Source organism: Achromobacter sp. K91, assembly GCF_003576205.1.
GTDB classification, from domain to species: domain Bacteria; phylum Pseudomonadota; class Gammaproteobacteria; order Burkholderiales; family Burkholderiaceae_B; genus Achromobacter; species Achromobacter aegrifaciens.
Map to the genome: position 1 here is coordinate 1 of NZ_QWFB01000035.1, position 89780 is coordinate 89780.

Here is an 89780-nt window from a genome sequence, read left to right on the forward strand (position 1 = left end):
CTCGAAGGATCACACCGCCGGCGACGACTCCGTCACCGACAAGTTCACCGTCACCGTCACCGATGCGGCCAACCAGGTCAAGTCCGACGACCTGGTCGTGCTCATCACCGACACCGCTCCTGAGGCCAAGAACGACACGGCGGGCATCACGGAAGGCACGACCGCCCCCATCTCCGGCAACTTGTTGGGCAACGACACGCTCGGCGCCGATGCAGTCACGACGGTCATCACTACCGGCGATGCCAAGTACGGCACGCTGGTAGACAATGGCGACGGCACCTGGTCCTATCAGCTCAACAACAGCCTGCAAGCTGTCCAGGGGCTGCAGGCGGGCGAATTGCTGACCGAGACCATCCGCTACACCATCACCGATGCCGACGGCGACAAGAGCGAGGCCGTGCTGACGATTACGATCACCGGCACGAACGATCTGCCCTCGATCAGCAGCGCCAGCATCAACCTGTCTGAAGAAGGCCTGCCGCACGGCATACCTGACAGCAATGGCACCACGGATACGACGAACGCTGTCACCTACTCCGGCAACCTGACCATCTCCGATTTGGATGTGAAGGACACCCATACCGTCACCTTGGTCAAGCCGGCGGACAACGCCCTGACCTCACAAGGAAAACCTGTCGTCTGGACCCTGTCGGACAATGGCCACACCCTGGTCGGCAAGGACTTCCACGGAAACTCCGTCATCACTGTCACGATGACCGACGCGGGCGGCTACACCGTAACCCTGTCGGGCCAAGTGGATCACCCGACGAACTCGGTCGAGGACGTGCTCCAGCTGGGTATCGGCGTGCAGGTCAGCGATGGCCACGCCACCAGCAACGGCACCATCACGATCAATATCGAGGATGACAGTCCGGAATTCGGCGCCGTCTCCAATGCTGTGATGGAGAATGCCGCCACCAGCGCCACCGGCACCCTGGAATTCCATACGGGCGCCGACGCCGTGGGCGCCACGCTGGTCGTGTCGTCTGTCGGTCAGCTGCCGCAGAACTGGACGACCAGCGCGCTCAACAAGTCTTCGGTCGACATCTTCTCGCCCAACGGGACCAAGATCTTCACGGTGACCCTGAATCCGGAGGGCGGCTATACCGTCACCCAGCACGAAGCCCGGCCCGGGACGACCGCGTCGATCGACTTGGCCTCCTCGATCAGCAACAACCCCCAATCCACCTATGACCTCGGCTATGCCACGCTGAGCGCCGGCGGCGGAAAGACGTTCAATGCCAACACGTTCGGCAGCGGAAATTCGTTCGGGATCGGCAACACCTCCTTCGACTCGGGCGAAAGCTTCCGCATGGACTTCAACGAAGCCCTCTCGGATTTCAAGCTGAATGTCGCGGAAGTCAAGGGAAGCGGCACGCTCAATATCACGGTATGGAGCGACGGCGTCTCCAAGATGATCTCCGTACCCGTGAACAGTACGACTGGCGCCATTCACATCACGAAGGAGATGTTGAGCCAGGGCACCCCCTCGTTCACTCAATTCGATAGCATCGAGGTCACCGCGGGCAGCGGCGTCAGGATGTCCTTCCTCACGACCGGCTCCTATACGGAAAGCGTTCCCGCCGGCCCGATGGACTTCACGGTTGGCGTTACCGGAACGGATGGCGACGGCGACAAGGTGAACACGCATTTCAACGTGACCTCCACCGCGGAATCCGCCGTTACGAACGCGACGAACAAGGTGGCGGAAGCCACCGGCGACACCGTTACGGGAACGATGCAGATTTCCGCGGCGTTGGGCATCGTGAGCGTCGACGTAAATGGCGTGGACGTCACCAAGGCGACGAATGCCAACCCCGTCAGCCTGACCACGGGCAAGGGCACGCTCAAGATCACCGGCTACGATCCAGCTACCGGCAAGCTCACTTACACCTATACCGAGAAGGGGAAATCCCAGAATCACTCGAACGGCAAGGACAGCGTGCATGACGACTTCATCGTGACCGCCAAGAATGCTGGCGGCCACGGCAGCAGCGGCAGCCTGATCATCCAGATCACCGACACGGCGCCCGAGGCAAAGCCGGACACGGCCAGTGTGACGGAAGACAAGGTCTTGGAAGCCACCGGCAACGTCATCACCGGCACCGGTGCGGACGCCGTGGGCGCCGACGTGACCACGGTGGTCGGCGTGGCCAAGGGTTCGGCCAACGCGAACAAGGCGATCGAAGGCAACGTCAACGCCGAGGTCAATGGCGTGTACGGCAAGATCACCATCCACGCCGATGGCACCTATACCTATACCCTGAACAACACCGATCCGCGCGTCAATGCACTGGGGCAAGGCGACAAGCTCTCGGACGTGTTCTCGTACACCATCCGCGATTCCGACGGCGACTTCAGCACCACGACCATCACCATCACGATCAATGGCACCAATGACGTGCCGGTGATGACCAACGACTTCCGGTCGGTCACGGAAGATGTGAACGTCACGGGCGGAAATCTCACCGTCAAGGGCGCGGTCACGATCACGGATCCCGATGCCGGCCAGTCGACCTTCGACACCGCCACCCTCAAGCTCACCAACAGCACGCATGCCGGCGGAGCGCTGGGCGTCATCGTAATGAAACCCGATGGCACCTATACCTACAACGTCAACAACGCCGCGATCCAGTTCCTCAAGGCGGGCGAAAGCATCGTCGAGACCTACACGGTCGCCTCCGCCGACGGCTCGGCCACCAGCACCATCACCATCACCATCAATGGCGTCAACGACGCGCCCACGACCGTGGACGGTTCCGCGAACCTGGAAGTTGGCGATAACCAGTACGTCTTCTCGCTGAACGATTTCCGCTTCGACGATGGAGCGGAAGGCAACAGCCTGCAAAGCGTCATCATCACCCAACCGCCCACCAGCGGCACGATGACCTATAACGGCAAGCCGGTCACGGCCGGCATGGAGATTCCGAAGTCGGCCATCGAACAAGGCCTGCTGAAGTTCACGCCGGGCGCCGACAAGCAGGACAGCTCCTTCAATTTCCAAGTGAAGGACAATGGCGGCACGGCGAATGGCGGCAACGACACCTCGACCGAGCACAAGTTCGTCATCTCCGCCGATCACCTGGTGACCCATGGCAATGACGACAGCGGCAGCGGCGGCAAACCGCCGCTGAACGGCGGGTCGGGTGATGACGTCATCCTGGCGGACCAGGGCGGCTACGTCACGAACGTCACCCCCGGCACGAACTACAACATTGCGCTGGTGGTGGACCGTTCAGGCAGCATGTCCGCGCAGTCCGGTTCCGGTGTCAACCGCATGCAACTGGTTAAGGACGCGCTGGTCAAGCTCGCCGCCGACCTGGAGCACCACGACGGCGTCGTCAACGTATCGCTGATCGGCTTCGCAACCCATGCTCAAGATCCGATCACGTTCAACAACCTCACGCAGGCCAACCTGAACCAGTTGATCAAGGCGATCAACGATCTGACTATCGCGACGGGTAACACTGCGGGGACCAACTACGAAGCCGCCTTCAACGCGACCGTGAAGTGGTTCGCCGATCAGGGCAAAGTGAATCCCAGCGGTACGAAGTTCGAGAATCTGACGTTCTTCCTGACCGACGGAAACCCGACGCAGTACTACTACAACGACAAGAAGGGAGTGGACGGACCGGGTAACGATACCGACTACAACACCATGAAGGAATCCGTCGACGCCTTCAAAGCCCTCAACGGCGCCAGCAAGGTCCACGGGATCGGCATCGGAACCGGCATCGACAGCAACATCCTGCGCTTTTTCGATAACACGGACAGCTCCGGCGATGGCCAGATCAGGCTGCCCACCGGGTGGGACTGGTTCGGCAATCCCTCGGGATACCAAACCGTTTACGGCAAGACTGGCGCAATTGACATCGTCAACACCGCCAACGACCTGGAGGCCGCTCTCAAGGGAGGCAGCAGCACGAGCAATCCGGCCGAAGTCGGCCACGACACCGTCTACGGTGGCGACGGCAACGACATCATCTTCGGTGACGCGATCAACACCGACCACCTCGCGTGGGCCGGCAATCCCGCGGGATCCCACAATGGCGGCGGTCTCGACTCGCTGAAGGACTACCTCAAGGCCGTGGACGGCGTCGCCCCGACGAACGAACGGATATACGAGTTCATCAAGCAGAATCCGGGTCAGTTCGATGCGGCTGGCGACACGCGTGGCGGCAATGACGAATTGCATGGCGGCAAGGGCGACGACATCATCTACGGCCAGGGCGGCAACGATGTCCTGTGGGGTGATGACGGCAACGACAAGCTCTATGGCGGAACCGGCAACGACGAGCTCCACGGCGGCGCCGGCAACGACATCCTGGTCGGCGGCAAGGGCAACGACACCATGTGGGGTGACGGCGGCAGCGACACGTTCAAGTGGCAGCTTGGCGACCAGGGCACCACGGCGCAGCCTGCGATCGACACGATCAAGGACTTCTCGAAGGCTTCGGTCGTCGACGGCGGGGATGTGCTGGACCTGAAGGACCTGCTCGTGGGCGAGAAGGACGGCAACCTGTCGCAGTACTTGAACTTCAAGCAGGATCCGGCCAACTCCAACAATACGCTCGTCGAGATCAACACCCAGGGCAAGCTTGGCTCCCAGGGCGCGGATCAGAAGATCGTGCTGGAGAACGTCGATCTCACCCATGACGCGAACGGTCAGGCCATGAGCAATCAGGCCATCATCAACGACCTGCTGCAGAAGGGTAAGCTGAACGTCGATCACAGCTAAGCAGCAAGCCCCGGGAAGGCCGGCAACGGCCTTCCCGGCGGTGCATTCTTCATCAAGCATCAGCATTGCTGCTTGACGCTATCAATGTTGCCAGTATCGAACGCCGGCAACGCCATCTAGTATCTGGTCATCTTGGATAACGCCCTGAAAAGGGACCCGAAATGGCCAATACTTCTCCCACAATCGTCAACGAAATGTCCGGCCGCGCGTGGCTGCGCCATAGCGACGGGTCCCTGACCGAACTGCGCCAAGGCAGCAAGGTCCCCACCGACAGCGACATCGTCACTGCCTCGGGCGCCACGGTTTCCCTTCAGCTTGAAAACGGCATGCTGGTCATCATCGGCGAGAGCCGCGAGGTCGCGCTGACCGCCGAAATGACCAGCACTCTGGACGACTCGTCCGAAGCCGCGCTAGCTCCGCCCTCGGGCACCGATTCCGACCGCTTGCTGGCCCTCCTGCGCAATGGTCTCGGCCTGTTCGATGAACTTGCCCCCTCGCCGTAGTCGTGGCCGGCTAGGGGCCGCTGGCGGCGGCAGTTTCGTCCGCCTGGCACGCTTTCTTGAAACGGCGATCCTCCGGCGATAGCGACGCGTTGCCGCCCCCCGGTGGATAAGATCAAAGACGTCTCGATCCGGAAACCCGCCTATGGCGGCGACACTCGGACATCCAAGGATTGTTGGTCGGCGAAAACGACAGCACACTGACCAAGTACCTGGACTTCCGTAAGGAAGGCTATAACACGGTCATTGACGTGAATACCCAGGGCAAGCTTGGCACCCAGGGCGCGGATCAGAAGATCGTGCTGGAAAACGTCGATCTCACCCACGACGCCTACGGCCAGTTCATGAACAACCAGGCCATCATCAACGACCTGCTGCAGAAAGGAAAGCTGAACGTTGACCATGGCTAAGCGCCGAGCCTAGAGGACTCGCAATGGCCTTCTCGGCCTGATGCACCTTTCATCACGTCGCTACGTCATTGTTCAGCACTATCAGTATTGGCAGTATCGAGCGCCGGCAACACTACCTAGTATCAGGCCATCTTGGACTACTCCCGGAAAGGGGACCAACATGGCCAATACGTCTGCCGCAATCGTCAACGAAATCTCCGGTCGCGCATGGCTGCGTCATGGCGACGGATCCCTGACCGAACTGCACCTAGGCAGCAAGGTCTCTGCCGGCAGCGACGTCGTCACGGCCTCCGGCGCCACGGTTTCCCTTCAAGTTGAGAACGGCATGCCGATCGTCATCGGCGAGAACCATGAGGTCGCGCTGAGCAGCGAAATTACCGCCCCCCTGGCCGACGCGTCCGAGGCCGCGGTGACCCCGCCCTCCGGCGCCGACTCCGACCGCCTCCTGGCCGCTCTGCGCGACGACCGCGACCCCTTCGATGAGCTCGACCCCACCGCTGCCGTCATGGCCGGCGGCGGCAATGCCGACGGCAGCAGCTTCGTGCGCCTGGCCCGCATTCTGGAAACCACCACTCCGCTGGACCAGGCTTACCTCCCCCTGAACCACGGCGATAGCATCCTGCCCCGCGTGCCTGGCGCCGGCTTGGTCGACAACGGCGACAATGATGAAACGGCAACGTCCGTCGCCGCCAATAACCCTCCCAATGCGCGGGACGATGTCGGCAGCGGCGACCAGAACAGCCAAGTGCGGGGCAACCTGCTCGACAACGACACGGATCCCGATGGCAACTCGCTGGCGATCTCGTCGGTCGGCAACCATCCCATGGTCCCAGGCGGCGTCGCCATCAGCGGCAGCAACGGTGGCACGTTCATCGTCCTGCCGGACGGCAACTATGTCTTCACGCCGGGCAGCGCGTACACCCATCTTGCCAACGGCGAGACAAGCACCACTACCATTTCGTACACCGTTACGGACTCCAGCGGCGCCACCTCCACGGCGACCGTCGTCGTGACGATCACCGGCACCAATGACGGTCCCGCTTCCACCGCCATTGCCGGCACCGCCAGCATCGACGCCCAGGCGGGAGTGAGCTACAACGTGTCCGGCCATTTCTCCGATCCAGACTCCAACGACAAGCTCACCTACACCGCGACCGGCCTGCCGCCCGGATTGAGCATCGATCCGAACACCGGCATCATCACCGGCACCATCGATCACTCGGCCTCGCACGGAGGCAACAACGGCGTCTACAACGTCACCGTTACGGCTACGGATCCCGCCGGCGCAACGACGTCGCAGAAGTTCGACTGGGACGTGACCAATCCTGCTCCGACCGCCGCTGCCGATTTGGGCAGCACCGACGAGGACTCGACCCTCAGCGTCAACGCCCGGAACGGAGTGCTGGCCAATGACAGGGACCAGGACGGCGATACCCTCGCCGTCTCGCAGGTCAACGGCAGCACGGCCCACGTGGGCTCGCCGGTTCCCGGCTCCGTTGGCGGCACCTTCACCTTGAACCCGGATGGCTCCTACACGTTCCACCCCGGCACGGCTTTCCAGTACCTCGCCGCCGGCGAAAAAGCCTACACATCGATCATCTACACCGTTTCCGATGGCGAAGGCGGTACCAGCACGGCGACTCTCACGGTCGAGGTCACCGGCACCAACGACGGCCCCGCTTCCTCCGCCGTTGCCGGCACCGCCAGCATCGACGCCCAGGCGGGAGTGAGCTACAACGTGTCCGGCCATTTCTCCGATCCAGACTCCAGCGACAAGCTCACCTACACCGCGACCGGCCTGCCGCCCGGATTGAGCATCGATCCGAACACCGGCATCATCACCGGCACCATCGATCACTCGGCCTCGCACGGAGGCAACAACGGCATCTACAACGTCACCGTTACGGCTACGGATCCCGCCGGCGCAACGACGTCGCAGAAGTTCGACTGGGACGTGACCAATCCTGCTCCGACCGCCGCCGCCGATTTGGGCAGCACCGACGAGGACTCGACCCTCAGCGTCAACGCCGGGAACGGAGTGCTGGCCAATGACAGGGACCAGGACGGCGACACCCTCGCCGTTTCGCAGGTCAACGGCAGCACGGCCCACGTGGGCTCGCCGGTTCCCGGCTCCGGTGGCGGCACCTTCACCCTGAACCCGGACGGCTCCTACACGTTCCACCCTGGCACGGCTTTCCAGTACCTCGCCGCCGGCGAAAAAACCTACACCTCGATCACCTACACCGTTTCCGATGGCGAAGGCGGTACCACCACGGCGACTCTCACGGTCGAGGTCACCGGCGCCAACGACGGCCCCGTCCTCCAGGCCCAAGTCAACCAGGCACTGGAAGGCCATTCGGCATCTGGCAGCGTGCTCGCTGGCGCGACCGATGCCGAAAGCGATGTACTGACCGTCATCGACTTCACGATCAACGGTGCGAAGTACGCCGCTGGTAGCACTGCCATCATTGCTGGGATAGGCACTCTCGTCATCAATGCCGACGGCGGCTATAGCTTTACGCCGGGCGCAAACTGGAATGGGCGCGTGCCACCCATCACATACACCGTCACGGACGGCGCGACCACCACCGTTTCCAGACTGGACGTCGACGTCCTGCCAGTCAATGACGCCCCGGTCTCTCAGGACGGTTCCGGCAACGTCGCGGAGGGCAAGACCTACGTGTTCGGCGCGAACGACTTCGTCTTCTCCGACCCGGCAGAAGGCCATTCGATGAAATCCGTGATCATCGACTCCCTGCCCACCGGAGGCACGCTGCTGCTCAACGGCAGGCCGGTCACGCAGGGGCAGGAGATCAGTGCGGAGGACCTTGTCCGCGGTAAGCTGGTATTCGAACCCAACGCCGCCGACGCCGGTGAAAACGCTGGCGCGTCCTTCAACTTCCGTGTCAAGGATACCGGCGGCAACGCCAACGGCGGCCAGGACACGTCCGATCCGCACACATTCAAACTGCACACGGACCAGATCCTGGGCGGCCATAACGGCAACGAAACTATCAAGGGCGGCTCAGGCGACGACGTACTGCTGGGCGATCAGGGCGGCGTGCAGAAGACCGTGACGCCGGGCACCAGCTACAACATCGCCGTTGTGCTGGACCTGTCGGAATCGATGGGATACTACTGGGGTAGCGGCTCCGCCCGCGAGACACGCCTCGCAACCGCCAAGAAAGCCCTCAAGGCACTGCTGGAAAATCAGCTCGCCACTCATGATGGCACCATCAACGTGTCTCTGATCACGTTTCAGAAAGGTAGCGCCAAGCAGTTGAAGACAATCTCGGACCTGACGCATGACAATGTCGACGAGATCGTGAACACCCTCCTCGGCTTGCGAGCTGACGGGTACACACCGTATGGCGCAGCCTTCCATGAAGCCAAGAACTGGTTCGACCGCCAACCCACGGTCGACGGCCATGGCAAGCCGTACGAGAACCGGACCTACTTCGTGACGGACGGCAATCCAACCGCCGAAAAGAAATACAACCGTGACGCCGAGTTCAACAAACTTGCCAAAGTCAGCGACGTCCGGGCGATAGGCATCGGCTCGGGAATTTCCCCCCTTGTACTCGACAAGTATGACAACACGGCCGGTTCGCAAGTGGTGCAGAAGCCGTCCGATCTTGAGACGACCCTGGTCGGCAGCAAGACGACCGACGAACCCGTTCCAGTCGGCAACGACAAGCTCCACGGCGGCGACGGCGCCGACATCCTGTTCGCCGATGCCATCAATACCGACCGGTTGCCATGGGGCGTCAACGGCAATCCCGCCAAGCCCACCGACCAGCCCGACGGATCTGGCCTGGATGCGCTCAAGCAGTTCCTGTCTCTGAAGAACGGTGCGCTGCCCACCGACGCCGAGCTGCACAAGTTCATTTCGGATAACCACGGGCTCTTAGACGTGCAGGGCGATATGCGCGGCGGCAATGACGAATTGCATGGCGGCAACGGCAACGACATCCTCTATGGTCAGGGCGGCAATGACATCCTGCATGGCGACGATGGCAACGACATGCTGTACGGTGGCACCGGCAACGATAGCCTGCGCGGCGGTGCGGGCAACGATAGCCTGATAGGCGGCCAGGGGGACGACATCCTGTACGGCGACGGCGGCAACGACACGTTCAAGTGGGCGCTGGGCGATCAGGGCACCACGGCACAACCAGCCGTGGACACGATCAAGGACTTCTCGAAGGCCACGATTGCCGAGGGTGGCGATGTGCTGGACCTGAAGGACCTGCTCGTGGGCGAGAAGGACGACAACCTGTCGCAGTACCTGAACTTCAAGCAGGATCCCGCCAACTCCAACCACACGCTCGTCGAGATCAACACCCAGGGCAAGCTTGGCTCCCAGGGTGCGGATCAGAAGATCGTGCTGGAGAACGTCGATCTTACCCATGACGCCAATGGTCAGGCCATGAGCAACCAGGCCATTATCAACGACCTGCTGCAGAAGGGTAAGCTGAGCGTCGACCATGCCTGAGCGATAGCTCCCGGGAGGCCCCGCAGGGGTCTTTCGCCCCCCCCGCATGACGCATTTTTTCCCAGGGCGCGCCTAAGATGCCCGGAAAAATGTGAAAATCCGTTTCATGCCATCGTCCCGCCGTTTCCGCCGCACGCTGAATCTGTGCCGATTGGCTTTGCTATGCCTGGCTTGCGGCTGGGGCGGAAGTTCCGCCCTGGAAGTGAACGCCGACCGGCTGCAAAGCCTGTCGGCCAGCCGCTATGGCGCAAAAGGCTCCAAGGCGGTTTCGGAATGGCTGCAATTGATGCGCAGCCCCGCCCCTGCCCAGGAAAAAGGCGCACTGACACAGGCCAATGATTTCTGGAACCGCTCCCTGATGTCCGGCGAGGACATCACCATCTGGAAACAGGCCGATTATTGGGCCACGCCATTAGAATCGCTGGGCAGGGGCGCGGGCGATTGCGAAGACTACGTCATCGGCAAGTACTTCACGCTGCTGGCGCTGGGCGTGCCTGCCAACAAACTGCGCTTCATCTACGTCCGCGCGCGCATCGGCGGCGCGGCCAGCAGCACCCAGATCGCCCACATGGTGCTGGGCTATTACGAAACCCCCAACGCCGTGCCGCTGGTGCTGGACAACCTGATCTCGACCATTTTGCCCGCCACGCAGCGCCGCGACCTGACGCCAGTATTCAGTTTCAATGCGGACGGCGTCTATGTGGACGGCAAGCCCGCCGCGCCGGTTGACCGTCTCAGCCGCTGGCGTGATCTACTTCAACGCATGGAACGGGAAGGCGTGCGCCCCTGATGTCCGGAAATAAGACTATGTCCATACTTCGACAGCTATTGCTCAGCGTTACCCTCGCCATCGGCGTCATCCTGCTGGGCACGCTCGCGCTCAGCGTGAATTCCGCCCGGGAGTACCTGTCCGGCCAACTGCAAGTGCAGAGCACGGACGCTGCCGTGTCGCTGGCGCTGTCGCTGTCGCAGCCCGCGAACAACGACCCGGTCGTGCAAGAGCTGCTGGTGTCGGCGCTGTACGACGGCGGGCATTTCTCGCTGGTGCGCTTGAGCGATCCTGAAGGCAAGGTCCTGATCGAACGGAAATCCACGGCCACCGCGGCGTCGGTCCCCGCCTGGTTTCAGGCGCTGGCTCCCTTGACGACGCAATCGGCCAGCCATGCCGTCAGCGACGGCTGGCGCCAGATCGGCGAGGTCACGCTGATCGCCAACGACGCCTATGCCTGGGAAGCCCTGTGGCGCAGCAGCCTCAAAATGATCGCCCTGGTGGTGGGCGCCGGCATCTTGTGGGCCGTGTTCGCCTTCATGCTGGTGGGCTGGATCAAGAACCGCCTGTTGCGTGAGATCAGCGACCACGTGCGCAGCATCGGCCAGGAATCCCCGACGGAACAGGTCGAGGCGCGCGTGCCTGAGCTCTCCGGCGTGGTGCAGGCGTTGAACCAGACCCGCGAACGCATCCATGCCAGCGTCGAAGAACAGAACGCCAAGATCGAATCGCTGGAACTGGAACTGAACCAGGACCCAGTCACGGGCCTGCCCAACCGCAAGTACTTCGTCAACGAGTTCCGCCGCGCGCTGGAGGCCCCTGCCCTCACGACCGGCCGCAGCATCGACGGCGGCCACGTCCTGGTGTTCCGCCAGCGCGACCTGGCGGACCTGAATCGCCATATGCCGCGCGAGTTCATCGACCAATGGCTGCGCACGGCCTGCGAACGCATCCGCGGCACGCTCAAGAGCATGCATGTGGCATCGCCCCTGCTGGCCCGTCTGAACGGCTCGGATTTCGCCTTGCTGCTGCCCGGCTGCGCGGCGCCGCAGGCCATGATGGTGGCCGAACAGGTGCGCGCCGACCTGCACGCGTCCCGCATCCCCGTGGGTGAAGGACATCTGTGCCGCTGGGCGCAGGCCATGACCGACTATGGCCACGGCAGCCAGGCCGGGCCGGTGCTTGCCCGCCTGGACTTCGGCTTGATGCGGGCGGAAAGCGCCGGCAACGACCATGTCGTGATCGCTGGCGCGACCGACATGCAGTCGCCTTCGGAATCGGGCGAACGCGCCTGGAAGGACGCGATCCAATCCGCTTTGGAAGAGCACCGCTTCGAGCTGGCCACGGAAGCCCTGCAAGCCACCGACGGCAGCACCGTCCGCACCGAAGCGATGCTGATGCTGCGAACCGCGGCCGACCAGGTGCCGATACCCGCCACGCTGTTCATCCCGCCGGCCGTGCGTCTGGATCTGGTGGCCGATTGCGACCTGGAGGCTGTGAGCCTGGGACTGGACTGGCTGGCCGCCAACCCTGGCGAATTGGCTGTTCGGGTGGCTCTGCCCTCGTTGCGGGGCCAGAAGTTCTTCCGCCAATTGGCGCTGCTGCTGACCGAACACCGGTCTCTGGCGCGGCGCCTATACCTGGAAATCGATGCGCACGGCCTGGTGGAATGCCACGAGCAGATCGCCACGCTGGCCCGCGTCGCCTCGGAGTTCGGCACGCATATCGGCGTGCGCCGCCTGGCTCAGCAGTTCGGCGCCGTTGCGCAACTGCACACCCTGCCCTTGTCGTACGTGAAACTGGGCGGCGGCTTCGTCGGCGGCATGTCCCAAAGCCCCGGCAGCCAGCAGTTGACGGCATCGGTGCTGGAAACCGCGCGCGGCCTGAAGATAGCGGTCTATGCAGAAGATGTGCCGGATGCCGAAACCCAACGCATCCTGGCCAGGCTGGGCATCGCCGTCATGCGCGGCCCCGGCGTCAAGACAGCCGCGGCATAAGACAGCGGATCGAGGCGGCCGTAATAGTCACGGCCGCCGCTAGAGCCTCAGCGGGAGGCTTTGCCCTTGGACTGTTCGTACAGCGGCAGCACCTGCTGGGCTGCGGCCTGCAGATCGCTGATGCGCGATGCGGCGGACGGGTGAGTCGACAGGATCTCGGGCGGTGCGCTGCCCTGGTCGGCCGCGCCCATTTTCTGCCACAGCGTCACGGCGGCGCGCGGATCGAATCCCGCCCTGGCCGCAAGCTCCACGCCCATGCGGTCGGCTTCGGTTTCATGGGTGCGGCTATTGGGCAGCGTGAACATGACGCTGGTGAACTGTCCGCCCAAGTCGGACGCCGCGGAAGAACCCGTGGCGATCGCCAGCACCGACAGCCCCAGATTGGTCGCCATCTGCTGGGACACACGTTCGCGCGCATGCTCCCGCAAGGCGTGCGAAATCTCATGGCCCAGCACCGCCGCCAGCTCATCGTCCGTGGGCTTGATCTTGCCAAGCAGGCCCGTGTAGACAGCGATCTTGCCGCCCGGCATGCACCAGGCATTGATCTCGTTGCTGGACAGCACATGCACTTCCCATTTCCAGCTGGCGGCGTCAGGCCGGAAGACTCCTGCCTGCGCGATCAGCCGCTGGGAAATGGTGCGGACCCGCGCCACCTGTTGCGGGTCGCGGTCCAGCAGGCCCTTGGCCTGCGCCTGCTTGAGTATGTCGGCGTACTGCTGGGTCGCTTCCTGTTCCAGCGCCTGCGAAGGCACCATGCTGGACATGTACTGGGTCCGGTTGACGCCAATGGCGCCCGACTGCGTGGTATTCATGCCCGTGCAGCCCGCCAGGGCTGCCAGCCCGAGCGCTGCACCCGCGTTGCGCAGCAGAAGACGTTTCCGGTTCATGGCAGACCTCCCAGGCAATTCGAAGAGCAACAGCGTATCAGACTACCGGATCGCCACACTGGCCGCGGTGGCGCAAGGCGTGGTCGATCAAGACCAGCGCCAGCATCGCCTCAGCGATGGGCGTGGCGCGGATGCCGACGCAAGGGTCATGGCGACCCAGCGTCTGCACCATGACCGGGTCATTGGCGCGGTTCACGGAGCGGCGCTCGACGCGGATACTGGAGGTAGGCTTGATGGCCAGCGAAACGGTGACTGGCTGACCAGTGGAAATGCCGCCCAGCACCCCGCCCGCGTTATTGGTCAGGAAACCGTCCGGAGTGATTTCGTCGCCGTGCTCCGAGCCGCGCTGAGCGATGCTGTCAAAGCCCGCGCCGATCGACACGCCCTTCACGGCATTCAGGCCCATCATGACGTGCGCGATGTCGGCGTCCAGCCGGTCATAGATCGGTTCGCCCCAGCCCGCGGGCAGGTTCTCGGCCACGACCTCGATCCGGGCGCCGACGGAGTCGCCGTCGCGGCGCAACTGGTCCATGTAGGCCTCCAGTTCGGGCACGACTGCGGCATTGGGCGCATAGAACGGATTATTGGGAACCTCTTCCCAGGAATCGAAGGGGATTGCAATGGGCCCCAACTGGCTCATGTAGCCGCGCACCTTGACGCCGTATTGCTCCGCCAGCCATTTCTTGGCGATGGCGCCTGCCGCGACGGTCGGCGCCGTCAGGCGCGCCGAAGAACGGCCGCCCCCGCGCGGATCGCGCACGCCGAACTTGCGCCAATAGGCATAGTCGGCATGGCCCGGTCGAAACGTGTCGGCGATGTTGGAGTAGTCCTTGCTGCGCGCGTCCGTGTTGCGGATCAGCAGGCCGATGGGCGTACCCGTGGTCACTCCCTCGTATACGCCCGACAGGATTTCCACCTGGTCGGCTTCCTGGCGCTGCGTAACATGGCGCGACGTGCCGGGACGGCGACGGTCCAGTTCGAGCTGGATGTCGGAGGCATCCAGCGACAGCCCCGGAGGACAGCCGTCCACGACGCAACCGATGGCTGGCCCGTGGGATTCGCCGAAATTGGTGACGGTAAAGAGGGTACCTAGGGTATTGCCGGGCATAGGGAGTCAACAGGTGGGGTTTGCAAGCAACCCCGATTATGACACCGCCGAGGCCAAAGCCTGGATTTCGGAGGCCGGTGCGGGACGTCCCAACAGGAAACCCTGCATGACCCGGCATCCCAGCGACTTCAGGATTTCGCGCTGGCCCTCGGTTTCGACTCCCTCGGCCACCACCGGCAGATGCATCGCCTGGCACAGGCCGAACAGCGCCGAGACCACCTCGCGGCTGCCGGCGTCGGATTCCAGCGCTGAGATGAAGCTGCGGTCGATCTTGACCCAATCGATCGGCAGGCAGCGCAGGTGGTTCAGGCTGGAATAGCCGCAGCCGAAGTCGTCCAGCGCCACACCGATGCCCATCGCCCGCAACGTGTTCAGGATCTTCACGTGCCGTTCGTAGTGCAGGATGAAGAGAGATTCCGTGATTTCCAGCACCAGCTTGCGCGGGGCAAGGTTTGCGGCCGCAAGCGCATTCGACACGAGTTCGACCAGGCCATCCTCGTTCATCTGCTTGACTGACAGGTTCACATGCACGCGCCAGGTCGCCGGCCATAGCGCAGCCTGGGTACATGCCCGCTCCAATATCCAGGCCCCCAGCGGCACAATCAGGCCGCTGCGCTCGGCCAATTCGATGGTCACCGCGGGCGAGACGCTGCCGAGCACGGGGTGATGCCAGCGCAGCAGCGCCTCGCAGCCCTGCACCATGCCGGTGCCGCTGTCACAGACCGGCTGGTAATACAGTTCGAACTGATCCATGTCCGGCGTGGTCAGCGCCAGCCGCAGGTCGTTCTCCAGCCCCTGCTGGTCGCGCTGACGCGCCAGCATGCGGAAATCGAACAGGTTCCAGCCCGGCCCGCCGCGCTCCTTCAGCGGCAGCAAGGCGACCTGCACGCAGCGCTGCAGTTCTTCCACGCTGCGGCCATGCTCGGGATACAGGGCAGCGCCGACGCGGAACATCGCCATCAGGGGACGCCCGCCGAGTTCGTAAGGCACGCTCAGGGCTTCCAGCAGCTTGGCCGACACCTGAGCGGCTCCGGCCTCATCCACGTCGGGTGCGCAGACCGTGAACGCATCCGCCCCCGAACGCGCCACCATGCCGCCCATGGACCGGCAGATCAGGCCCAGGCGATTGGCCACCTGCACCAGCAGAGCCTGGTCTTCGCCGGCGCGCAACATGGCGCTGATCTCGGCGTATTGCTCGAAGCTCACCAGAAAGAAAGCGCCGCGGCGCGAACGGCCCTCGGCATCGTTGAGCCAGGCACGGGCGCGCCGGTGCAATTCCTGCTGATTCAGGACCCCGGTCAGTTCATCGCGCGTCAGGCGTTGACGCAGCAGGCGTTCCCTGCGTACGAAGACCCAGCATATCGCTACAAGTGCGCCCGCAAGCGTCAGGCACAGTGCGAGCAGGTAACTCTCACGCACGAAGCCCCCTATCCATAAGCCCCTGGCGTTGCGGTTCGAAAGGGAACCCAAGGACTGTAACATTTTTTAAAATATGCATTATTTTCGCAAAAAACGCCACACTTCAGAGGCAACGCACCTCTTTTCCCTGTATTCCTACGGTTACTTTGGTTGCTCACGGAGGGTTTGGGATGAGCCACGACAGACTGGCGCCGGCCCTTGCGCCATGCTCGCCTACTACTTACGACAGCTACACCCGAAAAATTAATACACCGTGTCTCGATAGTTGTCATTGAAAATCAGACAGCTTCGAAATAATTGCACAGCTTGGCGTCTTACGGCGTGAATTTAGTAATATTCGGCACGTTCTGTGACATGTAGAATTGCTGTACCACTGATGTATTAGTGACTCGTATCACACCCGTATCCCGGCCCTCCAGCCCTGATCTCGATCCGACGCCATTCCATCCGGACACCTGGCAGTCCTCAGTGCAGGCCACGCAACGGCCAGGAAGGGAACCTCCAAATACATGTCCACATTCCGCCGGCTACTTTTCTTCACCGCCCTCCTGATCGGCCTCGTTCTGCTCGGCGCACAGACGGTGGGAATGCTGGCCGCGCACCGCTATCTGAGCGCGGAGTTGGCGCGGCAAAGCGACGACGGCGCTAATGCGCTGGCCTGGGCCTTGTCGCATGCGGCCGCCGCCCCCGAAGAACGGACTGCGCTGGTGGATGACATGTTTGCAGGAGGGGAATATGCGCTGGTGCGCATCACGGACGACAATGGCGCGCCCGTCGTCGAACGGCAAACGCCGCAAACCGACCCACAAACCAGAGAGCACGATTGGCGTGATGCCTGGCTGAACATGGCCGCACCCGCCGTATCGCGGCCTTACGCTGCGCCAGACGGCAGCTCACAAGGCGTCGTGACCGTGCAAGCAGATTCGCGGACTGCTCGCGATACGCTATGGCAAGGCGGCGTGCGGGTCCTGGGACTGGTGCTGGCCGCGAGCCTGCTGTGGGCCCTGTTCTGCGTGAATCTGGCGCGGCGAATAGAAGCGCGCATCTCGCGCGACGTCCGTGAACGCGAGCGCGCGCTCGCGCCTGGCGACCGCAAGACATCGAATGGCGCCAGCGAACAGGCGGGTGTCGACCAGGCGCTGGTGGACGCGCAACGCCTGGTCGCCGCCACGGTCCAGGAACAGAATGCTCGGATCGAATCGCTACAGAGCGAGATCTACAGGGATCCCGTCACCCGGCTGCACAACCGCAAGTATTTTGTCGACCAATTCAGATTGGCGCTGGCGGACAAGGACCCTGAAGCGGGCGGCCATCTGCTGATGTTTCGTCAACGCGATTTGGCGCAGATCAACCGGCACCTCTCGCGCGCGTTCACGGACCAGTGGCTGCGCTCGTCTTCGGACCGGCTGCGCAAGCTGGTCGCTGAATTCGGCGCTCCGGGGGCCATGCTCGCGCGCATCAGCGGTTCGGATTTTGCGCTGCTGCTGCCCCGCGCCTCGGCGCCTCAGGCCAGCCTGCTGGCCGAGCGGGTGCGGCGCGAACTGCGCTCGCTGCGCGTGCCCATGGACAAGCATGAATCCTGCCGCTGGGCCCTGGCGATGGCCACCTACGCGCCAGGAGACAGCATGAGCGACATCCTGGCACGGCTGGATCACGCGCTGATGTGCGCCGAAAGCGCCGACGACGACCAGATAGCCTCGGCCAGCCGCGCGCCGGACAGCACGCACATCGGCGAATACAGCTGGCATGACGCTCTGGTCACGGCGCTCGAACAACACAGGTTCTCCTTGTCCGTGCAGCCTCTGCACGATCTTTCCGGCGGCCTGCTGCACCAGGAAGCCAGCCTGACCCTGCACGACACCAGCGGCGCCGACCCCGTTCCGGCTTCGATCTTCATGCCTCCCGCCGTCCGCCTCGGCCTGTCCGCCGAATGCGACATACAAGCCATCCGCCTGGGGCTGGACTGGCTGTATGCGCGCTCCGGCGCGCTGGCAGTGCCGATTTCGCTGGCATCGATCGCCCAACCGTCGTTCCAGTCCAGGCTTCAACGCATGCTGGCCGACCGCCCCGCCCTGAGCGCGCGCCTGATCGTGGAAATCGACGCGGCGGCCCTGGCCGCTCAGGGAACCGACTTGCACCCGCTTTGCGACATCGTCGTGGCTGCGGGCGCCCGCGTCGGTGTAAGCCGACTGTCGTACCAGTTCGGCGCCATCGAGCACCTGCACGAATTCCCCTTGTCCTATCTGAAGCTGTGCGGCGGCTTCATCGCCGGCCTGCTCCACAGTCCGGGCAGCCAGCACCTCGCCGCCACGGTGGTGGCCACCGCGGCCGCGCTGAATATCGCGGTCTACGCCGAGGACGTGCCAGACATTGCCACGCAAAACGTCCTGGCGGGCCTGGGCGTCCATGCCATGCGCGGGCCTGTCGTAAACTCCGGCCAGACGCACGACATCGCACCTGATCATCCATGGGTTTCCAGTTGACGGAAGGCATGCTGCTTCGCATCTGTTGGCTTTTTCGCGCCCGCTGGCCTTCCCGCCTGCGGCGCACCGGTAACGCCTCCGCGGTTCGGCAAGCCATGCTGCCTCGCGTGGGGATGCTGCTATGCGCCTTGCTCGGCCCCGACGCGGCGCTGGCCTACGGCGTAGGCGTTTCACACGAAGACCTGCATCTGGGCCTGACAGCCGGTGTCGCCACGGCCTGTGGCGTGGCCTGCGCAGTCGCATGGGCGGCCACCCGCAATGCCATTTTCGGCGCGGGGCTGGCCTTCATGTTGATCGAAGGGGTTTTCCGCTCCATGCCCACGCTGTTGCCGGCGGCGGCGCTGCAAGCCGGCTCCTATGCCGCCCTGCTGGCGCTCACGGCGCCCATCCTTAAAGAAGCATCCGCCGACAAACTGGCGACGGCCTGCCGCTGGGCCAGCCTGGCCTTGACGCTGGTAGCGGTACTGGCGCTGATCGTCGCATACGCCCCGGGCAACGGCGTCGTGTCCGCCGCCATCGCCGGGGCCTGCGCCATCGCCAGTCTGCCGCTGGCCACCTGGTTCATGGTCCGCGCCGCCAGTCCGTCGCCAGCGCGAGCGACCGCGCTGGCCTTGGCCGGCGCCTATGGCATCTCGGCCTGGCTGCTGGGACAGGACGCCTGGCTGCCCCAGGCCGCGGCAGGAACGATCGCCGAATTGGCGCGACTGCTGCTGGTGTCTAGCGCCTTGATCCTGCTGGCGATCCATCAGCACGGCCACCCGCAACTGGGGTCGAAACGCGCAGGCCACGAGCACGCCGACGCGGAACACCTTGCCCAAGGCGAACTGCGGCTGGCAGAACTGGCCGGCGCGCTGGATACGCAGCGCCAGATGAACGCACTGATCTCGCACGAACTGCGCGCACCGCTGGCCACCGTCAGCGCGGCAGCCCAATCCCTGGACATGATACTTGCCGAGAGCGGCGAGGCCGTGGACAACCGCCTGGCGCGCATTCATCGGTCGGTCGCACGGATGACCGAACTCATGGATCAGTTGCTGAACCAGGACAGGCTGGGCGAACAGGCCTGGATGCCGCGCGGCGAACAAACGGACATGGCGGATCTGGTGCTCGATGTCGTCACCGCCATGCAGCCCGATACGGCGCATGCGCTGATGGTGCAAGCCAGCCCCTCCCTGCCGGTCTACTGCGACCGTCCGCTGACCAGCGTGGTGGTACGCAACCTGATCCACAATGCCATCAAGTATTCGCCGGCGAATGAGCCCGTGCGCATAGAAACCGGCGAAACCCGGGTGGGCGCCATTCCCATGGCGTGGGTCGCCGTCACCGACCGCGGCCCGGGCATAGGCGTCGAGGAACAGGCCAAAATCTTCGAACCGCATTTCCGGCGCACAGCGCACCGCGAAACCCAGGGCATGGGTATTGGGCTCTACCTGGCCCGGCGCATCTGCCAGAACCAGGGCGGCACACTGACCATGGAAAGCGAAGTAGGCGTAGGCACGCGCTTCGTCGTCACCCTGCCGGCCAGCGCTCCGGCGGCTTGACCGCCTCTGGCGGGTTCAAGCCGCGAACACGTAGCCCTGGCCGCGCACCGACAGCACGGGGAGCTTCAGGCCCGCGCTTTGCGCCTTGGCGCGCAAACGGCTGACCAGCACGTCGATGCGGCGCAATTCAAAGCCGCCCGGGCTGTCCGGCAGGAACAATTCCGCCAGGACCTGACGGCTGACCGCGCTGCCGGCGGCATCCATCAGGGCAACCAGGAAGGTCCGTTCCTGGGCGCTCAGATGCAGCGAGGCGCCATCCGGCGCAACCAGGATCCAGCCCCCGTCCTGCAGGGACCACGAAGTGTCCGCGGTGGCGCGCGTTTCCGCATCCACCGGCCGAGGCGCCTTCGCAAGACGCATCCGACGAGCCAAACTACGGATGACGGAACTGAGTTCCAGCAGATCCACTGGCTTGGTCATGTAGACATCGGCGCCGCCTTCCAGGCCGCGCACCCGGTCTTCCAGCGCGCTGCGACCTGTCAGCATGACGATACCGACGGGGCTGAGGGCGCGCAGGCGGGTCGCCACGGAGAAACCGTCTTCACCGGGCAGGTGGGCGTCAAGAATGACGATGTCGCAGGGTTGTTCCTGCAACCGGCGATAAAACGCCGCGGCATTATCACAGGCGAATGCCACCCGGAAACCATAGCCACCCAAGCCTAACGCCAACTCCTCCCGGAAGTCGGCGTCATCCTCAAGCAGACCGATACACAGCAAACCATCTGCGCCAGCCATATTTAGAGTGCTTTATTTTGAAGATTATCGACAAATGCCCCGCGGACGCAGAGCCCCCGGGTATTCCGTTGGCGACAATCTTACGTCTTTTACAATGGAAACGAATGATTGCAATGAAAAAAACTGCGATATTCCTTGTCCAAATGGTTATTTTCCCGTAAATCGCGGGAAAACGGCTTTCGTAAATGTCCCGGTTGTTCGGCTGGCGGCCGGTTTCAAGACGAACAGCTGACCTCCAGGCTGCCCGCCCAATCCGGCGGCAAACCCGCATACCGCTCATACCCCGGCTGGGCCTCGTAGGGGTTGCGCAGCAACCTCATCAAGGTCTCGATCTCGCTGGCATCGCCGGTCTTGGCCGCCCGAATCGCCTCTTCCGCCAAGTGATTGCGCAGCACGTATAGCGGATTCACGCGATTCATGCCCGCGGTTACATTCTGCATCGGCCGGCCGTCCTGCGCGTGCCGCGCCACCAAGCGATCCAGCCAGGCTCCTGCCGCCGGCCGGTCGATGAACAGGTCCTCGAACGCGCTACGCTGGCCCGACAAGGCGTCGGCCAGGCGACGCCAGGTCAAGGTGAAGTCCGCCTGATTGGCGTCCATCAGCTTGAGCAGATCGTCCAGCAACGCTTCGTCGGCCGGTCGCCATGCGACCAGGCCCAGCTTGGCGCCCATGCGGTCATGGAAGGCACGCGTGAAGACCGGCTCAAATTCATCCAGGACTGCTCGCAGGCCTTCTACATCCTGCACCAGCGCGTGCAGGCTGCCACCCAGGCGATAAAGGTTCCAGAGGGCGACGGACGGCTGGCGGTTCCAGGAATAGCGCCCTTCCGAGTCCGAGTGATTACAGACATGGCCCAGCCGGAAACCGTCCATGAAACCGTAGGGGCCATAATCCAGCGTCAGCCCCAATATGGACATGTTGTCGGTATTCATCACGCCATGGCAGAAGCCCACCGCCTGCCAGTCCGCCATCAGCAGCGCCGTACGCCGGGTGACGGCGCGCAGCAGGTTGATATAGGGCGTCACGTCATTCGAGGGCTCGCCCGTTCCCGCTTCCCGGCATTCCGGGTAATAACGGTCTATGACGTAATCCGCCAGCGTCTTCAGCATGTCGGGCTGGCGGCGCGACGACCAATGCTCGAAAGAGCCGAAGCGCACGAAACTGGGGGACATACGCGTCACAATTGCGGCTGTCTCCACCGTTTCCCGCATGACCGGGTCGTCGGACACCACCAGCGCCAGCGCCCGCGTCGTGGGCACGCCCAGCCCGTGCATGGCCTCGCTGGCCAGGTACTCGCGCACCGATGAGCGCAGCACCGCGCGGCCGTCGCCCATGCGCGAATACGGCGTCATGCCCGACCCCTTGAGCTGCAGCTCCCAATTGCCCTGCGGCCCCTCGACCTCGCCCAACAGATGGGCGCGGCCATCGCCCAACTGGCCGGCCCAGACGCCGAACTGATGGCCACTGTAGACCGCCGCCAGCGTATCGCCGCCTGGCAGCGGTTGGGCGCCGGAAAACACGCTCAGGAACTCGGGCGTGGACAGGGCCGACGGGTCCAGGCCGATCAGTTCCGCCGCTTCCGCATTGCCGTGCAGCAAGCGCGGATTATTCAAGGCCTGAGGCGCAAGCCGGGTGTAGAAGGCTGCGGGCAATGCCGCAAAGGAATTGACGACGCGCAGGTCGGACAACGTATGGGCGCTCATGCGCGTTGCCTCCTGGCAGCCCGTTTGGCAGGCCGCACGTAGAAAATGGCGCTAAGGAAGAAAATGGCCGACAGCAGGATCTCGCCCCAGGCCATCAACACGGATAGCGGAGCCGGATCCGACATGGCCCGCACCGCGCCCTCCATCAGGTAGAGCAGCGACAGCATCGAGGCCCACTGATAGGTATAAAGATTGCCGCGCAGGATGCCGCGCAGCGGAAACGCCAGCGGCAGGGCCTTGAGCAGCATCCAGGAACCGCCAGGCCGCAGCGGCGCCACCACGGTTTCCCAGGTGACGCAAAGCACGATCAGGGCGAACAGCGATACCGAGGCCAGCAGGCGCAAGCGGGGGTTGAGTTCAGGGTTCATGCTGCTATTATCGCCTGATGAATCGCCCCGCCGAGCCTGCCGCCGCGACGCCGGCGGCCACCGAGCACTCGACCTCGCGCTCTTCATGGATCGCGAGGGCCGGACGTGTTGTGCGCTTCAGCGCTGAACGCGCCAGCGAAGAGAAACTGCTGCAGGTCGCGTCCAGCCTCACCTTCACGACCGTCCTGGCCATCGTGCCGATGCTGGCCGTGGTCCTGTCGCTGTTTACTGCTTTTCCGGTATTCCAGGAATTCCGCGTCGCGCTCGAGGATTTCCTGACCAACAGCCTGATGCCGCCGTCCGTCTCGGACAACATCATGGATTACCTGAATCAGTTCGCGCGCCAGGCTTCACGCTTGACCGCCATCGGCGGCGTATTCCTGCTGATCACCTCGCTGTTGCTGATCATGACGATCGACAAGGCGTTCAACGACATCTGGCACGTGACGCGCCAACGCCCGCTGCGGCAGCGCGCGCTGGTGTACTGGGCCATCATCACGCTGGGCCCCGTCGTGGCCGGCGCCAGCCTTTGGGCGACTTCGTTCGTGGCGCGCGAATCGCTGGGCCTGGTGCGGGACGTGCCCGAAGCCGTCAGCGTTGCGGTGTCGTTCATCCCGCTGGTGTTGACCGCCCTGGGTTTTGCCACGCTGTTCGTCATGGTCCCGAACCGCGAGGTTCTCTGGCGCGATGCCCTGGTCGGGGGCTGCGTGACTGCGATCGTGCTGGAAATCATGAAGTCGGCTTTCGCCTACTACCTGACCCGCTTCCCCACCTACACCGTCATTTACGGCGCATTCGCCACCCTGCCCATCTTCCTGCTCTGGATCTACCTGTCATGGCTGGCCGTGCTGCTGGGAGCCATCCTGGCGTCCAGCGCGCCGCTGATCCGGCTGGGCCGCTGGGAAATCAACCGCTATCCGGGCGCGCCCTTCGTGGACGCCGTGGATGCGCTGCGCACGCTGCGCCAGGCGCAGACGGCCAATCCGCCCGGACTGCCCGCCAATCTGCTGGCCGCGCAATTGCGCCTGCACCAGGACGAACTGAACGAAGTCCTCGAAACCCTGGCTGAAATGGGCTTGGCGACGCGCAGCCCCGAAGGCCTCTGGGTTCTGACCTGCGACGCCCGGCAAACCTCGATGGAACCCGTGGTGGACCGTTTTCTGCTGGACCGCGGCCAGCCCAGGGTCCGCAATGACCCCGAGATATTGCGAGTCGCCTCGGCCGTGATTTCCCAGCAAAATGCGCCCACGCTGGAAGAAGTCTGCGGAGAAGCGCAAAATACCGAAAATGGAATCGCTCCCGTGCTGCAGCTGGAAGCGAAAAAGAATTAGCAAATAGCATTAGGGCGTAAACCGCCCAGGAGGAACCGATGTTGAAGGTCAGCGAGATTTTGCGCGTCAAGGGCGATACGCTCTATACGGCGTCGCCCGACATGCCTGTGTCCCAGGCCGTGCAAACAATGAGCGAGCAGGACATAGGCTCGCTGGTGATCATGGAATTCGGGACGCTGACCGGCATGCTCACGTTCCGCGAGATCATCCGCCACATGCATGCGCATGGCGGCGCCGGCGACACCACCATCCGTTCCATCATGGACGATGCCCCGGTCAGCGTGTCCCCCAACACCAGCGCCGACGAAGTGCAGCGCCTGATGCTCGAAAAGCACGCGCGCTACATTCCGGTCATGGACGGCCCCACCCTGATGGGCGTCATTTCGTTCTACGACATGGCCCAGGCCATCGTGGCGGCCCAGCAATTCGAAAACAACATGCTGAAGGCCTATATCCGCGATTGGCCCACGGAAAGCGCCGAACCGGCCAAGTCCTGAGCCCGCGGCCAGCTTGGCTGGCCCCTCGTCAAACCCCAGCCGGCGCCGCTTCGATCGCGGCGCCGCGCATATCCGGCGCATGCCGCTGGCTGCGCCAGGCATCGTAGATCAGTTCAGGGTTGTTCGCGGCCAGCAGGGCCGGATCGGACAGCATGCGGCGCCAGCGGCGCGCACCGGACTGGCCATTCACCAGCCCCAGCATGGGCCGCGTCATCACCCGCAGGGGCACGCCCCGCGCGACCTGCCGCGTCGCATATCCCATCATCGCGTCCACCACCTGCGCATCGCTGGGCAGCCGCAGCGACGGCCATAGCTGCAAGGACACCTCGGACAGCACTCGCGGCGTGTGCCAGGCAGCCCGGCCCAGCATGACACCGTCGAAATCGCCCGCGGCGCGCACGGACTGCTCGGCGTCGGCCAGACCGCCGTTGAGCACGAACGTGCAATCCGGGAAGTCGCGCTTCAATTGGCGCACCACGTCGTAGCGCAGAGGCGGAATCTCGCGGTTGTCCTTGGGCGTCAGGCCCTTGAGTACCGCATTGCGGGCATGGGCGATGAACACCCGGCAGCCGGTGTCGTAGATCTTGCCGACGAAATCGCGGACAAACGCGTAGGACTCGTCGTAATCCAGGCCAAGCCGGTGTTTGACGGTGACAGGGATATCCACGGCATCCTGCATGGCCTTCATGCAATCGGCCACCAGGGCGGGCTCCGCCATCAGGCAGGCGCCGAACGCGCCCTTCTGCACCCGTTCTGACGGGCAACCGCAATTCAGGTTGATCTCGTCGTAACCCCACTTTTTTCCCAGCCTGGCCGAATGCGCCAGGGCGTCGGGTTCGCTGCCGCCCAATTGCAAGGCCACGGGATGCTCGGCCTCGTCAAAGTCCAGGTGCCGCTCGACATTGCCGTGCAGCAACGCGCCGGTGGTGATCATTTCCGTGTACAAGCGTGCGCGCGGCGCCAGCAGCCGGTGGAAATAACGGCAATGGCGGTCGGTCACATCGATCATGGGGGCGACGCACAGCCGCCAGTCGGGGGAGTCCAAGAATCACTCTACAAAACAAGGGGATGCGGTATTTTACGGTGCTTGGCGGCTTTGTGTCTGGCGGGCGGCCGTATCCGCTCCACCGCAAGTCGGACATACTGGCCCGCCATGTGGTCTAAAATTGCGCCGCCGCAGCCGAAACCGGCATGCGCGCGCGCCCGTCAACCCCTAGATCCCGCATATCAATGGCCGTATTCACCCCTGTCTCCGAAGACGACGCTCGCGCCCTACTGGCGCATTTCGATCTGGGCGAGTTTGTCTCGCTTCGGGGGATTACGGCGGGTATCGAGAATACCAACTACTTCCTGTACACGACCCGCGGCGAATATGTGCTGACGCTGTTCGAGGTGCTGACGCAGGCCCAGTTGCCTTTCTATATCGAGCTGATGTACCACCTGGCCGAGCGCGGCATTCCCGTGCCCCGGCCCCAGACCCTGCGCGACGGCACTCGCCTGACGACCCTGCACGGCAAGCCCTGCGCCATCGTTTCACGCCTGCCCGGCGGCTACGAACCCGCTCCCGGCCCGGCGCATTGCGCCCTGGCCGGCGCCACGCTGGCCCGCGCCCACCTGGCCGGACGCGACTTTCCGCTGCACCAGCCCAACCTGCGCGGACTGTCCTGGTGGCTGGAAACGGCACCCAAGGTCATGCCCTTCCTGGAACCGGCGCAAGCCCAACTGCTGTCGGCGGAGCTGGCCGACCAGCAGGCCGCCGCCGCAACGCCGGCCTGGCAGACATTGCAGACCGGCCCGGCCCACTGCGACCTGTTCCGGGACAACGTCCTGTTCGCCGGCACCTTCGAAGATCCGCTCATGGGCGGCATCATCGACTTCTACTTCGCCGGCTGCGACACCTGGCTGTTCGACGTGGCGGTGAGCGTCAACGACTGGTGCATCGAACGCGACACGGGTGAATTCGTGCCCGAACTGGTCGAGTCCTGGTTGGCAGCCTACGCGGCCGTGCGCCCGTTCACCGACGCGGAACGCGAGGTCTGGCCGCTGATGCTGCGGGCCGCCGCGCTGCGCTTCTGGATATCGCGCCTGTATGACTTTTTCCTGCCGCGGCCGGCTCAGACCCTGAAACCGCACGACCCCCGGCATTTCGAAAGAGTGTTGCAAGCGCGCCACCGCCCTGGCCTGCCAATATTGCCGTAACCGTTGCTCCCCCCATAATGGGGATAGCGCGTCCCTTTTTGAGAGATCTCCCCCCTTTAAAGAGCCATGCAAGCAGCATTCCTCCCCGCGACATCCGGCTGGCAATGGGTCCGAGACGGCTTCCGTCTGTTCCGCAAGCAACCTCTGGCCATGTTCACCTGGGCCATGGCCATCAGCCTTCTGGTCATCTTCGCCACCGCGACGCCGCCGGTCGGACCCATACTGGTGGTGGCGCTGATGCCCATCATCACGCTGATGACGCTATCGGCGTGCAAGCATGTCGAAGCCGACCGCATCATGCTGCCCTCGATGTGGGCCAAGCCGCTCAAGCAGCCTGGCGTATTCAGGAAACTGTTCCTGATGGGGCTGCTGTACGCGGCGCTCTGCATTGCGACCGGCCTGATCATCTTCCTGCCATTCACGGACGCGATGGTCGAGGGCATGCGCATTGCCTCCGTGGAAAAGTCCATGGAGCCCATCCTGTCCGCCATGGCCGTTCCGCTGACTTTGTTCGCGATCGTGTATGTCGTGATCGCCGCGCTGTTCTGGCACGCCCCCGTCCTGGTCGCCTGGCATGGACTGCGCCTGGTCCAGGCGCTGTTCTTCTCCGGCATCGCCTGCTGGCGCAACAAGCTGCCGTTCCTGGTCTACGGCGCCACCTGGATCCTGGTGTTTCTTTTCATCGACCTGTGCGCCGGCCTCCTGGTCGCCATCGGCCTGTCGCCCCAGCTTGCCGGCACGCTGCAGATTCCCTTCAATATCGCCGCGGGTGGCGTGCTGTACTGCAGCTTCTATCCTGCCTATACCTCCGTATTCGGTATCGAGAACGCCGGCGCGCATCTCGACGACAGCAACGGCGCCCAGGCATGACGCCATGCGGCAGGGCGCCAGCGCCCTGCGCACAGCAAGCACCCTTCCCTGCCGCGATATGAACGCCACGTCGATGGCATAGCGCATGCCAAAGGTATGCACCGCGGCGCAATGCATCAGCAAGATGCCGGACCGCGGCCCCGGCGGCTTGCGTCCCAGCAAGCCGCGCGCGCGGCCGCAGCAGCTGGCGACCTTGAGTAGCCTGAGTCCGCCGCGCCGCGCCGATGGCTGACCGCCAGTCATTGCACGCTCTGCAGCAATTGCACCATGACCGGAAAGGCCAGCACGATGAACGTGCAGGGGAAGATGCAGCCGATCAGCGGCAGCAGCATCTTCACCGGAGCCTGCATCGCCAGCTGTTCCGCACGCACGTGACGATCGCTGCGGGCTTGCGCCGCCTGTGCCCGCAATACTGGACCCAGGCTTATCCCGAGCCCTTCGGCCTGCGCCAGGGCGGCCGCCCAGTTACGCGCAAGCGGGCTATTGCTGCGTTCCGCCAAGGCCTTGATCGCGGCGGTCCTGGAAACCCCCGCACGCATCTCTGCCAGCGCGTCAGCCAGGGCATCTCGCAGTATGCCCGCCGGTCCGCTCTGGGCGGCCATCTGCAATGCCCCATGCACGCTCAGCCCCGCTTCCACACACAAGGTCATCATGTCGAACACGAAAGGCAGGTCGCGTTCGATGCTGCGCCGCCGGTTGCTGCTCAAATTGCGCAACCAAAGCCCCGGCGCGGCGCCTGCCGCCAGCGCTGACGCTACCATCCAGGGAATCCATTCCCAGGACCGTGCCTGCGCCAAGACGAGGGCGACCGCCGTAGTCAACCCGCCGGCAGCCATGGCCGCGCTCCAACACAGCGCCGCGACATGCGCGTAGCTGATGCCGGCGGGCAGCGCCGCCCGCTCGATGGCGCGAGTCAGCCGTATGCGCCAACGCCAGGAACATAAAGGCCCTGCCACGGGCGCCACCGCGGAAATCCAGGGCCAAGCCGCTCGCCACCACCACGGCAAGGCGGACGACGCACCCTCGCTGTCCAGCAGCAATGGCTTAAAAACCCCCCATGCCAACCATCCCGCAGCCAGGGCGGCCGTCAACAGGCTCAAGTAAAGCCACATCGCATCCGCTCCCGTCAGATATCGATCCGGACAATGCGCCGGATCAGCAGCATGCCCGCGGTCTCCAGTACCGCCACGATCGCCAACACGCCCCAACCCACGGGCGTATGCCACAGCAGGCCCATGATTTCCGGCTCCAGCCGGTCCAGCACGGCAAGCAGCAGCAAAGGCAAAGCGCCCACGATCCAGGCCTGCATACGTCCCTGCGAGGTCAGCGCCAGCAGCTTCGCCTGCAACTGCAGGCGGGCGCGCAGGGTCTGCGCGATGCTTTCCAGCGCCTCTGCCAGGTTGCCTCCCGTCTGCGCCGCGATGCGCATGGCCGCTACGACGAGCGCGGTCGAATCGGCCGGCATGCGGCCACGCAGGTTTTCAAGCGCGCCGTCCCATGGCACGCCCATGCGCTGCTCGCGCAACATCAGGCCGAACTCCTGGGCCAAGGGCGCGCTGCTCTGCTCGACGACGTGGCGCAGGCCGGTGGTCAATGCCACGCCAGCGCGCAGGGCGGAGGCGAGCATCAACAGCGCCATCGGCAGTTGCTGCTCGAACCGCCGGGCACGGCGCCGCCGCAACCCATTCACCAGCGTCCTGGGCAGGCGCGAGGCAAGCGCCGCGGCCAAGGCGGCGACAAAGCCGCTGCCCGTCGCAGCAAAGGCCAAGGCCGCCGCCATCGCCGCGCAAGCCACCGCGCCAGCCCACAATTGGGCGGGGTCTATGAATAAGAACACCTCGCTCAGACGCAGGCCCGCCTCCTGGGTGTAGACCTCGCGGTAGCGGCGCAGCGCTGGCGCAAACCAGTGTTGGGCACGCCACGCCAGCAGCAGCACGCATACCATGGCGGCTCCCGCAGATAGCCAGATCATGTCGCTCCTTGCGCAAAAACGGTGGTCCCCGGCGCCGCCTGCTCGGTGTTGGAGAACCAGGCGGGATCGAAGGCCTCCTCGGCCTGCGTCCATTCGCGCGCAAAGCCGGGCAAGGCGCCGCAGCCCGTGAAGCCGCCCATGCGGTCGTAGCGGAACAGATCCTGCAGCTGTATGCGTCCGCTTTCCATGCCCGTAATCTCCGCTATCGACGTCACGACGCGACGCCCGTCGCCCAGCCTCGCCTGCTGCACCAAGATATCCACGCTGGCCGCGATATGCTCGCGCACGGCGGCCAGAGGCAGATCGAGCCCGGCCATCAGGATCATCGATTCCAGCCGCCCCAGCGCGTCGCGTGGCGAGTTGGCATGCAGCGTCGTCAGGGAGCCTTCGTGCCCGGTGTTCATGGCGGTCAACATGTCGAATGCCTCCGCCCCGCGGCACTCGCCCACGACGATCCGGTCTGGCCGCATGCGCAGCGCGTTGCGCACGAGTTCGCGGATGTCGATGCGCCCTCGCCCCTCCTGGTTGGCCGGACGCGCCTCCAGCGCCACCAGATGATCATGGTTCAGGCGCAGCTCCGCCGCATCTTCGATGGTGACCACGCGCTCGCCGTCGGGAATCTCGTTGGACAGGATGTTGAGCAACGTGGTCTTGCCCGCCCCGGTCCCTCCAGATACCACCAGATTCCTGCGCATCCTCACGCAGAGCGCCAGGAATTGCGCCATGGCGCCGCTCAGCGTCCCCGCAGCGATCAGATCGGACATTCCGGGGCGCCGCTGTGGAAATTTGCGTATGGTCAGGCTGGCGCCCCTAAGGGCCACCGGCGGAATGATGGCGTGCACCCGGGACCCGTCGGCCAGGCGCGCATCCACCATCGGAGAACTTTCATCGATGCGTCGCCCCAAGGGTGTGACGATGCGCTCTATGACCCAGCGCAGCGATTGCTCGCTGGTAAAGGCCGCCTGATGGCGCGACAGGCGGCCGGCGCGTTCGACATAGATCTCGTCGTGGCGATTGACCATGATCTCCGTAATGTCGGCAGCGGCGAGCAAGGGCTCCAGCGGCCCCAGGCCGACGGCTTCGTCAAGCACCTCGCGGCAAAGCGCAGCCCGGTCCACCCCCGGCGGCAAGTCGGTGTCCGTGGCGACGATATGCGTCAGCAGCCGTTCGGCCTCGGCGCGCAGCATGCTGTCGCTCATGCCCGCCACGTCGCGGCGGCGCAGATCCAGCGCCGCCAGCAGCGCCGCGTGCAGCCGCCGGCGCTCCTGCAACGGATGTGGCAGTGGCAGAACCGGCACTGGCGTCGCCGGCGCGGGCAGCATCGGCGGTTCCTGCACGGCAGCCATGTCGCGGGCGACGCTTTCAGCCGCCGCACCGTCCACGCCCCCGTTGCGCTCCGGGATGTCCGCCAGCGACACCCGCAGCCGGCAGGGCCCGATCAGTATTTCGTCGTCGGGCAACACCGGGGCGTGGCGCACGATCCTCGCGCCGTTCACGAGGGTTCCGCCCAACGTACCCAGGTCTTCGAGCACGATCCCCGCCGCTTCGCGCAACAAGCGGGCGTGCTGGCGCCCCACTCTCCAGTTCACGATGCGCACCCCGCAATGCGCGCCCCTTCCTATCAACGCGGGAACAGCCACCGTGGATCTGTGCACGGAGGCGTCTTCAAACATCATTTCCACGTCGATCATGGCCGAGTTTCCGAAGAAGGAATCGGCGCGCCGTCTTGCGGCGAGCCCCACTGCGAACCGGTGCCGGCGTGGGCATCCCACCCTGCCGCGGCAGGCACGGCGGAGCCCAGGCGGGGCGGCACGGGAAAAGCCGCTTCGAGCACGCCACGTCCCCGCCGCACGCGGTCCGCCATGGCGGGCTCGGCCTGCGTAATCAGTTTGGGCGTCACGAATATGGCAAGTTCGGTTTCCCGCAATTGATAGCGCCGGGACGAAAACAAGGCCCCCAGAACCGGGATGTCTTTCAGCCATGGCAGGCCATCGCTGGTCTCGTCCCGCTCGCGCGACAGGAAGCCGCCGATGACCAGCGTATCGCCGGACCGCACGTTGAATTCGGTGGATGCGCGGCGCGTGCGTAGCGCCGGTCCGCCCGGCACGCTCAGCGCGTTGTCCACCGAACTCGCCTCTACCTCGATCAAGGATCGGATGATCCCGTTGCGATCGATGCGAGGGGTGATCCTGAGCATGACGCCATAGGGCTTGAACATCGTGGTCGCGTTGCCGCGCGTGTCGGTCGACGAGTAAGGAACCTCTCCGCCGGCCAGGAAGGTGGCGCTGGCGCCGCTGCGCGCGAGCAATTGAGGTTGGGCCAGCATGACGGCCTCGCCGCTTTGCGCCAGCATCGCGATCCGGGACGACAACAGCGCATTGACGCCGAAGTAGCCAGCCGCCGAAGAGACCGGGCCCACTGTTTCTATGATCCCTTCGCCTGGACGGTTCATGCGCCCCCTGGACCCCGCATCCCAGGCCAGGCCGGCGTTGATGCCGCCTTGCGACAGCCCGTCCCAGCGCACGCCCAGATCCCTCAGCCTTGAGGTGGGGATCTCCACGACCTGAACGTCCAGCTGCACCATGCGATCCCAACCCACTTGGCCGGTAAAGTCCAGCACTGCGGGATAGCGGTCCGCCAGGGCCGTGATGCGCAATCGGTCATCGTCGGAAAGATCGTCGCCCTCGATCAGGATGCGACCGCCCACCTCAGTACTGCGCGCGCCGGGAATGCGGGCAAGCAAGGCCTCGACCTCTGCCCGCAGACGCGGCGCGCCGGCCGGCACGACCCTCAGTTCATAGGCCTTGGCGCGCCCGGCGTTTGCCCAGATGTGCAGTGACGAAACACCCTCGGCGCGGGCAAAGACCACGACCTCGCGCCCTTCGGCCTCGATGGCGCCCACGACCTGGCCGTTGCCTATCGCCACGCGCTTGACCCCGGGGTGCGACAGAATCCGCGTTTCACCCACCTGAAGTTCAATCACCTCATCCTCCGCCCGCGCTGCGGGATTGGCCAACCAGAGCACGCAGGCAAACATGCTGATGACGGCGCGTCTCATGGCCGCCCCCGCTGAAGTCGAGCCGGGCCTGCACTTTCCACATCCATTGCTCCTGTGCCTGCCGAGGGGTCCAGCCTGTCTCCGTACAGGATGGCCACGCCCGGCGCATTCCGGGGTTCCAGGTCCAATCCGATCAGGGTGGCAAGGTCGCCCTGCGCGGCGCCGCTGACCATTGCGGCATCATCGCGATGGCGCAACATCGCGGTCAGCGCCCCGCTCTGCCGCGCCGCCACGAATCGCATTGCCTCATCCGGCGTCGCTGCCAAGGTGATATTGCCGCCCTTGGTTTCGCCCTCGGCGTCGCCTCCCACCATCAGCACGCGCATGCCTTGCAGGAGGGGCACCGTCATCTCCCGCTGCCGATGCGAAAAACTCACATAGATGTCGATGGCATCGCCTACGCGCAGGACTTCCGCCAGGCCGCCCAGGTCCGTCGCCGCCACGGTCAATGCGCGTTGCCCGCTGCGCAAGCGGGACGCCAAGGCCGGGGCCGGAGGACTGAATGTCAGATGCCCCCGCAGCAAGGGCTCACCATTGGCGACATCGGCCAGCAAGGTGGCGCCAAGCAAACTGGCAAGATCCAGGGGATCGATGCTGGCCCGGGACACCCAAGGCTGCGGAATCTCGCGCACTGCCAGGTGCACCTCTTCGAGTTGCGTGCCAGCAGGCAGGTCGTACGCCGCGACCAGCCGGCTGACCATCGGCGTGCGCGCCTCTGCCTCCAGCGCCTGGACCCGCTGCTGCACGTGTTCCCGCACCGCCCACGCGGATACCAGCCCCGCAATCAGTGCTATGGCATACACGCCCATTCGGCGCAGACGCGGCGCTACATGGGTGATCCAGTTCGTCATGGCACTCTTCCGCTGACCAGAAGGCCGGTGCCACCGTCCAGCGGCACCAGCGACAGCCGCATGCGGGAGCCGGAGCGGACCCACCAGTGCGCCGAATCCTCGGAGACGGGCATGCGACGCCAGCCATTCCGGAGCAGGTGCTGCTCCAGCTGCGCAGCCAACTGCCCCGGAGGCAAGGCGTATTGCCAGATCCGCTCAGAAACGCGTACGCCGTCCTCCATCAAGGCAATGTCCAGCCTGAGGCGACCGCCGGCGGGCAGCCAGGCAGGTGAAGCGCTTTCAGGCACGGCCAGAAGGCTGACCGCCGAAATGCTTCCGGCTGTCCGACGGGAGCCCAGGCCTTCCAGCTGGATGACCCATTGCTCCTGCCCCACCCTACCCGACAGAATCGCCTGACCGGACAACACGTTGAGATTGACCAGGGCGGGCTGCTGGGCAGACAGGTAACGGATCAGCTCCGCCGTACTGAGCGGCGCATCGAACACCAGCACACGCGCCGGGATTCCATGCAACCAGATGCTTTCCCCTAACAATCCGCGACGCGAACCTGCGGGCAGACGCAAGGCCTCCAGCGCGGTAACGCCTGGCCTGCTCCCGCCGGCCTCCCCGCCGCTCGTCACGAGATGCTGAGCTGCGGCGACATTGCGCCACCCTACGGCCGCAACAGCCACGGCGCCGGCCATCAACAGACGCAGCGTCTTTGTCATAGCCACGGTTCGCCAGCCGTCTTCCCGTGATGGGGCAAAACCCGCAAGGGGCGCCGAAAAGCGCAGGCCGATCATTTGCCCGCCCCCTTGCGGCTGGCAAGCCGCTCCCCAGGCACCACATCCGCCCATTCAGACAACCAGTCCAGCGACAGGCCGGGCCTGCGCCAGGGTCCGTCCAGGCGATCGACAACAGGCTTCAAGCGTCGGGCCTCGGCCACCGAGGCGCGTTCCGCCCTGTGCCAGGACGTAGGCGCCCGGCCGATCCGGCGCTGCGCGTCGGCATCGCCGTCCGCATAGCCGGCGCCGCTTGCCACATGCGTGCGGCGGGCGATGCGCAACCAGGCCGCGCTGTCCCGATCGAATCGCGCAGCGCTTGCCGTCACCGACAGCAGTCTCAGATCCACGCCGAACCATTCGTCCTGCAAGACGTTGACCTGTGCCGGTGCGATACCCGATAACGTGCTGGCCTTGCCCGAGAGTGCCATGCCGCCAGCTATGGACGAATTCCGCATGGGTTGCCCCAAGGCGCCGGCCATCGCGGTCTTGCGGCTGGCCTGTGCCATTTCCTGCGCCGTGAACTGCAATCCGCCAATCCAGGACGCCGCCCACAGCAGCAGGGCCAGCAGCGGCAACATCAGCAACGCTTCGACCAGAGCCTGCCCTTGCTGGCGCGTGGGGATCCGGTTCATGGCGCCCGCCTTGCCTGCGCGGCCTCTGCGGCGCTGACGGCGGACAAGCGCGCCTGCCAGTAAGGGCGGAAAAGCGTGGCAAGTTCATCACGGCCATCGGCCCGGCGTTCCGGCCGTGCAAAATAGGTTTCCGCCGCGGAAGTGACGGTGACGGCGTCTTCCGGTCCCAGTGCGGCATAGCGGAACGCCCCCAAGGGTGTCCGGACTGCGCTGTCGCCATCCGTGGTTTTCAAGGATGCGCCGGCAAGCCGGACGGTCACCGCGAAACGCAGGGGATCGCCGCTGCGTGGCAAGGCGATGTCGCGATAGGCTGGCAGGCCCCGCCCCGGCCAGCGCTGAGCGGCAGCCATGGCGTACGAATTGGCCATGGGATTGGTGAAGCCGTCGAGCAGATCCCAGTTGGTCGACTGTTCCACCCAGCGCCAGAAATCCTGTTCGGAAAAATCGAGCGGTGGCTCTTCCACGTACTCCAGGCCTTCGGGCGCCTTGATCTTCTGGCCTTGCGCCGTGCCCCAGCCCACGGCGTATTCGCGGAAATAGCAGCCCCTCCAGCGGTTGAATCGCAGCGCATGGTAGGACTGGGTATCAAGAGCGCCCCAACGTCCATCCGGCCCCAACCAGGTGGAACCGCGGCGCCGCAACTCGTGACGATGCAAAGGGCACAGCGGATGGACCATCCACGGATTGCGGCGCGTGACGTTGCGGCGGTGGAGAAACCCGTACCGTTCCGCCGCTTGCTCGACGGCGGGCCGCAATCCCGCCTCGCGCGTGGCCAGGCGACGCCCCACGTATCCGGGCCAGCCATCGGTCAGCAGCCGCAGGCTCAGGCCCCGGACATGCGCGGCATCGCCATCGGGCAGCGAAGCATCGTTCGACAGATTGGCGTACAGCACTTTCTTCATGATGCGTTCGCGCGAAGCCGCCAAGCCTGAAACAGCGGACGCCGCGGCTGCTTCCAGAACCTGGTGGACCACTCTGTCGTGCTCGCCAAACGCCGACGCGAGCCTCTGCTCGGCGTCGGGCACTGCCCGCACCGTTTGGTAGGCTGCCCCCACATCGGGGCCGAACAACATGGCGATCAGCCCGGCGGGCGGATTGCGGCGGTCGCGCTGCGATTGCATGGTGCGGGCGTACTGCGCCGAGGCAGCCAGCGTGACCAGATGCGCCATGGCGACCTGATGCGCGATCTGTGTGCGGTTGATGTAGGCCAGGGCATTGAGCGCGCGCGCTTGCTCCAGCGCGCCGCTGTAGGCGGCCGCGTCCGCGGCATGCGTCAGCCGCTGCCGCGCTCCCACGGTTTGCCCCAGGTTGTACAGCACGACCAGGGATATGCCTCCCACCGCCGCCATCAACAGACCCAGCACCAGCGCCTGGCCGCGCTGTTGAGCAAGCGGTGCGCAAGAACGCGCGTTCACTTCGCGTCCGTGGCATTGCCGGTGAAGGACTTGAGCGAACGGGCCTTGGTCTGCGCCGCCGCTTTTTGCGCCGCCTGTTGTGCCGCGCGGCTCTGCGCACCGCCGTCTTCGCCGGCAAGTTCACGCGCCATGGCGGCGGTCTGCGATCGCACCACCTGGCCGAAATACTGGTACACCGCGATGGCCGCCACCGCGACCAAGGCCACGACCACCACGTATTCCGTCATACCCTGTCCCGACTGACGCTTCCGCAACCCTGACATATCCGTTCTCCGGCACTGTGAAGACAGGCTTCAGTGTCGGCGTCTGCCCCCGGCCTCGCCATTCGCGGATGCCGAGGCGGATAAAGTGATCACGGGTCCGTTGACAGTTCACGGGCGGCGGCAGCCCGCCCAGGCTGGCCACCGCGCAAAACGGCATGAATCTTGTAACCCTTTAATATTCAAGGGTTTTCCCTATTGTTCGACCTATGGCTCAGCAGTAGATTTGAGTTGCCGGGCTGTCTGACACCCATCGCGTGCGAAGCCGGGCAGGAGCGCCTCAGACTCACCTTGAGCTGGGGCGCTCTTCCATTTTGCGGCGCGCAAATGCCCCGCTCGGGACAACAGCCCGGACTCGCCCGCCCTACCCAGCGCTAAGCGACCCGCAACACCCCATTGTCAATGACGATCGCGTCGCGCTCGATGACTTTCGCCCGGAAGGAGCCATCCCGCCAGACGTCTACGCTCAGCGTCTCGCCGGGATACATCGGCCCGGAAAACCGCAGCGACACGGAACGCACCGCCCTGTTGCCCGCAGGCTGCAACTGCCTGGCGACAGTGTGCGACACCAGGCCAAACGTACACAGGCCATGCAGTATGGGGCGGGGAAAGCCGGCTGCCTGGGCGACCTGCGGATCGCAGTGCAACGGGTTGTAGTCGCCATTAAGGCGATACACCAGCGCCTGCTCGGGCCGGGTGCGCGCCTGCACGGTCCAGTCTGGCGGCCCGCCGGGCATGGCGTGCGCCGGGCGCGCCTGCCTGCCCGCGTTCGCCATGCCGCCATCGCCCCTGAGCACGTGGGTCGCGAAAGTCCGTGCGATGAGCTGCCCCGTGCCGGCATCCGTCAACGTTTTTTCGGAATACAGCAACAGCCCCTTCTCGCCCTTGTCGACAACCTCCACGACGCGGGTCTTGCCTGTCAGTTCGCCGGCGGCGGGTATGGGATGGAACAGTTCCATTCCCTGTTCGCCGTGCAGCAAGCGCACCGTATCGGCCCCGATATCGGGCGCATCCAGCCAGAAGCCCGGATAGCCCAGCACCACCGCCATGTAGGGCAGCACCAGCGGATCATGCCGCCTGCCCACGTAGGCCAGGTCGGAGGCATCCACAGGATCCTGTCCCAAGCCCACCGACAGCGCGTACAGCATGACATCCCGCTCGGTGTAGCGCTGCCTGATTTCCGGCAATTCGTAGCTCATCAGTTGCTCATGGCTCAAGCGCATGACGTTTCTCCCTTTGGTCCCGAAGACACATCCATGACCACGGCGTCCGGTTCAGATCGGATCCCAGCTCATCACGTCGGGCGAACGCTCCAGCGGATAGAAGTGCTTCTGCATTGCCGGAATGGCGACCTCGGCAATGCGCTGCGGCGTCCAGCCTTCGCTGAAATGGACGGAGCGCAAGGGCCGCGGCTGGCTCATCAGCATGATTTCGTTGGCACGCACTGCGAATATCTGGCCGCTGACCTCGCGCGCGGCGTCGCTGAGCAAGTACACGGCCATCGGCGCAATCTTGCCCGCCTCCATTTTCTTGAGCTTTTCCACGCGGTCCCGCTGTTGCGGCGTATCGGTGGGGATGGAACTGGTCATGCGGCTCCAGGCCGAAGGGGCGATGCAGTTGGAGCGCACGCCATACCGCCCCATATCCAGCGCAATCATCTTGGACAGGGCCACGATGCCCAGCTTGGCCGCTCCGTAATTGGCCTGGCCAAAGTTGCCGATCAGCCCTGAAGTCGAGGTCATGTGCACCATCGCGCCGCTCTCCTGTTCGCGAAAGTGCGTGGCAGCAGCCCTGCTGACGAAGAATGTGCCATCCAGATGCACCGCGATGACGGCCCGCCATTCTTCCTCGCTCATCTTGTGGAAAGAGCGGTCGCGCAGGTTGCCCGCGTTGTTGACCACGCCATCGATGCGGCCGAAGTGATCCATGGCGCACTGGACGATGGCGTTGGCGGACGCGTACGTCGCGACTGAATCGAAGTTGGCGACGGCCGTCCCGCCCGCGGCGCGGATCTCGGCGACGACTGCGTCCGCAGGCGCCACCGCGGCGGACAGGTCATCGCCATTGAGCGCGACCCCGATATCGTTGACCACGACCTTGGCGCCCTCGGCCGCCAATTGCAAAGCTATCTCTCGGCCGATGCCGCCCCCGGCCCCGGTCACCACCGCCACTTTGCCTTCCATCATGCGTTCCATGCCTGTGTCTCCTCAAAGCGGGCCTGCCGGCTGCCTGCGGCAGACCCGATACTGTCGATTGCCTACTCGGTCGTTACGTTGGCGCGGCGCACCACCTCGGCCCACTTCCTGCCCTCGCTGCCGATGAAGGCGGCGAACTCCGCGGGCGTATCGGGATTGGGCACCGCTCCCTGGTCGCGGATCTGCTTCTGCATGTCGGGCGTCTGGATGATGGCGACCACCTGCTTGTTGATCTCCGACACGACGTCGTCCGGCGTCTTGGCGGGCGCCCACAGGCCGAACCACGACACGACCTCGTAGCCGGGCACGCCCGCCTCCGCCACGGTGGGCACGTCGGGCAGCTGGTCGCTGCGCTGGGCCGAGGTCACTGCCAGCACCTTCAGCCGGCCCGCCTTGATATGCGGCAACGCCGAAGGCAGGTTGTCGAAGATCATCGAGATCTGGCCGCCCAGCAGATCCGTCACGGCCGGCGTGCTGCCTTTGTAGGGCACGTGCACCATGTCGACGCCGGTCATCATCTTGAACGTCTCGCCTGACATGTGCAGCGTGCTTCCGTGTCCGGAAGAGCCGAAGGTGAGCTTGCCGGGATGGGCGCGGCCGTAGGCGATCAGCTCCTTCACGGTGTCGTATGGCGCGTTCTTGGGCACCACCAGGGCATTCGGCACCATGGCGGTACGCGTGATCGGCGCGAAGTCCTTGATCGCGTCGTAGGGCATGGATTTGTAGAGACTGGGATTGATGGCGTGCGTGCCTATCGTGCCCATCACGAGCGTGTAGCCGTCCGGCGCGGCGCGCGCCACCTGCGCGGTGCCGATGTTGCCGCCCGCGCCGGGCTTGTTTTCGACCACCACGGACACGCCCCAGTGTTCGCTCAGGCGCTGGCCTATCACGCGTGCCAGGATATCGGTCGTGCCGCCCGCCGAGAACGGCACGTTTATCGTCACCGGCTTGTTGGGAAAGCCCTGCGCCGTCTGCGCGCCCGCCGCGCCGGCGCCCAGCAGGGCCGCCACTCCCAGCAACGCCAGGAACGTCAGGGGACGCTTGCGCGCAGAAGCTGCGGGCGCGTCTTTTTTGATTGTCTTGAACATAGTCTCCTCGCTTTTCTTATCCAGGTTCAGAGGCGGTCCGCCTCAATCCAGCACAGCAAGATCCTGCCCTTCCTCCACTTCATCGCCGACCGCAACCAGAATCTGCGCGATACGGCCTGCTGCCTCGCTTTCCACGGGAATTTCCATCTTCATGGACTCGACCTTGAAGGCCTCGTCGCCCGTCTGAATCCGTGCCCCCTCTTCCACGCAACACGCGACCACACGGCCTGCCACGTTGGAGACGATTTTTTTCATGCCAGCTCCTTTACCGACTCTGTTGAAATCACTGCCTGCAAGCCGTCAACGGTCATCGCACCGGCCTGGAACCGCTCCGACGCGAGCACCTGAAGAATCATGGGAATGTTGGTCTTGATGCCCTCTATCCGCATCGCGCCGAGCGCGCCGGTCAACTCGCGGATGGCGGCGGCGCGATCATCGGCATGCGCGATGACTTTCGCCACCATGGGGTCGTAATGGCTGGAAACCCGGTTGCCCTGCGCGTAGCCCGTCTCTATCCGCAGGCCTGGGCGAGGCGGCGGCAACTCGAACGCTTTCAGAACGCCGGGAGATGGCAGGAAGCGCACGGGATCCTCGGCATACACGCGCGCCTCGATCGCATGTCCCGCGACGGCAGGCGGCCTGTCAATCACCGACGACAGCTTTTCGCCCGCAGCCAGACGGATTTGCGCCTGCACGATGTCCACGCCGGTGACCGCTTCCGAGATGGCGTGCTCGACCTGCAGGCGCGTGTTGACCTCCAGGAACGAAAAGCCGCTGTCCGGCGTGTACAGCATCTCCACCGTTCCGATGACGTCGTAGCCGATCTTCCCCAGGATCGCCGACAGCCGTTCGGCCATGCCAGCCACGGCCTGGCGGTCGATGGCCGGCGCCGGCGCTTCCTCGATCACCTTCTGGTATCTGCGCTGGGTGGAACAGTCCCGTTCGAACAGGGACAGGACATTGCCAAACCTGTCCGCCAGGAACTGGAATTCGATATGCCGCGGCGACGGCACGAAACGCTCCAGGTACAGCGCGGCATTGGCAAACGCCTTTTCGGCCATGCCGCTGGCGCGTTCCCAGCAGTCGGACAGCGATTGCGGATCGTGGACGGGGATCATGCCTATGCCTCCGCCACCGCCCGCAGGCTTGATCAGCACCGGATACCCGAGTGCGTCGGCGGCCTGGCGTACCGCGACCATGTCGTCGCGAGGCAGGATGCCGGTGCTGCCGCCTGCCTGCAGGCCATGCCGTTGCATCAACTCGCGCGCGCTCGCCTTGTTGCCCAGCACATCGATCCACCTGGACGAAGGTCCGATGAAGCAATGCCCCGCCGCTTCCACTCTGCGTGCGAATTGCGCGTTCTCGGAAAGGAATCCGTAGCCCGGATGCAGCGCATCGGCTCCACAGCGCGCCATGACCTCAAGCAGCAGGTCCTGGTTGAGATAGCTGGCCCGCGCCGGCGCGGGCCCGATGCAGTAGCTCTCATCGGCCTGGAGCACGTACGGCAGGTCGGCATCGGTCTCGGAGTACACCGCCACGGATTGCAGGCCCAGCGCCTTCACGGCACGCAGGATGCGCGCGGCAGCGGCCCCCCGGTTGGCAATCAGGATCTTCTTCATCTGCATCCTCTCAGGGCCGGTATCCGGTGGTCACCTGGCCGGGCCGGCGCAGCGGCGCGGCCAGATTGGCGAACTCGACCAGGCGCGCTCGCGTGCAGGCCGGATCGATGATGTCCTCGATGACGAAGGCCTCCGCGCTGCGGAACGGGGACGTCAGGGCCCGCACTCTTTCCTCGATCTCCGCGCGCTTGGCTTCCGGGTCGGCGGCCGCCTCGATCTCGGACCGGTACGCCACCTCCAGGCCGCCCTCGATGGGCAGCGAGCCCCATTGCGCCGATGGCCAGGCATAGCGGAAGTTGAAGCGGCTGGAATTCTGATGGCCGCCCGCTGCCACGCCGAAAGCGCGCCGCATGATCAGCGAGAACCAGGGCACCGTCGACTGCGCGACCGCCGTCAGCGCCTTCACCCCTGCGCGCATCACGCCGTCCTTCTCGGCTTCCAGACCGATCTGGAAACCCGCGATGTCGACCAGGTTCACCACCGGCAAATGGAAGGTCTCGGCCAGATCGACCAGGCGGGTGAATTTCTCGGCGGTATGCCGGTCCCAGCCGCCGCCATAGTGATAAGGGTTGCTGGCGGCGAACAGCACCGGCCAGCCATCCACCCGGGCCAGGCCGCCGACAATGGCCTTGCCCCAATGCCGGCCGATTTCGAACACGCTGCCGGGATCGAACAAGGTTTCCAGTATCGGCCGGATCTTGTAGACCTTGCGCGTGTCCCTCGGGATGGCCGTGCGCAGCCAGTCCTGGTCCGCAGCCACGGTCGGGATCTCGCCCCTGGGCGCAAGATCGTGCACGGAGGCGGGCATGTACGACAGGAAGCGCCGCGCGGCCGCGAAGGCCTCGTCCTCGGAATCCACCTCGTCGTCCACCACGCCATTGCGCGTATGGATGGCGCTTCCACCCAGTTCGTTCTTGCCCAGATTCTGGCCGATCTTGGCCACCACCGGTGGACCCGCGATGAACAGCTGCGAAGTGTCCTTCACCATGACGGAATAGTGGCTGCCCGCCACGCGCGCAGCCCCTTGGCCCGCCACCGATCCGAGGGCCAGCGACACCACCGGGACCTGCGCCAGGTTGCGCGCCACATAGGCCCAGATCTTCATCTTCGGCAGCAGCGCATGCCCCATCTTCTCGATGTTCCTGACCGAGCCGCCGCCGCCCGTACCGTCGATGAGGCGCACCAGCGGAATGCGCAGGTCGAACGCCATCTGCTCGGCGAATATCATCTTGTCGCCCACAGCGCCGTCGTTCGCGCCGCCGCGCACGGTGAAGTCGTCGCCCACGACCACGACGTTTTTACGGCCCAGCGCCGCGCGCCCCATGATCACGTTCGAGGGCATCACATGAACCAGGCGGCCCTGTTCGTCATATTCGCCGCTGCCGGCCAATCCGCCGACTTCGACGAACGAACCGCCGTCGACCAGCCGTTCGATCCGTTGGCGGATGTCCAGCTTGCCTGCGTCATGCTGACGCTTCACCTTGTCCTCGCCCCCCATGCGCAGGGAAAACGCCTTGCGGCGCGCCAGTTCGTCCAATTCCTGCGTCCAGCTCATTGCTTCCTCCCATGACGGCGCCAGCCTGAAACTCAGGGCGCCAGTTCGATCCACGCCTCGTCCAGCGTCAGTTCCACCGCGGTCCGCGCCTGCAGCGCCGCGAAATCCAGGCCGCTCACCATCGCCCGCACATGCAGCCCGTCCGGCCTGATGTCCAGGATGGCCAGATCGCTATAGATGCGATCCACCACGGCCTTGCCGGTAAGGGGATAAGTGCATGCGGGCACGATCTTTGGCCGGCCGTCGCGATCCACGTGCTGCATCATCACGAAGATGCGCTTGGCGCCCGCCACCAGATCCATGGCCCCGCCGACCGCCGGTATCGAGTCTTCGCGCCCCGTGTCCCAGTTGGCCAGGTCGCCGTCGGCCGACACCTGGAAGGCGCCCAGCACGGTGAGATCGATATGGCCGCCGCGCATCATCGAAAAGGACACGACGTGATCGGTGATCGACGCCCCGATGTCCAGCGCGACGGGCTCCTTGCTGGCGTTGAGCAGATCCCCGTCGACCTCCGCGCCTGGCGGCAGGCCTTTCATGCCCAGGATGCCGTTTTCGCTATGCAGCACCACGCCGCGCTCCGGCTTCAGGTAATCCGCCACCGACGTCGGCATGCCTATGCCCAGATTGACGTACGAAGCGGGCGGAATGTCGTCGGCGACGATCTGCGCCATGCGCGCGCGGGACAGGCTATTGATGCTCATTGGGGCACTCGACGATGCGTTGAACGAATATTCCGGGCGTCACGACCTGTTCCGGCGCCAACGCCCCCAGCGGCACCACCTGGTCGACCTGAGCCACCGTGAGCCTTGCGGCCATGCACATCACAGGTCCGAAATTGCGGCTGGCGTAGCGGTAGGTCAGATTGCCCGCGCTGTCGCCGTACTGGGCCTTCACGAAGGCCACATCGCCCGGCAACGGCTCTTCCAGCACATACCCCCGGCCGTTGATGGAGCGCGTTTCCTTGCCTTGCGCCAGCCGCGTCCCATAGGCCGTGGGCGTGAAGAAAGGTCCCATGCCCGCGCCAGCGGCGCGCAGGCGTTCGGCCAAGGTGCCCTGCGGCACCACCTCCAGCTCGATCCTGCCCGCCGCATACCATTCGCCGAACGCGGCGGCATTGGGCTTCCTGGGATTGGAGGAACGGGCGAAGGAGCAGATCACCTTGCGCACCCGCCCCGCACGGATCAACTGGCTCAAGCCCGGCTCGCCATTGCCGGCGTTGTTGTTGACGATGGTCAATTCGCGCGCGCCGGTTTCCAGCAGCGTCTGCAACAGTTCCGTTGGCACGCCGGATGCGCCGAACCCGCCGATCAGCAGTGTGGCGCCATCCTCCACCCCGGCCACGGCGGACTCCAAAGTAGGCACGATCTTGTTCAACATTGCTTTCCCCATGGCGATGGATGCGGTCGTTCCGCCTCTACCGCAAACTTGTCGGACGGTCAGAGCGCAGGCAAGGCGCTCAGGATCGCGGTGGACTGGCTGGACAAGGTCCCGCCGTTGCCATGCACCAGGGCCAGGTTCGGATCCTTCAACTGGCGCTCTCCGCATTCGCCGCGCAACTGCCTGACGGCCTCGACCATGAGAAATACGCCGTACATGCCGGGATGCACGCAGGACAAGCCGCCGCCGTTGGTATTGACCGCCAGCCGCCCGCCCGGCGCGATTGCGCCGTCGTCCACGAACGCGCCGCCCTCGCCCTTCTGGCAGAAGCCCAGGTCTTCCAGGAACAGGATGGTGTTGATGGTGAAGGCGTCATACAACATGGCCAGGTCCATGTCCTTTGCAGATACGCCGGCCATCTCGTAGCAGCGCCTGCCCGATTCAAGCGCCGCCGTCACCGTCAGGTCATGCATGGAGGAAACCTGCCGGTTCCACACCGCGGTGGCGTTGCCCATCACGTACACCGGCTTCCTGGCGCAATCGCGAGCCCGGTCCGAGCGCGTCAGCACAAAGGCGCCCGCGCCATCGCTGACCATGCAGCAGTCGCGAACGGTAAAGGGCTCGCAGACCGGACGCGCAGCCTCCACATCCGCCAGCGACAGCGGCTCGCGCATGGTGGCGTCGGGGTTCAACTGCGCCCATTTCCGCGCGGCCACCGCCACTTCCGATAATTGCTTGCGCGTGGTGCCGTACTGGTGCATGTGGCGGCTCGCGGCCAACGCATACGCCGCCACCGGCAAAGGCGGGTCATAGGGCGTTTCGTAGGGCTGAGGGTCTAGGGATTTCCGCGCGCGAGTCAGATCGGCGCGGTTGAACTTGGCAGTGCGCTGGGTGCTGCCGTAGCAGACCAGGACCGCATTGCATTGCCCGGACGCCAGCGCGTGCATTGCGGGCAGCAGATGCGCCACGTAGCTGGAGCCGCCTATCATGGTGCTGTCCAGGAAGGTCGGCCGTATGCCCAGATACTCGACCACCGACATCGCCCACATGGGCGACAGGGAACTGCATGTCGTAATGCCGTCTATGTCCTTCAGGCTCAGGCCCGCATCGGCGATCGCAGCCATGGCGGCCTGCGCCAGCACCTCCTGCTCGGTATAACCGCGGGCCTGACCCAGCCCGGCCTGCCCCACGCCCACCACGGCAGTCTTGCCCCTCAAATCGCGCAGCGTCATGCCACTGCTCCCATAGGCACAAAGACCACTTTCGCCGCCTCGCCGTCTCCAACGATCCTGGCGCTGACGCGCATGCCGATCCGCACATGTCCAGGCGCGATCTCCGCGACACGGCTCATCATCCGCACGCCTTCCGGCAGATCCACGAGGCACACGTTGTAGTCGCCGCCCTGCTCCGCATCGCGATACACGGTGGTGCTGGCGTACACCACGCCCTCGCCCGCGGGGCTGAACCAATCCAATGCCGCGCCGCCGCAATGGGGGCATACGCAGCGCGGATAGAACACCGCCTGCCTGCAATCGGCGCAGCGTTGGATCTGAAACCGGCCTGCCGCCAGGCCCTCCAGATAAACCTGCTCGGGTCCGCCCGCTGCCTGCGCACTGCTCTGGATCTCCACCCTTGTCTCCTGTCGTCTTTTTGAACCTGCCAACATTGCGGCTCAGTGTAGGGACAGGCGTGCGGCAGATAAACGGACCCGAGGGCAAATCACCTTTAACTTTGCGCGCGGGAATGGCTAAGATGGCGTGCACCCATCAGTCCGACCGCCATGTACATCCTGATAGACCATCTCAAGCATGTTCTGAATTTCGTACGCGTCGCAGACAGCGGCAGCTTCACGGCCGCGGCGCACCGGCTCGACATCTCCACCGCATCGGTGAGCAAGAGCGTCTCGCTGCTTGAGGCCAAGCTGGGTGTGAAGCTGCTCAATCGCACCACGCGCAACCTGTCGCTGACCGACGATGGCGAATTGCTGCTGCAGCGCTGCCGCCACATCCTGCTGGAAGTGGAAGCCGCCGAGGCCGAAGTGACTGGCGCCAGCGTGAGCCCGCGCGGCAAGCTGCGCGTGCATGCGCCGGTCGGCTTGGGCAGGAAGGTCATCATGCCCGCGCTGCTGTCGCTGACCGCGCGCTATCCGGAGCTATCGATCAATGCCGATTTCAGCGACCGCATGCCCAATCTGGCCGAAGAAGGATTGGATGCCACCATACGGATCGGCGTCACGGCCGATTCGCGCGTCATCGCCAAGACCTTGTCCCGGCTGCGCTACGTCACGTGCGCCAGCCCCGCCTATCTGGCCGCACACGGCACGCCGGCCACGCCCAATGAGCTGGAACGGCACAACTGCCTGGCCTACGTCCAATGGCAGACGGGCCGATATCACGAATGGGATTTCCAGAAAGGCGATGAGCGCTACACGATCACGCCCGGCGGCAATCTGAACGTGAATCATCCGGAAGCCATTCTGGACGCCGTGGTGGCCGGCGCGGGCATCGCCCGCATGGCCAGCTTCATCGCGGAATCCGCCGTGCGGGACGGACGCCTGAAGCTGGTGCTGACGGACTGGATGGCGCCCGGCGCGCCGGTCCAGCTGGTCTATCTGCCGAACCGGCACCTGTCGCCGCGCATCCGGGCCTTCGTGGATGCGATGACAGAGGCCTTGCCGCCGCAATTGCCTTGGGAAAAGGCAATGGGGCTGTAAGGGTGCGGGCCGCTTACAGCAGCAGCGGTGAAATCTTGCTGCCGTCCACCGACACCCCGGCCATGAGGCCGCCGTTGTTCAAGACGAAGCCGACGATGGGCTGCTGCGCGGTGTAGGTATCGATGCTGCCGTTGACGCCCACATTGGCCACCGCGACCGTCGCGTCCGCCCCCACTGTCCAGCCGCTGCTGGCCCGGAACTTGGCCAGGGCGCCGTCGGTCATGAACAGCACCACCATCGCCTTGGACTGCGCGCCGGCCTGCAAGCCGATGGAGCCGCCCGTGATGCTGTAGTAGCCGGTATCCGACCCGCCTACGCGCAGCACGCCCGTTCCATGCTGCGCGCCTACGATGAAGCTCGCGCTCAATACGCCCGGAAACACCAGCACGCCACGCGCGCGTTCCACCAATTGCTTGGCCTGGGACGAGGACTGATAAAGCTTGGTCAGGGTCGCGTCGGCTGCGGTATCGAGTTCCTGCCGCTTTTCCGCAGCCGTGGCCGAGGATTGGGCGGTGGTCGTGGTGCAGCCGGTGAACGCCAGGCTGGCCACGCCGAGCATCGCGGCGAGCACGCCGGCCCGACCTGCCTTGGGGAGAGTATCAAGCATGTAGCGCTCCTTATTGTTGTTGGACGCCCTTCCAGGCGCGCCCGGAAGGAGAACGCCACCATCCTACCTGGGATTTTCCGGCCTTGGCGCCATACAAGCGGGATCTGCGTTACTTCCTGTTCCAGGACGAGCAAGTGTCATTACACTTGGCCAGCATTTCCCCACTAATTGCCGTGCAGACGCAAAGCAGAATGCCGCTTCCGCCATGCATCGTGCACATTCTCTTCAGATGGAAATCCGCGTCTGAACATGATCGGCATCGACGCCGTGCGACACCGTCAGCCCTTCCTCGGGCAGCGCCTTGACCAATTATTTTCGAGCACGTCCGATGAAGTGGATCCTGGTCTCAATGCTATGCATGTTCGCGTCCGGCTGCGGTGTCGCCGCCGCCCCGTGCCGTATCGCATCTGCCGCCATCAAGATCGTGCCGGTCGTCGGCGACGTCGCGGCGGCGCCGACGGATGCTTGCGCGGAAGTCATCGACTGATGCGTTGCCTACGCTGTTCCCTTGCCCGCGGCAGACACAGTTGCTTGATCCCGCTTAGCTACATGTGACAACGCTGACCATGCTCAATGCACTGGTCAGGTATTGGATTGCGGCTGCTTTCTCCGGAGTCTGGTGAACGGACGAATTTTCCAGCTTTACCAAGGCATGCCTCATCAACTCGCCGGGAGACATCATTGAGATGTCAGACGCCATTGGGCGAGCGCCGCTCCACGCCAGGGCTTCCGCCTCGAAAGCCAGCGGGTCTGGGGCAGTACCAGGCAGGGCGTTGGATTTCATCGGAGTTCTCCATTGCTGTCTTGCACAAAAGGAGATCAGAGCGAGGGCCGACACGAAAGTTCCGGTGTGACGGCAGGCCGTGGGTACTTGGCGCTTGCAGATGACGTTAGATCACGGCCGGACAGTGGGCCAAACGCCGACTATCGCCCGATGGCGCGCCGCGCACGCCCCATACTGCAGGGACAGCGGGAGGGGGCCCGCAGCGGCCTATTGTATGAACTCCGCCTGGCTGCAATTAGAGAAATGGACGGTGCATTCCGTCAGGTTCTTCTCTTTGCAGATGTCCATGGCGTCGTCGGTCGCCTGCTCGATGGTGTAGTGCTTGCGGAACATGGTGAAGTACTGGCCATTGCCGACCGCCCCCGAAGCCACGATCGCGCACTGATTGTAGAACGTCATCGCCGTCTTGCAGTCGGTGCCGCCCTTCGAGACACAGTGAGCAATGGCCGCCTTGGTCGCTTCGCGCTCGCTGCCACGGTTGCCCGCCATGCCGACCAGGTTTTCCTTGCTGGACGCGAATGCGCCCCAGCGGGTTTCCCAATGCCCCTGCGGACGCGGCGGCGGCGGCGGCACGCCACCGCCCTGCGGCACTTGGTAAAGGCCAGGGATGGGGATGCACTGGGCCGGCCCCTGGGTGGACATGGTGTAACCATCGCCGCATCCCTGCTCCGCCGCCGCCGGACGCGCAGCGATGAGGACCAGGGCCGCAAACACAAGGGCAAGACAGGGAGCGCGCTTCATCCAGTTTTCCCGTAATGATGGCCGAACTGCCGGAATTTGCGGATATTAGCAGTTCCATGTGGCCGCACATGGTCGCAATACTCAACCCCCACCCCGGCCGTTGGGGTCTCGCACCTCATCGTAGGCCCGTTCGCATGTCAGTCCCGCGATGCGGGCACGATCTGCAACGCCCGCAAGCGCTTCAGCTCGATCGATAGCGCGGCCAAGCATGTAGGCGAGCAGATCGACGGCAGCGGCTCCTGACGGGCCTGCGTCGGCAAGGGCGGGCTGTTCGGCAACTGCGGCGCGAGCCAACGTGTTTGCGCGGGCACGCAGCCGGTCACGCTCAACACGAGTGCCAGCAGCATCAGCGACCGCGACAGCGGCTTTTTTTCTGGGCATTATCGCGGGCTTGCTCCATGGCGGCAGTGCGTCGTCGTTCTTCGGTTCTCGCCGCCTCAACAGCGGCAACAGTGGCCTGGGATTGCGCATCCCGCTCAATGGCCTGGACAGCACGCAGCTCGGCCACCTCCCGGCCGTGGAACGCGCCCAGCACGAACCAAGCGACGCCGAGAACGTTAAGATTACGTCAATATCGGAGCCGGAAAAGAAACAGCCGCCATTGCTGGCGGCTGTAGGTGCCTGAATTAACAGGACTTTCTTGGTAGGCCCCCCGAGAGTCGAACTCGGCACCAACGGATTATGAGTCCGCTGCTCTAACCAGGCATGAGCTAGAGGCCCTAAAAACTTTTACTGCCCTTCCAGGAAGCTCTTCAGCTTATCGGCCCGGCTGGGGTGACGCAGCTTGCGCAGCGCTTTCGCTTCTATTTGGCGGATGCGCTCGCGCGTGACGTCGAATTGCTTGCCCACTTCTTCCAGGGTCTGGTCCGTGCTCATTTCGATGCCGAAACGCATACGCAGAACCTTGGCTTCACGCGGGGTGAGAGAGTCTAGCACTTCCTTGACCACATCGCGCATGGAACCGTGCAAAGCCGCGTCGGAAGGCGCCAGCGTGGACGTGTCTTCGATGAAATCGCCCAGGTGCGAGTCGTCGTCGTCACCGATAGGCGTTTCCATGGAGATCGGTTCCTTGGCGATCTTCAGGATCTTGCGGATCTTGTCCTCGGGCATGTCCATCTTCTGCGCCAGGGTCGCGGGATCCGGCTCGGCGCCGGTTTCCTGCAGGATCTGGCGGCTGATCCGGTTCATCTTGTTGATCGTTTCGATCATGTGGACCGGAATACGGATGGTGCGCGCCTGGTCGGCGATGGAACGCGTGATGGCCTGACGGATCCACCAGGTCGCATAGGTCGAGAACTTGTAGCCGCGACGGTACTCGAACTTGTCCACGGCCTTCATCAGGCCGATGTTGCCTTCCTGGATCAGGTCCAGGAACTGCAGGCCGCGGTTCGTGTACTTCTTGGCGATCGAGATCACCAGACGCAGGTTGGCCTCGGTCATTTCACGCTTGGCCTTGCGGGCCTTGGCTTCGCCGGTGGCCATGCGCTTGTTGACGTCCTTCAGGTCCTTCAACGGCAGCACGACGCGCGTTTGCAGGTCGATGAGCTTCTGCTGCAGTTCCTGCACGGCGGGAATCTGACGCTCCAGCGTTTCGGCGTACGGGTGGCCGGCAGCCACTTCGTCGACGACCCACTGCATGTTGGTTTCGTTGCCCGGGAACACCTTGATGAAGTGCGTGCGCGGCATGCCGGCACGGTCCACACACGTGTGCAGGACAGCGCGTTCGAGCTGGCGCACTTCCTCGACCTGCTGACGCAGGGTGTCCGCCAGCTTCTCGACCATCTTGGCCGTGAAGCGGATGCCCATCAGTTCATTCTGGATGGATTCCTGGGCGCGCACGTAGACGTCCGACTTGTAGCCGTCCTTCTCGTACGAGTGGCGCATCTTCTCGAACTGCTTGCCGACTTCGTCGAACTTGGCCAGGGCCTTCACGCGCAGGTCTTCCAGCTGCTTGCTGGACATGCCGCCAGCGGGGCCGTCGTCGCCTTCGTCTTCCTCGGCGGTGACGCCGGCGCCGGCGTATTCCTCGCCGTCTTCCGGATCGACCAGGCCGTCGACCACTTCGTCGATCTGGGCCTGGCCTTCACGCACGCGCAGGATATGAGCCAGGATCTCGTTGATCGTGGTCGGGCAGGCCGAGATGGCCATGACCATGTGCTTCAGGCCGTCTTCGATGCGCTTGGCGATTTCGATTTCGCCTTCGCGCGTCAGCAGTTCCACCGAGCCCATTTCACGCATGTACATGCGCACGGGGTCCGTGGTGCGGCCGAAATCCGAGTCAACGGTCGTCAGCGCGGCTTCGGCTTCGTCTTCGACGTCGTCGTCGTTGGACGCGACCGGCGCGTTTTCGCTCATCAGCAGCGTTTCGGCATCGGGCGCCTGGTCGTAGACCGCGATGCCCATATCGCTGAACGTGCTGATGATGCCGTCGATCGCTTCCGCGTCGACCAGATCGTCGGGCAGATGATCGTTGATTTCGCCGTAGGTCAGGTAGCCGCGGTCCTTGCCCAGCTTGATCAGCTGCTTCAGGCGGTTGCGGCGCGCTTCGTATTCTTCGGGCGTGACGGGGCCGCGGGCGATCAGATCCTTGGGATCGGCCTTGCCGCGCTTGCCGCCGCGCTTGGGCGGCTTCAGATCGGGCAGAACTTCGCCGTCGCCGTCCATGGTGTCGTCAAAGCCGTCGGAATCGTTGTTCGCGTTCTTGGCGGGACGTCCCGGGCGCCGGCCGCTGGGCGCGGGGCGCGCGCTGCCCACCAGGTCGGCGAGCTTGTCTTCGGCCTTCTTGGCGCGAGCCTTGGTCACCTTCTCGGGCTTGTCAGCCGCGGCAGCCTTGGCCGTCTTCTTGGCGGCCGTCTTGGCTGCGGGCTTGGCGACCTTCACCGCCGTCTTGGCGGGCGCCTTTTCCGCTGCCATGCTTACGACGCGCTTGGTCGTGGTGGCCTTGGTTTCGGCCGCATCAATTGCAGAGGAGGATTTGCCGGTGGATTTGGTCATAGTCGCTTCCGTGGTCGTCGCAACCCGTTCGGGCATGTTGCACCGCATGAAGCCGCTTTGGACAGCGGTCCAACGCGGCGGTTATACGGGTAAATCTGGTGAATCAGCGGAGATCACGCGGCTGCGTTGTTCGCAGCGCCGGCTCTTGCGAGCCCGCTTGGCGCCGTTGCGGTGCAATACCGTACTCGCGCGTTGCGTGCATGACCTCATCCTGCGTAGGCTCCCGGGCGTCGGGGGGGCTGCCTGCCTATAAATAGGCTTTGCTTGCTTATCGGGCCTTTGCCCCAAGCAGCTGAGTAGACACAGCACCCAAACCACTAACGCCATCCGGAGATAACCACCGCCGAACTGCTTGATTCACCGCTTAGCTATATTAATTAACCATGTAACAAAGTTGACGCGCGCATCCGCTTTTATTTCTGCCGTTGCGCATCTGACGTTCCGTTTTCTGGAGCATCCGCCACGCCCGGATCGCCGGTCCCGCGTCAAACCCTATACATCCATTAGATTCTGGCTGCCGGAATAGATTCCGCCCGCCGAATGCATTTCTTGTTGCTCACGCCTCGTGGCACGAGGATTAGCGCCAAATTCAGCAAGAATCAGGCCGCAATCAACTGCAAGCGCCACAATCCGCGTACATCAGAAGACAGACCTATCAGGCAGGCTCGCGCCCAACCTCACACTCCCGTCCCGCCCGCCGCAAAAAAACTCGCTTCGCAAGCGGACAACCTTTGATTTTAGCGCATTTAGCGCACGCCAGCACCTTTCAGCACGGCCATGCGGCTGGAAAGCTCCTGATAGCGTTTGCGCGCCTCTTCCGTGGCCAGGCCCGCCGCAGCGAGCTTGGCCATTTCCAGCTTGGCCGAGTCAAATTCGATCCGTCTCAAGGCGTCGTCCCATTCCGTTTGCGGATCAGGCAGGTCTTCCTGGGACAGGATGTCGGCCCGCAGGCCCTTCAGCACCGTCGCCAGATCCGAATCCGGCTCCGCGGCTTCCAGCAGGGCGCCGACATGGCGGGCGCCGCTGGACTGCGCCAGCATGATCAGGTCTCTTACAAGACCTAGATGGGGGCCGTGGTCGATGACTTCAAGCTGCTGATCACCCATGGAGTCGACCAGTTCGGGATGCGCCAGCAGCAAGCCCAGCAGGCGCTTGGCCAGCGACGGCATGGTGCGGCGGCCTTCAAACCCGCCCACATCGTTGTCGCGCTTGCCTTTCCAGCCGCCTTTGCCGCCCTTCCAGTCACCCTTGCCCTTCCAGTCGCTTTTGCCCTTCCACTCCTGCTTTCCGCCGCCGCGCTGAGCTCCTCCGCCACCAAAGTCGGAACCCTGGGACGGTAGATGAACCTGGTCCGCGTAGTCGGACTCGTCGGCCGGGATATCATGAAAATCGTGTCCGGCGAAATCGTAGCCAGCGTCCGTATAGCCCGGCTCGTGGCTCGGCGCCGCAACCGCGCCGGCATCCCCCCCCGTGGCGCCCGGCTTGGGCGCGGGCGCGAAGGGTTTTGCGGGCTGCTGAGCCAGCACCTGCGCCATTTCCTCGGGCGTCAGCTGTACCAGCTTTGCCATTTCCCGCTCGATCTGCACGCGCAACGCGCATTCGGGAATGGCAGCCAGCAATGGCTTGGCCTCGTGCAGGCAACTGGCCCGCCCTTCGGCTTCGTTCATGTTGTGCCGCGAGGCCAACTCGTCCAGCAGGAAGCGGGACAGCGCCACGGCCTCTCCCAGGCACGCCCGGAAAGCTTCCGCGCCCAGTTCGCGCACATACGAGTCGGGATCGTGCTCTGACGGCAGAAACAGGAAGCGGATCGCAATGTCGTCGCGCAGCACGGGCAGGCAAGCCTGCAGTGCACGCCACGCGGCGCGCCGACCCGCGCCGTCGCCGTCGAAGCTGAAGATGACCTTGTCGCTGGCGCGCAGCAGCTTCTTGACGTGGTCCGGCGTGGTAGCCGTACCCAGCGTCGCTACCGCGTTGGCGATGCCTTGCTGAGCCAGGCCGACCACGTCCATGTAGCCTTCGACCACAATGACCTGCCCTTCCTGGCGTATGGCCTGGCGCGCCTCCCACAGCCCGTAGAGCTCGTGCCCCTTCGAGAACAGCGGGGTTTCGGGCGAATTCAGGTACTTGGGTTCGCCCTTGCCGATGATGCGCCCGCCGAAGCCGATGAGACTGCCCCGCGCATTGCGGATCGGGAACATGACGCGTTCCCGGAAACGGTCGTAGCGACGTCCGTCTTCGGATTCGATAACCAGTCCGGATTCCACCAGGACGGGGTCCTCGTAATTCGGGAAGACCTGCGACAAGCCGTGGCGGTCGGTGCCCGACCATCCCAGGCCGAAATGCGCCGCGATTTCACCGGTCAGGCCGCGCTGCTTCAAATAGCGGATCGCTGCGGGCGAGGCCCGCAACTGCTTGAGGTAATGCGTCTGAGCGGCATCCAGCACCTGCGTGTGGCGGGATTCCTCGGCCTTGCGGCGCGCGGTTTCCTGCTGCTGGCGTGGACTGCGATTTTCTTCGGGGACCGTCATTCCCGCCGATGCCGCGAGCGTGCGCACGGCATCGGGGAAACTGGCGCCCGTGTGTTCCATCAGGAAGGTGATGGCGCTGCCATGCGCTCCGCAACCGAAGCAGTGATAGAACTGCTTGGTGGGGCTGACAGTGAACGAGGGACTTTTTTCGTTATGAAAAGGGCACAGGCCAAGCAAGTTGGCCCCGCCCTTTCTCAACTGCACGTATCGCCCGACTATGTCGACGACGTCGACTCGGGCGAGCAAATCCTGGATGAATGATTCTGGAATCAATAGATTCGGGAATCAAAAATCAATACAGGCGCGGGGGCAGTTGTTGGCTACGGATGCGCTTGTAGTGGCGCTTCACAGCGGCGGCGTGCTTGCGCTTGCGCTCAGCCGTGGGCTTCTCATAGAACTCGCGCGAACGCAGCTCGGTGAGCAAACCGGTCTTTTCGATGGTGCGCTTGAAGCGGCGCAGAGCGGCTTCAAACGGTTCGTTTTCCTTCAGTCGAACGATAGGCATAAAGTGATTGGCCTGCTTGTAGGGTAACAAAAGTTGATGACAAACCTGGCTTGCTTACCAGCAACGCTGCGCGGGTCCAGGTACGCGTAAACGGCCTCGTCGATACCAAAATCATACCAACAGAGGCAGGTACCGCGAACGGGGAACCTTGAAAGCGCAATCCAGGCGCCGGACTCCGGCTTCAGCGCTGCTTGGCAGCCCTGAACCACAGACCCATCCCGGATTTCCGCTGGCTGTTTCCGTTACCCAAAGACTACCCAAAGAGTAACAAGCCAAGTTCGGTTTAGCGATAACCAGCGATTCTAGCATGGTCATGGCTGTTTTGACTACTGGAGGGACAGTCTGGCGCCCTGGGCGGCCAGAATGCCCTCTCCTGCCGAAACGCCATGCTCAGCTCTTGGAGCCCTTGCGGATCCAGGCCTCGAGCTGGTGCGGACGCAGGCTGTCGTAGTCTTCGAAAGGCTGGTGGATCCAGGGGTTCGTCGGCAGCTTGTCGACGTAGTAGTCCGGCGTCGCCTGGGAATGCCCCTTCCACCACAGCACCGCGCTGCGCAGTTCGGTGATGTCGGCAAACTGGCTTTTCAGGTGATCGTAGACCTTGCTGAAGGTCTTGCCGGTATCGACCATGTCGTCCACCAGCAACACTCGCCCGGACAGCGTGCCGCGCGTGATGGTGATGAACTGGGCGATATCCATGTCGCCCTGCTTGGTGCCGGCCGCTTCGCGATAGCTGCTCGTGGCCAGGATGCCCAGCGGCACGTCAAAAATACGGGACATAACGTCACCGACGCGCATGCCGCCGCGCGCCAGGCAAAGAATCTTGTCGAACTTCCAACCCGATTGATGCACCTGCAAGGTAAGGCGCTCGATCAGGCGGTTGTAGTCGTCCCACGTCACCCACAGATGGCTGTCATCATTGGTCGGCGTGCTCATAGGCAAGCATCTCCTGCTTAATAAATACGAAAAGGCCGCCGCCGGTATGAGACCGGCGGCGGCCTTGCGAATAATAACCCGATGTCAGCCCTTCAGGGGATGACGCAGCACAATGGTTTCATTGCGGTCCGGGCCGGTCGACACCAGGTCGATGGGCACGCCGCAAACTTCGGCCACGCGCTCCAGGTAGCGACGCGCCGCCTGGGGCAGCTTGTCGTACTCGGTGATGCCGACGGTGGATTCGCTCCAACCCGGCAGCTCTTCCAGCACCGGCTGCGCCTGCGCCACGGCATGCGCGCCATAAGGCAGCACATCGCGGAATTCGCCGTTGACGCGGTAGCCGACGCCCAGCTGGATGGTTTCCAGACCATCAAGCACATCCAGCTTGGTGATGCACAGACCGGTGATGCCGTTCAGGCGGACCGAGCGCTTGAGCGCGGCGCCGTCGAACCAGCCGCAGCGGCGCGGACGGCCCGTGACGGAACCGAATTCCTTGCCGATCGTGGCCAGGCGGGTACCGATCTCGTCGACCAGCTCCGTGGGGAACGGACCCGAACCGACGCGAGTCGTATAGGCCTTGGTGATACCCAGGACGTAGTCCAGTTGCTGCGGACCGACGCCCGCGCCTGCCGAGGCGGCGCCAGCAACGCAATTGCTGCTGGTGACGAAAGGATAGGTGCCGTGGTCGACGTCCAGCAAAGCGCCTTGCGCGCCTTCGAACAACAAGCGCTTGCCTTCCTGCTGCATGGCGTACAGGTTGCTCGACACGTCCTTGACCATCGGGGCGATGGCCGGAGCCAGCGCCATGGCCTGGTCGCGCACTTCATTGGCGGAAACCGCCTCGGCGCCCAGGTACTTGGTCAGCACGAAGTTGTGGTAATCCAGCACTTCGGCGAGTTTTTCGTCGAACAGCGCGGGACTGAACAGGTCCTGCACGCGCAGCGCGCGGCGGGCGACCTTGTCTTCATAGGCCGGGCCGATGCCGCGACCGGTCGTGCCGATCTTGCCGTCGCCCTTGCGCGCCTCGCGCGCCTTGTCGATGGCGACGTGGTACGGCAGGATCAGCGGGCAGATTTCGGAAATCTGCAGGCGCGAACGCACGTCCAGACCGGCGGCCTCAAGCTCTTCGATTTCCTTGAGCAGGGCTTCCGGGGACAGCACGACGCCGTTGCCGATGAAGCAGGTGACGCCGGGATGCATGATGCCCGACGGGATCAGGCGGAGAATCGTCTTCTTGCCGTTGATCCACAGCGTATGGCCGGCATTGTGACCGCCTTGGAAGCGGACCACGCCCTGGACGGATTCCGCCAGCCAGTCGACGATCTTGCCCTTGCCCTCGTCACCCCACTGGGTGCCGATTACGACTACGTTCTTGCTCATGTTACGAATCAATATCGAGTTTCTCGGGAAATCCGGAAATCTCCCCGCGGCCCTCTCGTTGCCGAGAGGGGGTTAGTCACAGCGTTCTGACCGTCCAGGCGCCATCCTGCAGCGCCAGCTCGCGATCGCAAACGAATTCGTCCTGATCCTGCTCGTGACCGGGCAATACCTGAACGACAATTTCCCCCGACCGGCGCAGGCGGCGCACCGCCTCGGTCAGGGCGGGGGCTTGCCCCCAGGGCGCACGTACCGCACGCGCCCTTTCCGCCGGCGGCAAACCCGCCGCCAGCTTGCGTAAATCAAGACTGAAGCCGGTGGCAGGACGGGCCCGACCAAACGCACGGCTGACATCGTCATAACGGCCGCCGCTGACCAGCGCATCGCGCCAGCCTTCGGCATACAGCGCGAACTTCACGCCGGAATGGTAGCCATAGCCGCCCACGTCGGCCAGGTCCACGCCGAACGCCACATTGGGCATGGCGTCGACCACCAACTGCAGCGCGTCCAGCGCAGCCACGACACCCGGCAGCAGAGGGAGTTCACGGCGCGCCTCCTGCAGCACTTCCGGCCCGCCGTATAGCTTGGGCAGCAATTGCAGGGCTTTCAGGGTCTCTGCACGCAACCCGGGAGCCCGCTCGGCCAATTCACCCAGTCCGGGAACGTCCTTCTCGCGCATCAGCAGGATGACGTCCTGCGACAGGGCCGTCGCCGCCGGATCGGACTCCAGCAGCGCGCGCAGCACGCCCGGATGGCACAGATCGAGCCTAGGGTTACGCACGCCGGCAATCGCCACGGTTTCCAGCACCAGCTGGATGATCTCCAGGTCGGCCTCGAAGCCGGCGTGGCCGTAGATTTCAGCACCGATCTGCAGCAGCTCGCGGCTGGCCAGCAGGTCCGCCGGGCGGGCATGCAGCACATTGCCGCAATAGCACAGGCGGGTAACGCCAGCGCGGTTCAACAAATGCGCGTCGATGCGCGTAACCTGAGGCGTCATGTCCGCGCGCACGCCCAGCGTGCGTCCGGACAATTGATCGACCAGCTTGCAAGTGCGCAGATCCAGATCGCTGCCCGTGCCGGACAACAATGAATCGATGTATTCGACCAGGGGCGGCGCGACCAGCTCGAAACCGTAAGTGCGATACAGATCGAGAAGTTCGCGGCGCAATTCCTCGATGCGCCGGGCCTCTGCCGGAAGTACGTCGGCAAGGCTCTCGGGCAGCAACCAGTTACCCATGAATGTTTACCTGAAGAACGCCAAGTGATGCGTGGGCGTCGCCCAAACGAAAAAGCGGCTGAGGGGGCGTAAGCCCGCTCAGCCGCTGCGGAATGTTTTCTAGCTTACGGGGTATTGTACATGGTTCGGCGGCCAATGCCAGCCGGGACTGCCGCGGCAGCGTAACCGTCCCCTATTGCGGGGAATTCGGGATGCCGCCTTGCCAGCAAGCAAAAAGCCCCTTGGACTTCCAAGGGGCTTTTCTTCCGCATTACCGTCGCCGCATCACTTGGCCGGCACGGTCACCGGCGCCAGGGCGTCGCCGGTGGGGTCCTTCATGAACTGGAAGAAGCTGGAGCTGGGGTCGACCACCAGCACGTCGCCCGGCTTCGAGAACGAAGCGCGGTAGGCCTCCAGGCTCTTGTAGTACGTGTAGAACTGCGGGTTCTTGCCGTAGGCCTGCGAATAGATCGCGGCAGCCGCGGCATCGCCCTCACCCATGATGCCCTGGGCCTTGGCGTAGGCTTGGGCCACGATGACTTCACGCTGGCGGTCAGCTTCGGCGCGGATCTTTTCGCCTTCGGCGGCGCCGATGGAACGCAGCTCGTTGGCGACGCGCGTACGCTCCGCTTCCATGCGGCGATACACCGATTCCGAAATTTCCGGCGCAAACTCGATGCGGCGCAGACGCACGTCGACGATCTGGACGCCCAACGGTTCGGCGCGCTTGGCGACGTTGGTCAGGATTTCGGCCATGATCTTGTCGCGTTCGGTCGAGACCACGTCGCGCACCGTGCGCACGTTGACCGAAGCGTTCAACGCGTCGCGGATCAGCGCCTGCAGGCGCTCCTGCGCCACGCGCTCGTTGCCGCCGGTGGACACGTAGTACTGGCGCGGATCCAGAATGCGCCACTTGACGTACGAATCGATCAGCAGGTTCTTCTTTTCGGAAGTCTGGATGCGTTCGGCTTCGTTGGTTTCGATGGTCAGAATGCGCTTGTCGAGCGTCACGACATTCTGGAACGGAGGCGGCGCCTTGAAGTAAAGGCCGGGTTCGTTGATGGTCTTGCGTACTTCACCCAGCGAGAACACCAGGGCGTAGTCGCGCTCGCGCACGACGAAGACGCAGGAAGACAGGGCGGCCAGCACGATGAGCAGGCCGACCAGGATAGGCATGAGACGTTGCATGATCAGGACTCCTCCGGGTTAGCGCGACGTACGGTCGCGAGGCAGCGTGTTGCTATTGCTGCTGCCGGAAGACTGAGGCACCGGCGCGGCGCTGCCGCGAGCCGGCGACTGCGCGGGCGGAGCCAGCGTGGTCGAACCGGAACCGGCGACACCGGACTTGCTGGCGTCCTGAGCGGCCAGATGCATGATCTTGTCCAAGGGCAGGTACAGCATGTTGTTGTTGCTCTTGGTGTCGACCATGACCTTGCTGGCGCGCGTGAAGATCTCCTGCATGCTCTCCAGATACATGCGCTGGCGCATGACCTGCGGCGACTTTTCGTATTCGCCGAGGATGCTGGTGAAGCGCGAGGTATTACCCTGGGCGTCACCGACAACCTTGGCCTTGTAGCCTTCGGCCTGCTCCGTCATGCGGGAAGCCTGGCCGCTGGCCAGCGGCACGACCTGGTTGGCGTAGGCCTGGCCTTCGTTGATCTGGCGCTCGCGGTCCTGGCCCGCCTTGACGGCGTCGTCGAACGCGGCTTGCACCTGTTCAGGCGGCTGCACGTTCTGGATGGCCACAGTACTGACCTGCACGCCGGTCTGGTAGCGGTCCAGGATCTGCTGCATCAGGGTTTGCACTTGCGTGGCCACCGTGGTGCGGCCTTCGTAGAGCACGAAGTCCATGGACTGCTTGCCCACGACTTCGCGCATGGCCGTTTCTGAGGCCTGGCGGACGGATTCATCCGGATCGCGCGTCATGAAGAGGTAGTCGGGCGCGCCATCGGCACGCAGGCGGTACTGCACGACGAACTGCATATCGACGATGTTCTCGTCCGTCGTGAGCATCAGCGCTTCAGGCAGAACCTTGTTGCGTGCGCCGCCACGGAAACCGACTTCGAACGTGCGCAGTTGCGACACGTTGACCATTTCGTGGCTTTGAATGGGGTACGGCAGGCGCCATTGGAAACCGGCTTGCGACGTCGACTTGTACTTGCCGAACTGTGTCACAACCGCGACCTGGCCTTCCTGCACGATGTAGAAACCGCTGGCCAGCCAGATGCCGGCCGCGACCAGGGCGATCACCCCCAGGCCGATGCGCGCACCGCGCGGCGACGGCGGCGTCATGCCGCCGCGGTTTCCGGGGCGGTTATTGCCGCCCCCGCCCTTGCGCCCGAACAACGATCCGATGCGATTGTTGAAATCGCGCCAGACCTCGTCCAGGTCGGGAGGGCCGTCTCCGTTGCCTTGGGGCCGCTTGGGCGGCGGCTCGGAGCCATTGTTGTTCCCACGACCCCAGCCGGGGTCATTCAGATTGAAGAGTTTGATAATTCGCGGCATTGTTTCCCACAATCTGTCCGGTTTCCGCAATTGCCCCGCGCAACGCATCCAAACCGGCGCGCTCGGTGGCGCTTACAAATACTCGCGCAATCGTACCATGTGCATCGCGTTCCACCCGCGGCTCCAATCCGGCAAGATCGATCTTGTTGTAGACCAGAATGGTGGGAATCGAGGCCGCGCCGATTTCGGCCAGAACCTTGTTCACCTCGAAGATCTGCTCATCGCGCTGCGGGCTGGCGGCATCGGCCACGTGCAGCAGCAGGTCGGCATGCACGGTTTCTTCCAGGGTGGCGCGGAACGCCGCGATCAAGCCGTGGGGCAGATCGCGGATGAACCCGACCGTATCGGACACCACCACCGAGCCCGCCCCTTCGATCCAGATGCGGCGCGTGGTCGTATCCAGCGTCGCGAACAACTGGTCGGCGGCGTAGCTGTCGGCGCGCGTCAAGGCATTGAACAAGGTGGACTTGCCGGCGTTGGTATAGCCGACCAGCGATACCGACAGCGCACCGCCGCGCGCGCGCGCCCGGCGCTGGGTCACGCGCTGGCGTTCGACCTTGTCCAGCCGCTCGCGCAGCACCTTGACCTTGGCGCCGATCATGCGGCGGTCCATTTCGAGCTGGGATTCACCCGGTCCGCGCATGCCGATACCGCCGCGCTGCCGCTCCAGGTGGCTCCACATGCGGGTCAGGCGTGTGGCCAGATGCTGCAGCTGGGCCAATTCGACCTGCAGCTTGCCTTCATGGCTCTTCGCGCGCAGCGCGAAGATGTCGAGAATGAGCGCAACGCGATCCACCACGCGCAAGTTGAAGGCGCGTTCCAGGTTGCGTTGCTGTGCGGGGGACAGCGGCTGGTCGAAAAGGACGATGTCGGCCAGCAAGGCCTGGGCCATCGCCACGCCCTCATCGGCCTTGCCTGAACCGATGAAGAACTTGGCGTCGGGTCTGTCCCGCCGTGCCGTCAAGGTGCCGACGATTTCCGCGCCAGCGCCCTTGGCCAGCATGGCGAATTCCTCGGCATGGGCCGCGAAGTCCGGATCTCCCAGATCCACGCTGATAATCAGAGCGCGCATACATGCACCATATTGGAGCCAAAGCGAAAATGCCCGCCGACGAGGACCGTCCGGCGGGCAATAAAAGGTAAAGCTGGAGCGAGATTACTCAGCAGGGACTTCCACCTGGAAATTCACGGCGCGCGCGGGGACGACGGTCGAGATGGCGTGCTTGTAGACCATTTGCGTGACCGTATTGCGCAGCAGCACCACGTACTGGTCGAAGGATTCGATTTGCCCTTGAAGCTTGATGCCGTTCACCAAGTAGATCGACACGGGCACATGGTCCTTGCGCAGCGTGTTCAGGAACGGATCTTGCAGAGTTTGCCCTTTATTGCTCATTGGCCAGGCTCCATTTGTTTGTTATTGAGTGGTGGCGTACTTCTGTACTGGTGGGGTACGCCGAAACTTGTACTCTACAGGGTTTTCCCGGCCCGTGCTACTTGGGCAGGAAGCAAAAGTGACACCAGAGTTTTCCGACTGGAAAGCTGCTGCCGCTCAAGCCTGCAGGACCTCCGCAAGCGCCTTCAACAGCAGTTCGCACTGCTCGTCGGTGCCCACGGTAATTCGCAAAAATTGATCGATGCGTTCATGGCGGAAATGACGCACGATGATGCTGCGCTCGCGCAAGGCGGCAGCCAGACCGGCGGCATCCTTGTTGGGGTGCCGTGCGAACACGAAGTTCGCAGCCGAGGGCAGCACCTCGAAGCCCAGGGACTGCAGCCCCTCCGTCATCCGCGAACGGGTGTCGATCACGGCCTGGCGGGTGCGTTCAAAGTACTCCACGTCTTCCAGGGCCGCCACCGCTCCCGCGGAGGCAAGGCGGTCGATGGGGTAGGAGTTGAAACTGTTCTTTACACGCTCAAGCCCGTCGATGAGTTCGGCGCTGCCTACGGCAAAACCGACGCGCAAGCCCGCCAGCGAACGCGACTTGGACAGCGTCTGCACCACCAGCAGATTGTCGTAGCGGTCCACCAAAGGAATGACGGACTCTCCGCCAAAATCCACGTAGGCCTCATCCACCACGACGACTGCGTCGGGATTGCCGGCCACGATGCGCTCGACCTCCGCCGCGCTGAGGGCGCGGCCGGTGGGCGCATTGGGATTCGGGAAGATGATGGCGCCCGCCTGCCCCTTGGCGCCGGGCAGATAGTCTTCGACTGCGATGCTGAAATCGGCCGTCAGCGGCATCGTTTCGTACTGGATGCCGTACAGGCCGCAATAGACCGGATAGAAGCTGTAGGTAATGTCCGGAAAGCGCAGCGGGCGTTCATGCTTGAGCAACGCAAGGAAGACATGCGCCAGCACTTCGTCGGAGCCGTTGCCTACGAAGACCTGGCCGGGCTGCACACCGACCGTGCCGGCGATGGTCTGCCGCAGGCGGTCGGACGAAGGGTCCGGATAGAGCTTAAGGGTGTCGTCGCAGGCCGAGCGGATCGCGTCGAGCACCCTGGGCGACGGGCCGTAAGGATGCTCGTTGGTGTTCAACTTGACCAGATTCTGAAGCTTGGGCTGCTCGCCCGGAACATACGGACTGAGCGTCCCGACCACGGGACTCCAGAAGCGGCTCATGGATCAGCTTTCCTGCGTGTAGGGGTTGTGCGAAGACTTGAATTCGATGCGCAGCGGCGTACCGGCAAGGTCGAACGCATTGCGGAAGCGCGTTTCCAGGTAGCGGCGATAGGAGTCCGGAATGGCGTCCAGCGCATTGCCGTGGATGACGACCAGCGGCGGGTTCTGACCGCCCTGGTGCGCATAGCGCATCTTGGGACGGAAGATACCCTTGCGGGGCGGCTGCTGCTGTTCGACAGCGATCTGCAGCTCGCGCGTCAGCTTGGGCGTGGACAGCTTGGCGAACGCCGCGGCGTGCGCCGCGTTGATCGACTTGAGCAAGGGCTTCACGCCCTGCCCGCGCAGCGCCGAAATGGTGTGCATGCGCGCGAACGACAGGAAGCGCAGCTTGCGCTGGAATTCGCGTTCGATGCGTTCCTTGGCTTCGCCGTCCAGGCCATCCCATTTGTTGATGGCCACGACCACGGCGCGGCCCGTTTCCAGCACGAAGCCTGCAATGTGCGCATCCTGCTCGGAGATCTCGGTCTGCGCGTCCAGCATCAGCAGCACGACGTTGCTGGCCTCGATGGCCTGCAGCGTCTTGATGACGGAGAACTTCTCGACCGCCTCGAATACCTTGCCGCGCTTGCGCAGGCCTGCGGTATCGATCAGCGTGTAGCGGCGGCCGTCGCGCTCGAAGTCGATCTCGATGGCGTCGCGGGTCGTGCCCGGCATGTCGAACGCGATCACGCGCTCTTCGCCCATCAGGGTATTGATGAGCGTGGACTTGCCCACGTTGGGACGGCCGACGATGGCCAGCTTGATGCGGTGATCGTGCTCAGCCTCTTCGAATGCGTCTTCCTCGGCGGGCGGCTCGGCCAGGTCCTGGAGCGCCAGCTCGATCAGGTCGACGATGCCATCGCCGTGCGCCGCGGAAATCGGATAAGGCTGACCCAGCCCGAGCTCATGGAACTCGGAAATGGCGCCGCTGGCGCCCATGCCTTCCGCCTTGTTCACCGCCAGCAACACGCGCTGCTGCCCGGACTTGCGCAGCAGCTGGGCGATTTCGTGGTCATGGGCATTGATGCCCGCACGGGCATCAACCAGGAACACCACGACATCGGCCTCGGCGATGGCCTGCCGGGTCTGGCGGGCCATCTCCAGCAGGATGCCGTCCTTGGCGACGGGCTCGAAACCACCGGTATCGATGACGATGAAGGGGATCTCGCCTACCCTGCCCTCGCCGTAATGGCGATCGCGGGTCAGGCCGGAGTAATCGGCCACCAGCGCGGCGCGCGATCGCGTCAGGCGGTTGAATAGGGTCGACTTCCCCACATTGGGGCGGCCGACCAGGGCGACGACAGGCTTGAAAGACACGGTGTAAGGCTTTGTTCTATAGGTTTTAGTTGGCGCCGATCAGGACGAGGTTGCCATTACCCGTCTGGACCAGCACACCTTGGGATGTAGTCTGCGGCGGCGAAACCACTGGACCACCGCCCACCGACAGGCGCGCCATCAGGCTGCCGTCGCTGCGCGACAGGAAATGCACGTAGCCGTCCAGGTCGCCCACTGCCAACGCACCGCCGAGCATGGCGGGCGCGGTGACCTGGCGGTTCTTCAAGGCCGCCTGCTTCCAGACGTTGCCGCCATTATCCAGCGCAAAAGCGTTGATCACGCTGTTCTGGTCCGCCGCATAGGCGAAACGCTCGTCCAGCGACAAGCCGCTGACGCTGGAGAAGTCCTTGGCCCACATCGGGCGGCCGCCGGCCGTGACGTCGAAGCAGACGATACGTCCCTGGTAGGCCACGCCGCAAAGCAGATTGCCCGCGATACGGGGCGCACCGACCACGTCAGTCAGGCGCTCCAGGTCGCTGGCGCCGCGCGGCGTCGCCACGGTGCCTTCCCATTGCACGTTACCACTATTGGAGGCAATGGCCATCAGTTTGCCGCCCGGCAGGCCGGTAATGACCAGGCCTTCGGCCAGGACCATCTGCGACACGCTGCGCAGAGCCAGCGAGGGGCCGGGACGCTGCACGTTCCAGACGCGTTCGCCGCTGTTGGCGTCGAAGGCCTGGATGCGGTAGTCGCCGCTGCGGACCACGACGATGCCATAGCCCACGACGGGCGGAATGGTCACATCGCTGGTGGCACGAACCTTCCACTTCACCTTGCCGGTGTCGTCAAAGGCAATGACGTCGCCGTTCGGCGAGGCCACAGCGGTGGTGGTGCCATCGCTGCCGGCGCCGGCGGACAACTTGCCGTCGACACTGGCCTTCCAGATGGCGCGGCCGCTTTGCAGGTCGAATTTGCCGACCGAACCATCGGGCGTGGCGGCGTAGATGGCGTCGCCCAACACCGTGGGCGCAAAGCCCAGTCCGGAACCGCTGCCGACCGAGACGCTCCAGACCTGGCGCACGGACATGCCGGCCTTGTATTCGGTCAGGGGCGCGGGATCGTAGCGGCCGTCATCATGGGAGAACATGCCGCATCCGCCCAGGGCGAGCAAGCCCGCCAGGCAAACGGCGCCACGCCACGTACGGCCAGGTGCAAATTTACGCATTACAGTCACGCTCCGCTCAGGGCATCCAGTTTCAGTTGCACAACCTGGGTCAAGGGATTTGCCGTACCCAGGCCATCGATGGCGCTTTGCCAGGCGGCGCGCGCTTCCTCGCGCTTGCCCTGCGCGGCGAGGATATCGCCGCGGCGATCCGCGTACAAGGCGGCGAAGGCCGCCGGCGGGTTGTTCAGCTGCGCCAGGGCGGCATCGTATTGCTTCTGGTCCAGCAGCATGCCGGCCAGGCGCAGGCGCGCCACCGACTGCATCGACGGGTTCTTGCCCTGGGCAGCCAGCCATTCCAGCTGCTCGCGGGCGCCGGCGTCATCCTTTTGGGCCTGCAGCGCCTGGGCCGCCACCAGCGCGCCGCGCGCGGCGTAGCCGGTGGACGGATACTGCTCGCGCAGCGTGGCCGCGGCGGTCTTGATGCGGACCGAGGAATCGGCGCCACCCAGGCGCGCCGCGTCTTCCAGCGCTTCGAAGTAGCCCATGGCCTGGTTGGCGCGGTGCGATTGGTAGGCCTTCCAGCCCCACCAGCCGCCCCAGGCCAGCGCCACCGCCGCCACCAGCGTGACCACCAGGGTGCCGTAGCGCGCCCACCACGCCTTGATTGCGTCGAGTTTTTCCTGTTCTTCGAGATCGTATGCCATGCATTAACCCTTGTTATTCAATACGTCGGCCAATCCCGCCAACGGGACTTGCTGTTGGGCCGATTCGCCCTGCGCCTCGGCGCGCAGGAACTTGACGCTGGCCGTCTGCGCAGCCACTTCGTCGGCGCCAAGAATAACCGCAACACGGGCGCCGCTGGCATCGGCGCGCTTGAATTGCGACTTGAAGCTTGCGGGACCCGCATGCACGATGACCGACAGGCCGGCATCGCGCAGGTCTTCACCGACCCGGGCGGCCAGGCGCTGCGCCTCTTCGCCTTGGTGCACGACGTAGACGTCGCACTCGGCCGGCTGTTCCACCTGCACGCTCTGCTCCCAAAGGTCCAGCAGGCGCTCCATGCCGATCGCAAAGCCCACCGCGGGCGCGGGCTTGCCGCCCAGCAGCTCGATCAGGCCGTCGTAGCGGCCGCCGCCGCACACGGTGCCCTGGGACCCGAGGCGGTCGGTGACCCACTCGAACACCGTGAGGTTGTAGTAGTCCAGCCCGCGCACCAGGCGCGGATTCAGGCGATATTCGATACCGGCGTCGGCCAGGCGCTGGCACACGCCGTCGAAGTGCGCGCGCGACTCCTCGCCCAGGAAGTCGAACAGGCGCGGCGCGCTGTCGGCCATTTCCTGCATGGCGGGGTTCTTGGTGTCGAGGACGCGCAGCGGGTTGCTGTACATGCGGCGCTGGCCGTCTTCGTCCAGGATGTCGCGGTGCTTTTCCAGGTGCTCGATCAGGGCGGCGCGGTGAGCGGCACGCTCGGCCGGCTGGCCCAGCGAATTCAGCTCCAGGCGCACGTCGGTCAGGCCCAGCAGCTTCCAGAGGCGGGCCAGCATGACGATGAGTTCGGCGTCCACGTCGGGACCGGCAAAGCCCAGGGCCTCGACGTCGATCTGGTGGAACTGGCGGTAGCGGCCGCGCTGTGGGCGCTCGTGGCGGAACACGGGGCCGATGGAATAGACGCGCTGCGGGCGGTCATAGAGCAGGTTGTGCTCGATGGACGCGCGCACGATGCCCGCGGTCATTTCCGGACGCATGGTCAGCGATTCGCCGTTGAGCGCATCGGTGAAGGTGTACATCTCTTTTTCGACGATATCGGTCACTTCGCCGATGCCGCGCGCGAACAGGCGCGTATGCTCAAGCACGGGCGTACGCACATTGCGATAGCCGTAGCCGCGCAGCCAGCCGCGCACGATTTCCTCGAATTGCTCCCAGCGGGCGCTGGCCCCTGGCAACAGATCATTCATGCCGCGTATGGCGGCGACTTTCTGGAAAGCTTGAGTCATCTTGATCATGCCGCATCGCGCGCCGGCAAGCGCGCTAGCAGCCACACCCTTACTTTAGTGAGAGGCAGGCGCGCCATAGCGGCGCGCGACGTAGTCTTCGACAATGGCCTGGAACTCTTCGGCAATATGGTCGCCCTTGAGCGTGACCGTGCGTTCGCCGTCGACGAACACCGGCGCCGCCGGCACTTCGCCAGTGCCGGGCAGGCTGATGCCGATATCGGCATGGCGGCTTTCGCCCGGCCCGTTGACCACACAGCCCATGACCGCGACGTTCATGCTTTCGACGCCGGGATACTGGGCGCGCCAGAGCGGCATCTGGCGACGCAGGTAGGTCTGGATGCTGTCGGCCAGTTCCTGGAAGAACGTGCTGCTGGTGCGGCCGCAGCCGGGGCAGGCGACGACCATGGGCGTGAACGCGCGCAGACCCATGGTCTGCAGGATTTCCTGCGCCACGATCGCTTCGCGGCTGCGGTCGCCGCCGGGTTCGGGCGTGAGCGAGATGCGGATGGTGTCGCCGATGCCCTGCTGCAGCAGCACGGCCAGCGCGGCGGTGGAGGCCACGATGCCCTTGCTGCCCATGCCGGCTTCGGTCAGGCCCAGATGCAGCGGGTAGTCGCAACGCGCGGACAGGTCGCGATAGACCGCGATCAGGTCCTGCACGTGGCTGACCTTGCAGGACAGGATGATCGCGTCGCGCCGCAGACCAAGCTCTTCGGCGCGCTGTGCGTTGCTGATGGCGGACACCACCAAGGCATCGCGCATCACGGCCTGCGCTTCCCACGGTTGGGCGCGCAGGTTGTTCTCGTCCATCTTGCGCGCCATCAGTTCGTGATCCAGGCTGCCCCAGTTCACGCCGATACGCACCGGCTTGTCGTAGCGGCAGGCCACTTCGATCATCTGCGCGAAGTTGTCGTCGCGGCGCTTGCCCCCGCCCATGTTGCCGGGGTTGATACGGTACTTGGACAGCGCTTGCGCGCATTCCGGGAACTGGGTCAGCAGCTTGTGGCCGTTGTAGTGGAAATCGCCCACCAGCGGCACGTTCACGCCCATGCGGTCGAGCTGTTCGCGGATGGCGATGACTTCGCGCGCGGCTTCAGGGGTGTTCACCGTGATCCGCACCAGCTCGGAGCCGGCCTGGGCCAGCTCCTTGACCTGGATGGCGGTGGCAATGGCGTCCGCCGTGTCGGTGTTGGTCATGGACTGGACCACGACCGGGGCGTCGCCGCCGATCTTCACGACACGGTCGCCCCACTTCACCGCCACCGAACGCGTGGCGCGGCGCTCAGCCGCCCCCACGGAGGGAGGCGGGGCATCCTGGCAAGGCAGAGAGGATTCTTGCATCGGTGGAACCGGGTTGTTACTTGGTCGACTTCGGCAGCCAGTCCGACGGCAGCCAGTGCTGCGGCAGCCAGCCTTGCCAGAAGGCATACGCCACGCCGGCGGCCAGCACCAGCACGATGGCAATGAGCCAGCCCCAGGAGGTCGAGGACGAACGGTCGTCGTCGGCGCCTGACTGGGGAATGGAATGCGCCGAATGCAGCGCGCCCGGGCTAAGCTTCACCGGGCCGGTGACGCGCGCCTTGGGGTCGAGCGAATCGACGATGGTTTGCGAGTCCGCGCCCAACAGACGCGCATAGTTGCGTACCAGGCCGCGCAGCGAAACGCCGGTGGGCAGGTTGGCCCACTGCTCGTTTTCCAGGGCTTCGATCTGCTTCGTGGAAAACTTGATGCGGCTGGACACTTCGTCGAGCGACCAGCCCTTGGACTGGCGCAGCGCGCGCAATGCCGAGCCGATGCCTCCCGCAGCGCCTGCGGGCGTTTCTGAAACTGCCGAAGCGAAATCCTGCGTCATGCGTGCACCTGTTTAATTGGTATGGTCTGGCGCTGTGCGGCGTTCCGTTCGGTGATCCGGGTACGGTCGCGCACTTCTCCGGCCAGTTGGCCACAGGCCGCATCGATATCGTCACCCCGGGTCTTGCGGACGGTGGTGATGATGCCGGCGTCCATCAGACGCTGCGCAAACACCTTCACCCGCGCCGAGTTCGAGCGCTTCAGGCCGGACTCGGGAAAGGGATTGAACGGGATCAGATTGAGCTTGCAGCGCAGCTGGCGTGCAATTTGGATCAGTTCCTTGGCGTGCTGGTCGGTATCGTTGATGCCGTCCAGCATGCAGTATTCAAAAGTGATGAAGTCGCGCGGGGCGAACGCCAGATAACGTTCGCAGGCCGCCAGCAACTCCTTCAGCGGATATTTCTTGTTCAGCGGCACCAGCTCGTCGCGCAGCGCATCGTTCGGCGCATGCAGGGACACGGCCAGGGCTACGGGACAGTCCTGCGACAGGCGGTCCATCATGGGGACCACGCCGGAGGTGGATACGGTGACGCGGCGGCGCGACAGGCCATAGGCGTTGTCGTCCAGCATCAGGCGCAAGGCGGGCAGGACCTGGTCGTAGTTGAGCAGGGGTTCGCCCATGCCCATCATGACCACGTTGCTGATGACGCGGGTGTCTTCGGTGGCGCGGGCGCTTTCCAGGCGGGCGGTGCCGATGTCGGCCTCCAGCACGCGCTTGGCCCACCACAGCTGGCCGATGATCTCGCTGGTCTTCAGGTTGCGGTTGAAGCCTTGGTGCCCGGTCGAGCAGAAGCGGCAGTTCACCACGCATCCGGCCTGGCTGGAAATGCATAGCGTGCCGCGGTCGTCCTCGGGAATGAAGACGGTCTCGATGGCATTGCCCTGTCCCACGTCGAACAGCCACTTGCGGGTGCCGTCGGTCGAGCGCTGCTCGATGTTGACGGGCAAAGCCTCGATGCGGCAATGCTGCGCAAGCTGGCCGCGGAATTCGCGGGCCAGGTCGGTCATGGCGTCGAACGAATCGGCGCCGCGCTGGTGCATCCAGCGCTGCAACTGGCGGGCCCGAAACGGCTTGCCGCCCCACTTTCCGACCAGTTCGGACAGGGCGGAGCCGTCAAGCCCCAGCAGATTGATTCGTTCGACGGATTCCATGACCTGGGTAAAACTCAAAAGCTAGAACAGATGTTCCGCGAGAATCAACGGCTGTGGATGTTGATTTCGGGGAAGAAGAAAGCGACTTCGACAGCGGCCGTTTCCGGAGCGTCCGAGCCGTGCACGGCGTTGGCGTCGATGCTGTCGGCGAAGTCGGCGCGGATGGTGCCAGGAGCCGCCTTCTTGGGGTCGGTGGCGCCCATCAGGTCGCGGTTCTTCAGGATGGCGTCTTCACCTTCCAGCACTTGCACGAACACCGGGCCGGAGATCATGAAGTCGACCAGATCCTTGAAGAAGGGGCGTTCCTTGTGCACGGCGTAGAAACGCTCGGCGTCGGCGCGCGACAGCTGGGCCAGGCGGGCGGCGATGACCTTCAGGCCGGCTTGTTCGAAACGGCCGACGATCTGGCCGATGACGTTCTTGGCGACGGCGTCGGGCTTGATGATCGAGAGGGTGCGTTGAATGGACATAAGAACTCCAAAAACTGATTTCTGACTTGGTTTCTGTGAATTGCCTGGCGTGGATCTGCGCTTGTCGGTGTCACCCTTGAAGCGTCATCGCGCTGTTGGCGCACGGGGCGGTCCGAAACGAATGCATGTTTCGGGCCGTCCCGAACCACTGGTCCAAGGCAGGGATTCGACACTGCCTACCTGTCGGACTCACCCGGAATCCTCAATGAATTCAGGGACTTCTAAAAGGTTTACAGTAACCCGGTATTCTAACACGCTGAGAAGACCGCATTACATCTTAAAATGTGCGGTTTGCCGCCCGCGTCCCTAGCCCGGGCGCCCCTGTTTGCCGGAACCCTGCAATGACTCAAGCTGCTCCCCCGAACGCCGCGAACGCCGCGAGCGATACCCAGGAACTCTCCAAGAGCTTCGAACCCTCCGCGCTGGAATCCCGCTGGTACGCCGAGTGGGACAAGCGTGGGTACTTCCAGGCGGGCCAGCATGTAAAAACGGGGACCGAAAGCCAGCCCTACGTCATCCAGTTCCCGCCGCCCAACGTGACGGGCACCCTGCACATGGGCCACGCCTTCAACCAGACCATCATGGACGGCCTGGTGCGCTACCACCGCATGCTGGGCGACGACACCGTATTCATCCCCGGCACCGACCACGCCGGCATCGCCACGCAGATCGTGGTTGAAAGACAGCTGGACGCCGAGAAGGTTTCCCGCCACGACCTCGGCCGCGAGAAATTCGTGGAAAAAGTGTGGGAATGGAAGGAAAAATCCGGCAACGCGATCACCAGCCAGGTCCGCCGCCTGGGCGCTTCGGCCGACTGGCCGCGCGAGTACTTCACCATGGACGACCGCATGTCGCGTGGCGTGGTGGAAACCTTCGTGCGCCTGCATAAACAGGGACTGATCTACCGCGGCAAGCGCCTGGTCAACTGGGATCCGAAGCTGCTGACGGCCGTATCCGACCTGGAAGTGGTTTCCGAGGAAACCGACGGCCACATGTGGCACATCCTTTACCCCTTCGTCGATGGTCCGCAAACCATCGTCGACAAGGACGGCCAGACCGTCACGCTGCGCGGCCTGACCATCGCGACCACCCGCCCGGAGACCATGCTGGCCGACGGCGCGCTGTGCGTGCACCCCGAAGACCCGCGCTACAAGCACCTGGTCGGCAAGCTTGTGGAACTGCCGCTGTGCGACCGCAACATTCCCATCATCGCCGATGATTTTGTCGACCCCGAGTTCGGCACGGGCTGCGTGAAGATCACTGGCGCCCACGACTTCAACGACTACGCCTGCGCGCTGCGCCACGATCTGCCCATGATCGTGATCTTCACGCTGGATGCCCACATCAACGAGAACGGCCCCGCGCAGTTCCAGGGCATGGAGCGCTACGTGGCCCGCAAGGCCGTGGTCGCGCAACTGGAAGCCGAAGGCTATCTGGTCAAGGTCGAGGCGCATAAGATGATGCAGCCCAAGGGCGACCGCACCGGCGTCGTGCTGGAGCCGATGCTGACGGACCAGTGGTTCGTGGCGATGAGCAAGCCCGCCCCCGAAGGCACGCTGAATCCGGGCAAGAGCATTACCGAGGTTGCACTGGAAGTCGTGGCCGACGGCCGCATCCAGTTCTATCCGGACAACTGGACCACCATCTACAACCAGTGGCTCAACAACATCCAGGACTGGTGCATTTCGCGCCAGCTCTGGTGGGGCCACCAGATTCCGGCCTGGTACTCGGAAGACGGCCAGGTCTTCGTCGCGCACGACGAAGCCGAAGCCACGGCGCAGGCCCGCGCGGCCGGCGTGACTGGCGAGCTCAAGCGCGACCCGGACGTGCTGGACACCTGGTTCTCGTCGGGCCTGGTTCCCTTCACCACGCTGGGCTGGCCGGAAAACACGCCGGACCTGCAGCGTTACCTGCCGTCCAGCGTGCTGGTCACGGGCTTTGACATCATCTTCTTCTGGGTGGCGCGCATGGTGATGCTGACCACCCACCTGACCGGCCACATCCCGTTCAAGCACGTCTACGTGCACGGCCTGATCCGCGACGCGGACGGCCAGAAGATGAGCAAATCCAAGGGCAACACGCTGGATCCGGTCGACCTGATCGACGGCATCGACCTGGACGGCCTGGTGGTCAAGCGCACCTACGGCCTGATGAATCCGAAGCAGGCCGGCGCCATCGAAAAGGCCACCCGCCGCCAGTATCCGGACGGCATCCCGGCCTTCGGCACCGACGCGCTGCGCTTCACCATGGCGGCTTACGCCACGCTGGGTCGCAACATCAACTTCGACCTGAAGCGCTGCGAGGGCTACCGCAACTTCTGCAACAAGCTGTGGAACGCCACGCGCTTCGTGCTAATGAACACCGAAGGCCACGATCTGACTGGCCCGGAAACCGGCGAAACATCCTTTGTGGACCGCTGGATCGTCAGCCAGCTGCAAGCGCTGGAAGCCGACGTGGCGCGCGGCTTTGCCGACTACCGCTTCGACAACATCGCCAATTCGCTTTACCGCTACGTGTGGGACGAGTACTGCGACTGGTATCTGGAACTGGCCAAGGTCCAGATCCAGACCGGCACGCCGGCCCAGCAACTGGGCACGCGCCGCACGCTGATCCGCGTCCTGGAAGGCGTGCTGCGCCTGGCGCACCCGATCATTCCGTTCATCACGGAAGAGCTCTGGCAAAAGGTGTCGCTGGTGGCCGGCAAGCGCAAGGAAGGCGTCGCCGACAGCGTCAGCGTCCAGCCCTACCCGCAGGCCAACCCCGCCGCGATCGACACCGCCGCCGAAGCCGACGTGGCCGAACTGAAGGCGCAGGTCGAAGCCGTGCGTGCGCTGCGCGGCGAAATGAACCTGTCGCCCGCCCAGAAGGTGCCGCTGTGCGCGCAGGGCGATGCCCCCACCCTCACCCGCAACGCGCCATACCTGGCTGCGCTGGCCAAGCTGAGCCAGGTCGAGGTGCTCGACGCCCTGCCCGACGCCGGCGCGCCGGTCCAGGTCGTGGGCGGCAGCCGCCTGATGCTGCACGTCGAAATCGACGTAGCAGCGGAACGCGTGCGCCTGGACAAAGAAATCGCGCGCCTGGAAGGCGAAATCGCCAAGGCCAACGGCAAGCTGTCGAACGCCAGCTTCGTCGAACGTGCGCCGGCCGCCGTGGTCGAACAGGAAAAGGCGCGCATGGCGCAGTTCGGCGAAACCCTGGACAAGGTGCGTGAACAGCGCGCCAAGCTGGGCAACTAAGCCCCATCCCAGCACTGGAAACAAAAAACCCCGGAACGTTGTTCCGGGGTTTTTTTATTTCATCCGAAAAGGAAGCGTCAGGAAGTCGCGGGCGGCTTGGGCCGGGATGGCCGGCGCCGCTTGGCTGGTTCCGGCAGCGGCTTGCCCGCCAGCTCGGCCAGATAACGCTCGTCAGCCAGGGTGAGCGCCCCTTTTGCGCGAGCAGCCTCGATCAATTCAGGACGCCGCGCCGCGGTCAACTCCAGCGAACGCTCACGCCGCCAGCGGGCGATGTTCGCGTGATGCCCGCTAAGCAAGGGCGCGGGCACGGGCTCGCCTTCGTAAACTTCGGGGCGCGTGTAGTGCGGACTGTCCAGCAGGCCGGACAAGGCGTCGTTGAACGAATCCTGCAGCGCGGACTCGCCATCGTTGAGCACGCCGGGCAACAGCCGCACGGCGGCGTCGATCACGGCGAGCGCGGCGATCTCTCCGCCAGACAGCACGAAATCGCCCAGCGAGATTTCCTGCGTGACGCAGCGCGCAATGAAACGCTGGTCCACGCCTTCGTAGCGGCCGCAAATGAGGATGAGCCCCTCGCTTGCCGCCAGGGATTCGGCGCCCGCCTGATCGTAGCGCCGGCCGACCGGAGCCAGCAGCGCGACAGGGGCGCGACCCAGGCCTAGCGCGGCGCGCGCGTCCTGGGCGGCGTTGACGGCGGCTTCCAGAGGCCCCGCCATCATCACCATGCCGGGGCCGCCGCCGTAGGGGCGGTCGTCCACGGTACGGTGCACGTCGTGCGTGAAATCACGGGGATTCCAGGCATGCAGGGACCACCGGCCCTGGGCATGCGCCCGGCCGGTGACACCCAGGTCCCGCACTACCCCGAACATTTCGGGAAAGAGCGTAACGACGTCTATACGCATCAAATATCCGCCGGCCAGTCGCTGTCTATGCGGCGAGCTGACAGATCGACGGCGTGTATGTGCGCGCGCACGAACGGAACAAGCATTTCGGCGGGCCGGCCCTTGGCGTTCAGGACGGGCTCGGGGCCTTCAGCCCCAGCCTTCTGGCGCAAGACCCTCAGCACGGCATGAGCGCCGTTATCGAGAACCTCGTCGACCACGCCCAAGAGCGCAGGCTCACCGTCGGCGCTGGTGTACAGCGCGCAACCGATGAGATCGACCCAGTAGTATTCGTCTTCCTCTGGCGCAGGGAAGGATCCCCGCGGCGCCTGCACGGAACAACCGCGCAGGGCTTCGGCCTGATCGCGATCCGCAATGCCCGCCAACTGGGCCACCACGGTGGCCCCTTGCGAACGGACTTGCACGACCTTGTATGCGACAGGCGCAGACGCGACAACGCCCCGCGCCAATTCAGGCACAGGGCGAGTCAACCACCATTGAGATGCTGAGAGCAGCACTTCGGCATTGGCCGAATGCGGCTGCACTTTGACCCAGCCTTTCACACCGTAGGCTGCACTGATGCGGCCCAGCTCGATCAAATCCGTCGGCGCCGCGTTGGAGGTTGCGGCATCAGGCATGTATCGTGCTCTTGGTAACTATGAAGCAGCTATGAATGGCAGCTTTTAAAGCGCGGTAAAGCTCAGGGCTTGGTCTGCGACGCGGGCAATTAAGCCGCGGCGGAAACCTTGGCCGAGTATTCTTTGACCAGACGCTCGACAGCGGGCGACAGTTGGGCGCCGTTGCTGGTCCAGTGCTGCACGCGATCCAGCGCAATGCGCAGGGCTTCCGTGCCTTCGCTGGCTACGGGGTTGTAGAAACCCACGCGCTCGATGAAACGGCCGTCGCGACGGTTACGCGAATCGGTGGCCACCAGGTTGTAAAACGGACGCTTCTTGGACCCACCGCGGGCCAGGCGAATCACCACCATAGGTAATCCCTTGAATTAGTTGTGAAAAACGGGAAATTCTAGCACTTAAACAGGCCGGCTGGCAAATGGCAGTGCTGAATTGTGCGTAGCGGCGCGATTTGTATCCTAAAACACCACATCCGGGTATTCTACAAACACGGGCCGGGGCCCGCGCCGCAGTTCGAAGTGTAGCCGCCCTGCCCCTCTCTTGCTTGTCTTAGTGCGTCAGAACTCAGTGCGTGTGAAGAAATAACCCGATTGAGGAGATCGGTTTTATGTCGACCTACGCAAGACCCCGCGCTTTGATCTTCCCTGCCGCCTGTCCACGGCGCCGCCACCGCACCGGCTTCAAGCCATCCCCCTGAGGGCGGCCTTTCGGCCACCTGCTCCCCCATTTTTTCGGCGTTTTTTCCCCAACTTCCTCTAACCGGAGGGTGCACCACCATGAAGAACCAGAAATCAGTCTTCACCCCTGTTGCGCGCCTGGCCCTGGCGGGCTTGCTGGCGGGTACGTTGGCCATGCCGCTTGCCGCCTCGGCCCGAGTCGTGGGCGCCGCCCTGACGACCGCCTCCGGCAAGGTCACCGCAGTGGATCCAGCCACCCGGACCATCACGCTGCAAGGCGAAAACGGCAATAGCGTGGACATCCAGGCTGGCCCCAATGTCCGCAACTTCCAGCAGATCAAGCCTGGCGACACGCTGACCCTCGACTACTACGAGTCGGTGGCTGTGGACGTCCGCCCGGCCGGGTCCGGCATTCCGGAAGTGAAGACCGAAACCGCGGCAACCCGCAACGCCAAGGGAGCCATGCCCGGCGGCGCAGCCGGGCGTCAGACCACCATCACCGCCGAAATCTGGCACATCAACAAGAGCGCCAACCTGGTGACATTGAAGGGACCGCAAGGGGGCATGCGCACCATCCAGGTCCAGGATCCCGCCTTGCAGGCGCGCCTGCAGCAATTGAAGGAAGGCGATCTGGTGGACTTCACGATCACCCGGGCTGTCGCCGCCGCCATCCGCAAGTAATCGGCACTCTCCCCATGAGAAAAGGCCCGCCTTGCGGCGGGCCTTTCGCATGGGGAGTACTGCTGGCTACGGTCAGCGCCGCCGCAGGAAATGCACTCCGCGGCCGTCGACCTCCTGTTGTGCGACCAGCGCATTGCCCGTCTGGCGAGCAAAGGCCTGGAAGTCGCGGATTGCGTTGCGATCCGTGGTGATGACGCGCAGCACTTCGCCGCTGGCCATCTGCGCCAAGGCCTTCTTGGCGCGCAGGATGGGCAGCGGGCAGGTCAAGCCGCTGGCATCGACTTCCTGCTCGAAGGACGGCGCCTGCGCGCCGCCATCAAGACTGGTATCCGCGCCGCTCATCACAGACGCTCGTCCACCCATTTCTGCACGCTGGCGATCGCCGCGGGCAGGGCCGCCAGGTCGGTGCCGCCGCCCATGGCCATGTCCGGACGGCCGCCACCCTTGCCGCCCACCTGGGCCGCCACGAAACCAACCAGGTCGCCCGCCTTGACACGGCCGGTCAGGTCGGCGGTGACGCCGCCCACCACGCTGATCTTGCCGTCGGCCGAACCCGTGGCCAGCAGCACGACCGCGGGCTTCAGGCGGTCCTTGAGGTTGTCGACCATGCCGCGCAAGGCCTTGGGGTCCACATCGCCGATGCTGGCAGCCAGGACCTTGATGCCCTTGACCTCAACTGCGGCGCTGGTCGCCAGGTCGTTGCCGGCGCTGGCGGCAAGCTTGTTGCGCGACTGTTCCAGATCCTTTTCAAGGCTCTTGACCTGTTCCTGCACCTGCGCGATGCGCGCCGGCAGATCCGCCGGCGTGCTACGCAGCATGCCGGCAACCTGGGTCAGCAAGGCATTCTGGTTCTGCACCCAGGCCAGCGCGTTGTCGCCGGTGATGGCTTCGACGCGGCGCACGCCCGCGGCCACGCCGCCTTCGGACACGATCTTGAACAGGCCGATGTCGCCCGTGCGGCTGACGTGCGTGCCACCGCAGAGTTCGCGCGAGAAGCCGATATCGAGCACGCGGACGGTGTCGCCGTATTTTTCGCCGAACAGCGCCATGGCGCCGCCCTTGACCGCGTCGTCATAGCCCATGACCTGCGCCACGGTAGGCTGGTTGGCCAGGATCTCGGCGTTGACGATGGCTTCGACGCGCGCGATCTGCTCGGCCGTCAGCGGGGCGTCCTGGGCGAAGTCGAAGCGGGTCTTGTCCGGATCCACCAGCGAACCGCGCTGCTGCACGTGCGCGCCCAGCACCTGGCGCAGCGCCTTGTGCATCAGATGGGTGGCCGAGTGGTTGCGCACGGTGCGGGCGCGGCGGACGGCGTCCACGCGGGCAAGCAGCGTATCGCCCACGGACAGCGTGCCGGACTCCAGCTCGCCGTGATGGCCGAAAACGCCGGCCTGGATCTTCAGGGTGTCGGCCACGGCGAAACGCACGCCGTCGGCTTCCAGCAGGCCGGTGTCCCCAACCTGCCCACCCGACTCCGCGTAGAACGGCGTGGCGTCCAGCACGACGACCGCGCTCTGGCCCGCCTTGACCTGCTGCACCTGCGTGCCGTCGACGTACAGGGCCGTGACCTTGACGCCATCCAGCTCGAGCTTTTCGTAGCCTTCGAAGCGCGTGTCCGCGCCTTCGTAGCTCAAGCCTTCGGCCATCTTGAACTTGCCGGCGGCGCGCGCCTGGTCGCGCTGGCGCTCCATGGCGACCTCGAAGCCGGCCATGTCCACATCCACTTCGCGTTCACGGCAGATGTCGGCCGTCAGGTCCACCGGGAAGCCGTAGGTGTCATACAGCGTGAACAGGGTCGTGCCGTCCAGCTGACCGCCCTTGGGCACGTTGGCCAGGGCCGAATCGAGGATGCGCATGCCGTGTTCCAGCGTTTCGCCGAAGCGCTCTTCTTCCTGCTTGAGCACCTGGGCGACGCGGTCGGCCGTGGCCGCCAGTTCCGGATAGGCCTCGCCCATTTCGGCGACCAGGTCCGGCACCAGGCGATGGAAGAACGGCTTGGTCTGGCCCAGCTTGTAGCCGTGGCGCAGCGCGCGGCGGACGATGCGGCGCAGCACATAGCCGCGGCCTTCGTTGCTGGGAATCACGCCGTCGACGATCAGGAACGAGCAGGCGCGGATGTGGTCGGCGATGACCTTGAGCGAATTGTCTTCCAGGTTCTTGATGCCGGTTTCGCGCGCAGCGGCGGCGATCAAGTGCTGGAACAGATCGATTTCGTAGTTGGAATGCACGCCTTGCAGCACGGCGGCGATGCGTTCCAGGCCCATGCCGGTATCAACACAGGGACGCGGCAGGCGCGGCATATTGCCGGCGGCATCGCGTTCGAACTGCATGAAAACCAGGTTCCAGATCTCGATGTAGCGGTCGCCGTCTTCCTCGGGCGATCCCGGGGGGCCGCCCCAGATTTCAGGACCGTGGTCATAGAAGATTTCCGAGCACGGGCCGCAAGGACCGGTGTCCGCCATCTGCCAGAAGTTGTCCGAGGCGTAGCGCGCGCCCTTGTTGTCGCCGATGCGGATGATGCGCTCGGTCGGCACGCCGACTTCCTTGGCCCAGATGTCGTAGGCTTCGTCGTCTTCCTGGTAGACGGTGACCCAGAGCTTCTCGGCGGGCAGCTTGTAGACCTGGGTCAACAGCTCCCAGGCGTACTGGATGGCGTCGCGCTTGAAGTAGTCGCCGAAGCTGAAATTGCCCAGCATTTCGAAGAACGTATGGTGGCGGGCGGTGTAGCCCACGTTCTCCAGGTCATTGTGCTTGCCGCCGGCGCGCACGCTGCGCTGCGACGACGTGGCGCGCGTATAGGACCGCGATTCCTTGCCCGTGAAGACGTCCTTGAACTGGACCATGCCCGAATTGGTGAAGAGCAAGGTCGGGTCGTTGCCGGGGACGAGCGACGACGAGGGAACAATGGTGTGTCCCTTGGACTTGAAGAATTGCAGAAACTGCTGGCGAATCTCGGAGGATTTCATCGTGGGCGAAGCAGAATTTAGGCGAATTTTTGATTATAGAGGGTTGGCGGGCATCCCAGGAAAAGAGGCCGCACGGCAGCCTCAGCGCACGCAGACGTAACCTGTGGTCCGGCCCATCGCCTCGTTCCAGTCGTCCCGCCCGGAAACTGCCACGGGCGTATAGCCGCCAGGGCAGGAGCAAGCGCCGGTGCGGGGATTCACTGTGGAACGGTTGCAACCAAACGGGAAATTGAGGCTGAACGCCCCGCCGAAGCCGCCGCTTGCCGGCGCCCAGACCTGGGACTGGCAGGTCAGCAGTTCCCCCTGTGCCGAGGTGGCTATGGTGCCAGACGAGACGCCACATGACTGCCCCACGCTGGCGCGAGCGCCGACCGTCAGATAGGAGCCGACCTGCGCCGAGGATGCAACGCTCAGTTCACCCTGCAGCTGCGGATCGCGCGTATCCCGTATCCGGACATAGCGCTCCAGATCCGGCCCGCCGGTCCCGGCTCCCGCCCACAGGGCGAGCGTGCCCGGCGCATAGGCCGGCCCGCCGGACGCCAGGGGATTGGCGAAACTGAATGCCGCGCCGCGCACCAGACCCGGCGTCGCCGGCCACACCGCCCCGGCGTAGCCGCCAGCGGCATCGATCACGGCGGCGATGGCGGTCAGGTCCGGCGTTTGCGTCCCCGTTTTGATCAGAGGCGTGGCGCTGTAGACCAGTCCGTCCATCCGGCAACGTTCGCCAGGGCACGCCTGCGAGCGCGCGATCCGGATCTGAGCCGAGAAGCCCAGGGCGGAACGGTCGGGAAAATCGGCGGGCAACAGCCCCAGTCCGCGCAATTCACCCACGGTGGGCGCCAGTGGATCCGCGAACAGCGGACTCCCCTGTTCGCTGCGGGGCACGTCTCCTTGGGCGAGGATGGTGGAGTGCCGCGCCAGCACCGCCGTTACCGCCAGGCGGATCTGCGTCAGCCATACGCCGGCGGCACGGGCAGCGGCATCCTCGATCCGCTGCACCACCTGGCCTGAGGCCCAGATGGCCGCCATGGCGCTCAAGGCCAGCGCCACCACCAAGCCCGGCAACGAAAAGCCGCGTTGACGCAACCGCACGGCAACACGCTGCGATCGAGCAGCCGGGATACGCGCGAGCCGGCTCATTTTGCGAGGAACACAAAGGTGTTGACGTCGCCCGGGCTGCATTGGGCCTGAGCCAAGGCCGCGCGGTAGGGCACGCTGGGCGTCGCGAACGCGTCCTTCACGACCCGGAGGCCGCCTCCCCCGCCGCCTATCGAGATGGTCTCGGACATCCGCTGCAGCACCGAGGCGAGCGACGGGCATGCTGCCTGGCTGACGTTGGTCAGCTTGATGGAGAATGCGGAACCCTGCCCCGCGCTGCCGAACGAGGCGGCGGCGACCTCGACCACCCCATTGCCTCCGACGCCGCTGCCGCCCAAGCCATGGGCAATGCGCGCCGCGCCCCCTGTCCCGTCGACGGCCAGGACGCTGGATTCCCGCAGCGCATTGGCCATGGCGCCCGTGTCCAGACCGGCATAGGGCGTGACCCCGCCGCCTTGCGCATTGGTCTTCATGCTGGCGATGAAACGCTGCAGTTCCTCGCCTACTTTGGGAACCTTGTTCTCCACGACATAGGCGCCAATGGCCGGAATGCCAACGATCGCGATCAACAGGACGATGGCGGTGACGATGGACACCTCCATCAATGAAAAGCCCCGCTGCCGCTTGGCGCGTAATGGGATTGCGTGGACTTGGTGCATGCTTGCTCTCCTCGTGAAAAAAGCACGCAGGCGGATAAGCGCCGCATGCCTGATGCAGCCCCTATTGGCTTGCATAGAAATTGGTCAACGCCTGGCGCAGTTCGTCGATCACGGCGTAATGCCAGAGCGTGATGCCCAGCACGCCGGCCACGGACGTGAGCAGCAATGCCCAGCGCAACACCGACGCTTGACGACGCACCCGCGCCAGCAGGCGCGACTCGACGCGCAGCCGCACCTGCGCAAGCCCGGCCTCCATGCCCAGAGCGTCCATCATGTCGGCCATGTACCACCAGGTATCCGCGTCCAGCAGCCCTGTGCCGAAAATCTCCGGCCCCGTCTGGCCGCCGTCTATCCGTCCCAGCATGTCCAGCAGATGCGCATGCATCCAGGGAACCGTATCCCGGGCCTGCACGGCCAGGGCTCGCCTGAGGCGGGTGTCGGCCGCGCCGTGCTGCCTGACCAGCACGGCCAGCAACGCAAGAAAGCGGATGGCGTGGAAATCGCGGTAGAGCCTCCAGAGCAGCCAGCGGTCCAGCCGCGACCGCGCAGCGCCCGTGTAGCGCGGCAGCGACCACAGGCACAGCAAGGCCAGGCCCAACAACAGCACCAGCCACAGGGCCAGCCATTGCCTCAGGCCTTGGGACAGCGCGAACAGCGCGCGGGTCATGCGGCCGTACTCCTCCGCCGGCACGGCCTGGAACACCTGCTGCAAGCGCGGCACGCTGAAAAAAGGAATGGCGCACAGCAAGGCGAATGCGACGGCTGCCGCCGCAAGGCCCGCCGCCGCGGCCGAGACCAGCGCCAGCCACGCATCCGACGCCAGCCGTACAGCCCTTGCCACGTCCCGCAACGCGGCGGACAGATCGCCGCCTTCTTCCTGCACGCAGCTGAGCAGCACGCATTCACTGGACGGCAGCGTGTCCGTCCAGGCCACGCCCAGATCGCCGCCGGCCTCCAGATACATGCCCGCCCAATGCCTCGACAGCCGGCCGCGCACGGTATCCTCGCCATGACGGCGCGCATCGTCCTCGAAGACGTCGCGCAAATTCTTACGGCCCTGCGTTCCTTCGACCAGGTCGGCCAGATACTCGTAGTAGTCCGCTCGCCCCGCACGAAAGCGCAGCGCGTCCAGGCGCAGCGACAGCGTGCGACCCGAAGGCAGGCCGAGGAAGGGTCGCGCCAACAGCGGCTCAGCCATGGCCGCCCCCGCCGGGTCCAGCGCTCTGCGCAGGCAAGACTGCTGGAAAGTCGAAGCGGCGCAGCAGCACGCGGGGATCGACCTCGCCACGGCTGACCTTGTACAGGGCGCAGTCCCGCGCTAGCGCGCCGCGCGCGGCCTCGCTGCGCCAGGCGGTGGGCCCGGCAGCCTCGGCCTGGCGCTTGAGCCCCACGTTATCGCGCGTACGCACCCGCTCAAGAAAGCCGTCGACGCGCTCGGGCTCGAGCATTTCCGCCGCCACGCTACGGCCTGCGATGCCGTTCAACTCAGGCAATTGCGGGCGCCTGCAAGCGCTGCAACCTGCGGCATTCCTGACCCGGAGCGCGTCAGGATCCAGCAGGAACTCATGCTGCAGCCGTTTCAACCATGCCTGCCATTCGGGACGTTTACCGCTCCCGGCGGATCTGGACCACAGACTGTCCACGGGCAGCGAGCAATGGCTGCACAAGCGCGGCAGCAAGGTCTGGTAGACCAGCAACTTGAGGATGCCTGGCGTAGCCAGAAAATCGCGCGACACGCCGATCGAATCCGACGCCAGGCGTTCGGGTATCAGCACGGCGCCCGCGGCGTGGGTGGTGGTGTACAGGCTGACGCCCGAGCCGGCCAGATCCATGAACGCACGGCCGGTATCGGCGTCCCGGATCTCGCCGATCAGCAGATCGTTCATCGCCGAGCGCTTGATGGTCTTGAGCTTGGCGTCGAACGCGGGCCAGGCGGATTCGGCCAGAGCGCCTCCCAGGGTATTCTGCAAGGCGTTGTCGATGACGTATTCGACCGGATCTTCCAGCGTGATGGCCTTGCGCGTGGGCGCGATGCCCCGCATCAGCGTCGCGATGGTGGTTGACTTGCCGGAGCCAACCACGCCCGCCAGCACGATGGCCCCGCCCTCGCGTTCGCGCGCCCGTGCCAGCGTTTCGACCTGCGTGGGCAGATAGCCCAACGCGAGGAGATCAGCGTTGGCGGTCGCGTCCAGCCGCAAGATGCGCAAGCAGACCGAGGGGCCGGCATCGGCGGCCAACGAGGCCCAGCGCAGCACGATAGGCACGCCATCGATGTCCAGCCCGATGCGCCCTTGCTGCTCCAGCGCCGGGTCGAACACCGCGCCGTTGCCTCCCCTGACATCCATCCAGGCCACCGCCAGGACCTCCAGCAGCGTCGCATTGGACAGGCCCGCAAAGCGTTCCGTACTGACGTATTCCCCACCGATGGTGTAGCGGATCTCGCAGGCAGCGCGCCGCCGGTTGACGTTGATGTGCACGTCGCTCGCTCCTTGCGCCACGCCCCAGCGCACGATATCCAGGAACATTGCGGCGAGGGCCGAGGCGCGCTCTTCCTGCCGCTCCTTGCCGCGCCCGGCGCACGCTGGCTCCGCCAGCTGGCCGCGTGCGATCATCAGCAGCAGCGGCGCGGGCAACTGATAGCGCGGCACTTGCGCCAGCCGGTAACCGCGCGCCCGCACCATGCGCTCGACCTCTTCGATCTGGTCGCCCTCCGTGTAGTCCTTGACCGCGAACACGGCGACCTCGCCGTTTTCGAGCAACACGGGGCACAGCCTGCCCGCGAGCGCCGCAAGATCGAAATCGCGCCCCAGCGCACGCGCGAACGCGGGCTGCAGACGGGCGATGTCGTCGGCTGTTTGAAGCTGAGGCGGCTCCCAAGCCGCCGCCGTGGAAAGCGCCACCGCGCGATGCGCCGCGACGGACGGCAAGGCATGCACAGTCATGGCCGTCCCCTGCCCGCATCGACGCAGGCGGTGCGTTCGGTATCGCCGCGGCGCAGCCTTACGCAACTGTCGTCGATGGCCAGCAGCTGATAGGCGCGGCCATCGACAGCTCCCGCGACGGGTTCGCCCCTGCCCGCCTGGTAGCGGAGCACGGCGCCATTGACGGCGATATCGGCGCTCAAGCGGCGCGCGAGGCCGAAGATCGCCATCACCCGGATATCGTCCGATGCCCTGGCCGGCGGCGTCGCCTGCGCCACGGACTCGGGTCCGGGACGGCACAGACCGGGGACGCGGCAGTCCGCCAGGGCGGCCGCAGCATCCGCGCGTAGCAAGGCGCGCACGGTTTCCGTCTCTGGCCAGGGCCGCGGTTCGTCGGCGCTTTGCGGTGACGGTTGGCCATGAGCGGCCGGAACCAAAGCGGCCGACAAGAGCAGACGCCCGATGAATCCTGCCGCGGGATTCGGGCGCGTGGCGGCGCCCCTATTCCTGTTCATAAAGTTCTCCCTGTAGTTCGGCTACCAGCGTGCTGGAAACCAATGTGGGCCGGGGTTGCGCCTGGATGTCCAGCGACAGGCGGGACCATCTGGCCGCCGCGACGGCACCGTCCAGAAGCGCGAAGGAACGCAGCGGTCCCCGCAAGGTGATGGCGCGGCTGCGAATGGCAGGTTGCAACGGCATCGGGGCGTCGATTTGGCCCGCGACGGGTTGAGACTGCACTGGCAACGGCAGCGGCAACGCGGCCGCGAGGATCACCGACGTAAACGCCGCCCGCATGCGTTGCAGCGCAGCGATCAGCCCGGTATCGACCTGCAGCGATGAGGGCAGCGCCAGGTCCGCCAGCATCACCGGCGAGGACGCCATGCGCCATGACAGCGTGGCTTCTTCCAGCGGCTGGAATGTCACCTGCCAGCCAGCGGGCCGCAGCGCGTGCAGCACATCGTTGGCCGCCTGCGGGTGCGCCCTGATATAGACCGCGGAGCAGTTCCACGCCTGCTCCCCGGCAAGGCAGCGCGCGCGGCTCAGCGTCCAACCGCGCACCTGTATGGGCAGCTTGCCGACGCCGTCCAGCAAGCGTGCAACTTCGGCGGGAGCGTGGGCCACAGTGTTTTGCAGCAGGGTCAGATGCGGATCCCGCTGCGACGGGAGGTCCTGCGCAGCGGCCGAATCGGGCGATGCGCGGTCCGGCCTCAGCGCGGGCAGACCGTCCCATATGGGCGGAGCGACAGCGGCAAGCGCGACGCAGGCCAGGAACAAGCGGAACGCGAGCGGCAGCTCGGCCCAGCGCGAGGACAAGACGACCAACTGCGCGGCCGGGTCCGCCGCCTGCATCAGCAAGGCCCAGGCCTCCTCGGCGTCCCGCGCCTGCAACGCGGGGCGCCGGGCGCACAACAACGCCTGTTCACGCAAGGCTTCGTCGAGCGTGGCGTATACCCTGTCGGCCTGCGACAGTACGGTGCCGCGCTGCGCCGCCACCAGCCAATGCCCGCCGCCCGGCAGGCTGATCAGGCTATGGCCTCCGTCCGGATACAACAAGGCGTACAACTGCGCGGCAGCCTGGATGTGCCCCTGCCTGCGCCGCCCCGCCCGCGGACCGCTGCGCCACGATGAGCGCACGCGGCCATAGCCGGCCACCATGGCCGGCGCCCCGCCCACGACATAGTGGCTGGCCCGCAGGCGGCGCCCGCGCGAACGGGCCAGCGCGGGAATGTTGGAGCCGATCAGGGCGAACCAGCGCAGGCCGAACGCCAGGCTGCGGCCAGTATCTGGAACCTCAAGCAACAAGGTGGGAGGGACGCGTTCCATGCCTAGTACCCTTCCTCGACCTGGGCGGTTACCAGTACCAGGGTTGTCGTGCGTTCCGAGGCGGCGCTGTCCAGGCCGCCAGTAATGAGCGGCAGACTCGGCGCAAGCCGTTGGCGGTCATGCTGTTCCTGGCCGCGGTCGAAACCGGAAACGATGATGGGCTGGCCGGGGCGCAGCTCGACCTGCTGCACCGTGCCGTTGCCGTCGATCGTGACCTGCTGGACCTGCACCTGGTTGCCGCGCTCGCCGAACGTGATGGTCTTCAAGGGCTGGGCAACCGCGTTGTCGTAGGCCAGCGACAACAGGATCTGGCCGTCCTCCTGGATGTCCGGCAACAGCGTCAGGAACGAACCTACTGTTTCTTCCTTTTGGCTGATGGATACCGCGGGCAGCGTACCGTTGGCGCCCCCCGCCGTGGTGCCTGGGACCGCAGTGCTCTGCACCCGGTCGATGTAGCTGAATGTCGTTCTTACCGCATGCGTAACCGGACGACGGTTCAGGGTCAGGATGGGCACCTTGTTGTGCCGCACGACCGCGCCCATGGTGCTGAGCGCGGAGATGATGGCCTGAGAGCCTTGGTATGGCCCCCTGGCCGCGGAAGCCTCCAGGCTGCCCCCGCCCGATCCGGCGCCAGGCACCGCCAACCGCGCCGCCGCTCCCGCCGCGGCGTAGACGATGTTCCAGTCGATGCCGCCCGAAACGGCGTCGTTGGCAACGACCGTGATTTCCTCGAACACCAGCCGCACCCGACGGGTCAGCGCCTTGTTCTCGCGCTCGAGGTAGCGGGCGACGCGCTCGAGCGCTTCGGGCGTATCCGTGACGACAATCGAAGTGGAGCCCTCGACCGCTTCGGCGACCACGCCGGAACGTGTGAGGAACGGCACGATGTTGGCGCGCAGGACGGCCATCGCGTCATGCTGTCCCGCCGATAGGGAGGTATTGGACGTGCTCTCGAAGCCTTCGCCCTCGGGGCTGCCTTCGCGGCCCAGGCGCACGTCCACTTTGCTGCTCAGCGACAGCGCGCGCAAATCAAACACGCGAGTCTCGGTGCGGTAGAACTCGAGCGCGTTGTGCTCGTAGCGCCAATGCACCGAGAAGCGCGCGGCCAGCGTGTCGAGCAAGTCGGCCAGCGGCTGCGCGCCCGCGCGGATCTCCAGGCTGGCGGGGGCCGGCACGGACAATGCGCCATTGACGGCCAGCCGAGGCAGGAACAACTCCAGCGGCAGCAAGGCGTCGGGACGCACTCGCACTGCAATGCCGGTGGCGGCGCTCAGGCGCTGGGCCAGCATCGGCAGATCGGCGTCGTCGGCCAGTATCAAGGTTGTCCGCAGGTTCTCGCGCAATGCGGGCGGCAGCGCCACTTCTCGCGCCAGCGGCTGCGGTTTGCCGGCAAGCCAAGGCATGGCGACATCCTGGGCCGCGACGCGCTTGGCGCGATCCGACAATCCTTCGGTGAAGGCCTGATGGCTGGCGGCCACCTGGGCTTGACGCGCGTTCGCCGCGCGGCGCTGGTCCGCAACCTGCTGCGACACCGCGCAGCCGCCCAATACTCCGCAGGCCGCCGCACTCAAGAACAGTTTGCGCATCATGTCGCGGCCCCTCCTGGCGCAGCCATGCGCGTGCAGGACTGTGCCAATGGCACCACGCGCAGGACCCGGTTGCCGTAGAAGCATGGCTGCAGGGGCCTTTCGGCGAGTTCCGTGGCGCCCAGCAGTTCGCGCACGGCCGACTTGAAGTCGCCGGAGAATTCGGCCGTTGCCGACAAGGGAATGTCCACGTCCACGGCCCAGTGCTGCGGCTGGAAGGTCCAGCCCGCCAGATCCGACCAGCGCGCCAGCACGGCACGCAGCGTGGCGTCCGGCGGCGCCGCGCGGTCTGTCTCTTATACACATCT

At 64.8% G+C, this 89780-nt stretch carries 79 protein-coding genes, 1 tRNA gene and 2 pseudogenes; 17 read left to right on the forward strand and 65 right to left on the reverse strand.

Annotation, left to right across the window (positions count from 1 at the left end):
• From DXK93_RS17685 to DXK93_RS17710, 6 genes are all read left to right on the forward strand, one after another.
• The coding region (locus DXK93_RS17685; RefSeq protein WP_119450722.1) for a VCBS domain-containing protein at positions 1-4738 on the forward strand (4738 nt) is incomplete at its 5' end.
• A gap of 161 nt (positions 4739-4899) precedes the next feature.
• Positions 4900-5241 (forward strand): retention module-containing protein, encoded by a 342-nt coding sequence (locus DXK93_RS17690; RefSeq protein WP_054458560.1) that lies wholly within the window; start codon positions 4900-4902, stop codon positions 5239-5241.
• A 170-nt stretch (positions 5242-5411) separates the two neighbouring features.
• Positions 5412-5648, forward strand: coding sequence for a type I secretion C-terminal target domain-containing protein (locus DXK93_RS17695; RefSeq protein WP_054458562.1), 237 nt, complete (start codon positions 5412-5414; stop codon positions 5646-5648).
• 160 nt (positions 5649-5808) lie between these two features.
• Entirely contained in the window at positions 5809-10143 is a 4335-nt protein-coding gene (locus DXK93_RS17700) for a retention module-containing protein (RefSeq protein ID WP_119450723.1), read from the forward strand.
• Positions 10144-10249: 106 nt separating this feature from the next.
• A complete protein-coding gene (locus DXK93_RS17705) occupies positions 10250-10933 on the forward strand; it encodes a transglutaminase-like cysteine peptidase (protein ID WP_175162500.1) in 684 nt (227 codons plus the stop codon).
• Between the two features lie 17 nt (positions 10934-10950).
• Entirely contained in the window at positions 10951-12909 is a 1959-nt protein-coding gene (locus DXK93_RS17710; RefSeq protein WP_119450725.1) for a LapD/MoxY N-terminal periplasmic domain-containing protein, read from the forward strand.
• A 47-nt stretch (positions 12910-12956) separates the two neighbouring features.
• On the opposite strand, the gene DXK93_RS17715 is transcribed toward DXK93_RS17710, so the two are convergent.
• The 3 genes from DXK93_RS17715 to DXK93_RS17725 are packed head-to-tail and all read right to left on the reverse strand — an operon-like array spanning position 12957 to position 16323.
• A complete protein-coding gene (locus DXK93_RS17715) occupies positions 12957-13796 on the reverse strand; it encodes a M48 family metallopeptidase (protein WP_119450726.1) in 840 nt (279 codons plus the stop codon).
• Positions 13797-13833: 37 nt separating this feature from the next.
• The gene (aroC, locus tag DXK93_RS17720) at positions 13834-14904 is read right to left on the reverse strand and encodes a chorismate synthase (RefSeq protein ID WP_054458570.1); all 1071 of its coding nucleotides are present in this window, start codon (positions 14902-14904) and stop codon (positions 13834-13836) included.
• A 36-nt stretch (positions 14905-14940) separates the two neighbouring features.
• Positions 14941-16323, reverse strand: a complete 1383-nt coding sequence (locus DXK93_RS17725) for a bifunctional diguanylate cyclase/phosphodiesterase (RefSeq protein ID WP_054458572.1) — start codon at positions 16321-16323, stop codon at positions 14941-14943.
• A 509-nt stretch (positions 16324-16832) separates the two neighbouring features.
• On the opposite strand from DXK93_RS17725, the gene DXK93_RS17730 reads away from it, so the two are divergent.
• Together DXK93_RS17730 and DXK93_RS17735 are read left to right on the forward strand one after the other, a co-directional pair.
• Entirely contained in the window at positions 16833-18806 is a 1974-nt protein-coding gene (locus DXK93_RS17730) for an EAL domain-containing protein (protein ID WP_119450727.1), read from the forward strand.
• A 95-nt stretch (positions 18807-18901) separates the two neighbouring features.
• Positions 18902-20347 carry a sensor histidine kinase KdpD gene (locus DXK93_RS17735; protein ID WP_233564561.1) on the forward strand — a complete coding sequence of 482 codons (1446 nt, stop codon included), beginning with the start codon at positions 18902-18904 and terminating at the stop codon, positions 20345-20347.
• Between the two features lie 15 nt (positions 20348-20362).
• Here the strand turns inward: DXK93_RS17735 and DXK93_RS17740 are convergent, their stop codons facing one another.
• The 3 genes from DXK93_RS17740 to DXK93_RS17750 all read right to left on the reverse strand — a co-directional run bounded on the left by DXK93_RS17740 (position 20363) and on the right by DXK93_RS17750 (position 23153).
• Positions 20363-21082, reverse strand: coding sequence for a response regulator transcription factor (locus DXK93_RS17740; RefSeq protein ID WP_054458575.1), 720 nt, complete (start codon positions 21080-21082; stop codon positions 20363-20365).
• Between the two features lie 215 nt (positions 21083-21297).
• On the reverse strand, positions 21298-22785 hold the full coding sequence (locus DXK93_RS17745; protein WP_119450728.1) for a YdiU family protein: 1488 nt from the start codon (positions 22783-22785) through the stop codon (positions 21298-21300).
• On the reverse strand, positions 22782-23153 hold the full coding sequence (locus DXK93_RS17750) for a DUF2069 domain-containing protein (protein WP_054458579.1): 372 nt from the start codon (positions 23151-23153) through the stop codon (positions 22782-22784). Before DXK93_RS17750 ends, DXK93_RS17745 begins: the two co-directional genes overlap by 4 nt.
• A gap of 17 nt (positions 23154-23170) precedes the next feature.
• Between DXK93_RS17750 and DXK93_RS17755 the strand changes: the two genes are divergently transcribed.
• Positions 23171-24484, forward strand: coding sequence for a YihY family inner membrane protein (locus DXK93_RS17755; RefSeq protein WP_054458580.1), 1314 nt, complete (start codon positions 23171-23173; stop codon positions 24482-24484).
• Positions 24485-24522: 38 nt separating this feature from the next.
• Positions 24523-24981: a CBS domain-containing protein gene (locus DXK93_RS17760; RefSeq protein WP_054458582.1), complete on the forward strand. Its 459-nt coding sequence runs from the start codon at positions 24523-24525 to the stop codon at positions 24979-24981.
• A gap of 28 nt (positions 24982-25009) precedes the next feature.
• Here the strand turns inward: DXK93_RS17760 and dusA are convergent, their stop codons facing one another.
• On the reverse strand, positions 25010-26026 hold the full coding sequence (gene dusA / locus DXK93_RS17765; RefSeq protein ID WP_082401337.1) for a tRNA dihydrouridine(20/20a) synthase DusA: 1017 nt from the start codon (positions 26024-26026) through the stop codon (positions 25010-25012).
• 185 nt (positions 26027-26211) lie between these two features.
• Here dusA and DXK93_RS17770 point away from each other — a divergent pair, with 185 nt between their 5' ends.
• Together DXK93_RS17770 and DXK93_RS32325 are read left to right on the forward strand one after the other, a co-directional pair.
• Complete coding sequence (locus tag DXK93_RS17770) at positions 26212-27180, forward strand: homoserine kinase (RefSeq protein WP_119450729.1); 969 nt, start codon at positions 26212-26214, stop codon at positions 27178-27180.
• A gap of 66 nt (positions 27181-27246) precedes the next feature.
• A complete protein-coding gene (locus tag DXK93_RS32325) occupies positions 27247-28050 on the forward strand; it encodes a BPSS1780 family membrane protein (protein WP_225590555.1) in 804 nt (267 codons plus the stop codon).
• A gap of 9 nt (positions 28051-28059) precedes the next feature.
• On the opposite strand, the pseudogene DXK93_RS32330 reads toward DXK93_RS32325, so the two are convergent.
• Positions 28060-28167: pseudogene (locus DXK93_RS32330) on the reverse strand (DUF192 domain-containing protein); the annotation flags it as partial.
• Here DXK93_RS32330 and DXK93_RS32335 point away from each other — a divergent pair.
• Complete coding sequence (locus tag DXK93_RS32335; RefSeq protein WP_225589319.1) at positions 28136-28282, forward strand: hypothetical protein; 147 nt, start codon at positions 28136-28138, stop codon at positions 28280-28282. The pseudogene DXK93_RS32330 and the gene DXK93_RS32335 sit on opposite strands and share 32 nt — an antisense overlap.
• A gap of 7 nt (positions 28283-28289) precedes the next feature.
• Here DXK93_RS32335 and DXK93_RS17780 read toward each other — a convergent pair whose 3' ends face one another.
• The 19 genes from DXK93_RS17780 to DXK93_RS17870 all read right to left on the reverse strand — a co-directional run bounded on the left by DXK93_RS17780 (position 28290) and on the right by DXK93_RS17870 (position 46466).
• On the reverse strand, positions 28290-29162 hold the full coding sequence (locus DXK93_RS17780; protein WP_119450730.1) for a type II secretion system F family protein: 873 nt from the start codon (positions 29160-29162) through the stop codon (positions 28290-28292).
• A gap of 14 nt (positions 29163-29176) precedes the next feature.
• Positions 29177-30022: a type II secretion system F family protein gene (locus DXK93_RS17785; protein WP_119450731.1), complete on the reverse strand. Its 846-nt coding sequence runs from the start codon at positions 30020-30022 to the stop codon at positions 29177-29179.
• Positions 30019-31713: an ATPase, T2SS/T4P/T4SS family gene (locus DXK93_RS17790; RefSeq protein ID WP_119450732.1), complete on the reverse strand. Its 1695-nt coding sequence runs from the start codon at positions 31711-31713 to the stop codon at positions 30019-30021. The genes DXK93_RS17785 and DXK93_RS17790 overlap by 4 nt, the downstream gene beginning before the upstream one ends.
• A complete protein-coding gene (locus DXK93_RS17795) occupies positions 31710-33080 on the reverse strand; it encodes a type II and III secretion system protein family protein (protein WP_119450733.1) in 1371 nt (456 codons plus the stop codon). The genes DXK93_RS17790 and DXK93_RS17795 overlap by 4 nt, the downstream gene beginning before the upstream one ends.
• On the reverse strand, positions 33077-33931 hold the full coding sequence (cpaB, locus tag DXK93_RS17800) for a Flp pilus assembly protein CpaB (RefSeq protein ID WP_119450734.1): 855 nt from the start codon (positions 33929-33931) through the stop codon (positions 33077-33079). Before cpaB ends, DXK93_RS17795 begins: the two co-directional genes overlap by 4 nt.
• A complete protein-coding gene (locus DXK93_RS17805; RefSeq protein ID WP_119450735.1) occupies positions 33928-34713 on the reverse strand; it encodes a hypothetical protein in 786 nt (261 codons plus the stop codon). The genes cpaB and DXK93_RS17805 overlap by 4 nt, the downstream gene beginning before the upstream one ends.
• Positions 34710-35327, reverse strand: coding sequence for a pilus assembly protein (locus DXK93_RS17810; RefSeq protein WP_119450736.1), 618 nt, complete (start codon positions 35325-35327; stop codon positions 34710-34712). The genes DXK93_RS17805 and DXK93_RS17810 overlap by 4 nt, the downstream gene beginning before the upstream one ends.
• Positions 35324-36742, reverse strand: a complete 1419-nt coding sequence (locus DXK93_RS17815) for a pilus assembly protein TadG-related protein (protein ID WP_119450737.1) — start codon at positions 36740-36742, stop codon at positions 35324-35326. Before DXK93_RS17815 ends, DXK93_RS17810 begins: the two co-directional genes overlap by 4 nt.
• A complete protein-coding gene (locus DXK93_RS17820; RefSeq protein ID WP_054458606.1) occupies positions 36739-37005 on the reverse strand; it encodes a hypothetical protein in 267 nt (88 codons plus the stop codon). The genes DXK93_RS17815 and DXK93_RS17820 overlap by 4 nt, the downstream gene beginning before the upstream one ends.
• Positions 37006-37376: 371 nt before the next feature.
• The gene (locus DXK93_RS17825) at positions 37377-38225 is read right to left on the reverse strand and encodes a MaoC/PaaZ C-terminal domain-containing protein (RefSeq protein WP_119450738.1); all 849 of its coding nucleotides are present in this window, start codon (positions 38223-38225) and stop codon (positions 37377-37379) included.
• A 51-nt stretch (positions 38226-38276) separates the two neighbouring features.
• The gene (locus DXK93_RS17830; protein WP_054458610.1) at positions 38277-39197 is read right to left on the reverse strand and encodes an SDR family NAD(P)-dependent oxidoreductase; all 921 of its coding nucleotides are present in this window, start codon (positions 39195-39197) and stop codon (positions 38277-38279) included.
• A gap of 62 nt (positions 39198-39259) precedes the next feature.
• A complete protein-coding gene (locus DXK93_RS17835; RefSeq protein ID WP_054458611.1) occupies positions 39260-40285 on the reverse strand; it encodes a tripartite tricarboxylate transporter substrate binding protein in 1026 nt (341 codons plus the stop codon).
• Positions 40286-40327: 42 nt separating this feature from the next.
• Positions 40328-40540 carry an acetyl-CoA carboxylase biotin carboxyl carrier protein subunit gene (locus DXK93_RS17840; protein ID WP_054458613.1) on the reverse strand — a complete coding sequence of 71 codons (213 nt, stop codon included), beginning with the start codon at positions 40538-40540 and terminating at the stop codon, positions 40328-40330.
• A complete protein-coding gene (locus DXK93_RS17845; RefSeq protein WP_119450757.1) occupies positions 40537-41904 on the reverse strand; it encodes an acetyl/propionyl/methylcrotonyl-CoA carboxylase subunit alpha in 1368 nt (455 codons plus the stop codon). Before DXK93_RS17845 ends, DXK93_RS17840 begins: the two co-directional genes overlap by 4 nt.
• A gap of 10 nt (positions 41905-41914) precedes the next feature.
• A complete protein-coding gene (locus tag DXK93_RS17850) occupies positions 41915-43459 on the reverse strand; it encodes an acyl-CoA carboxylase subunit beta (protein ID WP_119450739.1) in 1545 nt (514 codons plus the stop codon).
• Positions 43460-43491: 32 nt separating this feature from the next.
• On the reverse strand, positions 43492-44160 hold the full coding sequence (locus tag DXK93_RS17855) for a 3-oxoacid CoA-transferase subunit B (protein ID WP_119450740.1): 669 nt from the start codon (positions 44158-44160) through the stop codon (positions 43492-43494).
• Complete coding sequence (locus DXK93_RS17860) at positions 44147-44836, reverse strand: 3-oxoacid CoA-transferase subunit A (RefSeq protein WP_054458619.1); 690 nt, start codon at positions 44834-44836, stop codon at positions 44147-44149. Before DXK93_RS17860 ends, DXK93_RS17855 begins: the two co-directional genes overlap by 14 nt.
• A gap of 59 nt (positions 44837-44895) precedes the next feature.
• Positions 44896-46068 carry a thiolase gene (locus DXK93_RS17865; protein WP_119450741.1) on the reverse strand — a complete coding sequence of 391 codons (1173 nt, stop codon included), beginning with the start codon at positions 46066-46068 and terminating at the stop codon, positions 44896-44898.
• Positions 46065-46466, reverse strand: a complete 402-nt coding sequence (locus DXK93_RS17870; RefSeq protein ID WP_119450742.1) for a Zn-ribbon domain-containing OB-fold protein — start codon at positions 46464-46466, stop codon at positions 46065-46067. Before DXK93_RS17870 ends, DXK93_RS17865 begins: the two co-directional genes overlap by 4 nt.
• Before the next feature lie 150 nt (positions 46467-46616).
• Between DXK93_RS17870 and DXK93_RS17875 the strand changes: the two genes are divergently transcribed.
• Positions 46617-47549, forward strand: coding sequence for a LysR family transcriptional regulator (locus DXK93_RS17875; protein WP_054458626.1), 933 nt, complete (start codon positions 46617-46619; stop codon positions 47547-47549).
• Between the two features lie 13 nt (positions 47550-47562).
• Here the strand turns inward: DXK93_RS17875 and DXK93_RS17880 are convergent, their stop codons facing one another.
• Entirely contained in the window at positions 47563-48156 is a 594-nt protein-coding gene (locus DXK93_RS17880; RefSeq protein ID WP_054458628.1) for a YSC84-related protein, read from the reverse strand.
• Between the two features lie 328 nt (positions 48157-48484).
• Between DXK93_RS17880 and DXK93_RS17885 the strand changes: the two genes are divergently transcribed.
• On the forward strand, positions 48485-48643 hold the full coding sequence (locus tag DXK93_RS17885; RefSeq protein WP_119450743.1) for a DUF6726 family protein: 159 nt from the start codon (positions 48485-48487) through the stop codon (positions 48641-48643).
• A gap of 54 nt (positions 48644-48697) precedes the next feature.
• Here the strand turns inward: DXK93_RS17885 and DXK93_RS17890 are convergent, their stop codons facing one another.
• The 24 genes from DXK93_RS17890 to ndk form a co-directional block, all read right to left on the reverse strand.
• Positions 48698-48940, reverse strand: a complete 243-nt coding sequence (locus DXK93_RS17890) for a hypothetical protein (RefSeq protein WP_054458632.1) — start codon at positions 48938-48940, stop codon at positions 48698-48700.
• A 207-nt stretch (positions 48941-49147) separates the two neighbouring features.
• Positions 49148-49681: a DUF4189 domain-containing protein gene (locus DXK93_RS17895; RefSeq protein ID WP_119450744.1), complete on the reverse strand. Its 534-nt coding sequence runs from the start codon at positions 49679-49681 to the stop codon at positions 49148-49150.
• An 81-nt stretch (positions 49682-49762) separates the two neighbouring features.
• Positions 49763-50062 carry a DUF2514 family protein gene (locus DXK93_RS17900; RefSeq protein WP_233564562.1) on the reverse strand — a complete coding sequence of 100 codons (300 nt, stop codon included), beginning with the start codon at positions 50060-50062 and terminating at the stop codon, positions 49763-49765.
• Positions 50028-50216, reverse strand: a complete 189-nt coding sequence (locus DXK93_RS32340) for a DUF2514 family protein (protein ID WP_309600015.1) — start codon at positions 50214-50216, stop codon at positions 50028-50030. The genes DXK93_RS17900 and DXK93_RS32340 overlap by 35 nt, the downstream gene beginning before the upstream one ends.
• 106 nt (positions 50217-50322) lie before the next feature.
• A tRNA-Ile gene (locus DXK93_RS17905) sits at positions 50323-50401 on the reverse strand.
• Between the two features lie 9 nt (positions 50402-50410).
• Positions 50411-52675 (reverse strand): RNA polymerase sigma factor RpoD, encoded by a 2265-nt coding sequence (gene rpoD / locus DXK93_RS17910; protein WP_054458639.1) that lies wholly within the window; start codon positions 52673-52675, stop codon positions 50411-50413.
• 746 nt (positions 52676-53421) lie between these two features.
• Complete coding sequence (gene dnaG, locus DXK93_RS17915) at positions 53422-55476, reverse strand: DNA primase (protein ID WP_119450745.1); 2055 nt, start codon at positions 55474-55476, stop codon at positions 53422-53424.
• A 19-nt stretch (positions 55477-55495) separates the two neighbouring features.
• The gene (gene rpsU, locus DXK93_RS17920) at positions 55496-55708 is read right to left on the reverse strand and encodes a 30S ribosomal protein S21 (protein WP_006218592.1); all 213 of its coding nucleotides are present in this window, start codon (positions 55706-55708) and stop codon (positions 55496-55498) included.
• Positions 55709-56098: 390 nt separating this feature from the next.
• Positions 56099-56641 (reverse strand): phosphoribosyltransferase, encoded by a 543-nt coding sequence (locus DXK93_RS17925; protein ID WP_042792860.1) that lies wholly within the window; start codon positions 56639-56641, stop codon positions 56099-56101.
• A gap of 84 nt (positions 56642-56725) precedes the next feature.
• Positions 56726-58021 carry an adenylosuccinate synthase gene (locus DXK93_RS17930; RefSeq protein WP_199728304.1) on the reverse strand — a complete coding sequence of 432 codons (1296 nt, stop codon included), beginning with the start codon at positions 58019-58021 and terminating at the stop codon, positions 56726-56728.
• A 76-nt stretch (positions 58022-58097) separates the two neighbouring features.
• Positions 58098-59255, reverse strand: coding sequence for an ATP phosphoribosyltransferase regulatory subunit (locus DXK93_RS17935; RefSeq protein WP_054458643.1), 1158 nt, complete (start codon positions 59253-59255; stop codon positions 58098-58100).
• A gap of 264 nt (positions 59256-59519) precedes the next feature.
• Complete coding sequence (gene hflC / locus DXK93_RS17940; protein WP_054458645.1) at positions 59520-60422, reverse strand: protease modulator HflC; 903 nt, start codon at positions 60420-60422, stop codon at positions 59520-59522.
• An 18-nt stretch (positions 60423-60440) separates the two neighbouring features.
• Positions 60441-61739: an FtsH protease activity modulator HflK gene (hflK, locus tag DXK93_RS17945; protein ID WP_054458647.1), complete on the reverse strand. Its 1299-nt coding sequence runs from the start codon at positions 61737-61739 to the stop codon at positions 60441-60443.
• Positions 61705-62811 carry a GTPase HflX gene (hflX, locus tag DXK93_RS17950; RefSeq protein ID WP_119450747.1) on the reverse strand — a complete coding sequence of 369 codons (1107 nt, stop codon included), beginning with the start codon at positions 62809-62811 and terminating at the stop codon, positions 61705-61707. Before hflX ends, hflK begins: the two co-directional genes overlap by 35 nt.
• 84 nt (positions 62812-62895) lie before the next feature.
• Positions 62896-63132, reverse strand: a complete 237-nt coding sequence (gene hfq / locus DXK93_RS17955; protein ID WP_006218585.1) for an RNA chaperone Hfq — start codon at positions 63130-63132, stop codon at positions 62896-62898.
• Positions 63133-63288: 156 nt separating this feature from the next.
• Entirely contained in the window at positions 63289-64362 is a 1074-nt protein-coding gene (gene hisC / locus DXK93_RS17960) for a histidinol-phosphate transaminase (RefSeq protein WP_119450748.1), read from the reverse strand.
• Between the two features lie 3 nt (positions 64363-64365).
• Positions 64366-65718, reverse strand: a complete 1353-nt coding sequence (gene der, locus DXK93_RS17965; RefSeq protein ID WP_054458654.1) for a ribosome biogenesis GTPase Der — start codon at positions 65716-65718, stop codon at positions 64366-64368.
• Between the two features lie 25 nt (positions 65719-65743).
• Positions 65744-66901 (reverse strand): outer membrane protein assembly factor BamB, encoded by a 1158-nt coding sequence (gene bamB / locus DXK93_RS17970; protein WP_054458655.1) that lies wholly within the window; start codon positions 66899-66901, stop codon positions 65744-65746.
• Positions 66902-66906: 5 nt separating this feature from the next.
• Complete coding sequence (locus tag DXK93_RS17975) at positions 66907-67545, reverse strand: tetratricopeptide repeat protein (RefSeq protein ID WP_054458657.1); 639 nt, start codon at positions 67543-67545, stop codon at positions 66907-66909.
• A gap of 3 nt (positions 67546-67548) precedes the next feature.
• Positions 67549-68835 (reverse strand): histidine--tRNA ligase, encoded by a 1287-nt coding sequence (gene hisS, locus DXK93_RS17980; RefSeq protein WP_119450758.1) that lies wholly within the window; start codon positions 68833-68835, stop codon positions 67549-67551.
• A gap of 54 nt (positions 68836-68889) precedes the next feature.
• Positions 68890-70176 (reverse strand): flavodoxin-dependent (E)-4-hydroxy-3-methylbut-2-enyl-diphosphate synthase, encoded by a 1287-nt coding sequence (ispG, locus tag DXK93_RS17985; protein WP_054458661.1) that lies wholly within the window; start codon positions 70174-70176, stop codon positions 68890-68892.
• A 16-nt stretch (positions 70177-70192) separates the two neighbouring features.
• Complete coding sequence (locus DXK93_RS17990; protein ID WP_054458663.1) at positions 70193-70687, reverse strand: helix-turn-helix transcriptional regulator; 495 nt, start codon at positions 70685-70687, stop codon at positions 70193-70195.
• On the reverse strand, positions 70684-71838 hold the full coding sequence (gene rlmN, locus DXK93_RS17995) for a 23S rRNA (adenine(2503)-C(2))-methyltransferase RlmN (protein WP_054458665.1): 1155 nt from the start codon (positions 71836-71838) through the stop codon (positions 70684-70686). The genes DXK93_RS17990 and rlmN overlap by 4 nt, the downstream gene beginning before the upstream one ends.
• 44 nt (positions 71839-71882) lie before the next feature.
• A complete protein-coding gene (ndk, locus tag DXK93_RS18000; protein WP_006393972.1) occupies positions 71883-72308 on the reverse strand; it encodes a nucleoside-diphosphate kinase in 426 nt (141 codons plus the stop codon).
• A 341-nt stretch (positions 72309-72649) separates the two neighbouring features.
• On the opposite strand from ndk, the gene DXK93_RS18005 reads away from it, so the two are divergent.
• On the forward strand, positions 72650-75544 hold the full coding sequence (locus DXK93_RS18005) for a valine--tRNA ligase (RefSeq protein ID WP_054458667.1): 2895 nt from the start codon (positions 72650-72652) through the stop codon (positions 75542-75544).
• Between the two features lie 77 nt (positions 75545-75621).
• Here the strand turns inward: DXK93_RS18005 and trmD are convergent, their stop codons facing one another.
• From trmD to rpsP, 3 genes are all read right to left on the reverse strand, one after another.
• A complete protein-coding gene (gene trmD / locus DXK93_RS18010; protein ID WP_119450749.1) occupies positions 75622-76446 on the reverse strand; it encodes a tRNA (guanosine(37)-N1)-methyltransferase TrmD in 825 nt (274 codons plus the stop codon).
• Positions 76446-77063: a ribosome maturation factor RimM gene (gene rimM / locus DXK93_RS18015; protein ID WP_054458671.1), complete on the reverse strand. Its 618-nt coding sequence runs from the start codon at positions 77061-77063 to the stop codon at positions 76446-76448. The genes trmD and rimM overlap by 1 nt, the downstream gene beginning before the upstream one ends.
• Before the next feature lie 89 nt (positions 77064-77152).
• A complete protein-coding gene (rpsP, locus tag DXK93_RS18020; protein WP_054458672.1) occupies positions 77153-77413 on the reverse strand; it encodes a 30S ribosomal protein S16 in 261 nt (86 codons plus the stop codon).
• Between the two features lie 423 nt (positions 77414-77836).
• On the opposite strand from rpsP, the gene DXK93_RS18025 reads away from it, so the two are divergent.
• Positions 77837-78418 carry a hypothetical protein gene (locus DXK93_RS18025; protein WP_054458674.1) on the forward strand — a complete coding sequence of 194 codons (582 nt, stop codon included), beginning with the start codon at positions 77837-77839 and terminating at the stop codon, positions 78416-78418.
• 72 nt (positions 78419-78490) lie between these two features.
• On the opposite strand, the gene DXK93_RS18030 is transcribed toward DXK93_RS18025, so the two are convergent.
• The 10 genes and pseudogenes from DXK93_RS18030 to DXK93_RS18075 form a co-directional block, all read right to left on the reverse strand.
• Positions 78491-78760, reverse strand: coding sequence for a sulfurtransferase TusA family protein (locus DXK93_RS18030; protein WP_119450750.1), 270 nt, complete (start codon positions 78758-78760; stop codon positions 78491-78493).
• On the reverse strand, positions 78760-81384 hold the full coding sequence (gene alaS, locus DXK93_RS18035; RefSeq protein WP_054458677.1) for an alanine--tRNA ligase: 2625 nt from the start codon (positions 81382-81384) through the stop codon (positions 78760-78762). The genes DXK93_RS18030 and alaS overlap by 1 nt, the downstream gene beginning before the upstream one ends.
• Positions 81385-81465: 81 nt before the next feature.
• Complete coding sequence (locus DXK93_RS18040) at positions 81466-82476, reverse strand: type II secretion system protein (protein WP_233564563.1); 1011 nt, start codon at positions 82474-82476, stop codon at positions 81466-81468.
• Between the two features lie 44 nt (positions 82477-82520).
• Positions 82521-83141, reverse strand: a complete 621-nt coding sequence (locus tag DXK93_RS18045) for a type 4 pilus major pilin (RefSeq protein ID WP_054458681.1) — start codon at positions 83139-83141, stop codon at positions 82521-82523.
• Positions 83142-83202: 61 nt separating this feature from the next.
• Positions 83203-84339, reverse strand: coding sequence for a hypothetical protein (locus DXK93_RS18050; protein ID WP_054458682.1), 1137 nt, complete (start codon positions 84337-84339; stop codon positions 83203-83205).
• Complete coding sequence (locus DXK93_RS18055) at positions 84332-86083, reverse strand: ATPase, T2SS/T4P/T4SS family (RefSeq protein ID WP_119450752.1); 1752 nt, start codon at positions 86081-86083, stop codon at positions 84332-84334. Before DXK93_RS18055 ends, DXK93_RS18050 begins: the two co-directional genes overlap by 8 nt.
• Positions 86080-86577, reverse strand: a complete 498-nt coding sequence (locus DXK93_RS18060; protein WP_119450753.1) for a hypothetical protein — start codon at positions 86575-86577, stop codon at positions 86080-86082. Before DXK93_RS18060 ends, DXK93_RS18055 begins: the two co-directional genes overlap by 4 nt.
• Entirely contained in the window at positions 86564-87886 is a 1323-nt protein-coding gene (locus tag DXK93_RS18065) for a hypothetical protein (protein WP_233564564.1), read from the reverse strand. Before DXK93_RS18065 ends, DXK93_RS18060 begins: the two co-directional genes overlap by 14 nt.
• Before the next feature lie 2 nt (positions 87887-87888).
• Entirely contained in the window at positions 87889-89475 is a 1587-nt protein-coding gene (locus DXK93_RS18070) for a type II secretion system protein GspD (protein ID WP_119450754.1), read from the reverse strand.
• Positions 89472-89759, reverse strand: a pseudogene (locus DXK93_RS18075) (toxin co-regulated pilus biosynthesis Q family protein); the annotation flags it as partial. The gene DXK93_RS18070 and the pseudogene DXK93_RS18075, both read right to left, overlap by 4 nt.
• Positions 89760-89780 lie beyond the last annotated feature (21 nt).

What these genes read in the sequence shown, in the direction of transcription:
- DXK93_RS17845 (WP_119450757.1), bottom strand. Translation starts at nt 41,904, where the DNA reads ATGAAGAAGATCCTGATTGCCAACCGGGGGGCCGCTGCCGCGCGCATC.
- rimM (WP_054458671.1), bottom strand. Translation starts at nt 77,063, where the DNA reads ATGCCTGATGCCGCAACCTCCAACGCGGCGCCGACGGATTTGATCGAG.
- hisC (WP_119450748.1), bottom strand. Translation starts at nt 64,362, where the DNA reads ATGAGCCGCTTCTGGAGTCCCGTGGTCGGGACGCTCAGTCCGTATGTT.
- DXK93_RS18070 (WP_119450754.1), bottom strand. Translation starts at nt 89,475, where the DNA reads ATGATGCGCAAACTGTTCTTGAGTGCGGCGGCCTGCGGAGTATTGGGC.
- ndk (WP_006393972.1), bottom strand. Translation starts at nt 72,308, where the DNA reads ATGTCCATTCAACGCACCCTCTCGATCATCAAGCCCGACGCCGTCGCC.
- DXK93_RS17740 (WP_054458575.1), bottom strand. Translation starts at nt 21,082, where the DNA reads ATGGCTGGCGCAGATGGTTTGCTGTGTATCGGTCTGCTTGAGGATGAC.
- rpsP (WP_054458672.1), bottom strand. Translation starts at nt 77,413, where the DNA reads ATGGTGGTGATTCGCCTGGCCCGCGGTGGGTCCAAGAAGCGTCCGTTT.
- DXK93_RS32335 (WP_225589319.1), top strand. Translation starts at nt 28,136, where the DNA reads ATGCCAAAGGTATGCACCGCGGCGCAATGCATCAGCAAGATGCCGGAC.
- DXK93_RS17935 (WP_054458643.1), bottom strand. Translation starts at nt 59,255, where the DNA reads ATGGGTAACTGGTTGCTGCCCGAGAGCCTTGCCGACGTACTTCCGGCA.
- DXK93_RS17780 (WP_119450730.1), bottom strand. Translation starts at nt 29,162, where the DNA reads ATGTGGCTTTACTTGAGCCTGTTGACGGCCGCCCTGGCTGCGGGATGG.
- DXK93_RS17865 (WP_119450741.1), bottom strand. Translation starts at nt 46,068, where the DNA reads ATGACGCTGCGCGATTTGAGGGGCAAGACTGCCGTGGTGGGCGTGGGG.
- ispG (WP_054458661.1), bottom strand. Translation starts at nt 70,176, where the DNA reads ATGCAAGAATCCTCTCTGCCTTGCCAGGATGCCCCGCCTCCCTCCGTG.
- hfq (WP_006218585.1), bottom strand. Translation starts at nt 63,132, where the DNA reads ATGAGCAATAAAGGGCAAACTCTGCAAGATCCGTTCCTGAACACGCTG.
- DXK93_RS17930 (WP_199728304.1), bottom strand. Translation starts at nt 58,021, where the DNA reads ATGAGCAAGAACGTAGTCGTAATCGGCACCCAGTGGGGTGACGAGGGC.
- hflC (WP_054458645.1), bottom strand. Translation starts at nt 60,422, where the DNA reads ATGCAACGTCTCATGCCTATCCTGGTCGGCCTGCTCATCGTGCTGGCC.
- DXK93_RS17890 (WP_054458632.1), bottom strand. Translation starts at nt 48,940, where the DNA reads ATGAAATCCAACGCCCTGCCTGGTACTGCCCCAGACCCGCTGGCTTTC.
- DXK93_RS18065 (WP_233564564.1), bottom strand. Translation starts at nt 87,886, where the DNA reads ATGGAACGCGTCCCTCCCACCTTGTTGCTTGAGGTTCCAGATACTGGC.
- DXK93_RS17795 (WP_119450733.1), bottom strand. Translation starts at nt 33,080, where the DNA reads ATGAGACGCGCCGTCATCAGCATGTTTGCCTGCGTGCTCTGGTTGGCC.
- DXK93_RS18025 (WP_054458674.1), top strand. Translation starts at nt 77,837, where the DNA reads ATGAAGAACCAGAAATCAGTCTTCACCCCTGTTGCGCGCCTGGCCCTG.
- DXK93_RS17805 (WP_119450735.1), bottom strand. Translation starts at nt 34,713, where the DNA reads ATGATCGGCCTGCGCTTTTCGGCGCCCCTTGCGGGTTTTGCCCCATCA.
- DXK93_RS17700 (WP_119450723.1), top strand. Translation starts at nt 5,809, where the DNA reads ATGGCCAATACGTCTGCCGCAATCGTCAACGAAATCTCCGGTCGCGCA.
- rpoD (WP_054458639.1), bottom strand. Translation starts at nt 52,675, where the DNA reads ATGACCAAATCCACCGGCAAATCCTCCTCTGCAATTGATGCGGCCGAA.
- DXK93_RS32325 (WP_225590555.1), top strand. Translation starts at nt 27,247, where the DNA reads ATGCAAGCAGCATTCCTCCCCGCGACATCCGGCTGGCAATGGGTCCGA.
- DXK93_RS17900 (WP_233564562.1), bottom strand. Translation starts at nt 50,062, where the DNA reads ATGCCCAGAAAAAAAGCCGCTGTCGCGGTCGCTGATGCTGCTGGCACT.
- hflK (WP_054458647.1), bottom strand. Translation starts at nt 61,739, where the DNA reads ATGCCGCGAATTATCAAACTCTTCAATCTGAATGACCCCGGCTGGGGT.
- DXK93_RS17750 (WP_054458579.1), bottom strand. Translation starts at nt 23,153, where the DNA reads ATGAACCCTGAACTCAACCCCCGCTTGCGCCTGCTGGCCTCGGTATCG.
- DXK93_RS17925 (WP_042792860.1), bottom strand. Translation starts at nt 56,641, where the DNA reads ATGAGCACGCCGACCAATGATGACAGCCATCTGTGGGTGACGTGGGAC.
- DXK93_RS17825 (WP_119450738.1), bottom strand. Translation starts at nt 38,225, where the DNA reads ATGCGCTTGAGCCATGAGCAACTGATGAGCTACGAATTGCCGGAAATC.
- DXK93_RS17755 (WP_054458580.1), top strand. Translation starts at nt 23,171, where the DNA reads ATGAATCGCCCCGCCGAGCCTGCCGCCGCGACGCCGGCGGCCACCGAG.
- DXK93_RS18045 (WP_054458681.1), bottom strand. Translation starts at nt 83,141, where the DNA reads ATGCACCAAGTCCACGCAATCCCATTACGCGCCAAGCGGCAGCGGGGC.
- DXK93_RS17820 (WP_054458606.1), bottom strand. Translation starts at nt 37,005, where the DNA reads ATGTCAGGGTTGCGGAAGCGTCAGTCGGGACAGGGTATGACGGAATAC.
- DXK93_RS17770 (WP_119450729.1), top strand. Translation starts at nt 26,212, where the DNA reads ATGGCCGTATTCACCCCTGTCTCCGAAGACGACGCTCGCGCCCTACTG.
- DXK93_RS17710 (WP_119450725.1), top strand. Translation starts at nt 10,951, where the DNA reads ATGTCCATACTTCGACAGCTATTGCTCAGCGTTACCCTCGCCATCGGC.
- DXK93_RS18005 (WP_054458667.1), top strand. Translation starts at nt 72,650, where the DNA reads ATGACTCAAGCTGCTCCCCCGAACGCCGCGAACGCCGCGAGCGATACC.
- DXK93_RS17760 (WP_054458582.1), top strand. Translation starts at nt 24,523, where the DNA reads ATGTTGAAGGTCAGCGAGATTTTGCGCGTCAAGGGCGATACGCTCTAT.
- DXK93_RS17850 (WP_119450739.1), bottom strand. Translation starts at nt 43,459, where the DNA reads ATGAGCTGGACGCAGGAATTGGACGAACTGGCGCGCCGCAAGGCGTTT.
- trmD (WP_119450749.1), bottom strand. Translation starts at nt 76,446, where the DNA reads ATGCGTATAGACGTCGTTACGCTCTTTCCCGAAATGTTCGGGGTAGTG.
- DXK93_RS17790 (WP_119450732.1), bottom strand. Translation starts at nt 31,713, where the DNA reads ATGATCGACGTGGAAATGATGTTTGAAGACGCCTCCGTGCACAGATCC.
- DXK93_RS17840 (WP_054458613.1), bottom strand. Translation starts at nt 40,540, where the DNA reads ATGAAAAAAATCGTCTCCAACGTGGCAGGCCGTGTGGTCGCGTGTTGC.
- DXK93_RS17895 (WP_119450744.1), bottom strand. Translation starts at nt 49,681, where the DNA reads ATGAAGCGCGCTCCCTGTCTTGCCCTTGTGTTTGCGGCCCTGGTCCTC.
- DXK93_RS17690 (WP_054458560.1), top strand. Translation starts at nt 4,900, where the DNA reads ATGGCCAATACTTCTCCCACAATCGTCAACGAAATGTCCGGCCGCGCG.
- hflX (WP_119450747.1), bottom strand. Translation starts at nt 62,811, where the DNA reads ATGCGCGCTCTGATTATCAGCGTGGATCTGGGAGATCCGGACTTCGCG.
- rlmN (WP_054458665.1), bottom strand. Translation starts at nt 71,838, where the DNA reads ATGGAATCCGTCGAACGAATCAATCTGCTGGGGCTTGACGGCTCCGCC.
- hisS (WP_119450758.1), bottom strand. Translation starts at nt 68,835, where the DNA reads ATGACTCAAGCTTTCCAGAAAGTCGCCGCCATACGCGGCATGAATGAT.
- bamB (WP_054458655.1), bottom strand. Translation starts at nt 66,901, where the DNA reads ATGCGTAAATTTGCACCTGGCCGTACGTGGCGTGGCGCCGTTTGCCTG.
- DXK93_RS17835 (WP_054458611.1), bottom strand. Translation starts at nt 40,285, where the DNA reads ATGTTCAAGACAATCAAAAAAGACGCGCCCGCAGCTTCTGCGCGCAAG.
- DXK93_RS17855 (WP_119450740.1), bottom strand. Translation starts at nt 44,160, where the DNA reads ATGAGCATCAATAGCCTGTCCCGCGCGCGCATGGCGCAGATCGTCGCC.
- DXK93_RS17785 (WP_119450731.1), bottom strand. Translation starts at nt 30,022, where the DNA reads ATGATCTGGCTATCTGCGGGAGCCGCCATGGTATGCGTGCTGCTGCTG.
- DXK93_RS18050 (WP_054458682.1), bottom strand. Translation starts at nt 84,339, where the DNA reads ATGGCTGAGCCGCTGTTGGCGCGACCCTTCCTCGGCCTGCCTTCGGGT.
- DXK93_RS18060 (WP_119450753.1), bottom strand. Translation starts at nt 86,577, where the DNA reads ATGAACAGGAATAGGGGCGCCGCCACGCGCCCGAATCCCGCGGCAGGA.
- DXK93_RS17810 (WP_119450736.1), bottom strand. Translation starts at nt 35,327, where the DNA reads ATGAACCGGATCCCCACGCGCCAGCAAGGGCAGGCTCTGGTCGAAGCG.
- alaS (WP_054458677.1), bottom strand. Translation starts at nt 81,384, where the DNA reads ATGAAATCCTCCGAGATTCGCCAGCAGTTTCTGCAATTCTTCAAGTCC.
- DXK93_RS18055 (WP_119450752.1), bottom strand. Translation starts at nt 86,083, where the DNA reads ATGACTGTGCATGCCTTGCCGTCCGTCGCGGCGCATCGCGCGGTGGCG.
- DXK93_RS17975 (WP_054458657.1), bottom strand. Translation starts at nt 67,545, where the DNA reads ATGGCATACGATCTCGAAGAACAGGAAAAACTCGACGCAATCAAGGCG.
- rpsU (WP_006218592.1), bottom strand. Translation starts at nt 55,708, where the DNA reads ATGCCTATCGTTCGACTGAAGGAAAACGAACCGTTTGAAGCCGCTCTG.
- DXK93_RS18030 (WP_119450750.1), bottom strand. Translation starts at nt 78,760, where the DNA reads ATGAGCGGCGCGGATACCAGTCTTGATGGCGGCGCGCAGGCGCCGTCC.
- DXK93_RS17735 (WP_233564561.1), top strand. Translation starts at nt 18,902, where the DNA reads ATGCTGCCTCGCGTGGGGATGCTGCTATGCGCCTTGCTCGGCCCCGAC.
- DXK93_RS17715 (WP_119450726.1), bottom strand. Translation starts at nt 13,796, where the DNA reads ATGAACCGGAAACGTCTTCTGCTGCGCAACGCGGGTGCAGCGCTCGGG.
- DXK93_RS17860 (WP_054458619.1), bottom strand. Translation starts at nt 44,836, where the DNA reads ATGTTGAACAAGATCGTGCCTACTTTGGAGTCCGCCGTGGCCGGGGTG.
- DXK93_RS17730 (WP_119450727.1), top strand. Translation starts at nt 16,833, where the DNA reads ATGTCCACATTCCGCCGGCTACTTTTCTTCACCGCCCTCCTGATCGGC.
- DXK93_RS17875 (WP_054458626.1), top strand. Translation starts at nt 46,617, where the DNA reads ATGTACATCCTGATAGACCATCTCAAGCATGTTCTGAATTTCGTACGC.
- DXK93_RS17885 (WP_119450743.1), top strand. Translation starts at nt 48,485, where the DNA reads ATGAAGTGGATCCTGGTCTCAATGCTATGCATGTTCGCGTCCGGCTGC.
- cpaB (WP_119450734.1), bottom strand. Translation starts at nt 33,931, where the DNA reads ATGACGAACTGGATCACCCATGTAGCGCCGCGTCTGCGCCGAATGGGC.
- aroC (WP_054458570.1), bottom strand. Translation starts at nt 14,904, where the DNA reads ATGCCCGGCAATACCCTAGGTACCCTCTTTACCGTCACCAATTTCGGC.
- DXK93_RS17745 (WP_119450728.1), bottom strand. Translation starts at nt 22,785, where the DNA reads ATGAGCGCCCATACGTTGTCCGACCTGCGCGTCGTCAATTCCTTTGCG.
- DXK93_RS17705 (WP_175162500.1), top strand. Translation starts at nt 10,250, where the DNA reads ATGCCATCGTCCCGCCGTTTCCGCCGCACGCTGAATCTGTGCCGATTG.
- DXK93_RS17990 (WP_054458663.1), bottom strand. Translation starts at nt 70,687, where the DNA reads ATGACGCAGGATTTCGCTTCGGCAGTTTCAGAAACGCCCGCAGGCGCT.
- DXK93_RS17880 (WP_054458628.1), bottom strand. Translation starts at nt 48,156, where the DNA reads ATGCTTGATACTCTCCCCAAGGCAGGTCGGGCCGGCGTGCTCGCCGCG.
- DXK93_RS17830 (WP_054458610.1), bottom strand. Translation starts at nt 39,197, where the DNA reads ATGGAACGCATGATGGAAGGCAAAGTGGCGGTGGTGACCGGGGCCGGG.